This is a genomic window from Stenotrophomonas sp. pho (genome assembly GCF_006228405.1).
GTDB classification, from domain to species: domain Bacteria; phylum Pseudomonadota; class Gammaproteobacteria; order Xanthomonadales; family Xanthomonadaceae; genus Stenotrophomonas; species Stenotrophomonas sepilia.
The window spans coordinates 3681225-3796567 of sequence record NZ_CP029759.1 but is presented as its reverse complement, the minus strand read 5'-3'; the positions used below and the strand labels follow the sequence as shown (position 1 = coordinate 3796567).

General features: G+C 67.2%; 83 protein-coding genes, 13 pseudogenes and 1 riboswitch (2 of these 97 cut by a window edge). Of the genes and pseudogenes, 47 read left to right on the top strand and 49 right to left on the bottom strand.

Translation table 11 applies throughout. From position 1 onward, the window contains the following. From DL544_RS17670 to DL544_RS22565, 4 genes and pseudogenes are all read left to right on the top strand, one after another. Nucleotides 1-69: the 3' portion of an SIS domain-containing protein gene (locus DL544_RS17670; RefSeq protein WP_005419331.1), read on the top strand. It extends 960 nt beyond the left edge of the window; 69 of the gene's 1029 nt are visible here — the last part of the coding sequence; its start codon lies off the left edge, out of view; the stop codon is at nt 67-69. Further along, nucleotides 69-1217 (top strand): N-acetylglucosamine-6-phosphate deacetylase, encoded by a 1149-nt coding sequence (nagA, locus tag DL544_RS17665; RefSeq protein ID WP_139727666.1) that lies wholly within the window; start codon nt 69-71, stop codon nt 1215-1217. Before DL544_RS17670 ends, nagA begins: the two co-directional genes overlap by 1 nt. Next, a pseudogene (locus tag DL544_RS17660) lies at nt 1217-2282 on the top strand (acyltransferase family protein). Before nagA ends, DL544_RS17660 begins: the two are co-directional and overlap by 1 nt. Nucleotides 2283-2580: 298 nt before the next feature. Further along, a pseudogene (locus DL544_RS22565) lies at nt 2581-5594 on the top strand (autotransporter family protein). A gap of 101 nt (nt 5595-5695) precedes the next feature. Here the strand turns inward: DL544_RS22565 and DL544_RS22560 are convergent. Beyond that, a complete protein-coding gene (locus tag DL544_RS22560; RefSeq protein ID WP_479692423.1) occupies nt 5696-5977 on the bottom strand; it encodes a hypothetical protein in 282 nt (93 codons plus the stop codon). 567 nt (nt 5978-6544) lie between these two features. On the opposite strand from DL544_RS22560, the gene DL544_RS17645 reads away from it, so the two are divergent. The 6 genes from DL544_RS17645 (at nt 6545) to DL544_RS17620 (ending at nt 9444) form a co-directional block, all read left to right on the top strand. After that, on the top strand, nt 6545-7588 hold the full coding sequence (locus DL544_RS17645) for a S41 family peptidase (RefSeq protein ID WP_005419313.1): 1044 nt from the start codon (nt 6545-6547) through the stop codon (nt 7586-7588). Beyond that, a complete protein-coding gene (locus DL544_RS17640) occupies nt 7585-7923 on the top strand; it encodes a hypothetical protein (protein ID WP_139727664.1) in 339 nt (112 codons plus the stop codon). The genes DL544_RS17645 and DL544_RS17640 overlap by 4 nt, the downstream gene beginning before the upstream one ends. Nucleotides 7924-7972: 49 nt before the next feature. Continuing rightward, nucleotides 7973-8275 carry a type II toxin-antitoxin system HigB family toxin gene (locus DL544_RS17635; RefSeq protein WP_065178056.1) on the top strand — a complete coding sequence of 101 codons (303 nt, stop codon included), beginning with the start codon at nt 7973-7975 and terminating at the stop codon, nt 8273-8275. Then, nucleotides 8272-8631 carry a helix-turn-helix domain-containing protein gene (locus DL544_RS17630; RefSeq protein ID WP_069139190.1) on the top strand — a complete coding sequence of 120 codons (360 nt, stop codon included), beginning with the start codon at nt 8272-8274 and terminating at the stop codon, nt 8629-8631. Before DL544_RS17635 ends, DL544_RS17630 begins: the two co-directional genes overlap by 4 nt. Nucleotides 8632-8709: 78 nt before the next feature. Continuing rightward, the gene (locus DL544_RS17625; protein ID WP_005419309.1) at nt 8710-9144 is read left to right on the top strand and encodes an SseB family protein; all 435 of its coding nucleotides are present in this window, start codon (nt 8710-8712) and stop codon (nt 9142-9144) included. Nucleotides 9145-9246: 102 nt separating this feature from the next. Next, nucleotides 9247-9444 (top strand): hypothetical protein, encoded by a 198-nt coding sequence (locus tag DL544_RS17620; RefSeq protein WP_139727662.1) that lies wholly within the window; start codon nt 9247-9249, stop codon nt 9442-9444. A 47-nt stretch (nt 9445-9491) separates the two neighbouring features. Here the strand turns inward: DL544_RS17620 and DL544_RS17615 are convergent, their stop codons facing one another. Together DL544_RS17615 and DL544_RS17610 are read right to left on the bottom strand one after the other, a co-directional pair. Next, a complete protein-coding gene (locus tag DL544_RS17615; protein ID WP_139727660.1) occupies nt 9492-10712 on the bottom strand; it encodes a multifunctional CCA addition/repair protein in 1221 nt (406 codons plus the stop codon). Between the two features lie 198 nt (nt 10713-10910). Further along, nucleotides 10911-12896, bottom strand: a complete 1986-nt coding sequence (locus DL544_RS17610; protein WP_139728147.1) for a transglycosylase SLT domain-containing protein — start codon at nt 12894-12896, stop codon at nt 10911-10913. Nucleotides 12897-13046: 150 nt separating this feature from the next. Between DL544_RS17610 and DL544_RS17605 the strand changes: the two genes are divergently transcribed. Then, a complete protein-coding gene (locus DL544_RS17605; RefSeq protein WP_139727658.1) occupies nt 13047-13454 on the top strand; it encodes an ExbD/TolR family protein in 408 nt (135 codons plus the stop codon). A gap of 9 nt (nt 13455-13463) precedes the next feature. Here the strand turns inward: DL544_RS17605 and DL544_RS17600 are convergent, their stop codons facing one another. After that, a complete protein-coding gene (locus tag DL544_RS17600; RefSeq protein WP_139727656.1) occupies nt 13464-13805 on the bottom strand; it encodes a hypothetical protein in 342 nt (113 codons plus the stop codon). A gap of 364 nt (nt 13806-14169) precedes the next feature. Here DL544_RS17600 and DL544_RS17595 point away from each other — a divergent pair, with 364 nt between their 5' ends. After that, nucleotides 14170-17031, top strand: coding sequence for a TonB-dependent receptor (locus DL544_RS17595; RefSeq protein WP_139727654.1), 2862 nt, complete (start codon nt 14170-14172; stop codon nt 17029-17031). A gap of 132 nt (nt 17032-17163) precedes the next feature. Here the strand turns inward: DL544_RS17595 and fhuE are convergent, their stop codons facing one another. The 3 genes from fhuE to DL544_RS17580 form a co-directional block, all read right to left on the bottom strand. Next, nucleotides 17164-19326 (bottom strand): ferric-rhodotorulic acid/ferric-coprogen receptor FhuE, encoded by a 2163-nt coding sequence (gene fhuE, locus DL544_RS17590; RefSeq protein ID WP_139727652.1) that lies wholly within the window; start codon nt 19324-19326, stop codon nt 17164-17166. Between the two features lie 176 nt (nt 19327-19502). Beyond that, entirely contained in the window at nt 19503-20054 is a 552-nt protein-coding gene (locus DL544_RS17585; RefSeq protein WP_065185389.1) for a M23 family metallopeptidase, read from the bottom strand. A 77-nt stretch (nt 20055-20131) separates the two neighbouring features. Continuing rightward, entirely contained in the window at nt 20132-20614 is a 483-nt protein-coding gene (locus tag DL544_RS17580) for an Lrp/AsnC family transcriptional regulator (RefSeq protein ID WP_065185388.1), read from the bottom strand. 72 nt (nt 20615-20686) lie between these two features. Here DL544_RS17580 and DL544_RS17575 point away from each other — a divergent pair, with 72 nt between their 5' ends. Next, entirely contained in the window at nt 20687-21562 is an 876-nt protein-coding gene (locus DL544_RS17575) for an EamA family transporter (RefSeq protein ID WP_065185387.1), read from the top strand. An 82-nt stretch (nt 21563-21644) separates the two neighbouring features. Here the strand turns inward: DL544_RS17575 and DL544_RS17570 are convergent, their stop codons facing one another. The 4 genes and pseudogenes from DL544_RS17570 to DL544_RS17555 all read right to left on the bottom strand — a co-directional run bounded on the left by DL544_RS17570 (nt 21645) and on the right by DL544_RS17555 (nt 24935). After that, entirely contained in the window at nt 21645-22382 is a 738-nt protein-coding gene (locus DL544_RS17570) for an endonuclease/exonuclease/phosphatase family protein (RefSeq protein WP_005419292.1), read from the bottom strand. Between the two features lie 53 nt (nt 22383-22435). Continuing rightward, complete coding sequence (locus DL544_RS17565) at nt 22436-23272, bottom strand: thiol:disulfide interchange protein DsbA/DsbL (protein ID WP_053500287.1); 837 nt, start codon at nt 23270-23272, stop codon at nt 22436-22438. A gap of 106 nt (nt 23273-23378) precedes the next feature. Beyond that, nucleotides 23379-24028: pseudogene (locus DL544_RS17560) on the bottom strand (thiol:disulfide interchange protein DsbA/DsbL). A 106-nt stretch (nt 24029-24134) separates the two neighbouring features. Further along, the gene (locus DL544_RS17555; protein ID WP_065185386.1) at nt 24135-24935 is read right to left on the bottom strand and encodes a c-type cytochrome; all 801 of its coding nucleotides are present in this window, start codon (nt 24933-24935) and stop codon (nt 24135-24137) included. A 156-nt stretch (nt 24936-25091) separates the two neighbouring features. On the opposite strand from DL544_RS17555, the gene yihA reads away from it, so the two are divergent. Continuing rightward, nucleotides 25092-25694, top strand: a complete 603-nt coding sequence (gene yihA / locus DL544_RS17550) for a ribosome biogenesis GTP-binding protein YihA/YsxC (RefSeq protein WP_049414655.1) — start codon at nt 25092-25094, stop codon at nt 25692-25694. A gap of 73 nt (nt 25695-25767) precedes the next feature. Here the strand turns inward: yihA and DL544_RS17545 are convergent. The 3 genes and pseudogenes from DL544_RS17545 to DL544_RS17535 all read right to left on the bottom strand — a co-directional run bounded on the left by DL544_RS17545 (nt 25768) and on the right by DL544_RS17535 (nt 28911). Beyond that, nucleotides 25768-26738, bottom strand: a pseudogene (locus DL544_RS17545) (MBL fold metallo-hydrolase). Between the two features lie 647 nt (nt 26739-27385). Continuing rightward, on the bottom strand, nt 27386-28210 hold the full coding sequence (locus DL544_RS17540) for a helix-turn-helix transcriptional regulator (RefSeq protein ID WP_065185384.1): 825 nt from the start codon (nt 28208-28210) through the stop codon (nt 27386-27388). Beyond that, nucleotides 28207-28911: a VIT1/CCC1 transporter family protein gene (locus DL544_RS17535; RefSeq protein WP_005419279.1), complete on the bottom strand. Its 705-nt coding sequence runs from the start codon at nt 28909-28911 to the stop codon at nt 28207-28209. The genes DL544_RS17540 and DL544_RS17535 overlap by 4 nt, the downstream gene beginning before the upstream one ends. 152 nt (nt 28912-29063) lie before the next feature. Here DL544_RS17535 and DL544_RS17530 point away from each other — a divergent pair, with 152 nt between their 5' ends. Next, nucleotides 29064-30428, top strand: coding sequence for a glutamate--cysteine ligase (locus DL544_RS17530; protein ID WP_139727650.1), 1365 nt, complete (start codon nt 29064-29066; stop codon nt 30426-30428). A gap of 122 nt (nt 30429-30550) precedes the next feature. On the opposite strand, the gene DL544_RS17525 is transcribed toward DL544_RS17530, so the two are convergent. Continuing rightward, nucleotides 30551-31609 carry an NAD(P)-dependent alcohol dehydrogenase gene (locus tag DL544_RS17525; protein WP_061479602.1) on the bottom strand — a complete coding sequence of 353 codons (1059 nt, stop codon included), beginning with the start codon at nt 31607-31609 and terminating at the stop codon, nt 30551-30553. Nucleotides 31610-31716: 107 nt separating this feature from the next. Here DL544_RS17525 and DL544_RS17520 point away from each other — a divergent pair, with 107 nt between their 5' ends. Continuing rightward, a complete protein-coding gene (locus DL544_RS17520; protein ID WP_065185382.1) occupies nt 31717-32601 on the top strand; it encodes a LysR family transcriptional regulator in 885 nt (294 codons plus the stop codon). Nucleotides 32602-32727: 126 nt separating this feature from the next. Here DL544_RS17520 and DL544_RS17515 read toward each other — a convergent pair whose 3' ends face one another. Next, nucleotides 32728-33162 (bottom strand): VOC family protein, encoded by a 435-nt coding sequence (locus DL544_RS17515; RefSeq protein WP_139727648.1) that lies wholly within the window; start codon nt 33160-33162, stop codon nt 32728-32730. Between the two features lie 96 nt (nt 33163-33258). Here DL544_RS17515 and DL544_RS17510 point away from each other — a divergent pair, with 96 nt between their 5' ends. Next, nucleotides 33259-33936, top strand: a complete 678-nt coding sequence (locus DL544_RS17510) for an SMI1/KNR4 family protein (RefSeq protein WP_065196465.1) — start codon at nt 33259-33261, stop codon at nt 33934-33936. A gap of 49 nt (nt 33937-33985) precedes the next feature. Here the strand turns inward: DL544_RS17510 and DL544_RS17505 are convergent, their stop codons facing one another. After that, entirely contained in the window at nt 33986-35089 is a 1104-nt protein-coding gene (locus DL544_RS17505; protein WP_139727645.1) for an alkene reductase, read from the bottom strand. A gap of 129 nt (nt 35090-35218) precedes the next feature. Between DL544_RS17505 and DL544_RS17500 the strand changes: the two genes are divergently transcribed. The 6 genes and pseudogenes from DL544_RS17500 (at nt 35219) to DL544_RS17475 (ending at nt 40477) form a co-directional block, all read left to right on the top strand. Then, nucleotides 35219-36124, top strand: coding sequence for a LysR family transcriptional regulator (locus DL544_RS17500; RefSeq protein WP_139727643.1), 906 nt, complete (start codon nt 35219-35221; stop codon nt 36122-36124). Between the two features lie 70 nt (nt 36125-36194). Then, nucleotides 36195-36469 (top strand): annotated as a pseudogene (locus DL544_RS17495) (metal/formaldehyde-sensitive transcriptional repressor). Nucleotides 36470-36527: 58 nt separating this feature from the next. Continuing rightward, on the top strand, nt 36528-37637 hold the full coding sequence (locus DL544_RS17490; protein WP_053500575.1) for an S-(hydroxymethyl)glutathione dehydrogenase/class III alcohol dehydrogenase: 1110 nt from the start codon (nt 36528-36530) through the stop codon (nt 37635-37637). Nucleotides 37638-37645: 8 nt separating this feature from the next. Beyond that, nucleotides 37646-37990, top strand: coding sequence for a YqcC family protein (locus tag DL544_RS17485; RefSeq protein ID WP_005419244.1), 345 nt, complete (start codon nt 37646-37648; stop codon nt 37988-37990). A gap of 22 nt (nt 37991-38012) precedes the next feature. After that, nucleotides 38013-38843, top strand: coding sequence for an S-formylglutathione hydrolase (gene fghA, locus DL544_RS17480; protein ID WP_005419242.1), 831 nt, complete (start codon nt 38013-38015; stop codon nt 38841-38843). 188 nt (nt 38844-39031) lie between these two features. Continuing rightward, a complete protein-coding gene (locus tag DL544_RS17475; RefSeq protein WP_065196463.1) occupies nt 39032-40477 on the top strand; it encodes a GGDEF domain-containing protein in 1446 nt (481 codons plus the stop codon). Between the two features lie 114 nt (nt 40478-40591). On the opposite strand, the gene DL544_RS17470 is transcribed toward DL544_RS17475, so the two are convergent. The 5 genes and pseudogenes from DL544_RS17470 to DL544_RS17450 form a co-directional block, all read right to left on the bottom strand. After that, the gene (locus DL544_RS17470; protein WP_006469105.1) at nt 40592-40930 is read right to left on the bottom strand and encodes a hypothetical protein; all 339 of its coding nucleotides are present in this window, start codon (nt 40928-40930) and stop codon (nt 40592-40594) included. Nucleotides 40931-41007: 77 nt separating this feature from the next. Continuing rightward, the gene (locus DL544_RS17465; protein WP_005419233.1) at nt 41008-41949 is read right to left on the bottom strand and encodes a DegV family protein; all 942 of its coding nucleotides are present in this window, start codon (nt 41947-41949) and stop codon (nt 41008-41010) included. Nucleotides 41950-42044: 95 nt separating this feature from the next. Beyond that, on the bottom strand, nt 42045-42677 hold the full coding sequence (locus DL544_RS17460) for a 2-hydroxychromene-2-carboxylate isomerase (RefSeq protein WP_065185376.1): 633 nt from the start codon (nt 42675-42677) through the stop codon (nt 42045-42047). A gap of 25 nt (nt 42678-42702) precedes the next feature. Continuing rightward, nucleotides 42703-43964, bottom strand: a pseudogene (locus DL544_RS17455) (amidohydrolase family protein). Beyond that, nucleotides 43964-45371 (bottom strand): annotated as a pseudogene (locus DL544_RS17450) (amidohydrolase). The pseudogenes DL544_RS17455 and DL544_RS17450 overlap by 1 nt, the downstream one beginning before the upstream one ends. A gap of 245 nt (nt 45372-45616) precedes the next feature. On the opposite strand from DL544_RS17450, the pseudogene DL544_RS17445 reads away from it, so the two are divergent. The 3 genes and pseudogenes from DL544_RS17445 to DL544_RS17435 all read left to right on the top strand — a co-directional run bounded on the left by DL544_RS17445 (nt 45617) and on the right by DL544_RS17435 (nt 50694). Beyond that, nucleotides 45617-49209: pseudogene (locus tag DL544_RS17445) on the top strand (autotransporter domain-containing protein). Between the two features lie 125 nt (nt 49210-49334). Beyond that, nucleotides 49335-50111: an AMP nucleosidase gene (locus DL544_RS17440; protein WP_049415280.1), complete on the top strand. Its 777-nt coding sequence runs from the start codon at nt 49335-49337 to the stop codon at nt 50109-50111. Nucleotides 50112-50154: 43 nt separating this feature from the next. Then, a complete protein-coding gene (locus DL544_RS17435; RefSeq protein WP_005419210.1) occupies nt 50155-50694 on the top strand; it encodes a DUF924 family protein in 540 nt (179 codons plus the stop codon). A 122-nt stretch (nt 50695-50816) separates the two neighbouring features. Here the strand turns inward: DL544_RS17435 and grxD are convergent, their stop codons facing one another. Next, the gene (gene grxD, locus DL544_RS17430; protein ID WP_065185372.1) at nt 50817-51743 is read right to left on the bottom strand and encodes a Grx4 family monothiol glutaredoxin; all 927 of its coding nucleotides are present in this window, start codon (nt 51741-51743) and stop codon (nt 50817-50819) included. A 56-nt stretch (nt 51744-51799) separates the two neighbouring features. On the opposite strand from grxD, the pseudogene DL544_RS17425 reads away from it, so the two are divergent. Next, nucleotides 51800-52577, top strand: a pseudogene (locus tag DL544_RS17425) (polysaccharide deacetylase family protein). A gap of 124 nt (nt 52578-52701) precedes the next feature. On the opposite strand, the pseudogene DL544_RS17420 reads toward DL544_RS17425, so the two are convergent. The 3 genes and pseudogenes from DL544_RS17420 to DL544_RS17410 form a co-directional block, all read right to left on the bottom strand. Beyond that, nucleotides 52702-53419 (bottom strand): annotated as a pseudogene (locus tag DL544_RS17420) (methyltransferase domain-containing protein). A 4-nt stretch (nt 53420-53423) separates the two neighbouring features. Continuing rightward, nucleotides 53424-54041, bottom strand: coding sequence for an SGNH/GDSL hydrolase family protein (locus tag DL544_RS17415; RefSeq protein ID WP_005419202.1), 618 nt, complete (start codon nt 54039-54041; stop codon nt 53424-53426). Between the two features lie 3 nt (nt 54042-54044). Beyond that, nucleotides 54045-55319, bottom strand: coding sequence for a pyridoxal phosphate-dependent aminotransferase (locus DL544_RS17410; protein ID WP_065185367.1), 1275 nt, complete (start codon nt 55317-55319; stop codon nt 54045-54047). 114 nt (nt 55320-55433) lie between these two features. Here DL544_RS17410 and rsgA point away from each other — a divergent pair, with 114 nt between their 5' ends. Together rsgA and DL544_RS17400 are read left to right on the top strand one after the other, a co-directional pair. Beyond that, complete coding sequence (gene rsgA, locus DL544_RS17405) at nt 55434-56543, top strand: ribosome small subunit-dependent GTPase A (protein ID WP_065196455.1); 1110 nt, start codon at nt 55434-55436, stop codon at nt 56541-56543. Nucleotides 56544-56726: 183 nt separating this feature from the next. Further along, nucleotides 56727-57980 (top strand): flavohemoglobin expression-modulating QEGLA motif protein, encoded by a 1254-nt coding sequence (locus DL544_RS17400; RefSeq protein ID WP_005419197.1) that lies wholly within the window; start codon nt 56727-56729, stop codon nt 57978-57980. 446 nt (nt 57981-58426) lie between these two features. Here the strand turns inward: DL544_RS17400 and DL544_RS17395 are convergent, their stop codons facing one another. From DL544_RS17395 to DL544_RS17380, 4 genes and pseudogenes are all read right to left on the bottom strand, one after another. Further along, nucleotides 58427-60724 carry a TonB-dependent receptor gene (locus DL544_RS17395; RefSeq protein ID WP_139727639.1) on the bottom strand — a complete coding sequence of 766 codons (2298 nt, stop codon included), beginning with the start codon at nt 60722-60724 and terminating at the stop codon, nt 58427-58429. Nucleotides 60725-60924: 200 nt separating this feature from the next. Beyond that, on the bottom strand, nt 60925-61665 hold the full coding sequence (phbB, locus tag DL544_RS17390) for an acetoacetyl-CoA reductase (protein ID WP_005419193.1): 741 nt from the start codon (nt 61663-61665) through the stop codon (nt 60925-60927). Between the two features lie 24 nt (nt 61666-61689). Further along, nucleotides 61690-63018 (bottom strand): CitMHS family transporter, encoded by a 1329-nt coding sequence (locus tag DL544_RS17385; RefSeq protein ID WP_139728145.1) that lies wholly within the window; start codon nt 63016-63018, stop codon nt 61690-61692. A gap of 75 nt (nt 63019-63093) precedes the next feature. Further along, nucleotides 63094-64229: pseudogene (locus DL544_RS17380) on the bottom strand (OprO/OprP family phosphate-selective porin). Between the two features lie 245 nt (nt 64230-64474). Here DL544_RS17380 and DL544_RS17375 point away from each other — a divergent pair. Genes DL544_RS17375 through DL544_RS17360 form a run of 4 tightly spaced genes read left to right on the top strand, consistent with a single transcriptional unit; the run spans nt 64475 to nt 68279 of the window. Next, nucleotides 64475-65164, top strand: a complete 690-nt coding sequence (locus DL544_RS17375) for a response regulator transcription factor (protein ID WP_005419188.1) — start codon at nt 64475-64477, stop codon at nt 65162-65164. Continuing rightward, entirely contained in the window at nt 65157-66548 is a 1392-nt protein-coding gene (locus DL544_RS17370; protein WP_032954514.1) for a sensor histidine kinase, read from the top strand. Before DL544_RS17375 ends, DL544_RS17370 begins: the two co-directional genes overlap by 8 nt. Further along, entirely contained in the window at nt 66545-67600 is a 1056-nt protein-coding gene (locus DL544_RS17365; RefSeq protein WP_065185361.1) for an ABC transporter substrate-binding protein, read from the top strand. The genes DL544_RS17370 and DL544_RS17365 overlap by 4 nt, the downstream gene beginning before the upstream one ends. Nucleotides 67601-67628: 28 nt before the next feature. After that, nucleotides 67629-68279 (top strand): response regulator, encoded by a 651-nt coding sequence (locus DL544_RS17360; RefSeq protein WP_065185360.1) that lies wholly within the window; start codon nt 67629-67631, stop codon nt 68277-68279. Nucleotides 68280-68836: 557 nt separating this feature from the next. On the opposite strand, the gene DL544_RS17355 is transcribed toward DL544_RS17360, so the two are convergent. Next, nucleotides 68837-71479, bottom strand: coding sequence for a hybrid sensor histidine kinase/response regulator (locus DL544_RS17355; RefSeq protein WP_139727638.1), 2643 nt, complete (start codon nt 71477-71479; stop codon nt 68837-68839). Nucleotides 71480-71545: 66 nt separating this feature from the next. Beyond that, nucleotides 71546-72715: an OprO/OprP family phosphate-selective porin gene (locus tag DL544_RS17350; protein WP_005419152.1), complete on the bottom strand. Its 1170-nt coding sequence runs from the start codon at nt 72713-72715 to the stop codon at nt 71546-71548. Nucleotides 72716-73047: 332 nt separating this feature from the next. Here DL544_RS17350 and DL544_RS17345 point away from each other — a divergent pair, with 332 nt between their 5' ends. Together DL544_RS17345 and DL544_RS17340 are read left to right on the top strand one after the other, a co-directional pair. After that, nucleotides 73048-74391, top strand: a complete 1344-nt coding sequence (locus DL544_RS17345; protein WP_005419151.1) for a dicarboxylate/amino acid:cation symporter — start codon at nt 73048-73050, stop codon at nt 74389-74391. Between the two features lie 230 nt (nt 74392-74621). Continuing rightward, entirely contained in the window at nt 74622-76913 is a 2292-nt protein-coding gene (locus DL544_RS17340) for an NADP-dependent malic enzyme (protein WP_005410971.1), read from the top strand. Nucleotides 76914-77444: 531 nt separating this feature from the next. Here DL544_RS17340 and DL544_RS17330 read toward each other — a convergent pair. Continuing rightward, nucleotides 77445-78188 carry a basic secretory protein-like protein gene (locus tag DL544_RS17330; RefSeq protein ID WP_032954509.1) on the bottom strand — a complete coding sequence of 248 codons (744 nt, stop codon included), beginning with the start codon at nt 78186-78188 and terminating at the stop codon, nt 77445-77447. Beyond that, nucleotides 78185-81459, bottom strand: a pseudogene (locus DL544_RS17325) (GH92 family glycosyl hydrolase). Before DL544_RS17325 ends, DL544_RS17330 begins: the two are co-directional and overlap by 4 nt. 487 nt (nt 81460-81946) lie before the next feature. Here DL544_RS17325 and DL544_RS17320 point away from each other — a divergent pair. The 4 genes from DL544_RS17320 (at nt 81947) to DL544_RS17305 (ending at nt 85174) form a co-directional block, all read left to right on the top strand. Beyond that, nucleotides 81947-82144 carry a zinc-finger domain-containing protein gene (locus DL544_RS17320; protein ID WP_005410967.1) on the top strand — a complete coding sequence of 66 codons (198 nt, stop codon included), beginning with the start codon at nt 81947-81949 and terminating at the stop codon, nt 82142-82144. Between the two features lie 15 nt (nt 82145-82159). After that, nucleotides 82160-83275: a glycosyltransferase gene (locus DL544_RS17315; RefSeq protein ID WP_139727636.1), complete on the top strand. Its 1116-nt coding sequence runs from the start codon at nt 82160-82162 to the stop codon at nt 83273-83275. Next, the gene (locus DL544_RS17310) at nt 83256-84587 is read left to right on the top strand and encodes an O-antigen ligase family protein (RefSeq protein WP_065185356.1); all 1332 of its coding nucleotides are present in this window, start codon (nt 83256-83258) and stop codon (nt 84585-84587) included. The genes DL544_RS17315 and DL544_RS17310 overlap by 20 nt, the downstream gene beginning before the upstream one ends. Before the next feature lie 137 nt (nt 84588-84724). Further along, on the top strand, nt 84725-85174 hold the full coding sequence (locus DL544_RS17305) for an REP-associated tyrosine transposase (RefSeq protein WP_032954504.1): 450 nt from the start codon (nt 84725-84727) through the stop codon (nt 85172-85174). 108 nt (nt 85175-85282) lie between these two features. Here DL544_RS17305 and DL544_RS17300 read toward each other — a convergent pair whose 3' ends face one another. Further along, nucleotides 85283-86200 carry an LpxL/LpxP family Kdo(2)-lipid IV(A) lauroyl/palmitoleoyl acyltransferase gene (locus tag DL544_RS17300; protein WP_005419134.1) on the bottom strand — a complete coding sequence of 306 codons (918 nt, stop codon included), beginning with the start codon at nt 86198-86200 and terminating at the stop codon, nt 85283-85285. Between the two features lie 60 nt (nt 86201-86260). On the opposite strand from DL544_RS17300, the gene waaA reads away from it, so the two are divergent. Together waaA and DL544_RS17290 are read left to right on the top strand one after the other, a co-directional pair. Next, nucleotides 86261-87559: a lipid IV(A) 3-deoxy-D-manno-octulosonic acid transferase gene (waaA, locus tag DL544_RS17295; RefSeq protein WP_065178339.1), complete on the top strand. Its 1299-nt coding sequence runs from the start codon at nt 86261-86263 to the stop codon at nt 87557-87559. 271 nt (nt 87560-87830) lie between these two features. Continuing rightward, nucleotides 87831-89030, top strand: coding sequence for an APC family permease (locus DL544_RS17290; protein WP_479692422.1), 1200 nt, complete (start codon nt 87831-87833; stop codon nt 89028-89030). Nucleotides 89031-89126: 96 nt separating this feature from the next. Here DL544_RS17290 and DL544_RS17285 read toward each other — a convergent pair whose 3' ends face one another. The 3 genes from DL544_RS17285 to DL544_RS17275 all read right to left on the bottom strand — a co-directional run bounded on the left by DL544_RS17285 (nt 89127) and on the right by DL544_RS17275 (nt 91965). Beyond that, the gene (locus DL544_RS17285) at nt 89127-90485 is read right to left on the bottom strand and encodes a TolC family outer membrane protein (protein WP_005419128.1); all 1359 of its coding nucleotides are present in this window, start codon (nt 90483-90485) and stop codon (nt 89127-89129) included. 16 nt (nt 90486-90501) lie between these two features. Then, complete coding sequence (locus tag DL544_RS17280; protein ID WP_049416694.1) at nt 90502-91149, bottom strand: protein-L-isoaspartate O-methyltransferase family protein; 648 nt, start codon at nt 91147-91149, stop codon at nt 90502-90504. 135 nt (nt 91150-91284) lie between these two features. Further along, a complete protein-coding gene (locus DL544_RS17275) occupies nt 91285-91965 on the bottom strand; it encodes a TetR/AcrR family transcriptional regulator (RefSeq protein WP_005419125.1) in 681 nt (226 codons plus the stop codon). A 119-nt stretch (nt 91966-92084) separates the two neighbouring features. On the opposite strand from DL544_RS17275, the gene DL544_RS17270 reads away from it, so the two are divergent. Then, nucleotides 92085-93215: an efflux RND transporter periplasmic adaptor subunit gene (locus tag DL544_RS17270; protein WP_065185352.1), complete on the top strand. Its 1131-nt coding sequence runs from the start codon at nt 92085-92087 to the stop codon at nt 93213-93215. A 4-nt stretch (nt 93216-93219) separates the two neighbouring features. Continuing rightward, nucleotides 93220-96381 carry an efflux RND transporter permease subunit gene (locus DL544_RS17265; protein ID WP_139727632.1) on the top strand — a complete coding sequence of 1054 codons (3162 nt, stop codon included), beginning with the start codon at nt 93220-93222 and terminating at the stop codon, nt 96379-96381. A 128-nt stretch (nt 96382-96509) separates the two neighbouring features. Here DL544_RS17265 and DL544_RS17260 read toward each other — a convergent pair whose 3' ends face one another. Next, a complete protein-coding gene (locus DL544_RS17260) occupies nt 96510-97415 on the bottom strand; it encodes a LysR family transcriptional regulator (protein ID WP_139727630.1) in 906 nt (301 codons plus the stop codon). Between the two features lie 117 nt (nt 97416-97532). Between DL544_RS17260 and DL544_RS17255 the strand changes: the two genes are divergently transcribed. Continuing rightward, complete coding sequence (locus DL544_RS17255; protein ID WP_065178342.1) at nt 97533-98306, top strand: SDR family oxidoreductase; 774 nt, start codon at nt 97533-97535, stop codon at nt 98304-98306. A 170-nt stretch (nt 98307-98476) separates the two neighbouring features. Here DL544_RS17255 and leuB read toward each other — a convergent pair whose 3' ends face one another. The 9 genes and pseudogenes from leuB to ilvC all read right to left on the bottom strand — a co-directional run bounded on the left by leuB (nt 98477) and on the right by ilvC (nt 108124). Then, nucleotides 98477-99538: a 3-isopropylmalate dehydrogenase gene (gene leuB / locus DL544_RS17250; RefSeq protein ID WP_139727628.1), complete on the bottom strand. Its 1062-nt coding sequence runs from the start codon at nt 99536-99538 to the stop codon at nt 98477-98479. Further along, nucleotides 99528-100106, bottom strand: coding sequence for a 3-isopropylmalate dehydratase small subunit (gene leuD, locus DL544_RS17245; protein WP_005419117.1), 579 nt, complete (start codon nt 100104-100106; stop codon nt 99528-99530). Before leuD ends, leuB begins: the two co-directional genes overlap by 11 nt. Further along, nucleotides 100106-101524 carry a 3-isopropylmalate dehydratase large subunit gene (gene leuC / locus DL544_RS17240; protein WP_139727626.1) on the bottom strand — a complete coding sequence of 473 codons (1419 nt, stop codon included), beginning with the start codon at nt 101522-101524 and terminating at the stop codon, nt 100106-100108. Before leuC ends, leuD begins: the two co-directional genes overlap by 1 nt. 60 nt (nt 101525-101584) lie before the next feature. Beyond that, nucleotides 101585-102358 carry a class I SAM-dependent methyltransferase gene (locus DL544_RS17235; protein ID WP_065178344.1) on the bottom strand — a complete coding sequence of 258 codons (774 nt, stop codon included), beginning with the start codon at nt 102356-102358 and terminating at the stop codon, nt 101585-101587. 10 nt (nt 102359-102368) lie between these two features. After that, nucleotides 102369-103955, bottom strand: a complete 1587-nt coding sequence (locus DL544_RS17230; protein WP_065178345.1) for a 2-isopropylmalate synthase — start codon at nt 103953-103955, stop codon at nt 102369-102371. Continuing rightward, complete coding sequence (locus tag DL544_RS17225) at nt 103952-105043, bottom strand: threonine dehydratase (RefSeq protein ID WP_053499063.1); 1092 nt, start codon at nt 105041-105043, stop codon at nt 103952-103954. The genes DL544_RS17230 and DL544_RS17225 overlap by 4 nt, the downstream gene beginning before the upstream one ends. A gap of 96 nt (nt 105044-105139) precedes the next feature. After that, nucleotides 105140-105391, bottom strand: coding sequence for an ACT domain-containing protein (locus DL544_RS17220; RefSeq protein WP_005419108.1), 252 nt, complete (start codon nt 105389-105391; stop codon nt 105140-105142). Continuing rightward, nucleotides 105375-107110: pseudogene (ilvG, locus tag DL544_RS17215) on the bottom strand (acetolactate synthase 2 catalytic subunit). The gene DL544_RS17220 and the pseudogene ilvG overlap by 17 nt, the downstream one beginning before the upstream one ends. Before the next feature lie 39 nt (nt 107111-107149). Then, nucleotides 107150-108124 carry a ketol-acid reductoisomerase gene (ilvC, locus tag DL544_RS17210; protein ID WP_053499062.1) on the bottom strand — a complete coding sequence of 325 codons (975 nt, stop codon included), beginning with the start codon at nt 108122-108124 and terminating at the stop codon, nt 107150-107152. Nucleotides 108125-108810: 686 nt separating this feature from the next. Here ilvC and ggt point away from each other — a divergent pair. Continuing rightward, the gene (gene ggt / locus DL544_RS17205) at nt 108811-110529 is read left to right on the top strand and encodes a gamma-glutamyltransferase (protein WP_065196510.1); all 1719 of its coding nucleotides are present in this window, start codon (nt 108811-108813) and stop codon (nt 110527-110529) included. 557 nt (nt 110530-111086) lie between these two features. On the opposite strand, the gene DL544_RS17200 is transcribed toward ggt, so the two are convergent. Further along, nucleotides 111087-112664, bottom strand: a complete 1578-nt coding sequence (locus DL544_RS17200) for a BCCT family transporter (RefSeq protein ID WP_065178347.1) — start codon at nt 112662-112664, stop codon at nt 111087-111089. Nucleotides 112665-112888: 224 nt separating this feature from the next. After that, a riboswitch (TPP riboswitch) is annotated at nt 112889-112989 on the top strand. A gap of 82 nt (nt 112990-113071) precedes the next feature. On the opposite strand from DL544_RS17200, the gene thiC reads away from it, so the two are divergent. Further along, a complete protein-coding gene (gene thiC, locus DL544_RS17195; protein ID WP_139727624.1) occupies nt 113072-114916 on the top strand; it encodes a phosphomethylpyrimidine synthase ThiC in 1845 nt (614 codons plus the stop codon). 135 nt (nt 114917-115051) lie between these two features. Further along, nucleotides 115052-115343: the start of an ion channel gene (locus tag DL544_RS17190; protein WP_050562719.1), read on the top strand. It continues 380 nt past the right edge of the window; only the first 292 of its 672 coding nucleotides appear in the window; its start codon is at nt 115052-115054; its stop codon lies beyond the right edge, outside the window.

Sequence of the window (115343 nt, the reverse complement as noted above, 5' to 3'; positions counted from 1 at the left end):
CTGGCGCTGCGTCGTGGCTTCAACCCGGATCTGCCGCCGCATCTGAACAAGGTTACGGAGACGGTGTGATGGCAACGGTGCTGCGCAACGCCCGCATTCTCGCCGGCGATGATTTCCGCGATGACCTGGCGGTGGTGATCGAAAACGGGCAGATCACCGCTCTGTTGCCCGACGCCGCACCACAGCTTGGCCATGCTGCCGAGCAGGTGGACCTGGGCGGCGGCTGGCTGCTGCCCGGCTTCATCGACGTGCAGGTCAATGGCGGTGGCGGCGCGTTGTTCAACAACACGCCCGATGTTGCCTCGCTGCGTACCATCGCGCAGGCTCACCGCCGCTTCGGTACCACCGCGATGCTGCCCACGCTGATCAGCGATGACGTGGCGGTGATGCGCGAAGCCATCGGTGCGATGCGCGAGGCGATCGCGCAGGGCTTGCCGGGCGTGATCGGCATCCATCTCGAAGGGCCCTACATCGCGCCGACGCGCAAGGGCACGCACGATGCCAGCAAGTTCCGCGTGCCGGACGAAGAAGAGATCGCGCTGGCCGCGTCGCTGGACAACGGGGTGACCCTGCTGACCCTGGCGCCGGAGCGCGTGCCGCTGGAGACCATCCGCGCGCTGGTCGAACGTGGCGTGATCGTGGCCGCCGGCCACACCGCAGGCACCTACGAAGAGATCCGCGCCGGCCTGGATGCCGGTGTGCGTGGCTTCACCCATCTGTACAACGCGATGTCGCCGCTGCAGGGCCGTGAGCCCGGCGCGGTGGGCGCTGCGCTGGAAGACCGCGACAGCTGGATCGGCATCATCGTCGATGGCGTGCACGTGCATCCGGCCAGCCTGCGCGTGGCACTGGCGGCCAAGCCGCGCGGCCGCCTGCTGCTGGTGACCGATGCGATGCCGCCGGTCGGTGCGGATGATCCCAGCTACGTGCTGTACGGCGAAACCATCACCGCCATCGACGGCGTGGTGCGCAATGCCGCCGGTTCGCTGGCGGGCTCGGCGCTGGACATGGCCACGGCGGTGCGCAACACCGTGCAGCTGCTCGGCCAGCCGCTGGCCGAAGCCGCGCGCATGGCTTCGACCTACCCGGCGCAGTTCCTCAATGTCGACGACCGCCTGGGCCACATCGCCGAGGGCTACCAGGCCGACCTGGTGCTGCTGGATGACGCCCTGCAGGTACGTGGCACCTGGATTGCCGGACAGTACGAGGCCGCCTGATGAACAGTACGCCGCCACGCCGTCTGGGCTCGATCGATGCCCTGCGCGGCATCACCGTGGCGGCGATGCTGCTGGTCAACAATCCAGGCGACTGGAGTGCAGTGTTCGCGCCGCTGCGCCATTCGGAATGGCATGGCTGCACGCCTACCGATCTGGTGTTCCCGTTCTTCCTGTTCCTGGTGGGCGTGTCGATGGCCTTCAGCGTGGCACCGCGCGCGCTGGATGCCGCTGCGCGTCCTGCACTGGCGCGCGGTGTGCTGGAGCGCGCGCTGCGCATCCTGGTGGCCGGTGCGCTGCTGCATCTGCTGATCTGGTGGGCGCTGGATACACACCACTTCCGCATCTGGGGGTGCTGCAACGGATCGCCGTGTGCGCGGCGCTGGTGGGTGTGCTGGCGGTGTATGCACGGCCGCGCATGCAGGCCGGCATGCTTGTTGGACTGCTGGTGGGGTACACGGTGCTGCTGCTGGGCGTCGGTGACCTGGCGCCGTGGACCAACCCGGCCAGCCGCCTGGACACCACGCTGTTCGCACCGTGGATCTATCAATGGCGTGCCGATACCCGCCTCGGCCATGACCCGGAAGGATTGCTGAGCACGCTGGGTGCACTGGGCAGTACCGTGCTCGGCCTGTTGGCCGGTGGCCTGCTGCGCAGCGGGCGTCCGACGGCACTGGCCGGGCTGGGCGTGGCGACCGCCGTGCTGGGCCTGTTGCTGGCCGGGGTGCTGCCGTTGAACAAGCAGCTGTGGACGCCCAGTTACGTGCTGTGGACCGGTGGCCTGGCCGCGCTGGCGCTGTGGCTGGGCCACGTGCTGATAGACCTGAAGGATGGCCGGCGCTGGGCCGGCGCTTCGGCGTCAATGCGATCACCGCGTATCTGGGGGCCTCGGTGATGTCGGTGGCGTTGATGGCCAGCGGTGCCTGGAGCTGGATCTGGCAGCAGCTGGCCGCCGCGATGCCGCAGGCGCTCGAGCTGGCATCGATGCTGCAGGCGCTGGCGTTCGTCGCACTCTGGTGGGGCGTGGCATGGTGGCTGGACCGGCGGAAGATCTACCTGAAGATCTGACCCCATCCGCCAACGCCATCCACGCATGGCGTGGATCTACCAGGTGCCACGATTGAATCGATTGGCGATGCAGGATCAGTAGATCCACGCCATGCGTGGATGCTTTGCGCGTGATTCCGGATGCCGGAAAAATGAACGATTTCAGCCACATCACATTGGCGTGAGGGCCCGGCGATTTCACATCCGAAATGTGATTTCCCGCACGCAAGTTCACCTATCGAAACGGTTCACATCACGCCAGACTGCACACGCAGCAGTGTGCATTTGCAGTTCCTGATTCCCTGTCCAGGAGAACTGTATGACCCGTGCCGTCCCGCGCGCTTTCCGTCCGCGCCGCCTCACCGTTTCCGTGCTTCAGGCACTGGCTGTCCCGTCCATGGTGCTGTTGACCGCCAGCGCCGCCTGGGCTGGCTGCAGCACCGTCGCGCCGGTCACCGGCCAGACGGTCACCTGCGATGCCAACGCGCCGAATCCGCAGACGGTGCCTATCACAGCCAGCGGCGAAGCGGGCATCAGCGTCAACGTCGCCAGCGGTGCCCAGTTGCAGCAGAGCGGTGGTGGCAGTGCGATTTCGCTGGTCGGGGCCGGCGGGCACCTGCTGTCCAACCTCGGCACGATCAGTTCGGTGGGGGGGGGCGGTCCAGCTCGGTGGCGGCAGCCGTGTCGAGAATTCGGGCAGCATCAGCACCGGCAACAACATCGCGCTGCAGTTCGTTGGCGCCGGCGACAGCGTGTTGGTCAACCGTGGAACGATCAGCGGGCGCACTGGCGTACAGTTCGATTCGGGCAACGACCGCCTCGAGATGCAGGCCGGCAGCATCAGCGGCGGCGTCCTGCAAGGAGATGGCAACGATGTGCTGCTGCTGGGCAATGGCACCATCGACAGCATCGACCAGGGTAGCGGCGATGACCAGATGACCGTCACCGGCGGCACCGTCACCGGCGTGGTGGCGCAGGGCAGTGGCCGCGATGATTTCGTCATGAGTGGCGGCACGATCGGCGCGCTGCAGCAGGGCGACAACATCGATACCTTCCGCATGAGCGGTGGCCGCATCGTCGGTGCGTTCGAAGATGGCGACCAGGCCTGGATGACCGCAGGCCGCATCGGCCGCGTCAACATGAAGCTGGACAAGAACCTGTGGGACCAGTCCGGCGGTACTGTTGATGGCAACGTGGTGACCGGCTTCGACACCGACACCATCATCATTTCGGGCACGGCCTACATCGGCGGCAACATCAGCGTCAGCGGCGGCAACGACAGCGTGACCATCACCGATGGTACCGTGCGCGGGCAGATACTGCTCAGTACCGGCGATGACACCTTCAACTGGAGCGGCGGTGGCATTGTCTACGGTGCGATCGACATGGGCCCAGACAACGACGTGGCCAACCTCAGCAACCTCAACCAAGGCAACCTGGGTGCGGTGCCGCTGTTCGACGGGGGCAGTGGCATCGACCAGCTCAACCTGAGCAACGTCAAGACCGCAGGCGTGGGCCGCTTCCAGAACTGGGAGGCGATCAGCCTGGCCAACAGCACGGAGCTGAGCTTCGATGGCGACCTGGTGCTGGGCGACAGCGCAACCGGCACCGGTACGCTCACGGTGGACGACACCAGCACCGTCTACGCGGGCAGTGGCGGCCATGCCATCCGCCCATTCAACAGTGCTGCACTGGTGGAGATGGTCAATGCCGGGCGCATCGACCTGACCGGTACCGGCGCCGGCGACGTGTTCACCGTGCGTGGCAACTACCGTGGTGACGGCGGGGGCCTGTACCTGCGTACCGTGCTGGGCGCGGACAACTCGCCCAGCGATCGCCTGGTGATCGATGGCGGTATCGCCACCGGCACCACCGGCATCGGCGTACTCAATGCCGGCGGCAGCGGCGCGGCCACGCTGGCCGACGGCATCCTGGTGGTGCAGGCCTTGAATGGTGGCCGCACCGCGCCGGGCGCGTTCTCGCTGTTTGCACCGGTCGCGGCCGGTGCCTACGAGTACTTCCTGTTCAAGGGCGGTGTCAGTGCCGGCACCAGCGAGAACTGGTACCTGCGTTCGACGCTGGTGACCGGCCCGACGCCGGCACCCAACGGTGGTGGCAGCGCCACCCCACCGCCGCTGACGCCGCCGGTGGCACCCCCGCCCCCCATTGCCCCGGCGCCGCCACCGCCGCCCGAAGGCGCCATCGATCCGGACCTGACCGCAGGCGAGACCGCACCACCGCCGCCGCCGCCGGAACCGGCGCCGGTGGCACCGCCCAGCGATCCGGCGGTGCCGGACGTGCCCGTGGCCGGCGGTGCATTGCCCGGTACCGGCGCGCCGCCGACGCCGGGTGCACGCCCGGCCGAAGGCGCGGTGGTACCGCTGTACCGCGTGGAGACCGCCGCCTACGCGGTGGTGCCGCCGCTGCTGCGCGAGACCTCGCTGGCCAGCCTCGGTACCTTCCACGAGCGGCAGGGCGAACAGCGCCTGCTGTACAACCAGGGCGCATTCCGCACCGCCTGGGGTCGCCTGGTGGGGCAGAGCAGCGAGATCCATTGGAAGGGCGATGCACAGCCCGGCTTTGATGGCGACGTGATGGGCCTGCAGGCCGGCCTCGACGTATGGGCTGCGGCGTCGGACAACCACCGCAACCAGATCGGCGTGTTCGTCGGCCGCACCCGCGCGCAGGGCAAGACCACCGGCCTGGCACTGGGCTGGGAGAACGTACAGGTGGGCCAGAACCGCCTGGACGACAAGCACGTGGGCCTGTACTGGACGTTCACCGACAGCAGCGGTGCCTACATCGACGCCGTGGCGATGCAGAGCCGCTACGACGGCCTCGCGCGGGCTCGGCTTCGGCCTGAGCGGCGACGGCACCAGTGTGTCGGTGGAGGCTGGCAAGCCGCTGCTGCACTTCGGGCAGTCCGCATGGTGGCTGGAACCGCAGGTGCAGGTGATCTGGCAACGCACTTCGCTGGATGACCGTCGCGATGAAATATCGAGCGTGCGCTTCGACAACGACAACGCCTGGACCGGCCGTGTGGGCCTGCGTTTGGCCGGCGATTACCAGCTGGCCGACAACGGCTGGCAACCGTATTTCAAGCTGAATTACTGGCATGGTCGTTCCGGCGAGGATCGCATCCGCTTCGACGACGACGTGATCATCAATTCGCAGCGTTCACGCGCGCTGGAAGCCGGCGTGGGTGTGGTCGGGCGCTTCAACCGCACCATCAGTGCGTACGCCGTGGCCGACTACACGCGCGAGCTGGGCGGCGACCGCAACGAGAAGCGCCGCATCATCGAAGGCAACATCGGGCTGCGCGCGGACTGGTAGCGCCCTTGCGCTCGGGGACCCTGCTCTGGTAGGTGCCGACCTTGGTCGGCACTGAACCCACCGACGCCATGAGCACAGCGCAGCCGAGCGTAGGCTCGGCTCTACGACAACGGCGCGCACGCATCCGGCTCCACCAACGCTCCGGCATGATCGGCCAGCACCACCACCGCATGCAGCAGCCCTTCCTCCACCTGCGGTGGACACTGCGCCTGCGCACCATCCATCTCCCGCGCCGACTGCGCCGCCAGCAACACACCGCCGCAGGCGGACAATGCGGCAAGACAGCGCGTCGCCTCGGCCAGTTCCCGGCCGCGCGCCTCGCTGAGTTGCCGCTCGCGCCACGCCTGGCCGTCGGCTCCGTGGCTGTGTGCGATGCCGCGCAACCGGCGAAGAACGCCGACTGCGGCGCCTGTTCGTCGGCTTCGGTGAGCGCATCTTCCAGCGCTTCGGCTGCCGTAGTGGACAGCTGCAGGTCGGGCAATGCAGCACCGAGCAGTGCCTGCAGGCGCGGATAGGTGGGGTAGGGCGTGTTCATGGCAGCAACCTCACAAGGCAAGGCCACCTGCGGGATGCAAGGTGGCGGGCGGTGCGGGTTGGCGTGCCGGTGAAGCTCTTCACGAGGAATGACGCCGGCGGATCCGGGGATCCCCACGCACCGCCCGCCGCAGAACGACGGACGGTGCATTGTTCGGGCAGGCAACGACGTTGCAAGCCCGCTCGTGAAAAGCTTCATTCAGGACGCCAATCCCGGTCAGCGCAGGAAGCGCCGACGGGGGCCACCTTGGCGCGTTGTGCGCCGCGATGACATGGGCAAAGTTGCAATGTGGTGACTGCACGCAAGCCGCCTTGCTGCAATCAGCGACCGGGCCGGATACGACAGTTCGCGCGTGGCGCAAGCGATCATGCCCCGGTTATGCTGCGGTCCTGACTCAACGACAAGGAAGCGTCGCATGCAGGTTCGCAAGGGAGTGCGTCGCATCGGCGCGCTGATGTTCGTGTTGCTGGCGACCGGCGCCATGGCCGATACGCCAAGCACGGTCGAGGTGCCCTCGCCGGAGGCCCTGGCCGAGATCCTCAGCCTGCTTGAACGCCAGGCGCTGTATCGCGATCGGGTGGACTGGCCCGCCATCCGCATCCGCCTGCAATCGGCGCAGGGCGACCCCGCGCAACGGCTGGCCGTTCTGCGCGAAGCCATTGCGCTCAGCACCGGCCACCATGGTGCATGGACCACGACCCAGCGCCAGCGTGAATCCCTTGCGCGCGCGCAGCAGGCCGGTGCCGCCGCCGTGGACCAGGCCAAGGCCGTCGATGCGGTGGATGCGCGCATCGGCTGGGTGGTCATCGAGGGCTATGCCCCTATGCCCGGCGCGACGCCGCAGGAGAAATTCCGCCAGGACATCCAGCGCGCCGCGCGGTGGCAGCAGGTAATCCGTAGCAAGGACGACGGCATGCGCTGTGGCTGGATCGTCGACCTGCGTGACAACAGCGGTGGCAACATGTGGCCGATGCTGCTGGGCATGGCACCGTTGCTGCGCACCTCGGTGGTGAACAACGAAGATGTGGGAGCGTTCGAAGCCGCACAGGGGCCGGAGCGCTGGACGTTGACCGCGACCGCTGTACAGCGTGCAGGCAAGTCGGTGCTGGACTTCGGCCAGTCCGGCTATGTGCTGCGGCAGCCCGGCGCGCCGGTGGCGGTGCTGTTCGGGCCGCGCACCGGCAGTTCGGGCGAGGCCTCGGTGCTGGCGTGGCGTGGTCGTCCGCAGACGCGGAGTTTCGGTCAGCCTACTGCGGGTGTCTCCACTGGCAATGTCGTGCACACGCTTGCCGATGGCAGTCGCCTGCTGCTGACCACCAGCGTGATGCGGGACCGCAATGATCGTGGTGATGGCTTGAAGATCGAGCCCGACCAGCGCGTCGACGGGGACGCCGCCACCGTGGCCGCCGCCCAAGCCTGGCTGCTGGCCCAGCCCGCCTGCCAAGGCACCCGGTCATGATCCTGATCGGTCAACAGGAACGGGTGCTGATCGTCGGCCCCACCGAAGCCCACCACTGCCTGCGCTGCCAGACCGAAACCGAATTCGCCCCGCAGCTGCGCTACAAAATGGCGCGCATCGACCTGCTGTTCGGCTTCACCTACCAGCGCCGCTACGAACTGGCCTGTACCCGTTGCGAGCACGGCTGGGTGCTGGATACCGAGACCATGGACCAGCAGCTGGGTGGGGTGCCGATCCCGTGGCGGCACCGCTTCGGCCTGCCGTTGATGCTGTTAGGGGGCGCCGCGCTGGCGGTGGCCGGATGGATGTGGCGGCACGGATACATCGGCCGCTGATGGAGATGACACGGTTGCTTATATCCCAAATTGGGACTAGGATATCCGAATGAAAGTGGTTGCTTTGGCGACGCTGAAACGATTCTGGGAACGTCACCCTGATTCGGAAGCAGCGCTGAGGTCCTGGTATGACGAAGTGAGGCACGCCGTCTGGGACACACCGCATGACGTACGCCAACGTTACGCAAGCGCAAGTTTCGTGGCCAATAGTCGTGTGGTGTTCAACATAAAAGGCAACAGCTACCGGCTCATCGTCGCTGTGGGTTACAGGTTTCAAGTGGTCTACATCAAGTTCATTGGCACCCACGCCGAGTACGACCGGATCGACGCCGACACTGTGGAGCTTCTATGAACATCCATCCCATCCGTACGGAAAGCGACTACGAAAACGCGCTGCGCATGATTTCGGCCTATGTCGACAACGAGCCGGAGCCGGGCAGCGAAGATGGCGATCGATTTGAAATTCTCGTAACGCTGGTTGAAGCCTACGAAGCGAAGCACTACCCGATCGAGCCGCCAGATCCCATCGATGCAATCCGCTTCCGCATGGAGCAGGGCGGTCTGACCGTGAAGGATCTGGTGCCCTCCATCGGCCAGCTCAACCGTGTCTATGAGGTGTTGAATCGCAAGCGCGGTCTGACTCTTGAAATGATCCGGAAGCTTCACCGCAACCTGGGCATTCCCGCAGAAAGTCTCATCGGCCGCTGAAGCCCCTACCGATACGCTGCCGTGCCTCACTCCCGGCCTGTTAAAGTTGCAGCCTGCAACCACGTACCGGAACCGACCATGGACCACGACACCCCGTTCGAACCCCTCAACGACCTCGAGGTGCGCCTGCTGCAGGCCCAGGACGGTACGCTGACCGCAGCGCAGTTCCTCGACGGCCTGCTGACTTCGACGGCGTTCGTGCTGCTGGACAAGGCCATTGGTGAGGATGGCGCCTGGGACGAAAGCATCTCGCCGCTGGTGCTGACCAGCGAGAGCGGCGAGCCGATGTTCGCGGTGTTCACTGCCCCCGAGCGCGCGGGCCTGTGGCACGAGCAGCTGCCGCAGTTTGCGCATGCCATGCCGATCGCGGTGCACGCGCTGCTGGCCGGTATCGGCGACGGCGTCGGCCTGGTCCTGAACCCGGGCCTGGACGTGGGCATGGAGATGATTCCCGATGCCGTGGCCCAGCTGAAGCAGCGTGCGGCGGCGATTACCCGCGGCATGGCGCACTGAATCCAGCGATTGCGTGGTTGCCGGCCAACGGCCGGCACTACCCGTGGTGCAGGACGGCTGCGATGGCTTGCAAGCGCGTCCTGTTCAATGGGGAGGAGCATCGTGGGCAAGCGTTCTAACCGATCGCTGTGGGTCTATGAGATCGGCCTTCTTGTGGGTTTGACTCTGGCAGCTGCGTTCATCACCCGGTTCAATCCGGTGGAGACGCTCCGGCTGGGTGGATGGCTGTTCCTCTTGATGCAACCCATCATGTTGGGTGCTCATGCTGTCGACCATTTCTCGCGGAAGCGCCGTCGTTAGACGGGCGATGTGAAGGTGCCGGCCAGCAGCCGGCATCACCAGATGCTTCAGCGGGCAGCGGCGATGGCTTTCACCCGGGCCTTGGCGAGTGCCTCACCGATGGCCGGGCCCTTCAGATGCGTGGTATCCAGATCCCGCGCCTGCACTGACAGCGCTGCCCGGTGCAGGCGCTTGAGCGTTTCGCCCTGCGGGTAGTCGGCATCCTCGAAACCGAGCCGGCCGCGCTTGTCGGCCTCGCAGCACAACGCGATGCGGGCCACGCGTTCCGGCCGGCGCAGCGCATCACAGCGGCCCAGCAGTTCCAGCACGGTGGCATCGCGTAGTTCGTCGATGCGGTGCACGTTCAAGTGCTCGCGGCAGACCGCTTCGGCCAGCTGCTGGTGCTCGGCGGGAATCTTCAACCGCGTACACAGTGCCTTCAGCGGCTTGATGCCGCGCTGCTCGTGCATGATGTGGCGCGGCCATTCCTCCGGCGGGGTCAGGCCCTTGCCGAGATCGTGGGTGAGCGCGGCGAAGCCGACCAGGTCATCACCCGGCGCCAGTTTCGCGGCCATGTCGCTGACCATTTCCTGGTGGATGCCGGTATCGATCTCGGGGTGGAACTCGGCACGTTGCGGCACGCCGTACAGCGCTTCCAGCTCGGGCAGGATCGGGCCCAGGGCATGCGCATCGTGCAGCGTGCGCAGGAAGGCGGAGGGCCGCTCACTGACCAGCGCCTTGCGCAGTTCCTGCCAGACGCGCTCCGGCACCAGCGCGTCCAGCTCGCCACTGGCGGCGACCTCGCGCATCAGCGCCATGGTCTCTTCGGCGACGGTAAAGCCCAGCGGTGCGAAGCGCGCCATGAAACGGGCCGCGCGCAGCACGCGCAATGGATCTTCGACGAACGCAGGACCGACATGGCGCAGCACGCGTTGCTCGATATCGCGCACACCACCGTAGGGATCGACCAGCGTGCCGGTGTCTTCGTCGCAGGCAATCGCGTTGATGGTGAAGTCGCGGCGCTGCAGGTCTTCTTCCAGCGTTACGGCCGGATCAGCATCCACCACGAAGCCGCGATAGCCGCGGCCGGATTTGCGCTCGGTGCGCGCCAGTGCGTATTCCTCACCCGTGTTCGGGTGCAGGAACACCGGGAAGTCACGGCCAACCGCAGTGTAGCCCAGCGCTTCCATCTGCGCGGGCGTGGCGCCAACCACCACCCAGTCATGGTCGCCGGCAGGGCGCTGCAGCAGGCGGTCGCGCACGGCGCCGCCGACAAGATAGATCTTCATGGGGGAATGATCGCACGGCCGGCGCAGATGTTCCGGTAGTGCCGGCCGCTGGCCGGCAGCTTCGGAATGGCTGCGGTTGCCGGCCAGCGGCCGGCACTACCAATACAGAGGCATCACGGCAGGCCGCGCCACCCCGAAGCAGCACCCAGGCGGTGCATATTCCGATCGAGGCCAGCCGCCGGCACGACCGCTGTGCGATCAATCGCCGCCCTGCTCGGCGTTGGCGGCGCAGCTGAAGTTCTTGCGCTTGTCGACCAGGCGGCCCATCAGGCGGTCGCTCAGTGGCAGGGCATCACCATTGAGGCGCCAGTCGTAGATCACGCTGAAGGCCAGCACGCGGGCGACGTACTCGCGGGTTTCCTTGTAGCTGATGGTCTCGATCCACAGGTCCGGATCGAAGCCCGGGCGCTGGCCCTGCCAGCGTGCGGTCGGGGTCGGGCCGGCGTTGTAGGCGGCGATGGTCACGTACGGCAGACCGTCGTACTTGTTCATCAGCTGGCGCAGGTAGGCGGTGCCGATGGCAATGTTGGTGTCCGGGTCGTACAGGCTGTCGGCGCCGCCGTAGCCGGTCAGGCCGATCGACTTGGCCACGCTGGCACCGGTGGCCGGCAGCACCTGCATCAGGCCCATGGCATTGGCAGGCGAGCGCGCACGGGGAGTGAAGGTACTCTCGGCGCGGATCTCCGCGGCCACCCAGGCCGGGTCGATCGCGTTGCGTGCCGATTCGCGGCGGATGGTGGCGTCGTGATGCAGCGGGAAGCGCAGGTCGTACAGGCGCTGTTCCTGCGGCTGCTTGCCGAGCGCGAACACGGCGCGGTCGAACCAGCCATTGTCCTGCGCCACGCGCACGGCGAGGCGGCGCTGGGTGTCATCGAAGCGCGACAGCGCGCTGTTCCATTCGGCCACGGCCCAGCCAGCGCGGTCGATCTGGTACAGCGCCATCGCGCGCTGGATGGCCGGGTCGCGCGCGATCACCGCCTGTGCCTGTGCGCTGTCGTTCGGCTTCCACGGGCACAGGGTGTAGCCCTGCTGCAGCTTGTCGGCGGCGAGGAAGCCGTGGAAGGTCGGCGCGCGCGCGGCCTCGCGGAACAGCGGCTGCGCCTGCTGGGCCTGGCCGGTCTTCTCCAGCATGCGGCCTTCGAAGTAGCGCCAGCGCGGGTCGCTGCGCTGCTTGCTGCCCATCTTGCGAATGGCGGTCAGCGCCGCCGGCCAGTCGCCGCGCGACATCGCTTCGCGCACGCGCCACTCGTGCAGGCGTTCGTCATAGGCCGACTCCGGCACCGCGTTGAGGCGGCGTGCCGAATCGGGCAGATAGGAGGCCACTGTCCACAGCGCGATCTGGTACAGCACCTGGCCCTGCTGGTCGGCACTCAGGCCGAGCGTCTGGGCGTACTGCGGCAGCTGCTGCTCGGTGGCGCCGGGGTCGGCCTTGGCCAGCTTGGCCAGGCCATCGGTGGCGATGCGCCGGCTGCGCTCGTTGCGTGGCCAGTTCAGGGCGCTGGCATTGGGCTTGTCGACAAAGGCGGCGTAATTGTTCGCCAGCGCCAGGTCGGCGGCAGGCAGGCCGCGTGCAGCGCTGCGCATCACCGCCGGTTGCTGGGCATCGGCGGCGGCATCGATGCGTTCCCAGCGCAGGGCGTCGCTCAGGCCACCCTGTGCCTGCAGCACGGCAAAAACGGCATCACAGCCGTCCGGCAGCGACTTGCCGTTCTTGCGCCACAGATCCTGCGCTTCACTGATCCACTGCGGATCGACCTTGCCCGTCACCTGGCGCGCGGTCAGCTGCGCACAGCGCAGGCCGGTGTTTTCGGTGGGCGCCCAGTTGGCCAGCAGGGTCGGCCAGTCCTGGCGGCGTGCGAGCGAGGGCAGCCACACGCTGCGGAAGGTGGTGGCCACGGCCTGGCCGTCGTAGCGCTTGAGGAAGGCCTGCGCCTGCGCGGTATCGACGGTATCGATGTTGCGGCGCAGGTTGGCGTACTCCAGCCAGCCATAGGCCGGGTGACGGCTGAGCGCAGCGGCTTGGCCAGGATCGAACTGGCCGCGTTCGGCGGCTGCGATCGCGGCTTTCAGCTGCGCGTTCTGGGCATCGAGGGACTGGGCATTGGCGCAGCCGATCAGCAGCGTGGTGGCCAAGGGCAGCAGGGACAGGGCGGTCGAAGTGCGTCGGGTCATGGCGGGCAGCATAGCGGGCAATGGCTGAATTCAGTTTCGCATCGCGTGCACGCCGGGCGTCGGCAACGACAGCTGAATGAATCCGCGCAGCCCCTGCCGCACGGGGTTGCAGGCGTCGTAACGTCGGCCTTGGGCGAACGGCCCGGCTGCAGGGAGCGGCACATGGCGTTCAGTAGCGCAGGAAGAAGCGGCCCGCTGGCGGACATCAACGTCACGCCACTGGTGGATGTGATGCTGGTGCTGTTGATCATCTTCATCGTGACCGCACCGATCGTGGCCCGGCCGATTGCCGTGCAGTTGCCGCACGCCACCGATCGGGTGGTCGACCGTCCCGAACCACCGCCGCCGATCGAGCTGCGCCTGGATGCTGCCAACCAGCTCAGCTGGAACGGCCAGCCGATGGCGATCGGCGAACTGCAGGCGCGCCTGCAGGCACAGGCGGGCGAGCATGCCGGCAACCTGCCGGAGCTGCGCATCGCCACCGATCCGGCGGCCGAGTACGAAGGCATGGCGCGGATATTGGCTGCGGCCGAAGCCACTGGCATGGAGCGCATTGCCTTCGTGCGATAGAGCGTTGTCTCACTGCTGCTCATGCGGTGATTGCTGCATGAGCGGCGCTTGCCCTGCTGACAGCGTCGCATCCAGGATCCGCAGAAAAGCCATTTCAATCTGCACTGGAACCTGGGTCGGATGTGCTCGCCACTTTCTGCGCTCAGGGTCATGTTCAACGTGGAAAGCAGTCAACTCGGCTCTCTCGAAATCCACCACAACCGTCAGTCCCTCTCCCGAGGCCAAGGCCGCATCGCTGGGAGAGGGACAGTTGTTGCACTCGATCACGCCGCCTGCTCTCGATTCACCTGCCAGGGAAAGAAGCAGCGTCATCACCATCGTGACGCCCGGCACGGCAGTCACTGCTTTCATGTTCGGCCCTCCCGCGAATGGCTGGAGGTGCGAGTCTGCGCTGGGTCGACTGGTGGGGCCTCCTGAATGAAGGAATTTTCAAACTATTCCTGAAACGATCCGGCAAAGGCCTTTTCCGTGAATGCGGAAGCTACCGGCGCGCGCTGTCGCAGCCTGCATCAAGGCTGCCTGCGGTGAACAGTATCGTCCGGTCATAACCTGCAGCTATCTGACGCAATCGGCCTGCAATTGCGTCAATTCCGCGTGAAAGAGTGTCGATCATCACGCCGCGATTTTTACCACTTGTTTACAAAGGAGACGGCGCCGCCATGCAGGGAGGGAGTGCGGCGGCCCATGTCCCGACATTCCTTTGGAGAGAGAGCGAATGAATCACCTGCACCACCGCCCTTTGGCGGTTGCCGTCGCGCTGTGCGTGATGACCCTGGCACCGTTGGGTGCCGCTGCACAATCCACCACCAACCTGGATGCGGTGGAAGTCACCGGTACCCGCATCAAGCGCGCTGAGGTGGAGGGCCAGGTGCCGATCCAGACGCTGACGCGCGGCGATATCGAACGCACCGGCCTGACCTCGATCGGCGAAGTGCTGCAGCAGCTCACCGGTTCCGGTTCGGCGCTCAACGCCAAGTTCAACTCGTCCGGCAACTTCGGCTTCCCGCCCGATGGCAGTGGTGTAGGTGCCGGTTCGGCGCAGGTGGACCTGCGCCACCTGGGCGCCAAGCGCGTGCTGGTGCTGGTCGACGGCATCCGCTGGGTCAATGAGTCATCCGCATCCGGCGTCGGCTCGGCCACCGATCTCAATACCATTCCGCTGGCCATCGTCGAGCGCATCGAAGTGCTGGAAGATGGCGCGTCGTCGCTGTACGGTTCCGACGCCATTGCCGGCGTGGTCAACATCATCACCCGCCGTGACTTCGATGGCGGCCAGGTGACCCTGAACTATGGCGAGTACAGCAAGGGCGATGGCACGCAGAAGGGCGTGGACCTGGCCTGGGGCAAGAGCGGCGACCGCTTCAGCCTGTTCCTGGGCGCCAGCTGGACCAAGCAGGATCCGGTGTTTGCCAAGGACCGCGAGCAGTCGCGCTTCCCGATTCCCGGCACCGGGCTGGCGTTCGGCAGCGGTGGCATTCCGCAGGGTCGTTTCATGTTCACCGACCCGAACACCGGCGCGGTGCAGAACATCGTGCCCAATACCGGCGTGAGCAACCCGCGCTACGACGGCAGCGCCGGCTGCGCGCGCACCGATGACTACCACTGCTTCACCAGCGCCGACCGGTTCAATTTCGCCGAGTACAACATGGTGCTGACGCCCTCGGAGCGCAAGGGCCTGTTCGGTCAGTTCCGCTTCGACATCACCGACAACGTGCAGTGGTACGTCAAGGCACTGGGCAACCGTCGTGAGTCGACCAACCAGGCCGGCCCGGAGCCGCTGTTCTTCGGCCCCGATGGCGCCACCGGCAATCCGCTGGCCGACAACATCACCGTGTCCGCGCTCAATCCGTACAACCCGTTCGGCTTCGACCTGGTCTCGGGTGACAACCTGAGCCTGATCGGCCGCCGCCCGGTTGAAGGCGGCGCGCGCGTGTTCAAGCAGGAAGTGGACACCACGTATTTCGCCACCGGCTTCGTCGGCAACTTCCAGGCGGCTGACCGCAGCTGGTACTGGGACGTCAACGGCATGTACAGCAAGAACAAGGCCGAACAGACCAACTACGGCAGCTACAACATCTACAACGTCAACATGGCGCTGGGCGATCCGTCGGTCTGTGCGGCGACGCCGGGCTGCGTGCCGCTGAACATCTTCGGCGGTGTCGGTTCGATCACCCCGGACATGCTGAAGTGGATCCAGCCGGTGGTGCGTGACCGCAGCCAGAACGAACTGAGCCTGTTCACCGCCAACCTGTCCAGCGACCTGTTCACGCTGCCGGCCGGCCCGGTGTCGTTCGCTACCGGCTTCGAGTATCGCAAGTACGAGGGTTCGTACCAGCCCGATCCGCTGACGGTGGCCGGCCACTACAACGGCGTGCCGTCGCAGCCGACCTCGGGTTCCTATGACGTCAACGAGGCGTATCTGGAGTTGAGCGTGCCGATCTTCGCCGATTCGACCTTCGGCAAGAAGCTGGATCTGAGCCTGGCCGGGCGCTACTCGGACTACTCCACCTTCGGTGGTGAATTCACGCCCAAGTACGGCCTGCGCTGGCAGGTCACCGATGACTTCGTGCTGCGCACGACCTATGCCGAAGGCTTCCGTGCACCATCGATCGGTGAGCTGTACGGCTCGGCCGCGCGTGCCGACCTGCAGCTGTTCGATCCGTGCTCGGTGGGCCTGGGCGGTACGCCGCCGCGTGGCAGCGCGGCCAACTGTGCTGCGCTGGGCGTACCGGCCGGGTTCCAGCAGGCCAACTCGCAGATCTCGGTGACCACTGGCGGCAACCGCGAGCTGGATCCGGAACGCTCGCGCAGCTTCAGCGCAGGCTTCGTGTGGAGCCCATGGTTTGGCAGCAACAGTTCGTGGTCGGAGCGCTTCGATGTGGAAGTGACCTTCTACCGCCATGCCATCGACGGCGCGATCCAGGCAATCAACGCGCAGACCCAGCTGGACCTGTGCGTGGACACGCTGGACCCGATCTACTGCAACGGCATCACCCGTGCCAGCACCGGCGCGGTCAGCAGCTTCAACAACCGGCTGACCAATCTGGGTTCGATCAAGACCGATGGCTGGGATGTGGATCTGTTCTGGACGTTGCCGCAGAGCTCGATCGGTCAGTTCAAGCTGGGCTGGAAGAACACCTTCGTGGGTCGCTACGAAGCCACCGGTGCGGCGGGCCAGAAGCAGCCGCAGAAGCCGGGCGTGGAAGTGTCCGACAGCTCCATTCCGGAGTGGACCAGCAACGCCAGCATCGCCTGGACAATGGATCGCTGGAGTGCGAACTGGACGGTGCGGCACATCTCCGAGCTGACCGAGAACTGCGGCGATGCCGTGGCATTCCCGGTGTGCAGCAACCAGGCCGACGGCACCAACACGCTCTCGGCCACCACCTTCCACGACATGCAGGTGGGCTACAAGATCGACTGGATGAAGGGGCTGCAGCTGACCGCGGGCCTGAACAATGTGTTCGACAAGGATCCGCCGATCTGCCTGTCGTGCTCGTTGAACGGGTATGACGCCTCGACCTACGACATCCCGCGTGGCCGTTACTGGTACCTGCGCGCGGACCTGCGGTTCTGATGTGAGGGGGGCAGCGCCGGTCAGTTCCGGCGCTGCCTTGCGGATGTAGCGCCGAGTCCGCGCTCGGCTGATTCTCTGAGCCGAGCATGGGCTCGGCTCTACAGGTGCGGGGCGGTCGTACCCCGCGTCTGATCAGAACGCCCAGGTGAACGTCAGCGAGCCATTGCGGCCATCGCCGTAGGCACCGTAGCCGGTGATCTGCGAGTAGTACTTCTTGTCCAGCAGATTGTTGAGGTTGGCCTGCACGCTCCATTCCGGCGACAGGCGGTAACGCACGAAGGCGCTGACCAGGGCGTAGCCGCTCTGTTCGATGCGGCCGTAAGCCGGCACCGCGTAGTAGATGCGGTTCTGCCAGTTGGCGCCGCCGCCGACGGTCAGTGCCTGCAGCGACTGCGGGGTGTAGCTGGTGAACAGTTTCAGCGCGGTCTGCGGCAGGTTGGTGTTGATGTCGGCGCCGTTGATGTCCTTGGCCACGTAGCGCGAAGCACCGAAGGTAGCGTTCCAGCCGGGCGTCAGTTCGCCGTTCACTTCGAACTCGAAGCCACGGCTGACGGTGCCGCGCGCGGCCACGTAGGCCGTTTCGCCGCCGGTGCCGCCGATGACCGGCTCGCCGGTGGACTGGCCGACGTTGTCCTGCTCGATGCGGAACACCGCCACCGAGGCATTCAGTCGGTTGTCGAACCAGGCACCCTTCACGCCCACTTCGTAGCTCTTGCCATCGACCGGATCGAGGTAGCTGCCGTTGCGGTCCTTCAGCGTCTGCGGCTGGAAGATTTCGGTGTAGCTGGCGTAGGTCGAGTACGTGCCGTTGATGTCGAACACCAGCCCGGCGTACGGCGTGGTGACCTTGTGCGCGCGGTCGGCGCCTTCGCCCTCGCTCTTCCAGTCGGTGTAGCGGGCGCCGATGATCAGCTTCAGCGGATCGGCCAGCGACAGGCGCGCGGCCGCGTAGCCGGCCTTCTGGGTGATGGTGCCCTCGCTGGCCAGTGCCAGCGGGTTCCAGTTCGGCTCGCTGATGTTGCCGGTCCAGTTCAGATAGCTTGCGAACGGATCCCAGGTCTGGCCGGCACCGCCGACCTGGTAGTCGCCGTAGTTGGCGTACTCGCGCTTGTTGTAGCTCAGGCCTGCCATGAACTGGTGCTCGCGGCCGAACAGCTGGAACGGACCATCAACGTAGCCATCGACGCCGGTGACCTTGCGCTCGGTGTTGTAGAAGCCCGCGGACGGCGAGATGCCCGCGCCGGTGGTCTTGTCGAAGTTCGATGCGCCCGTGGTCCAGTCGTTGTAGGCCGGGTAGAACAGCTTGTCGTCAGCCTTGGTCTCATCGTGCGTGGCACCGACCTTGAACTTCCAGCCATTGCTGAAGGCGTGCTGCAGGGTGGCGAAGGCGCGTTTGCTGGTGGTGTCCCAGTAGGTCCACTTCGGGCTCGCGTTGAACGATTCGTCGTAGCCCGTGCGCGAGCCATCGGAGTACAGCATCGGGAAGCCACCCCAGGTCGCGCCATTGGCGCGCTTCTGCTGGTAGTCGTAGCCCACGCTCAGCTGGGTGTCCGGGGTCAGGTCGGCGTCGATGACGGCGTAGCCCAGCGTCTTGCGCTGGTTATAGCGGTCCATCTGGCCGTCGGTGTCCAGATAGCTGCCGATCACGCGGCCGCGCACGGTGCCGCTGGCGTTGAGTGCGCTGCCCACGTCCACCGTGGTGCGGGTGCGGCCCCAGCTGCCCACGTTCACCGACACGCTGCCGGCCAGCTCGGCGCTGTCGGCGTGCTTGCGGATCAGGTTGACCGATGCGGACGGATTGCCGGCGCCGCTGAGCAGGCCGGTGGCGCCGCGCACCACTTCCACGCGGTCGTACAGCGCCAGGTCCAGGCCGGAATCACCATAGCTCCAGTTTTGCACCATCTGCGTGGGCAGGCCATCGAACTGGTAGGCATCGATGTAGAACCCGCGCGCGTAGAACTCGGTGCGCTCGCTGTCGGACTGGGTGCTGGTCACGCCGGTGGTGTTGGCCAGCACGTCGATGATGTCGTCCAGGTTCTGATCTTCGATGCGCTGGTGGCTGATGATGCTGATCGACTGAGGGATCTCGCGCGGCGCCAGGTCGAAGCGGGTGCCGGCCGAGGTGCGGCGCACCGAATAGCCTTCGGCGCGTTCGCCCTTGACCACCACCTTGTCGAGGGTGGTCGGATCGGCGGCGGTGTCGGCGAAGGCGGCCGGGGCCACGGCGCAGAGAACGGCGAGCACGGCAACGAACAGCCGTTGCGGCTGCGGGGTACGGAAGGCGGAACGGGTCATGGGGGTCCTGGACGAGCACGCGCGCTCGGCCGGCATCCAGAAGGCGAGGCGCTACGGGTAGGGGGAGGGCGGGCAGGCCGTCCTGGCGCCACCGGAAACGAAAGAAATCGTAATACGAACTATTCCTATTTACAAATAATGAACGAATCGATCCGATGAGCCGGGTGTGGGCTGGGTCAGCGCAGCAGCGGGAGTGGATCGCGCGCGCCGTCGGTGCCGTAGATGCCCCAGTGCAGGTGCGGCGGCGTGCCCTTGGCATTGCCGCTGTCGCCGACGTGGCCAAGCAGGTCGCCGGCCTGGACCACCTGGCCGCGCGCCAGGCCCTCGGCCCAGTCGTCCAGATGGGCGTAGTAGTAGCGCTCACGCCCGGGCCCGATCACCCACACCTGGCGGCCACCGAGGCCGCGGTCGCTGACATCCACGACGACGCCGGCGGTGGCACTGCGCACCGGGGTACCGCGCCTGGCGAAGATGTCGATGCCGGCGTGGGAGCGGTCACGGCCGCGTGGGGCGCCGAAGGTATCGGCGATCTGGCGGGGCCGCACACCTTCCACCGGCACCGGAAGCTCGGTGGCCGGAGGCATCCGCGAGAGTGTCCACAGCAGTTTCGGTGCAGCGGCCCATGGGCTGTTCCACAGTGCCATGGCGGCAACGATCGCGATGACCAGCCACAGGCCGCGCAGCAGCCAGCGGCGCAGGCGACGGGCGGGGGAGGGCGATGTGTTCATGGTCTCCGACTGTAGCGCCCAGCCATGCTCGGCGGCTGTTGCTTTGCGGTCAAAGCGCAGTCGAGCATGGCTCAGCGCTACAGAACCGGGTCCAGTGGCACTTCGAAACTGCGCTTCAACGTTCCCAGTGCAACCGAGGTGCGGAAGCGCTCGATGTTGTCATCGCCACCGAACAGCCGCTCGGTGATCGCCTCGTACTCTTCCATCGACGCGGCCGACACCAGCAGCAGGAAATCGCCGTCGCCGGTGATCGAGTAGCACTGCTGCACCGCCGGGTCGTCCTGCACGCGGCGCTTGAACGGCGCCACGCGTTCGCGCTGCTCGCTGACCACGCGCACCTCGACGATGATGGTCAGCGGTCGCCCGACCTTGGCTGCGGCGACTACCGCCACGTTGGCCGCGATCACACCGCTGTCCTGCAGGCGTTTGATGCGGCGCTGCACGGCTGGGGTGGACAGGTGCACGTCCTCGGCGATCTCGCGCTGCGGCAGGGTGTTGTCCCGCTGCAGCAGGCCGAGGATGGCGCGGTCGAAGCTGTCGAGCACGGGGGCGGTAGCCATGGTGAGCAGAAGTTGCACGAACGGGCTGTCAATTGAGCCAAGTGCTCGGCGCGGGCGCAATAGACTTTGCCCATGCAGACCTCACGACTCGCGCCGATGTTGCCGGCGCTGGCGGTGCTTGGCTCGGTCACCTCGCTGGCCATCGGCACCTCCTACGCAAAACACCTGTTCCCGCTGATCGGCGCCCAGGGCACCAGCGCGCTGCGCGTGGGCTTCTCGGCGCTGTTGCTGCTGCTGTTCTGGCGGCCGTGGCGCTGGAAGACCGGCCGCGCGGATGCGATCACCCTCCTGCGCTACGGGCTCACCCTGGGCCTGATGAACCTGCTGTTCTACATGGCCCTGCGCACGATTCCCTTCGGCATCGCGGTGGCCATCGAGTTCACCGGGCCGCTGACGGTGGCGATGCTGTCATCACGGCGCCCGATCGATTTCCTCTGGGTGGGCTGCGCGGCGGTGGGGCTGTTGCTGCTGCTGCCGCTGGGCGGCGGCCGGGCGCTGGATCCGACCGGCGTGCTGTATGCGATGGGCGCAGCGGCGTGTTGGGGGCTTTACATCGTATTCGGCAAGCGTGCCGGACACCTGCACGCCGGGCATTCGGTGTCGCTGGGGCTGCTGGCGGCTTCGCTGGTGGTGGTGCCGGTGGGCGTGGTGCATGCCGGTGCCGCGCTGCTCGACCCGAAGATCCTGGCAGCCGGGCTGCTGGTGGCGCTGGTGTCCAGCGCGATCCCGATGTCACTGGAGATGATGGCGCTCAAGCGCCTGCCAAAGGAGACCTTCGGCATCCTGATCAGCATGGAGCCGGCGGTGGCCGCGCTGTGGGCGATGCTGCTGCTGCACGAACACCTGCACGGGCTGCAGTGGCTGGCGATCGGCTGCACGGTGCTGGCTTCGGTGGGCAGCACGATGACCGCGCGGCGATTGAAGGTGCCGGTGGTCCAGGCCGGGTAGCGGCAGAGAGCGTGCGGACCAACGGTCCGCACCCACCAGAGCGGCGTGCGGACCAGCGGTCCGCACCTACCAGGGGGGCGGTTCAGCGCAGGGCGTCGGCCGGGACGTCGATCTGCATCGCCAGGGCGAGGTGATCGGAGAACGCGGCCGGCACGGCTTCCACGGTGCGGGTCTGCAGGCCACTGCTGACCAGGATGTGGTCGATGGCGCGGTCGGGGCGCCAGCTGGGGAAGGTCGGCACGATGCAGCCGGGCGGTTGCAGTCGGGTCTTCTGGTACAGCACCTGCATTTCCGGGCGTTCGGCCAGACAGTTGAAGTCGCCCATCAGCACCGCGTTGGGGTGGTCGGACAGCAGCTCGGCGATGAAGCCCAGCTGCGACATCCGCGATCCCGCGCCCAATGACAGATGGGCCACCGCCACCGCCAGGCCGTCGGCACCATCGCCGAACTTGGCCAGCAGCACGCCGCGCCCGCCGATGCGGCCGGGCAGGGCGTGGTCCTGCACTTCCACCGGTTCCAGCTTGCTCAGCAGGCCATTGGCGCTGGAGGCGACCCCGCCCATGCGCCGGTTCGGCTGGTGGCTCCAGTAGTTGAAGCCGGCGCGCTGGGCCAGGTAATGGGTCTGGTTGGTGAAGCCCGAGCGCAGGCTGCCCGGGTCGGCCTCCTGCAGGCCGACGATGTCATGTTCGCGCGCCAGGGTGGCGATCGCGTCCAGGCTGCTGCGCTTGCGACCCGCCGGCAGCGCATGTGACCAGCTGCGGGTCACATAGTCGCTGTAACGGCGGGTACTTGAGCCGGCCTGGATGTTGGCCGTCAGCAAGCGCAGGGTCCGTGTACGGGGGGAATTCACGGCCGGGAAATGCTTCTCTTGGATCAGTGAGCCTGGGCCGCACCGCGTTCGCGGGCGATCAGGTGGTCGGCGATGCGCAGCATGTCCGGGAAGCTCTTGCCCTTAACCAGGTACTTGCCGTTGACGATGATCGACGGGGTGCCGCTGATCTGGCTGCGCTGGGCGAACTGCTTGGCCGAGTTGGTCTTGGCGTTCACCGCGAAGCTGCCCATGGTGGCCGCGAACTGCTTCGGATCGACGCCGTAGGCGGCGTAGAACTTGGCGATGTCTTCCACCGAGTCACGGCCGCGCTCGCCCTTCAGGGTCTTCTGCGAGTGGATGGCGGCGTACAGCGCTTCGTGGGTCTTCTCCTGCACGCCCAGGGTCTGCGCGGCGTAGAAGGCACGGGCGTAGTCATCCCAGGTGCCGCCGAACATGGCCGGCACGTAGACGAAGTTCACGTCGCTGGGCAGGCCGGCCTTCCACGGGCCGACCAGCGGCTGGAACGCGGCGCAGGCCGGGCAGACGTAGCCGAAGATCTCGGTCACTTCGATCTTGCCGGCGGCCGGCTGGAACGGCTGGCCGTTCGGGATCACCTGGTAGTCGGCACCTTCCACCGGAGCCGGGCCGGTCAGTGCGGCGGTGGTCGGGGCCGGCGCGGCGGCCGGAGTTGCTTCGGCCGGAGTCTTCTCGCCTTCAGCGGCAGCCGGCGCGGCGCCTTCGCTGCCCGCCGCCGGTGCGGCAGCCGGTTCGGTGGTCGTGGCCGGGGTTGCTGCCGGTTCGGCGGGGGCCGCGGTGGTGTTGGTGCTGCCGTCGTCGGCCTTGCAGGCGGCCAGGATCGGCAGCAGCGCTGCGAGGGCGAGGGCGTAACGGATCTTCATGGAAACGTCTCCAGCATCTGGAAAGGTGGGGCCGGCGGCAGGCGCCGGCCAAGGGGAAATGATGACACGCGGCGGCGACAACGCCGTGTCGGTGGTGGGTGTTGGTTCAGCGGCCGCGGGCGGCGCGCGCCTGCGCGATCAGCGCCGAGGCAATGCGCAGCTGGTCGTCGAAGCTGTTGCCGCGCACCAGGTACTGGCCATTGATGATGATGGCCGGGGTGCCCGGAATCTTGGTGCGCTGGGCGAACGCGCGCGCGCCTCGACCTTCTTCTGCACGGCATCGCCGCGCAGGGCCTGGATGTAGCGGTCCGGGGTCACGCCGTAGGCCTTGTAGAAGGTGGCGAGCTCATCGGCGGAGACGTTCTGCATCGGCAGCGAACCCTGCTCGTGCAGGGCCTTGAACACGGCGGCATGGCTGCGCTTGGCCACGCCGACTTCGTCGGCGGCGTAGTAGGCCAGTGCCCAGGCATCCCAGGCACCGCCGAAGGCCGCCGGGACCGGGGTGAAGCGCACGTCGGCCGGCAGCTTGGCCGCCCAGGCTTCCAGCTGCGGTTCGAAATGGGCGCAGTGCGGGCAGGTGTAGCCGAAGACTTCGACCACCTCGATCTTGCCGGCCAGCGGCTGGAACGGGCCCGGCTGGGCGATGCGCTCGTAGTCTTTGCCCTCGACCAGCGGGGCATTGGCGGGGGTGGCGGCGCAGGCTGCCAGCGGCAGCAGCACCAGCACGGACAACAGCAGGCGGGAAATCAACCTCATCGACACGCATCTCCGTTGAAAAAAGCAACGCCGGCGCAGCCGCCGGCGTGAAGGAAACATACCGCAGCCGTAGGCCGGCGTCGCGGCCCGGGCCGACCAGTGGTGGTCAGGGGGCGGCAGCCGGTTGTGTTGGCGTGGCCGTGGTGGCCACATCGTCGGCCTTGTTGTGCAGGCCCTGCAGGTAGCTCGACAGCGCCTGCACCTCCTGCTCGCTGAGCTTCTGCGCGACCGTGGCCATGATCTGGAAGTGCGCCTTGTCGGTCTCGTTGGTCTGGCCGGCCTGGTACTCCTGCAGGCGGCGCGCGACATAGCTGGCGTGCTGGCCACCGAGATGCGGATAGGCCGGGCCGGGATTGCCGGCACCGCTGGGGCCATGGCAGGCCATGCAGGCCGGCAGGCCACGCTTGGCATCGCCGCCGCGGTACAGCTGCTGGCCGATCTCGTAGAACTTCATGCCCTTGTAGGGGCCGTCGGCGACCGCCGTGTCATCGGCGATGCCGGCGTTGGCCTTCTGCGTGGCGAAGTAGGCGCCGATATCACGCATGTCCTGCGGGGTGAGGTTCTGCACGAACGGCACCATCGCCACCGCCGCGCCGGAACTGCGCTGGCCGTTGGCGATCAGGGCCATCTGCTGGGCCACGTAGCGTTCGCTCTGGCCGGCAATGGACGGGTACATCTCCACCGTGGAATTGCCGTCGGCACCGTGGCAGGCCGCGCAGGCCGTCGCCTTGGTCTGCCCGGCCTTCGCATCGCCCCAGTGGGTCTTGCTGAAATCCACCTCCAGCGAGGCGGTATTGATCGGCCCATTGTCGGGCAGCGGGGTCAACGTGGTCTGCGCGAACGCAGCAGCGGCAACGACTACAGCAGTGGCAAGGGCGGATACGGCAAGAACGCGAGCGTGGCGCATGCTGAAGCTCCGTATGGACCGGGCCGGGCGGTGGCGGCCGGCATCGTCCGGATTATCAACGCCGTTTCCGCGCACGGTCAACGCAGCAGTGCAGCAAAATGCCCGCAAAGGCCGCCGGCACGGGCGCGCGGCGCCGCAACATGCGATCCTAGGCACATGTCATTGCTCATCGAACGCGCCCGTTACCACCTTTCGGCCCATAACGTGCGGCAGCTGCCGCCCGACGAAGGGGCCGAAGTGGCCTTCGCCGGCCGCTCCAACGCCGGCAAGTCCAGTGCGCTCAACGCGCTGACCCGCCAGAACGCCCTGGCGCGTGTCTCCAAGACCCCCGGCCGTACCCAGCAGCTGGTGTTCTTCCAGGTCACCCCGGAGGCGCATCTGGTCGACCTGCCCGGTTACGGCTACGCCAAGGTGCCGCTGGACCTGCAGGCGCACTGGCAGGCCTTCATCGACAAGTACTTCCGCACCCGCGAGGCCCTGAAGGGGCTGGTGGTGGTGATGGACATCCGTCATCCGCTGAAGGACTACGACCGGCAGATGCTGTCCTATGCAGTGCAGCGTGGCCTGCCGGCGCATGCCCTGCTGACCAAGGCCGACAAGCTCAGCCGCAGCCAGCAGATGCAGTCCTTGCAGAAGGTGCGCAAGGAGCTGCAATCGGCCTACGGTGACAGCGTCAGCGTGCAGGTGTTCTCGGGCGAAGACCGTACCGGCGTGGACGAAGCCCGCGCCGTGATCGGCGGCTGGCTGGGGCTGGAATAAGGTATTGCCGGTCGCCCGGCTGGCAGCCGGGCGCTACCCGATCGGGTGGGTGCCGACCTTGGTCGGCACACCCTCACAACGGCGAATACTCCGCCGGGACCCACGCATAGGCCTGGCCTTCACTGCGGACGTGGCCCAGGCCCGGGAACGGCAGGTGCGCACCGGCCACCCACCAGCCGTTGGCGGTGGCCTGCTGCAGCAGCCCGCGACGGCTGGCGATGGCCGCCTTGCGGTCCGAATCGGCCTCGAACGCGGCCTCCGGGTGCGCGAACTGCACCGCATGGAAGTGCAGCACGTCGCCCCACACCAGCAGTGACTGGCCTTGGCTGTCGAACCGGTAGGAGACGTGGCCGGGGTATGGCCATGGGTGTCCATCGCCACCGCGCCGCCGGGCAGGGCATCGCCGGGGTTGAACGTGCGCAGGTGGCCACTGGCCTGGTACGGTGCCACCGCGTTGCGCGCCAGCGGGAAGGCGAAGCGCACACCCTTCGGCGCGGAAGCCTCGCTGGCCGGGTTGAGCCAGTAGTCGGCATCGGCCCTGGACAGCCACACCGTGGCATTCGGGTAGGCCGGCTTGCCCTGTGCATCGAGCACCCCGCACAGGTGGTCCGGATGGGCGTGGGTCAGCAGCACCTCGTCCACCTCGGCCGGGTCCACGCCGGAGGCGCGCAGGTTGCCCAGCACCTGGCCCAGGCCGGGGCCGAAGCACTGCGCGGTGCCGGTATCGACCAGGGTCAGGTGGTTGCCCTGGCGCACCAGGAACGCGTTGATTGCGGTCTGCAGGCCCTTCTTGTCTTCCGGTACGTAGCGGCCTTCCAACAGGCGGCTGACCAGTGTCGGCGGCACGTCGACCACTTCCTGCCGGCCCAGCGCGACCACGCCGTCGAACAGGGCGGTGACCTGCAGCGCGCCGACGCGCTGGTGGTAGACGCCGGGCACCTGCTGGGTGGGAGCGGGCGAGGTGGCTTCGGCCAACGCGGCCAGCGGCAGGGAGGACAGGGCCAGCAGCAGGGCGGTGCGTAGGGGCAGATGGCGCAGGGTCATGAGGGTTCTCGGTGGATGATGGGCGGTTCCGTTGGCCTAGCGTGCCGTGACTGGCGTGCGCACGGCGCTCAAACCACTGCGTGGAATGCTCAGGGAAGGGGGTGTTGTCTGCAGGGCTGCGCCCTGCACCCGCTACGAGCCAGAGCAACGGCCGAAGCAAGAGCAACAGCAACAGCGATCTATCCGTGGGATGGCGGGGTGGGTCCGGTTGCGGGAGACGCCGTAAACCCATCCATGGGGGCTTGGCCGCGGCATCCATGCCGCGGACACTCCCGCAACCGGACCCACCCCGCCTTCGACAGTTTTCCGCGAACTGTTGGAGATGCTCTTGGGGTCAGATCCGTTTTCCGCAGGAAAACGGATCTGACCCCAGATCGATTTCGATATCTGACAGAAAAATCGTGTCGACCAAGGTCGACGCCTACCAACAGCCGCGAAGATCTGTCAGAGGTGGGGCGGTGTGGGTGGGCAGGACCGTTGGCGCCATGGATGGCGCCATCGAGCCCCCATGGATGGGTTTACGGCGTGTCCTGCCCACCCACACCGCCCCGCCCTCCCACGGATAGCCGCTGTTGCTGTTGCTTTGGCTGTTGCTTCGGCTCTTGCACTTGCTTTGGCGGGTGCAGGGCGCAGCCCTGCCGAACCCCTCAAATGTCTGTGGGAGCCAGCCCGTACTGCTCGGCAAAGCGCTTGCTGAAACTGGCCGCAGAGCGGTAGCCCGCGCGTGCGGCCACGGTCTTCAGCGGCAGGTCGGTGGTGTAGAGCAGCTGCATGCCATGCGCCAGCCGGGCCTCGGTGAGCAGCTGGCGCAGGCTGGTGTCCTCGGCGGCGAGCCGACGGCGCAGGGTCGCGCCGCTCAGCGCGAACAGCGCTTCCACATCGCGCGATTGCCAGTCGCGAGCGGGTTCGGCGGCGATGCGGTCGCGGATCTGTTCGCCCAGGCTCGGCGCCTGCGGCAGCAGCAGGTTGCCGTGGCCCTGCCGGCACAGGGTCAGTACCAACGAGGCCAGGGCCAGCCGCGCTTCGCTGTAACGGCCGTCCTGCAGAGATTGCCGCCACTGGCGCAGCACCGCGCCATGATCGATCAACGGCAGCCGCGCCATCGCATGACCGGCGGCGGGAAGCTCCCCGCTCCACAGCGTGCGTGCGGCCGCCAGCACTTCGGCACACAGCGGCACGATGGCGCTGAGGTAGCGGCCACTGCGTGGGTCGGGGGTGTTGACCACATCGATGCGGCAGCGCTGGGTCAGCAGCAGGATGTCGCCGGGCATGAACTCCAGCGACTGGTGCGCGGTACGCACTTGCTTGCGTCCTTCCAGCAGAATCGCGAACTGTGGTTGTGGAATCTCCACCGAGCTGGCGCCATGTTCGCGCCGAGCGGTGATGCACGCATAACCTTCGGCGCGTGCGCAGCCGGCCAGGCTGGCCATCTCGGCCAGCAGTGCGGTGGCCGGTGGCAGCATGGCGGTCATGACACGTGGGCACCGAACAGGCGACCGACGCCGGCCGCCGCGGCCATCGCCAATGCGCCCCAGAACATCACCCGGATCGCGCCGCGAACCGGCGGTGCGCCGCCGGCCCTGGCCGCCACTGCGCCGGTCAGGCACAGGCCGAGCAGGGTACTGGCCGTGGTCATCAGTGCGACCCTGTCGACCGGCGCGAGCAGGGCGGTCAGCACCGGCAGCGCCGCGCCACAGGTGAACGCACCGGCCGAGGCCAGCGCTGCCTGCAGCGGGCGGGCGCGCAGGGTATCGGTGATGCCCAGTTCGTCGCGGGCGTGGGCACCCAGCGCATCATGGGCGGTGAGCTGTTCGGCCACCTGCCGTGCCAGCGCAGGCTCCAGGCCGCGGTGGCGGTAGATCGCGGCCAGCTCCTCCAGCTCGCTGTGCGGATTTTCGCGCAGCTCGCGCTTTTCCATTGCCAGGTCTGCGTCCTCGGTGTCGGCCTGGGTCTGTACCGAGACGTACTCGCCGGCGGCCATCGACATCGCGCCGGCCACGGTGCCGGCCACGCCGGTGGCGAGGATGGTGGTAGCGGAGGCGCCGCCGGCGGCCACGCCGACCACCAGGCCGGCCACCGAGACGATGCCATCATTGGCGCCCAGCACGGCGGCACGCAGCCAGCCGACGCGCTCGGAGCGGTGCAGTTCGGGATGTCGTGAATGGCGGCTCATGTCGTTGAGTGTACGAGGGTCAAGAGGGCGTCGGTGGGATGCTGAAACCCGTCACCGTCGCATGACGCAACGAGGTGCCACGCTATAGTGCGCCCTTGCGATGGAAGGCCGCGAGCCCCACATCCCCCGCCACCGTCCAGCGAGCCCTCCCCTTGTCGAGCCCCAGCCACGTCGCCGATACCCCCATTACCGACCGCTCGCAGCTGGTGGAGGTGATCGCCTCCGGCGAGAAGCCTCGCGCGCAGTGGCGCATCGGCACCGAGCACGAGAAGTTCGGGTTCCGCCTGGACGACCTGCGCCCGCCGACCTTCGAGGGGGAGCGCGGCATTGAAGCACTGCTCAACGGCCTGGTCCGCTTCGGCTGGGAGCCGGTACAGGAGAATGGCCGCACCATCGCCCTGCTGCGCGATGGGGCCTCGGTGACGCTGGAACCGGCCGGCCAGCTGGAGCTGTCCGGTGCGGCGCTGGAGACCATCCACCAGACCTGCGTGGAGACCGGCACCCACCTCAACGAAGTGGCGCAGGTGGCCGGCGAACTGCAGCTGGGCTTCCTCGGCATGGGCTTCCAGCCGAAGTGGAAGCGCGATGAAATGCCGTGGATGCCGAAGGGCCGCTACAAGATCATGCGCGCGTACATGCCCAAGGTCGGTTCGCTGGGCCTGGACATGATGACCCGTACCTGCACGGTGCAGGTGAACCTGGACTACGCCACCGAAGCGGACATGGTGAAGAAGTTCCGCGTGTCCCTGGCGCTGCAGCCGATCGCCACCGCGCTGTTCGCCGATTCGCCGTTCACCGAAGGCAAGCCGAACGGCTACCTGAGCTATCGCTCGCACATCTGGACCGACACCGACGCCGACCGCACCGGCATGCTCGACTTCGTATTCGAGGATGGATTCGGCTACGAGCGCTATGTCGATTACCTGCTCGACGTGCCGATGTACTTCTCCTATCGCGACGGCACCTACCACGACGCCAGCGGGCAGAGTTTCCGCGACTTCATGCAGGGCAAGCTGCCGGTGCTGCCGGGCGCGTTGCCGACCCTGCGCGACTGGTCGGACCACATGACCACCGCGTTTCCGGAAGTGCGCCTGAAGAAGTATCTGGAAATGCGCGGCGCCGATGGTGGCCCGTGGAGCCGCCTGTGTGCGCTGCCGGCGTTCTGGGTGGGCCTGCTGTACGACGACACTGCGCTGGACGCTGCCTGGGACCTGGTGCGTGACTTCACCCTGGCCGAGCGCCATGCGCTGCGTGACGGCGTGCCGAAGCATGCAATGAACTTGCCGTTCCGCAACGGCACGGTGCGCGACCTGGCCCGGGAAGCGGTCAGGATTTCCGTGGAAGGCCTCAAGCGCCGTGCGGCGCGCAATGCCGACGGCCAGGACGAGAGCAAGTTCCTGGACGTGCTGCAGGAGATCGTCGAATCCGGCCTGACCCCGGCCGAGCGCAAGCTGGCGCTGTTCCATGGCCGCTGGCATGGTGACGTCGATCCGGTGTTCCGCGAGTTCGCGTACTGAGTGGATTGCGGTAGTGCCGGCCGCTGGCCGGCAGCCTGGCAGGGTCGCCGGCCAGCGGCCGGCACTACCAGAAGAAAAACCCCGGCATTGCCGGGGTTTTTCATTTCCAGATCCGTCCTGGTTCAGGCCGCGTTCTTCAACGTCGCCATGTCGATCACGAAGCGGTAGCGCACATCGTTCTTCGCCATGCGCTCCCAGGCTTCGTTGACGTTCCTGATGTCGATCATCTCGACGTCGCTGACGATGCCGTGCTCGGCGCAGAAGTCCATCATTTCCTGGGTTTCGGCCATGCCACCGATCGCCGAGCCGGTCAGGTGCTTGCGGCCGAAGATCACGCTGCCGCCGGTCAGCGGCGGGTCCAGTTCGGTCAGCACGCCCACCAGGCACATGGTGGCTTCGCGCTTGAGCAGGCCCATGTACGGATTGGTGTCATGGCTGACCGGGATGGTATTGAGCAGGAAGTCGAAGCTGCCGGCGTGCGCCTTCATCTGCGCCGCATCGCGCGAGACCAGCACCTCATCGGCGCCCAGGCGCTTGGCATCGGCGCCCTTTTCCGGGGTGGTGGTGATCATCACCACGTGCGCGCCGAGTGCCTTGGCGAACTTCACGCCCATGTGGCCGAGGCCGCCGAGGCCGATCACGCCGACCTTCTGGCCCGGGCCGACCTTCCAATGGCGCAGCGGCGACCACGTGGTAATCCCGGCGCACAGCAGCGGTGCGGCCGCCTTCAGGTCGAGGGTATCGGAGACCTTCACCACGAAGCGCTGCTCTACCACCACGTGGTCGGAATAGCCGCCGTAGGTCGGTGCGCCGCTTTCGCGTTCACGGCCGTTGTAGGTCCAGGTCGCGCCCTCGGCACAGTACTGCTCCAGGTCGTGCTGGCAGGCGTCGCAGTGGCGGCAGGAGTCGACCATGCAACCCACGCCGGCGTGGTCGCCGACCTTGAAGCGGGTAACGTTGCTGCCGACCTCGGTGACGCGGCCGATGATCTCGTGGCCCGGCACCATCGGGTAGATCGAGCCACCCCAGTCATCGCGGGCCTGGTGCAGGTCGGAGTGGCAGATGCCGCTGTAGAGGATCTCGATGCGCACATCGTCGGGACCGACCGCACGGCGTTCGAACTCATAGGGGACCAGCGGAGCGGTATGGGAATGGGCGGCGTAACCACGGGCGAGGGACATGGGGAATCCTTGGCAGGGTTTATCGAAAGGCGCTTTACAATACGCCGCGTTCCCAATGGCAAGAAGCGTGGATATCGGCATGATTCATCAAGTGAAACTGCACAATCATGGCCACTGACAACCTTTCCCACCTGGCCGCGTTCGCGGCGGTTGCCCGCCACCGCAGCTTCCGCCGCGCCGGCGCCGAGCTGGCGCTGTCGACCTCGGCGGTGAGCTATGCGATCCGCGCGCTGGAAGAACGACTGGGCGTGGGCCTGTTCCACCGCACCACGCGCAGCGTGGCCCTGACCGAGGCCGGGCAGCGCCTGCTGGAGCGCCTTCAGCCGGCGCTGGGGCAGGTGCATGACGCGCTGGAAGAAATGAACCACTTCCGTGCCGCCCCGGCCGGCCTGCTGCGCATCAACGCCACCCGGGCGGCGGTGGCGACCCAGCTGCGGCCTCGGCTGGCGCGCTTCCTGCACGCTCACCCCGATGTACGCGTCGAGCTGACCGAAAATGATGGGCTGGTCGATATCGTCGCCGAGGGCTACGACGCGGGCGTGCGCCTGCACGAATTCGTGCCCGAGGACATGGTGGCGGTGCCGATGGGGCCGCCTCTGCGTGGGCTGATCGTTGGCTCGCCGGATTACCTGCGGCGACATCCGGCGCCGCAGCATCCGCGCGACCTGGCCGCGCATGAATGCATCCGCTTCCGCTTTGCCAGCGGGCATCTGTACAAATGGCAGTTCGAGCGTAGCGGGCAAGCGCTGGAGATCGACGTGCCGGGCCGGCTGACGTTGAGCGAGCAGGGCACCGTGGTCGGTGCAGTGCTTGATGGCATCGGCCTGGCCTACGTGCTGGAAGACACCGCGCGGCCGTATATCGAATCGAGGCAGATGGTGGCGGTACTGGAAGACTGGAGCGAGCCGTTCGCCGGGTTCGCGCTGTACTACCCGAAGCAGCGGCAGATGCCCGGAGCGCTGCGCGCGTTCGTCGACATGCTGCGGGAGTGACGTGCGGTGGTTCGTATCCACGCATGGCGTGGATCTACTGCCGAACGACAGCCTCCACGCGTTGCTTGAAGCGGATCAGTAGATCCGCGCCATGCGTGGATTGGCGCCCGCGACGCAGCCAGCAATTCATTCGACCAGCGCGTCGTAGCCTTCGCCACTGAACTGGATCAGGCAGAAGCCGTGCCCGAACGGATCGGCCAGCACGGCGATACGGCCCCAGCGGCGCTCGCGCACCGGTTGCTCGAGCATCGCTCCGGCCGCGACCGCACGCATCAACGCGGCATCGATGTCTTCCACCACCCAGTCCAGGTGCAGCGGGGTCCAGTGGCGCTCGTAGACACGCACATCGCCGTCTTCGGTGGCGGCGCTGCCAGCCTCGTTCTGCAGCAGGTAGAGCGGTGTTGGCCCACCGAGCAGTTCCACCGCGCCGGTACCGAGCCGACGACCGATGCGCAACCCGAACGCGGCCAGGTAGAACGCTTCGGCCGCGGCCAGGTCGGGCACGTCGATGTTGACGATGAAGTTGCGGGCAGTGGCGTTCACGGCAGTGATTTCCAGCATCCGGTGGTTGCAGTCTAGTCTCGCCACCTGCTGCTGCCGGTTCATCTCCTGCGCGGATTCGGGCAAGCTGGGCGGCCTCCATCGACAAGGACATCCATGAGCGTGCTATCCGACATCGAACAGGCCACCGGCCAGGCCTTCCCGCCCCTGTTCAAGCAGTTGCATGCAGCGGGTCGGTTGAGCTGGGGCACTCCCCATCCGGATTGGTCCGAGGTGGTGTTCCCGACGCTGCAGGCGGATCCACCGGTGTTGCTATACGCCCAGGATTACGAGCCGTTGGAACACGATGAGCTGCTGGAGGCGTGGCAGGAGCTGACCGCCGAGGACCACTACAATCCCCTGCGTCCCGACCTGCAGCTCCTGCCGTTTGCGCGGACCGGCGGCGGCGACAGCTACTGCTTCTGGAGCAACGCGCCCGATTCTGCCGAGCCGCCCGTCGTGCTCGTGTGGCATGACGATGATCGTGCCGATGTGCTGGCCGCCAACTACCAGGATTTCCTGTTCCGCAAGATGGTCGAAGCCGTTGCCGACTACCAAGCGCCGTATACGCTGCTGTCGCACGGCGAGCTGGCCGGCAATCTGCAGCGCTGGCTGCAGAGCCACCAGTCGTTCCTGCGCGGCGACCAGTTCGCGGCGTTGCAGCGGTTGTTCGCCCGCGTTGACGATATTGAAGAAGGAAACATCAGCGAAGACGACGCACAGGCCATCGTCGTTGAAGTGATCGGCTTCGAGCGGTTGGACGAGTCGTTCGCTTACGTGCGCGAGGAAGTTTGAGCCAAGGGTCGGAGCCCCACCTGTGGTGGGGATCCGATCCCGTGCGGGATCAGCCTGCGGCCGGGTAATTGAGGTAGCCTGCTTCGCCGCCACCGTAATAGGTGCTGCGGTCGGGCGTGGCCAACGCGATGTTGCGCTGCAGGCGCTCGACCAGATCCGGGTTGGCGATGAACGGCTGGCCGAACGCGGCCAGGTCGATGGTGCCCGCTTCGACCAGCTGCAGGGCGCGTTCGCGGGTCATGCCACCTGCCAGGATGACGGTGCCACCGTAGGCCTGCCTGAACTGCCGCAGGAACGCCTCACCCAGCACCGACTGGCCTGCCTGCAGGTTGTCGTTGAGGTGCACATAGGCCAGCCCACGCTTGCCCAGTTCCTCGGCCAGGTACAGATAGGTGGCTTCGTTGTCGGGGTAGAACGGCATGTCGAAGGTGAGGTTGTTCGGTGCCAGGCGCACGCCGACGCGCTGCGCACCGATGCGCTGGGCCATCGCATCGACGGTCTCCAGGATCAAGCGCGCACGATTGGACAGCGAACCGCCGTAGCGATCATCGCGCTGGTTGATGAGCGGGTTGAGGAACTGTTCGAACAGGTAGCCGTTGGCGGCATGCAGTTCGATGCCATCGAAACCGGCGGCGATGGCGTTGTCGGCGCCGCGCGCGAAGTCGTCGACGATGCCGGGGATCTCTTCGGTGGCCAGCGCACGTGCCGGGGTGGGATCGGCGTGGCCGCGGCTGCCGTCGTCCAGATAGACGAACGAAGTGTTCTTCGGTGCACTGGCGACCGGCCGGGTACCGGCGCTTACCGGTTGGCCACCGTCGGGCTGCAGCGAGGAATGCGACATGCGGCCGACGTGCCAGAGCTGGGCGAAGATCGTGCCCTGTGCGGCATGCACCGCCTCGGTGACGAGCTTCCACCCGGCGGCCTGCTCGGCCGACCAGATACCCGGCACGTCGATGTAACCCTGGCCCTGCGGCGAGACCGGGGTGCCTTCACTGATGATCAGGCCGGCGCTGGCGCGCTGCCGGTAGTACTGCGCGGTGAGTTCATTGGCCACCGCGCCGGGGTTGCGGGCACGGGTCATCGGGGCCATCACGATGCGGTTGCGCAGGGCGGTGCCTGCCAGATCGAAGGGGCGGAACAGGGCGGCGGTCATGTCGGTCATCTCGGTGCGGGGGGAGGCGCCAGCGGCGCGATGCACACAGGATGGAGTTGACATGCAGGCGCATAAAGCGCTTCGATCTCCCTAGATGCGGGACGATTTGTCCCCAATGGAGCGCGATAGATGCTGCCGCTGGAATCATTGAATGGCCTGGTCACGTTCGTTACCACGGCCCGCTCAGGCAGCTTCACCGAGGCTGCCGACGCGCTGGGCATCTCGCGCTCGGCGGTGGGCAAGGCCATCGCCCGGCTGGAAGCGCGGCTGGGCGTGCGCCTGTTCCACCGCACCACGCGGCGCATCGCGCTGACCACCGACGGCGAAGCGTACTACGCATCGTGTGCGGCGGCGCTGGAAGAAATCTCCGCCGCCGAGGCCTGCCTGGGGTCGGCCGGCCTGCCCAGCGGACGGCTGCGCATCGACATGCCATCCTCGTTCGGGCGCCTGGTGGTGCTGCCGGTGCTGCTGCGCCTGTGCCGGCAATACCCGGACCTGCAACTGACGATGACCTTCACCGATCACTTCGTCGATCCGGTCGAAGAGGGCATCGACCTGCTGATCCGCTTCGGCGGATTGCACCAGGCCGAACATCTGGTCGCGCGCCGGCTGGGTCGCCAACGACTGGTCACCTGCGCATCGCCGGAGTACCTGCGGGCGCATGGCGTGCCGGGCCGCGTGGAGGAACTGTCGCAGCACCGCAGCATCGTTGGTTTCCGCCACGGCCAGCCGGTGGCGTGGCGGATCGGCAGGGATGATGCCGAGGGAACGTTCATCCCGAATGCGACCTACCAGCTCAACGATGGTGACGCGGTGATCGATGCGGCCATCGCTGGGCTGGGCATCTGCCAGATGCCCGTTTCACTGGTCCGCCGTCATCTGGAATCCGGCGCGCTGCAATCGGTGCTGGATGCGCACATGCAGCGGCATATCGACATCCATGCGCTGTGGCCACCGACCCGCCACCTGCGGCCGAAGGTGCGCTACGTGGTGGATGAGCTGGCGCGGTTGGCGGGTGAGGGATTGTTCGATTGAGCTGGCCACGATTGAGTTCCTGCTGGCTGCTTGTATACTATCCCCCAGTATAGTTCCTGGGTGGTTCGCCATGCCGCACTCCCCGAAGAGAAGAAGAAGGTCCTGGCCCGCGTGCGCCGCATCCGCGGCCAGTGCGATGCGCTTGACCGCGCGCTGGAAGCCGGCGCCGACTGCGGGCCGGTGCTGCAGCAGATCGCCGCCATCCGTGGCGCGGTCAACGGCCTGATGTCCGAGGTGATGGAGGCCCATCTGCGCGAGGAATTCGGCCAGCCCGCTGCCTCCGACGAGCAACGCGCCGAACGCGTGCGCGACATGAGCGCGTTGATCCGCTCGTACCTGAAATAAACGACGGCGCAACATGGCGCCGCCCATCCTGTCATTGCCTGTCCCTGGAGAAGCCATCATGAAGTCCCGTGCCGCCGTCGCCTTTGGTCCCGGCCAGCCGCTGCAGATCGTCGAGATCGACGTCGCCCCGCCGAAGAAGGGCGAAGTGCTGGTGAAAATCACCCATACCGGTGTCTGCCACACCGATGCGTTCACCCTGTCCGGCGATGACCCGGAAGGCCTGTTCCCGGTGGTGCTGGGCCATGAAGGCGCCGGCATCGTGGTGGAAGTGGGCGAGGGCGTGACCAGCGTCAAGCCGGGCGACCACGTGATTCCGCTGTATACCGCCGAGTGCGGCGAGTGCCTGTTCTGCAAGAGCGGCAAGACCAACCTGTGCGTATCGGTGCGTGCCACCCAGGGCAAGGGGGTGATGCCCGACGGCACCAGCCGCTTCAGCTACAACGGCGAGCCGCTGTATCACTACATGGGCTGCTCGACCTTCAGCGAATACACCGTTGTGGCCGAAGTCTCGCTGGCGAAGATCAATCCGGACGCCAACCCGGAACACGTCTGCCTGCTCGGCTGCGGTGTCACCACCGGCATCGGCGCGGTGCACAACACCGCCAAGGTGCAGGAAGGCGACAGCGTGGCGGTGTTCGGCCTGGGTGGCATCGGCCTGGCGGTGATCCAGGGTGCGCGCCAGGCCAAGGCCGGCCGCATCATCGCGGTGGACACCAACCCGTCCAAGTTTGAGCTGGCGCGCGAGTTCGGTGCCACCGACTGCATCAACCCGAAGGATTTCGACAAGCCGATCCAGCAGGTCATCGTTGAAATGACCACCTGGGGTGTGGACCACAGCTTCGAGTGCATCGGCAACGTCAACGTGATGCGTGCGGCGCTGGAATGCGCGCACCGTGGCTGGGGCCAGAGCGTGGTGATCGGCGTGGCCGGTGCCGGGCAGGAGATCTCCACCCGCCCGTTCCAGCTGGTGACCGGCCGCAAGTGGATGGGCACTGCCTTCGGTGGCGTGAAGGGCCGCAGCCAGCTGCCGGGCATGGTCGAGGACGCGATGAAGGGCGACATCGAACTGGCCCCGTTCGTCACCCACACCATGGGCCTGGACAAGATCAACGATGCCTTCGACCTGATGCATGAAGGCAAGTCGATCCGTTCGGTGGTCCATTACTGAGCCGCAGCGTGGGCTGGTTCGATGCCTTGCGCAGGCCGCGTGCGGAAGATCCGCGCGCGGCCCTGGTTGATCCGATCGAGCAGGCGTTGCGCGTGCTGGGTTGGGTCGAAGGCGTCGTGGGTCCGCCGCGCGCAGTGGACTCACCCTTCGGCATTGACGAAATGCCGTTCGAGCACTGGCTGGCGCAGGTGTTCCTGCCGCGCCTGCACGAAGCCCGCGCCGATGGCCAATGGCCACCGCGCAGTGACGTGGCGGTCGCAGCGTACCGCAACCTGGACGGCCAGCCTGGTGTCGAACCGCTGCTGCGCCTGCTGTCGCAGCTGGATGAGTTGATCAACACACGTGACGGCTGACGCCGGCACGCAGGAGAGTTCCATGGAACGTATTGAACACCGCGCCTGTTTCGGCGGTTGGCAGGATGTTTACCGCCATCGTTCGACCACGCTGGGCTGCGACATGCAGTTCGCCGTGTACCTGCCGCCGCAGGCGGAAACGCAGAAGCTGCCGGTGCTGTATTGGCTGAGCGGGCTGACCTGCACCGAGCAGAATTTCATCACCAAGGCCGGTGCGCAGCGCTATGCAGCCGAGCACGGCGTAATCATCGTCGCGCCGGATACCAGCCCGCGCGGTGATGACGTGGCCGATGCCGAGGGCTATGACCTGGGCAAGGGGGCGGGGTTCTACCTCAACGCCACCCGTGCACCGTGGGCGAAGCACTACCGCATGCATGACTATGTGGCGCAGGAACTGCCGGCGCTGATCGAGGCGAACTTCCCGGTCACCGGGGCGCGTGGCATCAGCGGCCACTCGATGGGTGGCCATGGTGCGCTGGTGATCGCGCTGCGCAACCCGGGGCGCTACCGCAGTGTGTCGGCGTTCTCGCCGATCGTCGCGCCCAGCCACGTACCGTGGGGGCAGAAGGCGTTCACGGCTTATCTGGGCGACAACCCAGCCGACTGGGCGCAGTGGGACGCGTGTGCGTTGCTGGCGACGGCCAGCGAGCGCCTGCCGTTGCTGGTCGACCAGGGCGAGGCGGACGAGTTCCTGCAGACCCAGCTGCAGCCGCAGCGCCTGCAGGAGGCCTGCGCCGCAGCCGGCCATCCGCTGACCCTGCGCCTGCAGCCGGGCTACGACCACAGCTACTATTTCATCGCCAGCTTCATCGGCGAGCACGTCGCCCACCACGCTCGCGCCCTGCACGCCTGAGGGCTTTCCGGTAGTGCCGGCCGCTGGCCGGCAACCCGCAGCCCTGCAATTCCCTGGGATTGCCGGCCAGCGGACGGCACTACCATGGTGATGCACGCGGAGTGTCGTTTTGCCGCAGTGGATCACGCCGCTGTGGCGTGCCGGCGCGCTATCGTGCGCTCAGACGGCCTTGCGGATCGGGGGGATGCATGCCGGTAGTGCTGGCGCTGCTGTACGTGCTCTGCCATGGGCTGGCCGTGGCGTTCTGGCCGAGCCCGGCGGGCGTGGGCTCTTTCCTGTTCCTGACCGGCGCACCGCTGCTGGCCGCCGCCGCGTGCCTGGTGCGGGCGCAACGTGACCGCGCCGCTCTGGGCTGGCGTTCTACCGCGATGGCACTGCTGCTGTGGGCCGGTGGCATGACGTTCAACATGGTGGATGCGCTGGGCGCCGGCCGGGCTGACTTCACCCCACGCGTCAGCCTGTTGTTGTACGTGCTGTATGGCGTGCCGCTGGTGTTCATCCTGGCCCGGGCACGCCGCGAGCGCCCGAGCATCAGCCTGATCGATGCGGCGATGGCGGCGCTGCTGGGTGTGCTGTTCTTCGTGCACACCGCATCGTTCGCCGCCCGTGTCGAGGTCGACGCCCATGCCATGTCCAACATGCAGCGCATGTTCGACATCCAGAACCTGTGTATCGCCGCGTTCGCCGTGGTGCGATGGCTGGCCGGCGACGTGCCCGAACGGCGCAGGTTCTTCCGTGCACTGGCGTTGTACGCACTGGCCTATCTGCTGGTGGCCTACTACATCAACCACTACACCTCCGATGATGCATTCGGTGCGTTCAACGACCTGCTGATCGACGTACCTTTTCTGCTGATCGCCTGCATGGCGCTGGACACGGCGCCGGACACAGGCACCACGGCACACCCGCGGCTGGCGAGGACGGTGCAGGCCGCCGGTCCGATCATCCTGCCGTTGCTGCTGCTGGTGGTCGGCACGCTGGTGGTCGATCATGCGCGGCCGTTGGCCGTCGCGGGCTTCGTCGTAGCCACCCTTGGTTTCGGCCTGCGCAGCGTCCTGCTGCAGACCGATCTGCTGGAGCGTCAGGCGGCGCTGGATCAACTGGCGCGGCAGGATGGCCTCACCGGCGTGGCCAATCGCCGCGAGTTCGACGCGCGGCTGACCTCCGAGTGGAATCGCGCGCGGCGCAGCGGCACCGAGCTGGGCCTGCTGCTGGTGGATATTGACCACTTCAAGGCCTTCAACGACCGGCACGGCCATCCGGCCGGTGATCGTTGCCTGCAGGCGGTGGCCGGGGTGCTGAAGGGCGTCGCAGGTCGCGGCAGTGACAGCGTTGCGCGTTATGGCGGTGAAGAATTCGCTGTCATCGTGCCTGGAAGCCCACTGTCGGGCGTGCTGGCGCTGGCCGAGCGCCTGCGCGAAGCGGTCGAAGCGCTGCCATTGCCGGAAGGCCCGGTCAGCATCAGCGTCGGCGTGGGCTACCTGCACCCACCGGCGCTGGCCAGTGCCGACCAGCTGCTGGCCGATGCCGATGCCGGCCTGTATGCCGCAAAGCGTGCCGGCCGCAACCGGGTGGTCCTGCATGCGCGCGTGCTGGATGACGAGGGCAACGCGCACGGCACCATGGACTGTTGAGCGGACCAGCCCATGGCGTGCCGCCCATCCAGGGACATCGCACTGGGTAGTGCCGGCCGGTGGCCGGCATCTCCTCGGTTGCCGGCCAGCGGCCGGCACTACCACGGCGTGGCCTCAACGCACGTCGCGCAGTTCCCAGTGGTGGCCGGCCAGCAGGCGCAGGCGCTGCTTGAACACGTCACTGTCGATACGGGTGGTGGCGACCAGGTTGATGCGCAGGTCCTTCTGCTCGCCGGTCACGGTGGCGTCCGGATCGGTCACGCCCCACTGCGGTTCCACCGCATCCGGGTCGGGTTGCTTGGCCTTCCACCGTTCGAACAGCGTGCCGCTGCGCAGGGCGTCCTGCAGCTCTTCGGCGAAACCGGCGGCGCCCTGCGAATGGAAGGACAGGTCAGGGTCGTTGCCGCGGGCCTTGGACGGGTCGGGCAGGCTGATGTGGTACTGCGCAGGCATGAAGTTCTCCTTGAAGTGCGGCAAGGCTGGCACAACCACGGTGGAATCGGTGTGCAGATTCGCGCCGCGTCGGGGCATCACTCGAACCGATGTGGCCCATCGGCAAAGCCCACGGTGACCGCGCCCTTGCCGACATTGACCATGCCGGTCAGGCTCATCACCGATTCGTACACGGTCACGCCATGGCCGGCGCAGACCTCCTTCATCTGTACATAGCCGGGCAGGCTGCGCAGCTCATCCAGCTCACCGCCGTAGCTGACGCATACCGTCGGCGTCATCAGCCCGGCACGCACGCGCTGGCCGACCACCGCGAACAGCTTCTGCACGGCGCTGTCGAAGCCCTTGATCTTGGCGACCGGCCCGGTTTCGCCGCGGTAGCCGTGCAGCACCGGCTTGATGTCCAGTGCGCTGCCCAGCGCCGCACTGAGCAGGCCGACGCTGCGGTCGCCCTTGTGCCGGGCGCGCGCACGCATGTAGTACAGATCACGGGTGACCATGTACCCGTGCACGTTGCCAGCCAGTTCTTCCAGCCGTTCGCGGATCTGCTGCACGCTGGCACCAGTGTCACGCAGGCGAACCGCCTCCACTGCGGTCACGGCCTGCGCAGCGAACAGGTTCTGGGTATCGAGCACGCGCAGGGCGAACGGCGAGTTGTAGCCTGCTGCCTGCCGCACCGGCTTGTAATCGTTGAGGATGGCGAAGCTGGCCTGCAGCGCATTGTCGTGGATCGGGCTGCGGGTCTTGGTGATGGTCATGCAGAACACGTGGTCGTAATCGATCACCAGCTGCTGCAGGAACAGGTCGCGGATCTGGTTGACACTGAAGGGGATGGTCTCCGCCTCGGCACCGTGCTCGGCCACGTGTGCATGCAGGAAACTCAGCGTGGCCTGCTCATCGCGATGATCGGCCAGAACCGCTTCACCGATTCGTACGGTGATCGGCAGCAGCACGATGTTGTGCTCGGCAATGAAGTCCTGCGGCAGGTCGCAGGCCGAGTCGACGACGATTCCGATGCGCATCCGCGGCTCACCCTCCAGGGCGGTTGTAGGTTCGGAAACGTGAAATCTATCTCAAATTCTGGCGTGGCGCGCGAGGGAAACGCGCCAGGCCCTGTTCAGCGACTGCGCTGCACGGCCACCGGAAGTTCGGCCAGGCGCTGCCATTCGGGCTGCTGCAGCAGGGCGGGATCGGCCAGCACGGCGGCCATCAACGGATGGGCGTCGTTGCCCCAGAACAGTTCGTCATCGATGGCCAGGGTCGGTACGCCGAACACGCCGGCAGCAATGGCGGCCTCGGTGTTCCTCCGCAGCTGCTCCTTGACCGCGGGGGCCGCGGTGGCGCTGGCGACATCCTCGATCCCCAGCCGCGCAGCCGGTTCGCGCAGGGCCTCGGCGCTATCGGCGGCATTGCCGTCGCGCCAGATCCAGTCGAACAGCACGTCTACCGCCTGCACGCTGCCACCGGCGGCCAGGCACAGCCGCAGGGCAGACAACGGGTTGAACGGGTGGCCCGGCGGGAACCGCAGCGGTGTTCCTTCGGCCTGCGCAGTCCACAGCAGCTGGCGGTACATGAAGCGGCGCTTGGCCGGAATCTCGGCCGGCCCGAGGTTGCCCAGGTGATGCAGCACGGCACCGAAGGCGATCGGCACGGTCTGGATCCGTGCGAACTGGGGCAGCTGCTTCAGCTTCTGCCAGTGCAGGTAGGAATAGGGCGAGACGAAGTCGAAGTACCAGCGCAGGGTGGCCATGTGGGTTTCCTTGGGTAACTGGAGGTCAGGGCTGCGCGTTGCGCTGCAGGTAGCGGTCGCGCAGTTCGGTCTGGCGCGAGCGCATCGGCATCGCCCGGCCGCCCAGCCAGACCTGTTCGGCATAGTGCGCCACGTCCAGCGGGTCGCCCTCCCACAGCACCAGGTCGGCACGCTTGCCCGGCTCGATGCTGCCGATCTGGTCGGCCACGCCGAACGCCTGCGCCGGCACCCGGGTCAGGCCGGCCAGGCCGTCGGCCCAGGGCAAACCGTTGGCCACGGCATTGCCGGCCAGCTGGCGCATCTTGCGGGCGTTGTGCGAGGCGTCGCCTCGCTGCACGAACGAGACCGCCACGCCGGAACGCTGCAGGCGTGCCGCATTTTCCAGCGTGGCACCGATCTGGTCGAAGCTGGCCGGCAGGTTGGACAACACATCGACGAACACCGGTACCTGTGCGGCGGCCAGCTCCGGCGCCAGCTGCCAGGCTTCGCTGCCTCCGGCGATGGCGATCTTCACCTTTTCGCGGACGGCCCAGCGCAGCAGCTGGCGGATGTCCGCCGCGCGGTCCACCTCTACCACGATGCGGCCCTGGCCGGCCAGGTAGCGGCCCAGCGTGCGGCGCCCGGCCGGCGTCAGCAGCGCATGCGGTGAGTCCGCGGCAACCTGGCCACGCGCCTCGTCCACCATCTGCTGCAGCAGCATCCATTGCGCCGCACGCGAATGCCCGGTCAGCTCCACTGCGGCCGACCCCAGGCGCAGGAACAGCGCGCGCGGCCCGAGGGGATCGGCGCTGCCGTCCAGCCGCATCACGCCACCCTGGCCTGCAACGAAGCCGCCACCGGTGGCCGCCCCCAGGGCGGTGAAGCCGATGCCGTCCAGGCGCGCCACCGGGATCAGCACCGAGGCCGGGTTGTACGCCAGGGTGACATCGAAGTCGGGGCGCAACGGTTGTTCGCCGATCTTCAACGTGCTGTCGACCGTGCTCGCTTCACCGGAGACCTCTTCGATGCCGATCTCGGTGATGCCCCGAACAGCGCCGGTGTCAGCGGACGGCCATCGGCCTCGACCACGCTGGCCCCGGCCGGGGCGGACAGCCCGCTGCCGACGGCGCGGATGATCCCGCCCTGCACCAGCACATCGGCGTGCTGCAGGCTGCCGCGCGCGCTGGCCGTATGTACGGTCGCGTTGCGCACCAGCAGGTCCTGCGCCTGCACGGATGCGGAGAGGCAGGCCAGCACCATGACCGTAGCGCCGAGCCATGCCCGGCGACGCTTGTTCAACGCGCCCATCAGTGCACCTCCTGGCCAAGCTGGAAGTCGGAACGTGGCGTGGCCGCAGGTGCGCTGCGGTCGTACAGGCGGCGGCCGTCGATGAAGACCTGCTCGGCCAGCGCGTACGAGCTGAAGGGGTTGCCGTTCCACACCACCACGTCGGCCATCTTGCCGGCCTCCAGGGTGCCGGTCTGGCCTTCAATCCCCAGCGCCCTGGCGGCGTTGGCGGTCATCCAGGTGATGGCGTGTTCGGGGGGATCTCCGGCATGCGTGCGCGGCGCGCGGCGGCGATCACCTTGGCCGCTTCCTGGTTCAGGCGCTGGATGCCTTCGGGGAGTCGGAATGGACGATGGCGCAGCTGTTCTTCGGCCGATCGACCAGTGCGATGTTCTCCGGAATGCCGTCGAAGGCTTCCATCTTGAAGCCCCACCAGTCGGCCCATAGCGCGCCGCAGACGCCGTCGGCGGCCAGCCGGTCGGCCAGCTTGTAGGCCTCCACGCCGTGGTGGAAGGCGGCCACCTTGAAGCCGAATTCCTTGGCCAGGTCGAGCATGGTGGCCATCTCGTCGGCGCGGTAGCAATGGATATGCACGCGGATGTCGCCCTCGATCGCACCGGCCAGCGTGTCCAGCTTGAGATCGCGCTTGCCGCCGGCATCACCGGCGCTGTCGCCCTTGTCGCTGCCGAACCAGCCCTTGCGCTTGGCCGGCTTCGGTTTGTTCTTGGCGATGTAGTCGGCGGCATCGATGAAGGCGGCGCGGTAACCGGCAACGTTGCCCATCCGCGTGGCCGGAGCGACGCCCTTGCCTCCGCCGTAGACCCGCTTCGGGTTCTCGCCGCAGGCCATTTTCAGCCCCCACGGCGCGCCGGGGAACTTCATCGCCTGGTAGGTGATGGCGGGGACGTTCTTCAGGGTCACACCACGACCACCGACCAGGTTGGCCGAGCCCGGCAGCACCTGCATGCTGGTCACGCCGCCGGCCAGTGCGGTGGCGAAACCCGGGTCCTGCGGCCACACCGAGTGCTCGGCCCAGACGTTGGCGGTGACCGGCGCGGTCATCTCGTTGCCGTCGCTGTGCGCGCCGACGCCCGGGCTGGGGTACACGCCCAGGTGCGAGTGCACGTCGATCAGGCCCGGTGTGACCCACTTGCCCTGCGCATCGATGCGGGTGACACCAGCATCGGCCTGCAACTGGCGGCCGACGGCAACGATGCGGCCCTCGCGCAGCAGCACGTCGGCGTTGTCCAGGCGCTGGCCGGTGCCGGTCAGCACGGTGGCGTTCTGGATCAGCACCGGTGCACCGGGGTGTGCCTGGTAGGTGCTGGGGTAGGGATCGGCGACGAAGCGCGAGGCGCCCACCGCCGGTGCCGTGCTCAACGAAAGCAGCGCCAGTGCCACCCCGGTGCGCAACAACGTCGATGCCATGCAGTTCCCCTCACCAGAAACATGAATCCACGGACGCTAGCCGGGGCCGATGTGGCTTGCCAAGTGACCTTGGACAGGGGCGTGGGGGGTAGGAATTTTCTGATGGAGGATTTGTGAAGGAAATATTAACGTTGGATGAAGCGATGGGCTGATTACGTCTTGCGCTGACCTGTATCACCAGCTTATGCACCTGCTCCAACGACGGAGCCGGGCCCGTACCTCTCATGGAATCAAGGACGCAACCGATGACTGCTGCAAAGCTCCGCCGTTCGACCGTTTCGCGCCGTTCCTTCCTGCCCTCGCCGCTGGCGTCGGCCATTGTCGGTTCCTTGCTGGTGGCCACCGCACTGCCGGTCCTGGCCCAGGACAATGACGACGCCCTGGCCCGTTACCAGCTGCAGCGCAGCCTGCAGTCTGCGTTCGCCGCGCAAGGCGGAGTGAGCGCCTCCGCTCCCGCGATGATCGCTCCCTCGGTAGCGATTCCGGTGGCGGCGCTGGCTCCCAGCGTCGGTGCTTCCGCGGAGCCGGTCATGGGCAGGCCCGGCGATGCTGCGAGCTGGCGCACCAGTGAATTCGAACTCGACTGGGGCCTGGCTGCGATCAATGCCGACGTGGCCTATGCGCGCGGGCTGACCGGTGCCGGCATCCGCCTGGGCGTGTTCGACAGTGGCACGGGTCTGGACCATCCGGAATTCGCCGGCAAGGACAACCGCAGCGTCCGCATCGCCGATCTGATGGCTGACGGCACGCGCTGCACCAACACCACCGCAGTGCGTGGGCCGGCGGCCTGCTTCGCCAGTGATGGCGATGACGTCCAGATCAGCTATGTCGGGTACAACGCCAACGTGCCCGACAACATCCGCAGGATCATCGAGTCGGGCCCCTATGTGCAGCCGGGGATGCAGTTCGAGATCCATGGTACGCACGTTGCCGGCACCATCGCGGCGAACCGGGACGGAAGCGGCATGCACGGTGTGTCCTTCGGTTCGGACCTGACCGTTGGCCGGCTGTTCTCCGACAGCATCCGCGAGTGGCAGCGTACGGCGACTGGCTACTCGGTCGTGACGCTGGGCGCGATCGGCCCGAAAGTCAGCGCCTTCCAGGACCTGTATGCCCAGATGAACGCGCAGGGCGTGCGTGCCATCAACCATAGCTGGGGCCTGGTCACGGAACCGACGACAGCGACGGACATGGACGCGATCTACAACGACCCGGACGACCGCCAGTACCTGAACACCTTTGCCGACGGATCGCGTGCGCGCGGGATGATCCAGGTGTGGGCGGCCGGCAATACCAGTTCGCTCATTCCGACGCCGGCGCAGAGCCCCATCGCCGGCCTCTACGCCACGCTGCCGCGCGCATTCGCCGACATCGAGCCGTACTGGTTGAGCGTGGTCAACGTCGGTACCAACCTGACCCTGAGCAATCGCTCCAACAAGTGCGGCCTGAGTGCCAACTGGTGCCTTGCCGCACCGGGTTCGGACATCGTATCGACCGCCTATGGTGATGATTCCAGCCTGGCCGGCAGCGTCGGCATCGACGCCAACGGCAATGTCAGCCTGGACATCCAGCAGCGCGTGCCTACCTATGGCTATGCGCTGCTGAGTGGAACCTCCATGGCCGCGCCCCACGTCACCGGCGCGCTGGGCCTGCTGTTTGAACGCTTCCCCTATCTGGACAGCGCGCAGGTGCGCGATGTGCTGCTGACCACGACCACCGATCTGGGCGCGCCCGGCATCGACGACATCTACGGTTGGGGCCTGTTGAACCTGGCCAAGGCCATCGAGGGTTACGGTTCGCTGCGCGTGGACACCAACGTGGTGATGAACCAGCGTGCCGGTGGCCTGAAAGTGTGGGAGGGCGATGCCTGGGACAACTGGACCAACGACATCGGCGGCCCCGGCAAGCTGACCAAGAGCGGCATCGGCTGGCTGCGCTTGAGCGGCGACAACAGCTTCAACGGTGCGCTGGTGCGCGAGGGCGTGCTGGAACTGGATGGCGTCAATACGCTCACCGGAGCGGTGGACGTGGCCGGCGGTAGCTTCCTGCTCAATGGCACGTTGAAGAACACTGCGCTGAACAGTCAGGGGGGCTCCAGCCATATCAACGCACGCGGTGTGCTGGATGGCTCCGACCTGAACGTCAACGGTGGCGTGGTCATCTTCGACGGTGTGCAGCGCGGCGCCCACACCTCGGTGGCCGCGCAGGGGACGTTCGAATTGAACGGAAGGCTGGAAAACAGCGCGTTGACCAGCCTGGGCAACAGTCGTGTGAATGCAGGCGGGGTACTCGCAGGCTCCGATCTGACCGTCAACGGTGGCGTGCTGTCGTTCAACGGCACGCAGAGCGGTGGTCACACCCTCGTTGGCCCGAACGGCACGCTGAAGGGCATCGGCCAGCTGGGCGATACCACCGTGGCCGGTATCGTTGCACCGGGCAACTCGATCGGCACGCTGACCATCAACGGCGACTACGTGCAGACCGCCACCGGTGTGTACCAGGCCGAGCTGGCCCCGGGCGGGCACAGTGACCAGTTGCGCGTCACCGGTACCGCCACCCTGGGCGGCACCCTGATCGCCCTGCCGGAAGCGGGCACCTATTACCTGGGTGAGCAGTTCAACTTCATCCGTGCCGACGGCGGAATCCGTGGCCAGTTCGCCACCACCGACTTCAGTGCGTTCTCGCCGTTCCTGAAATTCGGGCTGTCCTATGGCACCGGTGGCGCGCGCATTGAAGTCACCCGTGGCAATCCGCTCGCCAGTGCCGCCAGTACCGACAACCAGCGCGCGGTGGCCACTGTGGCCGACCGGCTGGCGGTCAACCAGGGCCTGCCGCGCCCACTGACCCTGCTGTTCCCTCAACAGGTAGGCGCTGCACTGGACGGCCTCAGCGGCGAGCTGCATGCGGCCACCGCGATGGCCCTGGTCGAGGGCAGCCGCTACGTGCGTGATGCCGCACTGTCGCGCCGCGTCGGTGCACGCGCGCCGGGAGCAGACGGCGACGCCGCCACGGGGGTCTGGGTACAGGCCATCGGTGGCAGCACCACGCTGGACGGCAATGGCAACACCGCACGCACCGAAGCCAACAGCAGCGGCCTGCTGGTAGGCGTGGACCGCGAGATCAACGGCTGGCAGGTGGGCATGCTGGCCGGTACCGGCCGTACCGATGCCAAGCAGCAGGAAGGACGCCGTGCGCGTGCCAAGGTCGACAATACGCACCTGGGGGCCTATGCCAGTCACGACTGGGGCGCCTTCGGCCTGCGGGGGGCCTGGCCTGGAGCGAGCATGAGGTGAAGAGCACCCGCGAGCTGGCCTTCTCCGGTTACAGTGATACGCTGGCGGCACGCTATGACGGCCGCACCCGCCAGGCGTTCGTCGAGGCGAGCTATCGCTTCGGCGGCCCCGAGGCGGGGCTGGAACCTTACCTGCAGCTCGCACGTGTGGAAGTGGACATGAAGCGCGTCAACGAACGCGGCGGCGCGGCTGCACTGCAGGGTGAGGTGGACGATCTCCGTATCACCGTGGCCACGGCCGGCCTGCGTCTTGACAAGGGCCTGAAGGCTTCGTTCCAGCAGGACAGCTGGCTGCACCTGCGCGGTGGCGTCGGGTACCGCCATGCCAGCGGGGATCGCGACCCGGCGGCCCGCTTCGCCTTTGCCACCGGCAGCGACAGCTTCGTGGTCAGCGGTGCCCCGATGGCTGACAGGACGGTGGTGGCCGAACTGGGGCTGTCGGCATGGTTGACCGCACGCCAGCAGCTGGAGCTGGGCTATAGCGGCCAGTATGGCGACGAAAGCCGTGACCACAGTGCCAACCTGCGCTGGTCGGTGCGCTTCTAAGCCGCCGGTTACCGCAGGGAAACCAGGAGGGCGGCCGCAGGGTCGCCCTTCTTCGTTGCCGGCCCAGGTGTGGGTTGGCCCGTGCACGCCTACAATGGCGGCCCCCACGCCGTACCGGACCGCCCATGAAGAGCAAGCAGGAAATCGTCGACAACTGGCTGCCGCGCTACACCGGCGTGCCGCTGGACCAGTTCGGCCAGCACATCCTGCTGACCAACTTCGGCGGCTACCTGCACACCTTTTCCGAGCTGACCGGTGCGCCCATCATCGGCCTGGACCGGCCGATGGCCAGCGCCACCATCGATGGCATCACCATGATCAACTTCGGCATGGGCAGCCCCAATGCCGCGATCATCATGGACCTGCTGTCGGCGGTGATGCCCAAGGCGGTGCTGTTCCTGGGCAAGTGCGGTGGCCTCAAGCGCAAGAACCAGCTGGGTGACCTGGTGCTGCCGATCGCGGCGATCCGCGGCGAGGGTACGTCGGGCGACTACCTGCCGCCGGAAGTGCCAGCCTTGCCGGCGTTTGCGCTGCAGCGTGCAGTCTCGACCATGATCCGTGACCTCGGCCACGACTACTGGACCGGCACCGTCTACACCACCAACCGCCGGGTCTGGGAGCACGACGAGGCCTTCAAGGAGCGGCTGCGGGCGATGCGCTGCATGGCCATCGACATGGAAACCGCCACCGTGTTCGCAGCCGGTTTCGCCAACCACATTCCCAGTGGCGCGCTGCTGCTGGTCTCGGACCAGCCGATGATCCCCGACGGGGTCAAGACCGAGGCCTCCGATGCCAAGGTCAGCTCCCAGTTCGTGGAAAACCATATCCAGATCGGTATCGAGGCGCTTAAGCTTATCCGGCGCAACGGCAAGTCGGTCCGCCACCTGCGCTTCGACGAATGATGATGATGGCCTGGCGCGGCGCGCCGGCCCTGGGGAGTAGGTGATGGACGTTGCCGCGCAAGTGGTGGATTTCTGGAAAGAAGCGGGCCCTGCGAAGTGGTTCGCCCGCGACGATGCGTTCGACGCGCAGTTCCGCCAGTTGTTCCTGGATGAGCATTTCGCCGCCGCTTCGCGTGGGCGTGAACACTGGCTGGGCAGTGCCGAGGGCGCACTGGCGCTGATGCTGCTGCTGGACCAGTTCCCGCGCAACTGCTTCCGCGGTACTGCCCATTCCTATGCTACCGATGGCCTGGCCCGGCACTACGCCATGCGCGCCATCGAGGAAGGCCTGGACCTGCAGCTGGTGCCGAAGCTGCGCGCCTTCATCTACCTGCCGTTCGAGCACTCCGAGGACCCGTTGGACCAGGACCGTTCGGTGGCGATGTTCGATGTGCTGGGCGACAAGGAATACCTGCAGTACGCCGAGCTGCACCGCGACATCATCCGCCGCTTCGGCCGTTTCCCGCACCGCAACGCCGTGCTGGGGCGCATTCCCTCGCCGGAAGAACTGGACTACCTGGCCGAAGGCGGATTCGCCGGCTGAAAAAAGGGGACGGAGGGGATTAAGTCGTTTGTGGCATAAACGACTTAATCCCCTCCGTCCCCTTTTTTTTCGGGGGCCAGATCCGCTTCCCGCAGGAAAGGGCGCTGACCCCGCGCCGTCAATCAGTACTTCGGCACGCCGTTGTCGACGTCTTCCGACCAGGCGTTGATGCCGCCGGTCACGTTGAACACCTTGGTGAAGCCCAGGGCGCGGAACTGCTCGGCAGCCTGCGCGCTGCGGCCACCGTGGTGGCACATGAAGGCCAGTGCGGTGTCCTTCGGCAGGGCTTCCAGCGCGGCGCGGCCGTTGCCGTCGAAGGTCTTGAACGGTACGCCCACGGCGGCGATTTCACGTTCGTCGGCCGGGCGCACGTCCACCAGGGTGATGTTGCCGGCACGCACCAGGTCGTCGGCATCGCGCACGCTGATTTCCTGCACCGGCTTGGGCGCGTTCGGATTGTCGATGGCCAGGCCCTTGCCGCGGATGTCGTCCACCCAGTCGATGGTGATGCCGTTGGCGCGACGGGCGCTGGCCAGGTCGAACTGCACGCGCAGGCCATTGGACTCGGCAGCGATGGCGCCTTCGTCGTGCGGGGCCAGCTGGAAGTTCGGCTGGAAGCCGGCGTCGATGGTCAGCTGCAGGGCGGCGCCCGGGGCGTCGGCCAGCGCGCCCTTGAGCATTTCCACGGCCGCCGGGGTGACGGTGATGCTCGGCGGGGTACGGTCCGGTGCCGGCAGCCCCAGCACGCTGCTCAGCTCGCCGCTGGCGGCCATCTGCAGCACGATGTCGCTGCCGCCGACCAGTTCGCCGTCGATGTACAGCTGCGGGATGGTCGGCCAGTCGCCATAGGCTTTGATGCCTTCACGGATTTCCTGGTCGGCCAGCACGTTGACGTGGGCGAACTCGACGCCAAGGTCCTGCAGGGCGCCCACGGCCTTGGCCGAGAAACCGCACTGCGGCATCGACGGCTGGCCCTTCATGAACAGCACGACGCGGTTGGCGTTGAGGATGGATTCGATGCGCGAACGCAGGGCAGGATCGAGGGACATGGACGGGGTTCCGGGAATTCGAACCATCAATTCTACCCCTCATGGCATCATGGGGTATGAGCAACGCAGGAACATTGCATCGCATCCCGACCCGGCCCTGGCGCTGGCTGCCCTGGCTGGTGGCGTCGCAGCTGCTGGTGATCCTGGTCTGGCCCTGGCGGGCTGGCACTGGGGGCTGCCGCTGATGGTGGCCAGCCACGCACTGTTCATGGTGCCGGTGTTCCTGCCCAACAGTCGCTTCTATGCGCCGGTGCTGAGCCGGTTGCCGGATGTCGGCAACAGCGTCTGGTTGACCATTGATGACGGTCCTGGCCCGGAAACCCGTGCCGTGCTCGACCTGCTGGACCGCCACCAGGCCCATGCCACCTTTTTCCTGGTGGGCGAGCGCGCGCTGGCGCAGCCGGAGCTGGTGCAGGAGATCCTGCACCGCGGCCACGACCTGGGCAACCACAGCCACAGCCACCCGCAGGCGCGCTTCTGGCGGCTGGGCCCGGCGGCGATGCGCGCCGAGATCGAGGGCTGCCAGCACGCGCTGCAGGCGGTAAGCGGTCGCCCGGTGCGCTGGTACCGCTCGGTGGTGGGCATGACCAATCCGTTCGTGGCGCCGGTACTGCAGCGGCTGGGCCTGGTCCGGGTCGGCTGGAGCGCGCGCGGCTTCGACGGCATCGGTTGCACGGCGCAGGGGGTGCTCGACCGCCTGCTGCCGGATCTGCGCCCGGGGCCATCGTGCTGCTGCATGAGGGGGCCGCCCACGGCCACAACCTGGCGATCATCGAGGGCGTGCTGCAGGCACTGGACGAGCGCGGGCTGAAAGCGCGGCTGCCGGTCCCGTAACGCCGGCCCTGGTGATGTAGAGCAGCCGGGCATGGGCTCGGCTCTACAAGGGGGCGCTGCTGTAGCGCCCGAGCCGATGCTCGGGCGGCGGTGTGAAGCACCGGAAAAACGTCGCAGCGCGGCTCTACAGCGCGGGGCGTTCGGCCACCAGCAACCAGCTGTTGAATGGCGTGCGCCCATGCAGGGGACGCGGCGCCGTCACCTGCAATCCGGCCTCGGCCAGTGTCGCTTGCAGCACGTGCGGGTCGGGGTAGTGGCGCGGCCGCGTGCCCATCCAGCCGACCAGCCAGGCCAACCGGTCCGCCACCCGCGTGGTGCGGTCGCGACCATCGCCGGTGGCCAGCGGCGTGCGCAGCAGCAGGCGGCCGCCGGCGGCCACCCGCGCGCTGGCCGCACGCAGCAATGCCAGTTGTGGGCCCGCGTCCAGGTACTGCAGCACATCCAGCAACAGGACGTGTCCAGGCTGCGCCGGCAGTGGCGCCTGCACGTCCAGGCAGTCGAAGCGCACAGCGTGCAGGCCGGCGGCGGCACGCTGGGCACGGGTGATCTTGCCGGCATCCACGTCCACGCCGAGGTAGGGGTGGGTGCCGCTGCGCTGGCGCAGCACGTGGGCGAACAGGCCCAGCCCGCACCCAGGTCCAGTAAGGGTTGCCCGTCGTCGGGCAGATGCTGCAGCACGCCGTCATACAGCGGGTCGCTGCCGAGCTTGCCGCGGGTGTAGTAGTAGTCGCGGCGGCTGCCCCAGGCCCGTGCCGGGCGGAACGCTTCGGCGATCGCGCGGGCCTGCGGGCGGTCAGCGGTGTGCAGGGCAGGGGCGGGCCGTTCCGTGGCGTACCATCCATCGTGTCAGTCCGTGCCACCGAGCAGGTGTGCGGCGACCGGCAGCGCGCGCGCGCTCCACAGTGCGTACATCCGCGCCGACGGGTGCAGGCCGTCTTCGGCGATCATTGCCGGGTTGTCACCCTGGTCACGGCTGATGTCGGTGATGTCGACGAAGGCCACGTCCTGCTGGGTGCTGATCACCTCGGCCGCTGCGTTGAACTCGTCGGTCTCGATCTCGATGGTGGCCAGGTCGCGGCCGCTGCCGGCACCGAACGGCGTCGCGCCCCAGTCGGGGAAGGACAGCACCAGCACACGCCCGGGGCGGCCCCCGGCAAAGCCGATCGCCCGCTGAAGCAGGGCCTGGAACTGTACGCGGTACTCGTCCAGCGGCCGGCCGCGGTACTGGTTGTTGACGCCGATCAGCAGGCTGACGAAATCGAACGGACCCTGGGGTGCGGCCGCATCGATGCCGGCGTCCAGCTCGTCGGTGGTCCAGCCGGTGGTGGCGATGGTCTGAGGGTCGGCCAGCGCCACATCCTGCGCACGCAGGGCGGCGGCCAGCTGGTGCGGCCAGCGGCCTTCGACGGCAACGGCTTCTCCGACGGTGTACGAGTCGCCCAGCGCCAGGTAGGACAGCGCCACCGCTCAGGCCACCGAACGGCGCGGCTTCAGCGGCACGACCTTGGTCGCGTCCTCGGCACGCCGGGCCAGCACGCGGTCGATGCGGGCGAACACATCGCGCATCACCGAGGCTTCCGGCAACAGGGTCACGCGGAAATGATGGCGGTAGGGCACGTTGAAGCTGGAACCCGGTACCACCAGCACGCCTTCGTTGTTCATCAGGTCCAGCGCGAAGTTGTGGTCGTCAAAGCCCTTGGCAGCGGCACCGACCACGGCCGGGAACGCATACAGCGCACCGGCCGGCGCGACCAGCGACAGGTGCTCGCTGGCTTCGCAGGCGTCGATCACCGCACGGCGGGTTTCATACAGGCGGCCACCCGGGGTGCACAGTTCGGAGATGGTGTCCGGGCCGTTCACTGCGGCCTCGATGGCGTACTGGCCCGGTACGTTGGCGCACAGGCGCAGCGCGCCCAGCAGGTCCAGCGCGGCGCGGAAGTCGCCCAGGCGCGCGTCGTCGCCGCTGAGGTGGGCCCAGCCCACGCGCCAGCCGCAGGCACGGTGCACCTTGCTCAGGCCGCTGAAGGTCAGGCACGGATGGTCGCCGGCCAGCGGCGCGACCGGCTGGAACACCGCATCGTCGTACAGGATCTGGTCGTAGATCTCATCGACCAGCAACAGCAGGTTGTGGCGTCGTGCGATCTCGACCACGCGCTCCAGCAGTTCACGCGGGTAGCTGGCGCCGCTGGGGTTGTTCGGGTTGATCAGCACGATGGCGCGGGTGCGTGACGACACCAGCGTCTCGATCTCGCTCGGGTCCGGCTGGAAGCCGTTTTCGGCGGCGCAGCGGTAGTACACCGGTCGGCCATCGTTGAGGATGGTGGAGGCCGACCACAGCGGGTAGTCCGGCGACGGCACCAGCACCTCATCGCCCGGATTGAGCAGTGCGCGCAGCGACAGGTCGATCAGCTCGCTGACACCGTTGCCGACGAACACGCGGTCCGGGTGTGCATCCGGTGCGCCGCGGCGGACGTAGTAATCGGCGATGGCTTCACGCGCCACCGGCAGGCCCTGCTGGTGGGTGTACGGGTCGGTGCGGCCCATGTCGTCGGCGATCGCGCGCTGCAGGTGCTCGGGTGCGCGGAAACCGAAGTTGCCCGGGTTGCCGATGTTGAGCTTGATCAGCTTGCGGCCCTGCGCCTCCAGCTCCCGCGCTCGCCGGGCCAGCTCTCCGCGGATCTCGTAGCGCACTTCGGAAAGGCGCTCGCGGATGGCCAGGGGCTTGGGCGAAAGGGTGGACATGGGGGCTGGGCCGTCAAAAGGCATGGGGATTCCATCCTACCGGAATTGCTGCAGTGCATGGCAACGGCTCCGCGCCTGCCATTGCTGGGCTGGCCGGGGGCCGTCACAGGTAGAATGGCGGCGATGACCCAGACCCCCGATTTCATCGCCCTGCAGACCATCGGCTGGCCCTGGCCGGGCCCGGCGCAGCAGGCCGACTGGCAGGCCATGATGGCCGCGCACCCGCAGGCCCGCCCGGCGCGGGTGATCGAGCAGCACCGGACCCATTACGTGGTGGCCGATGGCCCGGATGCGGCGATCAAAGCGGAGTCACTGCCGGAATGGCAGCGCCCGCGCTTCCCCAGCCACGAGCGGCCTGCAGTGGGCGACTGGGTGCTGCTGGACGGCATCCGCATCGTTGCGCTGCTGCCGCGTCGCACCGCGATCAAGCGTGGCGCGGCGGGCGAGCACTACCACCAGCAGGTGATCGCAGCGAACATCGATACGGTGTTCATCGTTTGTGGCCTGGATGCCGACTTCAATCCGCGCCGCATCGAGCGCTACCTGCTGCTGGTCGGCGGTGGCGGCGCCGAACCGGTGGTGGTGCTGACCAAGGCCGACCAGACCGAGTACAGCGAGGATGCGCTGGCGGTGCTGGAAGAACTGGAGATGCAGGGCATCGCGTTGCATGCGATCAACGGCCTGGATGCCGACAGTGTGGCGGTGCTGCAACCGTGGCTGGGCCCGGGGCGCACGGTGGTGCTGGTGGGCTCCTCCGGTGCCGGCAAATCCACGCTGACCAACACCCTGCTCGGCGAGCAGCGGATGAAGACCAACGCGGTGCGTGCCAACGATTCGCGCGGCCGCCACACCACCACCCATCGCGCGTTGATGCCGCTTCCGACCGGCGCCTGCCTGATCGACACCCCCGGCATGCGCGAGCTGAAACCGACCGGCGAAGAAACGCTGTCCGAAGGTGGCTTCGCCGACATCGAAGCGCTGGCCACGCAGTGCCGTTTCAACGACTGCAAGCACCAGCAGGAACCGGGCTGTGCTGTCCGCGCAGCGATCGACGCTGGCGAGATCGAAGAGAGCCGGCTGCTGAACTATTTCAAGCTGAAGGAAGAAGTGGCCGCCGCTGCCGCCAAGCTGGCGGTGCGCCAGGCCGAGACCGCGCAGGAACGTGGCGGCAGGAAGGGCAAGGGCCAGCAGTTCCGCCCGGCCGCCAAGCCGCGCCGGCGCTGATGGGTGTCGGGGTCGGATCCCATTGCCTCGCAATGGGCTCCGACCCCTGTATTGAACCCGCGTCTGCCTGCTTCGGGTGGGTGCCAACCTTGGTTGGCACGAATCTGTCCGCAGCCCGCCGTCGGCGCATGCCAACCAAGGTTGGCACCTACCAAAGCAAGGGCAGGGCGCTATAGTCCGCCCATGGAACCGACCGCGACGCTGGACCGTGAGGTGGCCCACCATGCAGCGCTCGATGCGCGCCTGGTCGAGGCCGTGGGAGGCATCCGCCTGCTGGGGCTGACCAGCTGGCCGGCCACGCTGCAGGCCCCGTTCTTGGACAGCGTGGCACGTGGCCAGCCGGTGCTGCCGAAGGTGGATTACCCGAGGCTGGATTTCAGCGAGGAGCGCCGCGCATTGGCTGCGATCGCCGCCGACTGCGATGATACTCATCCGCTGGGCCACTACGTGCGGCAGTCGGCACAGAGCTGGGACCTGGCCGCGCAGCTGCTTGAGGGGCTGGGCACTGCCGCCGTCGATACCTGTTCGGTGCAGCTGTTCGGCGCGCCCGAGCAGCCGTTGCCAGGCAATGGCCCGAGCACGCGCGAAGCGGCGCGTCACTTCATCCAGATTGCTGCCGAACTCGATCACGAACTGCTGGCGCCGGAAGAGCAGGTGCCGGTCTCGGCCATTGCCCTGCAGCTGCAGCTGCAGAATGACCTGGATGCGTTCTTCGAATCGCGCATCATCCAGGTGCAGCTCGATCCAGAGCTGGTGTCCAAGGCCGCTGCCGGACCGACCCGCATCCGCCTGCGCACCAGTGCGCGCTTCAGTGCCTACGACCGCGCGCAGCTGTTCCACCACGAAGCGCTGGTGCATTCGCTGACCGCCTTGAATGGCCGCGAACAACCGGTGCTGCCCAGCCTGGCGTTGTCCTCGCCGCGGGTGACGGCCACCCAGGAAGGGCTGGCTACCTTCGCCGAACAGATCACCGGCAGCATCGACATCGAGCGCCTGAAGCGAATCAGTCTGCGCACTGAAGCGATCGCGATGGCCCGCGAAGGCGCCGACTTCATCGAGGTGTTCCGCTACTTCTGCGATGCCGGGCAGAACGCCGAAGAGAGCTTTGCGTCGGCACAGCGCGTGTTCCGTGGGGTGCCGCCGAGTGGCGGCCTGGCCTTCACCAAGGACACGGTGTACCTGCGCGGCCTGGTGTCGGTGCATACCTTCTTCCGCCACATGCTGGCCGAGGACCGCCTGCAGGTCTGCCGCTGGTTGTTCGCCGGCAAGATGAGCCTGGCCGATGCGATCGCGTTCGCACCGTTGTTCGAGGCGGGGGTGCTGAAGCCACCGCGCTGGCTGCCGCATTGGGTGAGCCGGGCGAATGGGCTGGCCGGCATGCTGGCGTTTTCGCTGTTTGCCAACCGGATACGGATGGACCAGCTGGCGCCGGAATGAAATGCGTTGGCGGGATGATGCGCTGGCGCCTCGATTGATATCGCTGGGCGGCGGTGGCGCACCCTGGCCAGGACACGCCGTAAACCCATCCATGGGGGCTCGATCGGCGCATCCATGCGCCTCACGGTCCTGGCCAGGGTACGCCACCGCCGCCAGACAGTTTCCCGCGCGGGCGGCAGCACATCAGCGCGCCGAAGGGATTGCGCTTGAAAATCTTGAAAAGCAAAGAGCCGGGCAATGCCCGGCTCTTTGCTCTTGCTCTTCTTTGTCCTCCGCACCGTGGCGCGGGAAACCGTCGAGCAGGGTCGGATGGGCCGGCGCAGGACCGTTGGCGCCATGGATGGCGCCATCGAGCCCCCATGGATGGGTTTACGGCGTGTCCTGCATGGGCCTGCCTACCCACGCCATGCAGGAACAATCAACGCGCCGCAGCGCCCGCTTTTGACTTAGAACTCCGCCGCCACCGTCATGAACAGCTGCCGCGGTGCGCTCGCATGGATCGCATAGCGCGTGCCCTTCGGATCGGTCGGTGCGAACGAGCTCAGCTGGCCGGCGTAGCGCTTGTTGGTCAGGTTGGTCGCATTCAACGACACCCGAACGTTGCGCAGGCCCAGGCCCGGGCCGAAGTCGTAGCCTGCACCGGCGTCGAAGGTGGTCACCCCCGGCACCGACTGGTCGTTGGTGTAGGTGTAGTAGCGCTTGCCGGTGTACTTGGCACGCAGGCTGGCGAAGAAGCCATCGCGGTTCCAGCTGATCTCGCTGGAGGCCATGCGCTGCGGCGTATCCACCGTGATCTTGCCGGCCACCGGCACGATCGCGCCGCCCGAGGTGTAGTCATCCTCGTAGGTGGTCTTGTTCCAGGACAGCGCGTTGTACCACTGCAGGCCGTCGATCGGCTTGAGGATGAAGGTCAGTTCCGCGCCGTGGCTCTTCACCGAACCGACATTGATGAAGCGCGTTACGCACTCCGGACGCGTGCCGACTTCGATGCTGGAACACGGGTTCAGCGACAGCAGGCGGTTGTCGAACTTCACGTTGTAGGCCGCGATCGAGGCCTGGTACTTCTCGCCGAAGGTACGGAAGCCGGCTTCCAGGCTCTTGGACTTCTCCGGTTCCAGCCCGGCGCTGGCTGCGAACGATTCCGGCGACACCTGCAACGGGCCACCGCTGCCGCCACCGACGAAGGCGGCGATGTTCTCGGCGTACGAGGCGAACAGTTCATTGTTGGCGTTGAGCTTGAAGCCCAGGCCCACCTGCGGCAGCACCGACTTCTTGGCGGTCAGCGTGCCCGAAGCGATGCTGGTTTCCACGCCCGGCTGGGCGGTGGCGCGCATGCGGGTGTTCGGGCTCTTGATGCCCACGTCCACGGTCAGGCGCTGGTCGAGGAAGCGCATGCGGTCCTGCACGTAGAACTGGCGCGTGCGGATGTCGAAATCCTGGTTGAACAGCAGGCGGTCCGGGTTCTTCAGGTACAGGTCGTCCAGGAACGGGCCGCTGATGTAGTAGAAGTTGCGCGACACGTTATGGTCGTTCTGCTCGTACCACAGGCCGGCCTCCAGTTCGTGGATGCCCACCGTCCACGACAGCGCGGCGGTCACACCATCGCGGTTGATCGTGTAGTTGGTGCTGCGGATCGAAATCGGCAGCATCCTGTCGGTGCCCGGGTAGGACGGCTGGCCCGGTGCCCACCAGTGGCCCTGGCCACGGTTGTCGTGGTGGTAGGCCAGCAGCTTCAGGCGACCCTGCTCGCCCAGGCGCAGGTCGGCATCGACCGAATAGAGGTTGTCGTCGCGAAGTGCACGGCTCTGGTAGTACGCATCGTCGATGCTGTTGACGCCGCCGCTGAACCTGCAGCGCGCCTTGTTGTAGGTGCCCGGCGCGCAGTACGCAGCAGCGACGGCGCGGTCCCAGTCCGGTGCGTAGATGTTCCAGTCATAGCCCAGGCCGCGGGCCAGCATGTCCTTGGACAGGTAGGCGTAGTTGGCCTGGCTGGCGCGCGAGGTCGCCACGAACGCACCGAAACGGTGGTCGCCGATATTCCACACGGCCTTGGCGTTGAACTGGCGGGTGGTCTGGTTCTGGTACGGCGCGGCCCACATGTCCTGGTCCTGGTGCACGCCGGACACATAGGCCGAGAAGCCGTTGAGGTCGCCGGTGTCCACACGCAGGTAGCCACGGCGCTGGTTGTTGTCGCCGACGGTGACGCTGGCGCGGCCACCGAATTCAGTGGACGGGTCCATCGAGAAATACTGGATGGTGCCGCCCAGGTTGCTGGTCGAAGCCACGCCCAGCGAACCGATGCCCTGCGACAGCTCGGCACCGGCCAGGTTCTCGGCAATGATCGCGCGGGCAATGCTCAGGCCGTTGTAGTTGCCGTAGCTGTTGTCACCCAGCGGGATGCCGTCCAGCGTGTAGCCGAGGCGGCTCTTGTCGAAGCCACGCAGGCTGATGGTCTGCGATTCCTCATTGGCACCGAAGGCATCGTTGGACTGCACCGACACGCCCGGCAGGCGGTCGAGGATCTTCTGGCCACTGGTACCCGGCGGCAGCACCTGCTTGTCGACGGTGGTGATGCGCTGCACCTGGCGGGTCTCGCCCTGGCCGATCACGGAGACGGTGTCCAGCGTCTGCGCGCTCAGCGCGGCATCGGTGCTGGCGCCGGTATCGGCGGCGGTGGCGGCATGGGCGCTGGTGGCGGCGGAGAGCGCGATCGCCACGGCGATCGTCAGGTGTCGGGTCTGCATGGTGGTCCGTTGCATGGGGGTGGTCACCGGCACACGTGCGCGGTGCATGGCCACTATGCGAACGGAACATGAAACCTTCTTTACGAGAAACCAACGAACGACGCAGGCCCCCGTGCGTGTCCTGCAACCCGATAGAAAAAGGGGCCGGATCCCCCTCGCGAACGAAGATTCACCGGCCCCGCGCACTCCGTGGGGAGGGCTCAACCCATGTACAGGCCACCGTTGACCGGATAGTCGGCACCGGTCACGTACGAGGCTTCATCCGAGGCCAGCCACGCGCACAGGCCGGCCACTTCCTCGGGCCGACCCAGCCGGCGCACCGGCACCGAGGCGGCCAGCCGATCCAGTACATCCGGCGGGAAGCTGCTGATCGCCTGGCTGGCGATGTAACCCGGCGACAGCGTGTTGACGGTGACCCCGCGCGAGGCCACTTCGGCGGCCAGTGCACGGCTGAAACCGTGCATCGCGGCCTTGGCGGTGGCGTAGTTCACCTGGCCGATCTGGCCCTTGTGGGCGCTGACCGAACCGATGTTGATGATGCGGCCCCAGCCGCGCGTGGCCATGCCATCGACCACCTGCTTGGTCAGGTTGAACAGCGCATTGAGGTTGGAGGCGATCACCGCGTTCCAGTCTTCCACCGTCATCTGCCGGAAAAGAAGGTCGCGGCTGCCGCCGGAGTTGTTGACCAGCACGTCCACTTCACCGACTTCTGCGCGGACCTTGGCGAACGCGGCGCTGGTCGAGGCCCAGTCGGTGGCGTTGCCTTCGGAGGCGATGAAGTCGAAGCCCTGTTCGCGCTGCTCGCGCAGCCAGTTGGCCTTGCGCGGCGAGTTCGGCGCGCAGCCGGCAACCACGGTGTGGCCGCTGCGGGCCAGGCTCTGGCAGATGGCAGTGCCGACACTGCCCATTCCACTGGTGACGTAAGCGATTCGAAGCGTCATTGCAGAAGGCTCCTTGGCAAAGGGTCAGGCGGCGAGGGGGTAAAGGCCGAACAGCAGGCTGCCGATCATCAGCAGCATCGAGATGGCGATGGCCCACTTCAGGGTGAACTTCTGGTGGTCGGCGAATTCGACCTTGGCCAGGCCCACCAGCAGGTAGGTGGACGGCACCAGCGGGCTGAGCAGGTGCACCGGCTGGCCGGCCAGCGAGGCGCGCGCCATTTCCACCGGGGTGATGCCGTAGTTGCCGGCGGCCTCGGACAGGATCGGCAGCACGCCGAAGTAGAACGCGTCGTTGGACATGAAGAAGGTGAACGGCATCGACGCCACGGCGGTGATCACCGCCAGGTACGGGCCCCACGACTCCGGAATCACCGCCAGGAAGCTGTGTGACATCGCCTCGACCATGCCGGTGTTGTTGAGGATGCCGGTGAAGATGCCCGCAGCGAAGATCAGCGACACCACCGACAGCACGTTGCCGGCATGGTTGACCACGCGGCGGCGCTGTTCGGCCAGGTTCGGGTAGTTGATCACCAGGGCGATGGCGAAGCCGACCATGAACAGCACCGGCATCGGCAGCACGCCGATGATCAGCGCGGCCATCAGCGCCACGGTCAGGGCCAGGTTGACCCACAGCAGCTTCGGACGTTTGATGTCCTCGGCGTCTTCCACGGTCGGCAGCGGATTGCTGTCATCGGACACGCTGTTGTCCATCCAGCTGCCGCCCTTGGGCAGGGTCACCACGCCAAGGCGACGGCGTTCCTTCAGGCCCAGGTACCAGGCCAGCAGCAGCACGCCGGCACAGGCGATTACCATCGACGGGATCAGCGGCACGAACACATCGGCCGGGTCCACGTGCAGCGCGGTGGCCGCGCGTGCGGTCGGGCCGCCCCACGGAGTCAGGTTCATCACGCCGCCGGCCAGGATGGTCACGCAGGTCATGTTCAGCGCGTTCATGCCGAGGCGCTGGTACAGCGGCAGCATCGCCGAGACGGTGATCATGTAGGTGGTCGAACCGTCGCCATCGAGCGAGATCAGCATCGCCAGCACCGCAGTGCCCAGCACGATCCTCATCGGGTCGCCCTTGACGAAGCGCAGGATCACCCTTACCAGCGGATCGAACAGGCCGGCGTCGATCATCACCCCGAAGTAGAGGATGGCGAACATCAGCATCACGCCGGTCGGCGCGATCTTCTTGATGCCCTCCAGCATCATCTCGTCGATGCCGGCACCGAAGCCGCCGATCAGCGCGAACAGGATGGGAATGGTGATCAGGGCCACCAGCGGCGACAACCGCTTGCTCATGATCAAGTACATGAATGTAATGACCATGCCAAAGCCGAGGATGCTCAGCATCATCTGCGGACTCCTTGCGAAAACAGGATGTGGGGGAGTGGAAGGGGGCCGGGTGGTTTGCCCGGCACAGCTGGCTTAGAAGTCGTACTGCAGGCGGCCGGTGACCGCGCGCGTGCGGTCCACCGTGACCCCGGCCAGGCGGTCGCGGTTGCGGCTTTCGATCACGTTGAGCATGAAGCGCAGGTTGTCGCGCAGGTACCAGTTGCCACCCAGCGTCCAGGCTTCGGTGCTGCCACGGCGCAGGTCCGGCGCGCCATCGAGGTGCTGCGCGCCCCACATCTGGTCGTAACGCAGCGCCACTTCGAAGGCCCCAGCCTTGTGGCGGATGTCCTTGACCCGTGCGAAGCGGCCGGTCTTGCGGTCGTAGGCACGGCTTTCGCCGGTGACGAACCAGCTGAGCATGCCGTAGGCCGCCATCACGTCGCCGCGCTGGGCGCCATCATCGAAGGTGGCGCCACTGAACTCGCCCTGCCACGACAACGGGCCGCGCACCTGCGCGTATTCCAGCGACCACTTGTTGACGTCGGTATCGCGGCCGGCGGAGAAGTCGGCCAGGGTCAGGCGGCTGTTGTCGGACAGGTGGCCGGCCGGGCGCGGGCGGATACGCAGGCCGGGCACGCCGTTGGCCCCCGGGTTGTCGTAGGCCTCGCGGGCCAGCGAGAGGCCCAGGTGCAGCACGTCACCGTCGCTGGGCGTGGGCGCCCAGGTGACGCGACCACCGCCGCGCGGCCCTTCACCTGCCAGGCGTCGATGCTCTCCAGGCTGTAGAGGCTGGCCGCCCAGGTGAAATCCCCCGGATTGGCCTGCCAGGACGCACCCAGGCGGTACAGCGGCGCCAGCGTGGTGCCGGCGTTGCCGCGCTCCAGGAAGCTGCCGTAGTTGGAGCTGGTACGGTCATCCAGCGAGAAGTACTGCTTGAACTGGCCGACGGTCAGCTTGCCGGCCTCGCCGAAGCTGCGTGCCAGGTAGACATCCTTGGCCTCGACGCGGTCGCCGGAGAAGTCGGCTTCCAGCTTGTAGTCGACCACGAAGAATTTGCCGGACACGTCCAGCCAGGCGCGACGGATCTCGGTGTCGTCCTTGTTCGGGGTGCCGCGGTTGTCGTTGTCGAAGGTGGCGAAGTCCAGGTGCAGGCGGCCACCGAGGGTGGCGGTGACCGGGCGGTCGTCTTCGGCAGCGAAGGCCGGCGCCGACAGGGCAGCCAGCGCCATCATGGCGGCAGGACGCCGCCAGGCAAACGTGAATTCCACAAACCCTCCCAGGTGCGCGCCAGGCGCGCGGCAATCGTGGGCACCGGACGGTGCGCGGCCGCAGTCTGGGTCGGGCAAGCTGTCATCGTCCTGTCAGCAGTTTGTGCGGTGCAGCGTAAATCCGGCCGCTGCGCTCACTGGGCCACACCCGGCGAGCGCGGCGGCGGCATGCGGTAGCATTCGGTTCCCCTCCCACCCGTGTGCCCATGCGCCTGCTGCTGGTCGAAGACAACCCGGATCTGGCCGATGCGATCATCCGCCGGATGCGCCGCAGCGGGCACGCCGTGGACTGGCAGGCCGATGGCCTGGCCGCCGCCAGCGTGCTGCGTTACCAGAGCTTCGACCTGGTGGTGCTGGACATCGGCCTGCCCAAGCTCGATGGCCTGCGCGTGCTGGCCGGCATGCGCGAGCGCGGTGACAGCACGCCGGTGCTGATGCTGACCGCGCGCGATGGCATCGAGGATCGCGTGCAGGCGCTGGATGTCGGTGCCGACGATTACCTGGGCAAGCCATTCGATTTCCGCGAGTTCGAAGCGCGCTGCCGTGTGCTGCTGCGGCGTGCGCGTGGCCAGGCCAGCGAAGTGGTGCAGATCGGCGGCTTCCAGTTCGACAACGCTGCGCACCGGGTCAGCCTCGACGGCGAACCGATCGAACTGCCCAACCGCGAGTACCGCCTGCTGGAGATCCTGGTCGGGCGCCTCGGCCAAGTGGTCGGCAAGGATGAGATCGGCAACGGCCTGTTCGGTTTCGATGACGAAGCGGGGCCGAATGCCATCGAGTTGTATGTTGGCCGCCTGAGAAAGAAGCTGGCGGGCGCACCGCTGCGCATCACCACGGTGCGCGGTGTCGGCTATCTGCTGGAGGCCAGCGATACCCATGCCGACGCCGATGGCTGACGCGCGCGCTGCGACTGCGGCGCCGGGTTCGCTGCGGCGCACGCTGCTGCTCTATCTCGGCGTGCTGCTGGCGGTGTTCGCGGTGGCCCTGCTGTTCGCCGCACGCGATTACGGCCAGCGTGCCGCCAACCGTTCCTACGATCACCTGCTGGTGTCCTCGGCGCTGTCCATCGCCGATTCGGTGGCGCTGGTCGATGGGCAGTGGCAGGTCGATCTGCCGTATGCGGCGCTGGACCTGCTGGCGATGGCGCCGGAGGACCGCGTGTTCTATCGCGTGGCCGACAGCCGCGGCACGCTGATCACCGGCTACGATGACCTGCCGGCAGCGCCGCGCCGGCCCGGTACCCAGCCGCAGCTGTTCGATGCCACCTACAGCGGCGAGACCGTGCGCTTCGTGGTGGTCGGCCGCAGCTTCGCCGCTGCCTCGGCGCAGGGCGAGGTGCAGGTCCAGGTCGGCCAGACCCGGCGTGCGCGTGAAGCGGTCGCGCAGGACATGGTCAATCGCGCGTTGCTGGCGATCGGCGTGCTGTCCGGGCTGCTGCTGGCACTGGTGGCGTTCGGCGTGCATCGCGCATTCCGGCCGCTGGTGCGGGTGGAGCGCGAGCTGTCGCGACGGGAGCCGTCCGACCTGAAGCCGCTGGATGCCCGCGTTCCGCGCGAGATGGACCAGATGGTGGCGGCGCTGAACCGCTTCATGGAACGCCTGTCCAGCAGCAACGAGACACTGCGCGCGTTCATGGCCGAGGCTGCGCACCAGATGCGCACGCCGCTGGCGGCATTGCGCGCACAGGCGCAGCTGGCGCTGGATGATGACGATCCGGAGGACATGCGGCGCAGCCTGCAGGCGATCGAGCGCAACGCCACCCATATGAGCCGGCTGCTGAACCAGCTGCTCAGCGATGCCAGCGTGATCCATCGTTCGCATCTGCAGCGCTTTGCAGCGGTGGACCTGGCCGAGACCGTGCACCAGGCCCTGCATGAAGCGCTGCCGCAGGCCGGTCCGGCGCCGCGCGTGCAGTTGGCGATGACCGCCGAACCGGCATTGGTGCACGGCGATGCGCTGCTGCTGCGCGAGGCGATCAAGAACCTGGTCGACAACGCACTGAAGTACGGCGGTGACGGCGACTTGCAGATTGCCCTTACCGTGGAAGGCGAGCAGGCCGTGCTGACCATCGCCGACCACGGCGCGGGCATCGCCCCGGCCGATGCCGAGCGCGTATTCGAGCGTTTCGCCCGTGGCGAAGGCGCGCCCTCAGGTGGTGCCGGGCTGGGCCTGGCCATCGTCAAGCGCGTGGTCGACAGCCATGGCGGTCGCATTGACCTGAGCAACCGCCCGCAGGGCGGGCTGGTCGCCACCATCCGCCTGCCCCGGAGCAGTCCATGATCCGCTTGTTCGCCACGACTGTTGCGCTGCTGCTGGCCCTGCCGGTGTTGGCCGCGCCCGGCGATGTGCGCCGTTTTCCCGCACAGGGAGCGGCCACCGCTCAGCTGCGCATCCACGGCACCACCGATATCGAAGTGTTCGCGGTGGTCATCGCCGACTACCAGCGCCTGCACCCCGGCACCGAGGTGGTGTACGAGGACATCATCACCCAGGACCTGTACGCACGTTACCTGCACGACCGCGGCGGCCCGGCATCACCAGACCTGCTGATCTCCAGCGGCATGGACCTGCAGACCAAACTGGTCAATGACGGTCACGCGCTGCCACACCGTTCGGCGCAGACCGCCGCGCTGCCGGCCTGGGCACAGTGGCGCAACGAGGCGTTCGGCATCAGCTACGAGCCGGTGGTGATGGTCTACAACACCCGCGCGATTCCTTCGGCCAAGGTGCCGCACACGCGCCGCCAGCTGCTGGACCGGCTGCGTGCTGAAGGTGCACCCCTGCGCGGCAGGGTCGGCACCTATGACATCGAGCGCAGCAGCGTCGGCTACCTGTTGGCGACCCAGGACGCGCAGCGCGGCAGCATTGCCGGCGCGCTGCTGGGCGCGCTCGGCGATAACGACGTGGTGCGCGAGGAGCGCACCGGCGTGCTGCTGGACCAGGTCGCCAGCGGCCAGCTGTCACTGGTCTACAACGTGCTTGGCTCCTACGCGCAGGCACGCATCGACGCGGGTGCTCCGCTGGCGATTGTGGAGCCCGAGGACTACACGCTGGTGGTGCTGCGCACCGCGGTGATTCCACGTACCGGCCCACATCCGGAAGAGGCCCGGCGCTTCCTCGACTACCTGCTGTCGCCACGCGGCCAGCAGGTGCTGTCGCGCGAGGCACGGCTGATGCCGATCGTGACCGGCAACGCGCGCGGCGATGATGCGCCGGGCCGCAGCCGCCGCCCGATCCAGCTGGGTCCGGGCCTGCTGGTGTATCTGGACGCGCTCAAGCGTCGCCAGTTTCTCGATGCCTGGCGCAGCAGCGTCGAGCCGGCCGGGCGCTGAGGCGGCGACCTGCCCGTACAATGGCGGTATGAGCGAATACACCATCCTGATCGCCGATGACCACCCGCTGCTGCGTTCGGCGGTGGTGCAGTCCTTGCGGCAGAGCCTGCCGTTGGCACAGGTGCGCGAGGTTGCGAGCGCCGAGGCATTGGCCGAGACGCTCGACGCGCAGCCGGACGTGGACCTGGTGCTGCTCGACCTGACCATGCCTGGCGCGCACGGCTTTTCCGCGCTGCTGCACGTGCGTGGCTCGCATCCCGACATTCCGGTAGTGATCCTATCGTCCAACGACCATCCGCGGGTGATCCGCCGTGCCCAGCAGTTCGGCGCGGCCGGCTTCATCCCGAAGTCGGCCCCGGCCGAGACCATCGGCGAGGCCGTGCAGGCGGTGCTCGACGGCGGCCTGTGGTTCCCGGCGATGGCCGCCGAACGTTCCGAGGCAGACGCGTTGCTGGCCAGCCGCCTGGCCCAGCTGACCCCGCAGCAGTTCCGCGTGCTGCTGTGCCTGGCCGATGGCCTGCTCAACAAGCAGATCGCCTATACGCTGGGGTTGGCCGAGAACACGGTGAAGGTGCATGTCACCGCCATCCTGAAAAAACTCGAGTGCCATAGCCGAACGCAGGCAGCGGTGCTGGTGAAGGCGCTGGAGCCCGAGGGCGACGCCGGCATCGGGTTGTAGTTTCCAGCCAACGGCGCAGCCCCTCGTGGGTGGACACGTAGAGCAGTTCATGGGTGAGGCCGGGCAGGTGGACTGCGCAGGGGCCGCTGCAAGTACGTCCATGTAAGCTCGGTCGCCGCATCCATGCGGCTCACGCCCCTGCGCAGCCCACCTGCCCGGCCACGGACAGGTTCCGTGCGCGTCCACCCGCGGAAGAGAAAAGAAGATCAAAAGCAAAGACAGCCTGACAGGCTGCTTTTTGTAGAGCCGAGCCCACGCTCGGCTGCTTTCTGGACGGTCCGTGAAGCCGAGCATGGGCTCGGCTCTACACGAGCAAGCGCAGCGCGCGACCCGCTTTTGATCTTATTTTCTTCTTCGTGGGTGCAGGCCACCGAAATCTGTCGGAGGCCGGTCGGGTTGGGTGCGCGGGGTGTCAGCCGCATGGATGCGGCTGCCAAGCCTCCAGGGACGGATTCACGGCGTCCCCCGCGCACCCAGCCCGACCGGCCCACCCACGGCTTTTGCTTTCCACGACCAACCAGACACCACCCACGAGGGGCTGCGCCGTTGGCTGGAAACTACCCGCGATGCCGGATCAACAACTGACTCATCAGCGCCCGCAGCGCCGGTGGCTTAACCGGCTTGGCGATCATTCCCCAGCCGCGTTCGACGGCCATCTCACGCAATCCCGCATCGCGCTCGGCAGTGACCAGCACCACCGGCGGGCGGGCCTGCCACAATTCGGCCAACGTCTCGTACAGCACCGGCCCGTGGTGATCGCCCATGCGCACATCCAGCAGCACCAGCTCCGGTACCGCGCCTGTTGCTGCCACCTGCAGCGCCGCCTGTGGACCATCGGCCAGCGCCACCTCGCAGCCCCAGCGCTCCAGCAGCGCGCGGCTGGCCGCGCAGACGTGTGGATCGTCGTCGATCACCCACACCCGGCGCCCGCGCAGCGGATTGTCCGCGGCCGGTTCCTGCACCAGCACCGGCGCGGGTGCCGTGGCGGGAATCGCGCTGGCTTCACCGAACGGAACGCCTACCGCGAACACACTGCCCTGGCCCAGCTGCGAGCGCAGCCGGATCGGATGCCCGAGCAGGCGACCGATGCGATCGACGATGGCCAAGCCAAGGCCAGCGCCGCGCTGCTGGCCGTCGTGCAGGCGGCGGAACTCCTCGAAGATCTCGCCCTGCAACGCGTCGGGAATGCCGGGGCCCTGGTCGTGCACCTCGATCCACAGCATGCCTTCACGGCGACGGCAGCCGAGCAGCACGCGGCCGCGTTCACTATAGCGCAGCGCGTTGGACAGGAAGTTCTGCAGGATGCGGCGCAACAGGGCTTCATCGCTGACCACCACCGCATCGGTATCGACCCAGTCGACCACCAGGCCACGCGACTGTGCGGCGATGCCGAATTCGCGCGCCAGCGTCTGCAGCAAAGGTCCGAGCCGGAACGCCTGCACACGGGTCGGCAGACTGCCCGACTCCAAGCGCGCTATATCCAGCAGGCTGTTGAGGATCGCGTCCTGCGCCGCCAGCGCGGCATCGATATGATCGGCAGTCTGCTGCTGCGCCGGGTCGCCCAGCTTGCCGCGCAGCACCGAGACGAACATGCGCGCAGCGTTGAGCGGCTGCAGCAGGTCGTGCACCGCCGAGGCGACGAAGCGGGTCTTGTAGCGGTTGGCCTGCTCGGCCTCGCGTCGCGCCTCGTCCAGGTCACGGGTGCGTTCGGCGATGCGGTGTTCCAGCGCATCGGCCAGCGAGCGCAGTTCGCGCGCGGCATTCTTGTAGCTGGTGATGTCGGCGTAGCTGGTGGCGAAGCCGCCATCAGGCAGGGGATTGCCGCGGATCTCCAGCACCGTGCCGTCGTCCTTTTCGCTCTCGCGCATGTGCGGGCGGCCACTGCGCAGGTGGTTCAGGCGGCGCTCGATGGCCTCGTCCACCGGGCCGGGACCGAGCAGGCCACGACGGGCATTGAAACGGAACAGTTCCTCGATCGGCCGGCCCACGCGCACCAGGTCTGCCGGGAACCGGAACAGTTCCAGATAGCGCGAATTCCACGCGACCAGGCGCAGGTCGCGGTCGATCACCACCACACCCTGCGGCAGGTGTTCGAGGCTGCGGCTGAGACCACTGTCGGCGTCGGTGGCGGCCTGCAGCAGGCCATCCTGTGCGGTACGCAGCTCCTGTGCGTGCTGCTTGAGCAGGGTTTCCAGTTCGCGGCGGCTGCGCAGGCGATGCTTGGCCAAGCGCCTGCGCTGCTGCACGAACAGCACCAGGAAGCCCAAGGCCAGCCACGCGGCACCGCCGGTCAGGGCGGCCGCGCGACCGGCAGCAGTAGCGGCGCCGGCGTCGTGCAGCAGGTGCAGGTTCCAGCCCTCGGCGGGCAGCGCCAGGCTTTGCCACAGCATCGGCTGCGGCAGCGCAGGATCCAGCAGCCGCACCATGCGGCCGCCATCGGACAGCACGTCTTCGGTACGTGCACGCAAGGGCTGCAGGGCACGGTCGGCGTACTGACGTGCATCGAGCATTTCGCGGCGCTCACCGGCACGCAGCGGACGCAGCAGCCGGTAGCGCCAGCTGTCCCGGTTGGACAGGAACACGACGTCATGGTCGTCGCTGGCCAGCACCACGTCCGGGCTGCTCAACCATTCCTGTTCCAGCGCGGACAGCTCGACCTTGATCACCACCACGCCGAGCCGCTTGCCGTCATCCTCGATGGCCTGCGAAAGGTAATAGCCGGGCACGCCGGTAGTCATGCCGATGCCGTAGAAGCGGCCACGGCCCTGCGCCAGCGCCTGGCGGTAGTAGGGGCGGTAGCTGTAGTTCTCGCCGACGTTGCTGGTCGGTTGGTCCCAGTTGCTGGCCGCCACCGCCACACCATCGTGGCCGACCAGGGTCAGGGTCGAGGCCCGGGTGACTTCATTGGCACGTTGCAGCTTCAGGTTCAGTCGCTGCCGTTCGCCGGGCGAGGGCGGCACACGCAGTGCGTGCAGCAGATCCGGATCCAGCGCCATGACCTGCGGCAAGGTGCCGAAGCGGTCGATGCGCTGTTGCAGGCCCTGGCCATACAGCTGCAGCTGGCGTTGCACCTGGCTGCTTTCGTCGCCGAGCGCGCGCCGCCAGGCGTAATGGCCAGCGACGACCGCGCACAGCACGGTGCCACCGACCATCACCAGGATCGTCAGCAACAGCATCCGGTGGCGGCTGAGCCAGTACATGGCGGCAGTCTACGCAGGGCCGGCGGGCGTGGCGTGCACGCCCGCCGGGGTCTGACGTGGAAGGGGTCAGAAGTGCATCTGCGCGCGCAGTTCGAAGATCTCCGGCGTGCTGTGCACGCCACGACGGCTGGCGTCGACCTTCACGTAGTTGGCCTGGAACTTGAAGTGGCTGGTCAGGTACCAGTTCGCACCCAACGTCAGGTCGTGCTGGCGGCCACCCAGGATGTCACCATCGTCGAGGTCCAGGCGGCTGTAACGCGCCACCAGTTCGACCGCACCGTAGTTGTGCGCCGGCTTGATGTTGGCCACCGCGCCGGCGTTGTACGGCCGCGATTCGCCGGTCAGCACCCAGCTGGCCATCGCGTACTGGCCGCTGCCGGTGAAGTCGGGCTTGCCGTCATGGCGGGTGACCGTGGCGCGCAGCGCTTCGGCCTGCAGCGAGAACGGGCCGCGGATCCAGATGCCTTCCAGGCCGGTGCGGCGGATCTGGTCGGCGGTGACCAGCGCGCCGGAATCGACGTAGCGGATGTCGGTCAGGCCGGCTTCCGGGCGCGCGCGCAGGCGGGCGCTGGCCTCGTGGTGCACGTCGCGGCCATCGCTGTAGCCGCGTGGGTTCTCCTGCGAGTAGGCCAGGCCCAGGTGGATAACGTCACCTGGTGCCTTCACCGGCGTCCACACCGCACGCACCGCCTGGGTGGTGCCGGGGTTGTCGCCCTGCAGGTCCTTGCCGCCATAGGCGCCTGCCTGCAGCAGGTACTGCGGGCGCTCCAGCACCCATTCCACACCGGTACGGCGGCCTTCGTAGAAGGCCTGCACCGGCAGCGAGGTTTCCAGGAAGCTGCCGGCACGCGAAGAGGTGTTCGCATCCAGGCCGACCGGGGTCTTCATGTAGCCGAAGCGGAAGCGGCCGACGTCACGGCCGAAGAAGGCCTTGCTCTCGAAGCGCACGAACACGTCCAGCCAGGTATCGGCCTGGAAGTCGTAGTAGACCATCGCGTCGTACACGCCCTTCTTCTTCAGCGTCGCACCGAATTCCTTGCGGCGCACGGCGTCGTCGTCCTCGAGGCCACTGGCCGAGGAAAAGTCGTTGTAGTCGTAGGCGATGTTGGCGGTAGCGGCCAACTCGGTGCCGTCGCCGAAGGTGTACTTGGTCGGCCAGTTGTCGAAATCCGCAGCCGAAGCGAGGGCGGGTAGGGCGGCCAGCGACAGGGCCAGCAAGGTGGGATTCGGGCGCATGTTGGGTGCGGCTCTCTCAGATTGCGTGTGGACAGGACATCAACGGCCGCAGGGGCCGAAACTTTCGCAGGGACATGCCCAGCCGTTCAGCCCGGGCCACCGGCCTTCCCGTTTCTGGGCGGTGCGGCGCCAGTGTAGGCACCTGTGCCACCTGAACCGGGGGGCTAGTACCAATAGGTTATCTGCGCCGGCGTGCCTGGCGCGTACAAAGACGTCCATTGGTCGCACCCCCTGTGCGTGCAGTACAGGGCCTGCGGTCAGTTTCCACGGTAACGGCTCCCGTGCAGTCCCGGGGCCGTACGTGCCTGAAAACGCCCCTTCCGGAGTCCGCCATGCACATCCCGACCGCAGCACCGGTGCCTGCAAAGCCGTTGCCGATCTATCGCCAGCTGTACTTCCAGGTGATCGTGGCGATCGTCCTGGGTGCCATCCTCGGCCACTACGAACCGCTGGTCGGCGAGAAGATGAAGCCGCTCGGCGATGCCTTCATCAACCTGGTGAAGATGATCATCGCGCCGGTGATCTTCCTCACCATCGTCACCGGCATCGCCAGCATGACCCACCTGCGCACGGTGGGCCGGGTGTTCGCCAAGGCGATGGCGTACTTCCTGTTCTTCTCCACGCTGGCGCTGATTGTCGGCATGATCGTGGCGCACGTGGTACAGCCCGGCGCGGGCATGAACATCAACCCGGCCGAGCTGGACCAGACCGCAGTGCACAGCTACGTCGAGAAGTCGCATGACCTGACCCTGGTCGGCTTCCTGATGGACATCATCCCGAAGACGCTGCTCAGCGCTTTTGTCGATGGCAACATCCTGCAGGTGCTGTTCGTGGCCGTGCTGTTCGGCATCGCGCTGGCGATGGTGGGCGACAAGGGCAAGCCGGTGCTGAACTTCCTGGAGGCGCTGGTCGCCCCGGTGTTCAAGCTGGTGCACATCCTGATGAAGGCCGCCCCGATCGGTGCCTTCGGTGCGATCGCCTTCACCATCGGCAAGTACGGCGTCGGCTCGCTGATCAACCTGGCCTGGCTGGTGGGCTCGTTCTACCTCACCGCGTTCCTGTTCGTCGCGGTGATCCTGGGCCTGGTCTGCCGCCTGTGCGGCTTCTCGGTGTTCAAGCTGGCGCGCTACCTGAAGGCCGAACTGCTGCTGGTGCTCGGCACCTCCTCGTCGGAGTCGGCGCTGCCGTCGCTGATGGAGAAGATGGAACGCGCCGGCTGCAGCAAGTCGGTGGTGGGCCTGGTGGTCCCGACCGGCTACTCGTTCAACCTGGACGGCACCAACATCTACATGACCCTGGCGGCACTGTTCATCGCCCAGGCCACCAACACCGAACTGACCCTGGGCCACCAGATCGCCCTGCTGCTGGTCGCCATGCTCAGCTCCAAGGGCGCGGCCGGTGTCACCGGCGCCGGTTTCATCACCCTGGCCGCCACCCTGGCCGTGGTGCCGGAGGTGCCGGTGGCTGGCATGGCGCTGATCCTGGGCGTGGACCGGTTCATGAGCGAATGCCGCTCGCTGACCAATTTCATCGGCAATGCGGTGGCCACCGTGGTGGTCTCGCGCTGGGAAGGCGCGCTGGACCGCAACCGCCTGCAGCTGGCGCTGGATGGCCGCGAGAGCGAACTGCCGCCGCCGGTCGATGCGCTGCCCGAGGCGCTGCCGGCCAAGGGCTGATCCAGGTGTGTGGTACCGCGGGGCCGATCACGTCAGTGGGACGGCCCCGCGGCGTTTCAGGGCGTCCCATGGCTGTCATGGGCAGCGCCGAAGCTGGTATCGCGGTACCGTCGCATACGGCACGGAATTGTGCGGTCGCAGCATGCTTGCGACAGGATAGCGACAGGTCCGGACGCTCCAACGGGGGTATCATCCCCTGTCCCTTCTGCCCATTCATGTAACCCACATCGATGTCCAACGAAGATTTCAAACAGGCCGCCCTCGATTACCACCGGATGTCCCCGCCGGGAAAGATCAAGGTTTCCGCTACCAAGCCCATGCTGACCCAGCGCGACCTGTCGCTGGCGTATTCGCCGGGCGTGGCGTACGCCTGTGAAGCGATCAAGGCCGACCCGCAGCAGGCCAGCGAGCTGACCGCCCGCGGCAACCTGGTGGCGGTGATCTCCAACGGCACCGCGGTGCTGGGCCTGGGCAACATCGGCGCGCTGGCCGGCAAGCCGGTGATGGAAGGCAAGGGCGTGCTGTTCCAGAAGTTCGCCGGCATCGATGTGTTCGACATCGAAGTGGATGAGACCGACCCGGACAAGCTGGTCGACATCATCGCCTCGCTGGAACCGACCTTCGGCGGCATCAACCTGGAGGACATCAAGGCGCCGGAATGCTTCGTGGTCGAGCGCAAGCTGCGCGAGCGCATGAAGATCCCGGTGTTCCATGACGACCAGCACGGCACGGCGATCATCGTCGGCGCGGCCGTGCTCAACGCGATGGCGATCACCGGCAAGAAGATCGAGGACGTGAAGCTGGCGACCACGGGCATGGGCGCGGCCGGCATTTCCTGCGTGAACATGCTGGTGCAGCTGGGTCTGAAGCCGGAGAACATCCTGGCCTTCGATCGCGAGGGCGTGATCCACACCGGTCGTACCGACCTGGACCCGGAAAAGCAGCGCTATGCGCGTGACACCGACAAGCGCACCCTGGCCGAGATCGTCGACGGCGCGGACATCTTCCTGGGCCTTTCGGCACCGGGCATCCTGACCGCCGACATGGTCAAGACCATGGCCCCGGATCCGGTGATCTTCGCGCTGGCCAACCCGACCCCGGAAATCATGCCGGAGGTGGCGCGCGCTGCGCGTCCGGACGCGATCATCGGCACCGGCCGTTCGGACTATCCGAACCAGGTCAACAACGTGCTGTGCTTCCCGTACCTGTTCCGTGGTGCGCTGGACGTGGGTGCGACCGCGATCAACGAGGAAATGAAGATCGCCTGCGTGCGTGCCATCGCCGCGCTGGCGCGCCGCGCGGCCACCGACATGGGCTCGGCCTACGGCGGCGAGACCCCGAGCTTCGGCCGTGAATACCTGATCCCGCGCCCGTTCGACCGCCGCCTGCTGGTGGAACTGTCGGCCGCCGTGGCCCAGGCCGCGATGGACTCGGGCGTGGCCTCGCGCCCGATCGAGGACATGGGCGCCTACCGCGACAAGCTGGCCCAGTTCGTCTACCGCACCAGCCTGATGATGAAGCCGGTGTACGACCGCGCGCGCAGCGACAAGCAGCGCGTGGTGTACGCCGAGGGCGAAGAGGAAGTGGTGCTGCAGGCGGTGCAGAACGTGGTCGATGACGGCCTGGCGCATCCGATCCTGATCGGTCGCCCGGAAGTGATCGAGTCGCGCATCGAGCGCCTCGGCCTGCGCCTGAAGATCGGCGAGAACGTTGAAGTCACCAACATCAACGACGACCCGCGCTTCAACGAATACTGGCAGTACTACCACGGCCTGACCGGCCGTCGTGGCGTGACCGTGGCCGCAGCGAAGAACCTGATGCGTTCGCGCCCGACCCTGATCGCAGCGGTGATGGTCGCCCGTGGCGAGGCCGATGCGATGCTGACCGGCATCGTCGGCCGCTTCCACAAGAAGCTGGGCTACGTGCGCAGCGTGCTGCCGCTGGAGCCGAAGGTCACCTCGACCTCGGCGATGACCGGCGTGATCAACCAGCAGGGCGTATTCTTCTTTGTCGATACCCATGTGCAGGAAGACCCGACCGCCGAGCAGCTGTGCGAGGCGACCCTGCAGGCGGCCTATCGCATGAAGCTGTTCGGCATCGAGCCGAAGGTGGCGCTGCTGTCACACTCCAACTTCGGCAGCCATGATTCGAAGGATGCGCTGAAGATGCGCCAGGTGCGCGAGCTGCTGCTCAAGCGCAACCCGCGTCTGAACGTGGATGGCGAAATGCAGGGCGACACCGCATGGGATGAAGCGCTGCGCCAGAAGCTGCTGCCGGGCTCGACCCTGCAGGGCCGCGCCAACCTGTTCGTGTTGCCGAACCTGGAAGCGGCCAACATCGCCTACAACCTGGTGCGGGTGTTCACCGACGGCGTGGCGATCGGCCCGATCCTGATGGGCGTGAACAAGCCGGTGCACATCCTGACCACCAGCGCGACCTCGCGCCGGATCCTGAACATGACCGCCATTGCGGCGGTCGATGCGCAGATCAGGAAGCAGCTGGAAGCGGAAAAGAAGGCATAAGCCTTCTTTCCCACTTCCGCTGCCCACGCATTCTTCCTCTACCCCGCCTTCGGCGCGCCCCTTCAACAAGAAGGGGCTCCTGGTCGGAACAAGGATGGCGCTGGCGCGGTTGGACGGCGGCGTAAATGAAAACACCGGGCATTGCCCGGTGTTTTCATTTGCCGCAACGGCCGCCAAACCTGCCACATGCGCTACGCCGCCCGGTCATTTCCCTGCAACGCCGCTGCGGCCCAATACGCCCACGCGGCCCGGCCGTGGGAAGGGACCGGACCGGCCTTCCCACCCTGGGCCCGACCAACTTCCCATCGGCGAGGGTGTCATGCGCAATCGAGTGACGCGGCGGTACTTCCAGCAGCTGTTCGCGCTGTACGCCGGTTTCGTGCAGTCGCGCTGAGGCGTAGACGCCAGCGAGGTAGAGTCGACCGTTGGTCGACTATCGCGCGAAGCGCGGGGTTTTCGGGGGCTGTACGAAAGTCAGTCGACTAACAGTCGACTCTACCCAGTCGCGGCTATACCCAGTTGATCGCCCAGTCAGCGCCGCTTGCCGCGGCGTGCAGGGGCCGGCGGCGGAGCGTCGGAACGCGGCTTGGCGTACTGCGCCCACAGCGCCGGCAGTGCCTTGCCGGTGTGCTTCTGCCACAGCGCCGGTGCATAGCGGCCGTCGCGCAGGGCCTTGTCCAGTGCCAGCACCAGGCCCGGATGTTCGGCGTCGGCCCATTTCAGGAACGCACCGGTGACACGGTAGCCGCTGTCGAAGTTCTGCCCCTTCTCGACCTTGCCCGGCAGTGCCCAGCCCGCGGCGGCATTGTCCATGCCGTAGCGGTCGCGTGCGTAGTCGGCGATGCCCTCCACCAGCCAACCCGGCACCCGTGCGTCGCCATAGCCCGGATAGCCCTGCACGATGTGCATGGCCTCATGGGTGACCAGGTCGATGTCGTTGGGGTGCTGCGCCAGCCAACCCGGGTTGATGGTGATCGTTGCGGCCTGGTCCTTGTCACCGACGAAGGCGATCCCCGTGTAGGCCGGGTCGATCACGATGCGCACCATCGACGGCGCGGCCGGGTGGAAGTCCGCACGTTCGCGCAGGTAGGCGAAGTAGAACGTATCGATCACCCGCTTTCGCTGCGGCGCGGCCAGGGCGCCACGGGCGTCCTGGTAGTTCAGCGTCACGCCGTCGCGGGTCAGCTGCGCATCAAAGGCCTGGGTCTGGCCGAAGCTGGAGAAGGAAAGGGCAACAAGGGCCAGAGGCAGCAGACGGTAGCGCATGGGGCTCATTGTACGGCGCTGGGCGCCAACAGTTCGATCTCCGCCAGCGGCAGCCGGTCCGGTGCGGCCAGGCGCAGCCGATACTCGCTGTAACGACCGGGTTTGGCGATGCGGAACGGTCGGGTCTGGCGGGCAGACTCGAAGGCTTCGCCGCTGCGCTGGTCGAGCACGATCCAGCGGCCGTTGCCGCTGCGCGCTTCCAGCGTCCATTCGCCGCCCTGGATGCGGCCGTCACCGCTGGTGAGCGTGTACATGGTCGGCACGCCGTCGCCCAGGCCGGTCAGTGCGATGGTTGCGCCGCCGCCCAGGCCGACGGTCGTGGCGGCATCGTCGTCGACCAGCGCTGGCAGGGCGCGACCATCGGCCAGCGTCGCCTTGGCGCCACTGCCGAGCAGGTCGTGCAGCAGCTGCGGGCGCTGGCCCCGCGCGGTCAGCGAGCGCGGCACATCGTCCACGCCGCTGCCCCAGCGCGACGGCTGCGGCCCCATCACGAAGTCCAGCGTCGCGCCCTTGGCGATCAGCTCGTGCGGCACCCAGGTCTTCGTCCACGGCTTGCCATTGATCTTCAGCGACTGCACGTAGACGTTCTCGCGTGAGTTGTTGGCCGCGTTCACGGTCAGCACCGCACCGCCCTGCAGTTCCACCCTCGCATGTTCGAACGCCGGTGAACCGATCACGTACTCCGGGGCGCCCATGCGCAGCGGATACAGGCCCAGCGAGGCCAGCACGTACCACGCGGAGGTCTCGCCGTTGTCCTCGTCGCCCGGATAGCCCTGGCCGATCTCGCTGCCCACATACAGCCGCGACAGGATCTCGCGCACGTGCTGCTGGGTCTTCCACGGCTGCCCGGCGTACAGGTACATCCATGGGATGTGGTGCGCCGGCTGGTTGCTGTGCGCGTACATGCCCATGCGCACATCGCGCGCTTCGGTCATCTCGTGGATGGTGCCGCCGTAGGATCCGGCAAACGCGGGGTCGGCGGTTTCCGGGGTGGAGAAGAAGGCATCCAGCTTCGCTGCCAGCTTGTCACGGCCACCATAGAGCGCGGCGAGTCCTTCGCCATCGTGGGCGGCGGTGAAGGCGAAGGTCCAGCCATTGGATTCGGTGTAGTCGTGGCCCCACACGCGCGGGTCGTAGGCCTTGGCGTCCACGCGCCACTGGCCATCGGCCTTGCGGCCCTGGAAGAAGCCGGCGGCCGGATCGAACATCGTCGCGTAGCTGGCGGCGCGATGGCGGAAGTAGTCGGCCTCGGTGCTGTAGCGCTCGCGTGCGGCCGGCGTGGTCGCGCGCTTGGCCAGAGCGTCGGCCATGTTGGCGATGCCGAAGTCATTCAGTGCGCCTTCCATCGTCCACGACATGCCTTCGTGCACGTCCGCGCTGGCGTAGCCACGGAAGGTCGAACGGTCCATGCCCTTGCGGCCGACATGGCGGTCGGGGGGACCACGGTCGCGTTCTTCAGCGCGGCGGCGTAGGCCTCGGCCGGATCGAAGCCGCCGATGCCCTTCAGCCACGCATCGGCGAAGGCCACGTCCGAACTGGTGCCGACCATCAGGTCGGCGTAGCCCGGCGACGACCAGCGTGCGATCCAGCCACCGGCACGGTACTGCTCGATGAAACCCTGCACCATCTGCCCGGCATCGTCGGGCGTGAACAGCGCATAGGCTGGCCAGGTGGTGCGGAAGGTGTCCCAGAAGCCGTTGTTGACGAATACCTTGCCATCGCGCACGCCGGTGAAGCTGCGGTTCGCGCTGCCTTCGGTGTTGTCGTCGCTGGCGCTGGCCTGGTTGGCGTAGCGCCAGTCAGGCGCGGCCGCGCTGCCGGCATTCTCGTGGCCGGAGTTGGGATACAGGTACAGCCGGTACAGGCTGGAATACAAGGTGGTCTTCTGGTCGTCAGTGGCATCGCCGATGTCGAAGCGGGCCAGGCGCGCGTCCCATGCATCCTGCGCACGGCCCGCCACGCTTTCCAGCGTGTCGGCGGCGGAGATTTCCAGCGCCAGGTTGTGACGCGCCTGTTCCACCGAGATCAGCGAGGTCGCGATGCGCATCGTCACCTGCCGGTCGCTGCCAGCATCGAACTTGATGTAACCGGTCGGGCGGCAGGTGTCGAGGCGGCCGCTGCTGCGCCACGGCTTGTCGAAGCTGGCCACCACGTACATGCGGCTGGCGCCGTTGGACAGGCCACTGCGCGTATCGGTATAGCCGCTGAGGGTCTGCGTGGCCGTGTCCAGGGTCAGGCCACCACGCGCATCGACATTGTCGAACAGCAGGTTGGCGTCGCCGCCCTCGGGGAACTCGAAGCGGAACAGCGCGGCATGGTCGGTCGGTGCGATGGCAGCAGCGATGCCATTGTCGAAGCGCACGTCGTAGCGGTAGGGGCGCGCGCTTTCATGACGGCGGTCGAACGACAGCGCGCGCTTGCGGCGGTCGGCGTCCGGCACGCCACGGCTGGCCGAGGGCATCACCTGGAAGGTCTGGCGGTCGCCCATCCACGGGCTGGGCTGGTGGCTCAGTGCCAGTGCCTGCAGCTGCGGGCGGTTCTGCGCATCGTTCTGTTCGTTCCAGCGGTACAGCCAGTTCAGTGCGCCGGCGTCGGTCACCGGGGTCCAGAAGTTGAACCCGTGCGGCACCGCCGTGGCCGGGAAATTGTTGCCGCGCGAGAAGGTGCCGTTGGCCTGGGTGCCGCGGGTGGTCAGCACCCAGTCGGAGACGCGCTGCGGCCGCTGCCGCGGTTGGGCATCCAGGCGCACGTCATCAATCCAGCCAGAGACCGGCGCGCCCTCTGCACTGGCTACCTCCAGCTCGATCGCCACCACGCGGCGGCCCTTCAGCGTGGGCACGTCGCCCAGCCGCACTGCCTTGCGGGCCCATTGTTGCGGGTACAGCGTCTTCGATTCGCCCTGCGCGCGTGCGCCGATCGCCACGCCATGCTGGTCGCGTGCCGCACCGGCCGAAACGCGGCTGCCATCGTCCAGCAGCAGGTCCAGCGATACATAGGTCGAGGCGACGGTGTCCTTGCCGACGATTTCCGGCAGCACCAGCCACGACAGCGTGGTATCGGCCTCGATGGGCAGGTCGGCCTTGAACAGTTCGCGCCGCGCGCTGCCGCCTTCGCTGCTGTAGCGCAGCGCATGCAGGCCGCTGTAGCCGGTGTTGCGCTTGGCGGCGTAGGGCGCGGCCGGTCCATTGCCGATCGTGACCTGAAGCGCACCGGTGGCCTGCGCCGGTACAGGTTCGCCCGGTTCGAACGAGGTCTGCAGCCCCTGCGCCCGCGCCGGCATCGCAGTGGTCGCACAGGCCAGGGCCAGGGCGAGCGGAAGCAGGGCGCGGCGCGGATCGGACAGGGTCATGCAAGGGTCTCCCGGAAGGGCTGGCGGCGGGCGAACCCGCATCGGCGGACACCACGGACAGCATCGCTCCGCCCGCCAGGCTGGCAGTGGAAGAGGCGATGCCGGTCCGGTGGGGGCGGGCCATGCGATCGGGTTGGGTTGGGTGGGTCGAGGTGCGACCTGGCCCGATCCTGCAACAGCCGCCGCGCGCTGGCAAGTGCCATTTAGTTCGATCCAAATGCGGGAAATATCGCTGGAGTCGATTCTGGCGAGCGAACTTGCCGGAACGACCGCGAAATCCCCGGAATCGCCGCCGCCCGGCGCGCGGTGGGGAGATGCGAGGCATCGGCGGCGGCGTGCAAAGGCCCGTTGCGGGGCAATGTCGTTGCGGCCCAGATGCTAGAATCACGGGCCTCGCAACCCGTTCACCGAATCCGCCATGAGCCATACCGCCACCGCGCCCGCCAACGCCGAGAAGCGCTACACCGTGCACCGCAGCGATCTGCCGTTGAGCTGCCCGACCCCGGAAATGGCGCTGTGGAACTCGCATCCGCGCGTGTACCTGCCGATCGAAGACGAGCCCAACGGCGAAGCGCAGTGCCCGTACTGCGGTTCCGTGTTCGTGCTGGCCGACTAAACGGCGGCCCCTTCGATGCGCCGATTGACCGTGGTGCAGTTGCTGCCGGCGCTGCACTCCGGTGGTGTCGAGCGCTCGACCCTGGAAATCGCTGCGGCCCTGGTTGCCGCCGGCCATCGCGCGCTGGTGGTGTCTGCCGGTGGCCGCCTGGTGCAGCCGCTGCTGGACAGTGGTGCCGAGCACCTCACCCTGGATATCGGCCGCAAGTCGCTGCTGACCCTGCGCCATCTGCCGACCCTGCGCCGGCTGTTTGCCGAAGTTGGTGCGGACATCGTGCATGCCCGTTCGCGGCTGCCGGCCTGGTTGGGCCTGTACGCGATCCGCGCCATGCCCGCCGCACAGCGCCCGCATTGGGTGACCACCGTGCACGGGTTGAACTCGCCCAGCCGCTACAGCGCGGTGATGACCAGTGGCGAACGCGTGATCTGCGTGTCCAACACCGTGCGCGCCTACGTGCAACGCCATTACCCGACGGTGCCGGAAGAAAAACTGCGGGTCATACCGAGAGGTGTCGACGTCAACCAGTTCCCGCGCGTGGCGCGCGCCGACCGCCGCCCGCGGCTGGCGCTGGCGGCCGACTACCCGTGGCTGGCCCAGGTCGAAGGCCCGCTGCTGCTGCTGCCGGGGCGCGGCACCCGGCTGAAGGGCCACACCCACGCGCTGCAGCTGCTGGCCGACGTGCGTGCCGCCGGCGTGCCTGCCCAGCTGTGGATGCTGGGCACCGACGAACCCGGGCGCGAGGCCTACGTGGCTGACCTGCGCCGCCAGGCCGCGGCACTGGGCGTGGCCGAGGCCGTACAGATCAGCACGCCTACCGTCCGCATCGCCCAGGCCTACGCCGCCAGCGATCTGGTGCTGCAGCTGTCAGACAAGCCGGAAGCCTTTGGCCGCACCGTGGTCGAGGCGCTGTCGGTCGGTCGCCCGGTGCTGGGCTGGGACCACGGTGGCGTCGGCGAACTGCTGCTGCAGCTGCAGCCCAGCGGTGCGGTGCCGCTCGGCGACGCGCGCGCGCTGGGTGAACGTGCGCTGGCCCTGCTGGCGCAGCCGCCGTCCCTGCCGACCCGCATCCCGTTTACCCTGCAGGCCATGCAGCGCGATACCCTCCGCCTCTATGCCGATTTCGCCGGCTGACCCCGCTGCTATCGTGCGCGACGACCGTGCCGGGCGCTGGGCGCCCTGGTGGGTGCTGGCGTACGTGGCGATGTGGCCGCTGCCGGGCATTGCCGAAACCGTGCTGGGCCTTGGCGCGGTCTATGCTGCCGCGCGCATGGTGATGCGCCGGCTGCAGCGCCGTCCGCACCTGTTGAGCACGGCGGCGTGGGCGCTGACCTCGATCCTGTTCCTCGGCTACTGGCTGCCGCAGGCGTTTTCGGCCATCGATGCGATCGACCCTTCGGCCTCGTGGACCAAGGCGGCCGCCGGACTGCGCTACCTGCCCTTCATGTGGCTGGTGGCGATCGCGGTGGCCACGCCGGAACGGCGGCGCTTGACCTTCGGTGGCCTGGCGCTGATCACCGGCGTGTGGACGCTGGACGCGCTGGTGCAGGCGCTGGCTGGCACCAGCCCGTGGTTCTGGTCGCTGGAACACCTGAAGCTGGCCGTGAGTGGCCACGCGTTGTGCCCGGCCGACGAAGCCGCACTGGCCGACCGCCTCAGCGGCGCGCTTGGGCCCTGCAATCTGAAATTCGGCCAGGTGCTGGCCAGCCTGTCACCGTTCCTGCTGCTGCCGATGGCGCAGCGTTTCGGCAATGCAGGGTGGCTGCTGGCCGCTGCAACACTGGGGTGCGTGCTGCTGCTGGCAGGTTCGCGCGCCTCGTGGATCACCTTTGTGCTGGTGCTGGCCTACAGCGGCGTGCGCCAGTTCGGCTGGAAGCGGCTGCTGCTGCTGGCCCTGGTGGCAGCGCTGGGTACGGCCGCACTGACAGCGGGCGTGCCGCAGCTGCGCGAGCGTGTCGCGCGCACGGCGCAGGCATGGAACGAAGACGGGCAGGGCGTTGACGAGGCGCTTTCGGGGCGCGCGCGCATCTGGACCGCAGCGGTGTGCATGATCGAGGAGCATCCGGTCAACGGTGTCGGTGCGCGCGGCTTCCGCGATGCGTATCCGGCCTGCGTGTCAGATGAGGGTCCCGCCGTGTGGGGTAACCAACCGGCGTTGCACGCCCACCAGATCGTGCTGGAAATCCTTGCCGAGACCGGCGTTCTGGGCCTGCTGCTGTGGTTGGCGGCGGTGGCGCAGGCCTGGCGGGCCTGGCGCTATGCCCCGGCGGCTGCGCGTGATCGCGCCCGACCGGCGATGCTGGCGCTGGCGGTTACGGTGTTCCCGCTCAATACGCACCTGGCGTTCTATTCCGCTTTCTGGGGTGGCCTGACGGTGCTGCTGGCAGCCCTGTTCGCCGGCAGCCTGCTGGCCCGCGACGCAGATGATTCCCCGCCGGTGAAGTGACCGCGCATCCGCGCATGGTAGGGATCAACCATGGAGTCGATCAGTAGATCCACGCCATGCGTGGATGAGGCTTTCCCGACCTGAACACGGTGACATCTCCACTATCGGTGCCCCGGCAGTTCGCGCACGCTGGAGGCATGGCCAGCCCCAGACTTCGCTACGGTCGGTATTCCCGATCCGGCAACGTTTATTCATTGACCACAGCAACCCTCGGCCGCGAACCGTTGTTCGCCGATGCGGCAAACGTGGCGATCCTTATCGACACCCTGCGCTTCGTAGAGCGCAAGGGCTTCAGCCACAGCCTCGCCTGGGTGGTCATGCCCGACCATCTGCACTGGCTGATGGAGCTGCGCGGAGGAACCCTGGCCGAGTGTATGGCCCTGCTCAAATCACGCAGCAGCCGACTGCTGAACCGGCGATTGGAGCGACGAGGGGCGCTGTGGCAGCACGGTTACCACGATCATGCCGTACGCAGCGATGAATCCCTTCATGAGAAGGCGATGTACATCCTGGCCAATCCGGTCCGTGCGGGCCTGGCCGGCACGTTGGGTGAGTACCCGCACGCATGGTGCCGTTGGCCGTTGTAGGTGCCGGCACCCGGATGTAGAGCATCCACGCATGGCGTGGATCTACTTCAGAATGCTCCGCGTCATCAAATTCACGCCATGCGTGGACGAAACCCTCCCGCCCCACCTTTATTTGTAGAAATCACTCCGGCCGCCGGGCTGGCGCTTGAAGCGGCGGTGGATCCACAGGTACTGGTCGGGAGCCTCGCGCACCATCGCTTCGATGGCCTGGTTGACCCGCGTGGTATCGGCTTCCACATCCTCGCTGGGGAAGTTCTCCAGCGGCGCGCCGATCTTCAGGAAGTACTTTCCGCCTTCGCGCCGGTGGAAGTACGGAATCACCGCACAGCCGGTCATGCGCGCCAGCTGATGGGTGGCGGTGATGGTCGAAGCGGTGTGGCCGAAGAATGGCACGAACACGGTGTCCTTGCCCCGCATGTCCTGGTCTGGCGCGTACCAGAGGAAGCCGCCCTTCTTCAGGTGGCGCACGGTCGCGCGGATGTCCTCGTTGGCGAACATCGCCTTGGCATAGCGCAGGCGGCCGAACTTCACCGCCCACTCGTACACCGGGTTCTTGTGCTTGCGGTACATGCCGGAAAGATCGACGTAGTCGCACAGCAGGCGGCCGCACATTTCCAGGGTCATGAAGTGGCCGGAGACCAGCAGGACGCCGCGGCCTTCGGCCTGCATCTGCCGCAGGTGTTCCAGGCCTTCGATCCGTACCTGCGGGCGGATGCTGTCGATGCTGCCCCACCAGGCGCGGATGCACTCGAACACGCCGACGCCCAGCGCATCGAAACTGTCGCGCACCAGGCGCTGCCGCCACGCCTCGTCCTTCTCGGGGAAGCACAGCTGCAGGTTGACCTCGGCGGCGCGGCGGCGGCTGCCGAGCAGGCGCCAGGTGATCCAGCCGACGCCCCGGCCCAGCGCGCGCTGCAGCATCCACGGCAGGCGGGCGATGGCGAAGGCGCCGAACATGGCGGCGAACATCGGCCAGTTGCGCGGATCGCGCAGCGACGGGCGGACGGCGGTGGAGGCATCTGACATGGGGCCATTCTACCAAGGCGGCCGCGTGTCTTTCCCGGGGGGCTCCCGTATCCTTGCCGCATGCGTAAAGACCCTGTCGAATGGATCCTGCGCGGCCTGTACTCGGTCGTGCTCTACATCCTGCTGCCGATCACCGTGTACCACCTGGTCTGGCGCGGCTTCCGGGTCCGTGAGTACTTCCGGCGCTGGGACGAACGCTACGCCTCCTATCCGCAGCCGACCGGCCAGCCACGGGTGTGGCTGCACGCGGTCTCGGTGGGCGAGGTCAATGCCGCCGCGCCGCTGGTCAACGCCCTGCGCCAGCAGCGCCCGGACATCCGCTGGGTCATCACCACCATCACTCCGACCGGCTCCGAGCGCGTGCGTGCGCTCTGGGGCGACGCGCTGGACCATGTCTACCTGCCGTACGACGTGCCGGGCAGCGTCAATCGCTTCCTCGGCCATTTCCAGCCCAGCCTGGCGCTGATCCTGGAAACCGAGTTGTGGCCGAACATGCTGTTCGGCTGCCGTGACCGTGGCGTTCCGGTCTACATCCTCAATGCCCGGTTGTCGGCGCGTTCGCTGCGCGGCTACCGGCTGCTGGCCGCATTGATCCGCCGCGCCCTGCGCACCGTCACCTGCGTGGCCGCGCAGTCGCAGGACGATGCCGAGCGCTTCGTGCAGCTGGGGGCGGAGCCCGGCCAGGTGCAGGCACTGGGCAACCTGAAGTTCGACATCACCACGCCGGACGTGCAGGGCTTCGTCGAACAGTTCCATGCACGGGTGCCGGGCGCGCGCCCGGTATGGATCGCCGCCAGTACCCATGATGGCGAAGAGCAGGCGGTGATCGACCTGCACCGCCGCCTGCGCCAGCAGCATCCGGATCTGCTGCTGCTGTGGGCACCGCGCCATCCCGAACGTTTCCCGAAGGTGGAAGCGCTGGCGCGCGAACAGGGCTGGAGCGTGGCGACCCGCCGCGTGGACCAGTGGCCGCACGCCGCCACAGACGTGTTCGTCATCGACACCCTCGGCGAGCTGATGCCGTTCTACGCCTGCGCCCAGGTCGCCTTCGTCGGCGGCAGCCTGCAGGCCATCGGTGGCCACAACCTGCTGGAGCCCGCTGCGATGGGAACCGCGGCGGTGACCGGCCCGCACCTGCACAACTTCGCGGAAATCTCCCGGCGCATGCGCGAGGCCGGTGCGCTGCTGATCGGCGAAGATGCGCAGGCGGTGGGCGACCTGCTGCAGCATCTGCTTGAAGATGCGCAGGCCCGCGAAGACATGGCGCGTGCGGGCTGCACGTTGGTCAGCAATGGCCGTGGCGCGCTGCAGCGCACGCTTGCGCTGGTCGCACCGCACCTGCCACCACCGCGCGAGTGATCCCGGCAGCGCGGCGTCGGCGGCGCTGCGCTGCGTTGTCGTGATCAACTTCATCAATTCTGCTTAGCGACGATTTTTCTGTCGTTGCTGGACCGACCCTGCCGATGGCAGCGTGCCTGCCATCACATCGTGGCGCACGCAGCACCGATTCCGATTCCGCAGGACGACGCAGGCTGCCAGCCTGCTGTCGACCGCGCTTGGGCGGATATCAAGGGAACTTGCGATGGACGGCGACAGGGGCAGGGACGGCACCGGTGGGGCGCGCTTGGGGATGGACCACCTGGCTGTGGTGGCACTGACGCTGCTGGTGGGCGGCAGCGTGATCGCGCTGGTGGGCCAGCACACGGCGGCACAGGCTGGCCCGGCCATCGTACTGAGCCTGTTGCTGGCCGCACTGGGGGCTGGCCTGGTGCTGTGCTGCCTGCAGGATCTGGTGCTGCGACTGCCGGCGGCCGATGGCCTGTACGGACTGTTGGCCGCCAGCTGGGGGCCACGGGTGGCCATCGTTCTGGGCGCGATCCTGTTGCTTGAGCTGACGGCGACCACGGCGGGCGCGGCACAGTCCATGGCCCGCCATGTACATGCCGTGCTGGCTACCGGAGGCCTCCATGCCAACGACTGGCTGCCCGTGCAGGTAGCGGCGGCCATGGGTCTGCTGATGTTGAGCGCGCTCGCGTTGCTGCCGCCGCGGGGTGTGGCTCTGGCGGCCTGTGCGCTGCTGACGGTGAAGATCGGTGTGGGGGTGTTGCTGCTGGCGCTGGCGGCGCGTCATGTGCACTACGGGCATTGGATTCCCTGGCTGCCTCCGGCGACCGCACCGTATCGCTTCGGGCTGGGGGGCGTGCTGGCGGCTGCGGTGCCGCTGCTGGGCATATTTGCCAGCGTGGGCCTGGCACTGGGCTTTCCTGCGCTGCGCCGCCAGGGCGCGATGTGGCAGCCGGCGGTGCTGGCGCTGGTCTCGTTGCTGGCGATGCTGCTGCTGATCGTGCTGGCAGCATTGCAGGCCGGGCTGGTCGAGTTTTCCGCGCTCGCCAGTACCCGGCCACTGGCGGTTGCGCTGCAGGTGCACCCCCAGCTGCAGTGGATGCTGCCATTGTTGCCCCTGGCCGGGGCAGCGGGCCTGGCCGCCCTGCAGTTGGTGCTGCTGATGCTGGCCGTCCGGTTGGCCACATCGTTGTGGCCCCGCGCAGCTGACGCGGCGGGACGATCCCGCACGCGCCTGAGCGCAATGGTGGTTGCGCTGCCGGCGGTGATGCTGGTGGTGGGGCTGCCGCAGGGCACCTTGCCGGCGCTGCCGGGTCCGGCAACGCTGGTGGTCATGGCAGCGCTGTGCCTGGCGGTGCTGCGGCGTCGGGATGACACCCGGCAAGGCGCAGCCGGCTGCGGGCTGATGATGTCGATGCTGGCCCCCTTGGCAGCCGTGCTGTGCGCGCTCGCGGCGTTGGAACGCCTGCGCGCATGGCCGGGCTGACGGTTCGTGGGGCCACGCCGGGGCGCGCGCGTGTGGATGCAGCATCTGCAAAAAAGCCACCCTCGCGGGTGGCTTTTTCGTTGCAGGGGCGACGACTCAGTGCGTGGTCGTGGCCGGGTTGCCCGCGTCCTGGGTCAGCAGCCGATTGACGTCCTGCAGTTCGGCCACGTCCAGCGCACCCAGCGACTGGCTCAGCAGCAGGCGGTTCTGCAGGAAGGTGTAGCGGGCCTGGGCATAGTCCAGCTGTGCCGAGAACAGGATGCGCTGGTTCTGGATCACATCCAGCACGGTACGGGTACCGACTTCCAGGCCGACCTGCGAAGCGTCGTACGCGCTCTGCGCCGAGACCACCGCCAGGCGGCGGGCTTCCACTTCGCTGATGCCCTGAACCAGGGTCTGGTAGGCATTGCGGGTATTGCGATCCAGGGCACGCTTCTGCTGCTCGTAGCCGTCCTGGGCGATGTCACGCTGCGCCAGCGCCTGGCGCACGCCGGACTGGGTGGCACCACCGGAGAAGATCGGCACGCTCAGGGTCAGGCCGATGCTGTTGGTGCGCGCATCCGGCGACAGCGAGCCGGCACCGGTGCTGTCGCCCCAGGTGGCGCTCTTGCCCCAGCTGCCGCCCAGCGACAGGGTCGGGTAATGACCACCACGGGCAGCCTGCACGCCGGCTTCGGCGGCACTGACCTTCAGCTCCTGCGCCTTCAGCGCCGGATTCTGGGTGGTGGCCTGCTGCACCAGCTCGTCGATGTTGCCGCGGTTGGCCGGCACTTCCGGGCGGAAGTCCGCCGGCAGGCCACGCAGGTTGGTCACCGGCTGGCCGGTCAGTTCGGTCAGGGCCTGGTAGTTATCGGCCAGGGTGTTCTGCGCGATGATGGTGTTGGCGCGCGCCTGGTCGTACTGGGCGCGTGCTTCGTGCACGTCGGTGATCGGCGCCAGGCCCACTTCCAGGCGCTTGTCGGCGAAGTCGAACTGTTTCTTCGCGGCCGCTTCATTGGTCTGTGCGGCGTTCAGCGATTCGATCGCCACCAGCACATTGAAGTAGGCCGCCGAGGTGCGCACGATCAGGTTGTCGTTGGCCGATTCGAGGGTGAAGTCCGCCGCCTTGCTCAGCTCACGCTGCGAGCGCAGGTTGTTGATCTGGGTCCAGTTGAACAGCGTCTGGCTGCCGTCGATCGTGTAGGTGCGGCGCTTGTTGGTGAACGAGCCGGAGTTGGCGTCGGCGTTCGGCTCGCTGCGCGTGCGGTTCAGCGCGGCCTGGCCGTTGATCTGCGGCAGCAGGGCGGCACGCGCCTGCACGGCGCCTTCCTTGTCGTACAGCCGGGTCGATTCGGCGGCCGACAGCTGCGGATCGCCGTTGCGGGCCATTTCGTAGACCTGCAGCAGGTCGGCGGCATGGGCGGACAACGGCAGCAGGGCAGTGGCCAGCGCAACAGCGAGGGATCGGCGGATCATTGCGGCTTCCTTGGACTCAGAGGTGGAACTGGGGGGCCGGGGCGGCACCACGCAGGTAATCGATATCGGTCTCGAACAGGGACTCGGAGCTACCGTCGGCCTTGACCAGCAGGGCCTCCATCGCCGGCGAGCGGCCGTGGATCACGAACAGGCGGCCACCCGGACGCAGCCACGAGGCGAACTGTGACGGCACCACGTCGACCGCACCAGTGACACAGATCACGTCAAAGCGGCGTTCGGTCTGCCAGGACAGGGCATCGGCCACTTCCACGCGGACGTTGCTGCCCAGGCCGGAGGCGTCCAGGCGGGCACGCGCAGCGGCGGCCAGCTCCGGGTCGATTTCCAAGCTCAGCACATCGCGCGCCAGCGCGCCGATGCAGGCCGACAGGAAGCCGCTGCCCGTGCCGATTTCCAGCACTTCGTCACCCGGCTGCAGGTCCAGTGCCTGCAGGGTACGGCCCTCGATGACCGGCTTCATCATCTTCTGGCCGTGGCCGATCGGCAGTTCGACATCGGCGTAGGCCAGTGCCCGGTGCGCGTCGGCGACAAAGGCCTCGCGCGGCAGGCGGGCCAGGACGTCGAGCACCTTGATGTCCAGCACGTCCCAGGGACGGATCTGCTGTTCCACCATCAGTTCGCGGGCGTGGGCGTAATCAATCGTCATGAGGTTCAAATCCAGCGCAGTGGGCCGGCCATTTTACCGGTGCCGGAGGCCGGCGGCGCGCCCAGAGCATCAGCTGCCGGGGGCCGGGGTCGCAGTGCCGGAAGTCATCGCGACCTCCGGTTCGTTCAGTTTTGGTTATTCAGCCGTTCCGGCCCCTCGCGGCGCGTAGGCGCGCAGGAAGAAGTCGATGCTGGCGGTCACGTGGGCAAGAGGGTCGCATTCCACGGGTGACAGTGGCATGCCGCACATCATATGCATGTGCACTTCGCCCTTGACCAGGGTCAGGAACTGCTCGCCGGCCAGAGCACAGTCGGGGATATCCAGTTCGCCACGTTCGGCGCGGGCACGCAGGAAATCGGCCAGGGCCTCGCAGGTACGCTCGGGGCCGGCTTTCCAGAACAGCGCGCGCAGGCGTTCGTCGGTCTCCGGCGCCATCATCATGCGCTGGATCGAGATCGCCGCGTCGGAGGTGATCAGCTCGAAGAAGGCCAGGCCGATACCGATCAGCTGGTCGCGCAGCGGGCCGTCCGCGTCGGCTACGAACAGCGCGTCGGGCAGCATTTCAATGCACTTTGACTGCACCGCCTCGGAGAACAGCGTCTCCTTGTCGCCGAAGTGGCTGTACACAGTCAGCTTCGAGACGCCGGCCTGAGCGGCGATGGTGTCCATGCTCACGCCGGTATAGCCCTGTTCGATGAACAGTGCCTTGGCTGCTTCAAGGATCGCCGCGCGCTTGCCGAGGTCCTTGGGGCGCCCGGGTCCGGCGGCCTTGGCAGCGGGCTTGGCCGACGGCTTGCGGGAAATGTGGGAACTCATCGCGACAATACTAGACCAAGCGGTTCGATATTTATACTATACCGGCCGGTTTATTAAATTGGGCCGGCAGTCGCGGCTCCTCCCTTAGTTGCAACCCTGCGTTTTCAGGACGTTGACCGATGAAGATCGTGCGCTGGATGGGCGGTATGGTGTGGATGGCTGCGCTGGCAGCCTGTTCGGGGCAGGAACAGGCGCCACCGGCGGCCGTACCGGTGCTGGTGGTTCACCCCGGCGAGCAGGCCGGGCAGGCGCCGGCGGCGTTCCCGGGCACGGTGCGTGCGCGACAGGAAAGCCCGCTGTCGTTCCGCGTTGGCGGCAACCTGGTCAAGCGCCACGTCGATGCCGGGCAACGGGTGAAGAAGGGCGACGTGCTGGCCGAGCTGGACGTGGCCGACTTCGCGCTGCAGGCCCGTGCCTCGCAGGCGCAGCTGGCGGCAGCCGAAGCCGATCTGGTGCGCGCCCGCGATGACCTCAAGCGTTACCAGGTGCTGGCCGACCAGCAGCTGGTCAGCCGCTCGCAGCTGGACCAGCAGTCCGCCGCGTTCAAGGCCGCGCAGGGCCAGGCCAACGCCGCCCGCGCCAACCTCGATGTGCTCCGCAACCAGGCCGGCTACGCACAGCTGCGTGCGCCGGCCGACGGTGTGATCGCCAGCCGCGAGGCCGAGGCCGGGCAGGTAGTGTCCGCCGGGCAGACCATCTTCAACCTGGCCGCCGACGGTGGCCGCGAAGTGCTGATCGACCTGCCCGAGGCCACCATCCGCGACTATGCTGTGGGCCAACCGGTCGAGGTGGAGTTGTGGAATCGCCCCGGCCAGCGCCTGCCGGGCACGATCCGGGAGATCGCCGCCGCTGCCGATCCGCAGGCACGTACCTATGCGACCCGGGTCAGCCTGCCCGCCGATGCGCTGGCCGACGTCGAACTGGGCCAGAGTGCACGCGTCTACAGCAGCGCCGGTCGCCACGGTACCCTGCAGCTGCCGCTGGGCGCGCTGCAGCGTGGTGCCAACGGTGCCGCCAGCGTATGGGTGGTCGATCCGGGCAACAGCACGCTGAAGGCCGCAACGGTTACCACCGGTGCGTTTGGCAGCGAGACGGTACCGGTACTGTCGGGCGTGAGCGGGGGCGACTGGGTAGTTGCTGCGGGTGGCCACCTGCTGCGGGCCGGCCAGCCGGTGATCGCCGTGGACCGGCAGAACCGTCCCGTGCTGAAGCCGGCTACGCCGGCCGCTGCCGCCAAGGCCAGGGAGTAAGCCGGTGCGCCGCTTCAATCTTTCCGAGTGGGCGTTGTCCAACCGCCCGCTGGTGCTGTTTGCGATGCTGGCTTTCGCGCTGATCGGCGCATGGTCGTACAAGCATCTGGGCCAGTCCGAGGACCCGCCGTTCACCTTCAAGGCGATGGTGGTGCGCACATTGTGGCCGGGGGCGACCGCCGAGCAGGTCTCGCGGCAGGTGACCGAGCCGCTTGAGAAGGCGCTGATGAATACCGGCGAGTACGAGTTCATCCGCTCGTACTCGCGCCCGGGCGAATCGCAGATCATCTTCATGGCGCGCGACAGCCTGCGTTCCAGGCAGATCCCGGACCTGTGGTACCAGGTGCGCAAGCGCGTGGGCGACATCCGCCCGACGCTGCCGCGCGAGATCGTCGGTCCGTTCTTCAACGATGAGTTCGGCGACACCTACGGCAACATCTATGCGTTGACCGGCAAGGGCTTCGACTACGCGGTGATGCGCGACTACGCCGACCGCATCCAGCTGGAACTGCAGCGGGTGCCCGACGTCGGCAAGATCGACCTGGTCGGCCTGCAGGACGAGAAGGTGTGGATCGAACTGTCCAACACCCGGCTGGCCACGCTGGGCGTGTCGATGCAGCAGGTGCAGCAGGCGCTGGCCGACCAGAACGCAGTGACCGGCACCAGCTTCTTCGAGACCGCCACCGATCGCGTGCAGCTGCGGGTGACCGGCCAGTTCAACGACATCGAAGCGATCCGCCAGTTCCCGATCCGCGCCGGCGACCGCACCGTGCACCTGGGCGACATCGCCGAGGTCAAGCGTGGCTTCGCCGATCCGGCGTCGCCGAAGATGCGCTTCATGGGCGAAGAGGCGATCGGCCTGGCGGTGGCGATGAAGGATGGCGGTGACATCCTCAAGCTCGGCGCCAACCTCGATGCCGAGTTCGAACGCCTGCAGAAGACCCTGCCGGCCGGCATGCAGCTGCGCAAGGTGTCCGACCAGCCGCAATCGGTGGAAGAGTCGGTCGGCGAGTTCGTGCAGGTGCTGACCGAGGCGGTGGTGATCGTGCTGCTGGTCAGCTTCTTCTCGCTGGGCCTGCGCACCGGCCTGGTGGTGGGCGTGACCATCCCGCTGGTGCTGGCGATGACCTTCTTTGTCATGCACTACTTCGACATCGGCCTGCACAAGATCTCGCTGGGTGCATTGGTGCTGGCGCTGGGACTGCTGGTGGACGATGCGATCATCGCGGTGGAGATGATGGCCACCAAGATGGAGCAGGGCTACGACCGCCTGCGCGCCGCCAGTTTCGCCTGGGAGTCGACCGCGTTCCCGATGCTGACCGGCACCCTGATCACCGCGGCCGGCTTCCTGCCCATTGCCACTGCGGCATCGAGTACCGGTGAATACACCCGCTCGCTGTTCCAGGTGGTGACCATCGCGCTGGTGGTGTCGTGGATCGCAGCGGTGCTGTTCATCCCTTACCTGGGCGACAAGATGCTGCCGGACCTGTTCAATCCGCAGCCGCCGAAGCCGGGCAGCCTGTCAGCGCGCTGGCACGCCAAGCGCCAGCAGTGGGCCGACCGCTATCCGGCGCTGGCCAATCTGATCGCGCCGCCGCAGCACGGGCACGACCACGATCCGTACCAGCGCCCGTTCTATCGTAGTTTCCGTCGCTTCCTCGATACCTGCCTGCGGCATCGCTGGTGGGTGATCGCGGCGACCATCGGCCTGTTCGTGTTCTCGCTGATGATGTTCCGCTTCGTGCCGCAGCAGTTCTTCCCGGACTCGACCCGGCCGGAACTGATGGTGGACATCGAGCTGGCCGAGGGCGCCTCGCTGCGCTCGACCCAGGCCCAGGCCGAGAAGCTTGAGAAGCTGCTGTCCAGCCGCGAGGGCATTGCCAACTACGTGTCCTATGTGGGCACCGGTTCGCCGCGCTTCTACCTGCCGCTGGACCAGCAGCTGCCGGCGACCAACTTCGCCCAGTTCGTGGTGCTGGCCAAGGACATCACTTCACGCGAAAGCACCCGCGACTGGCTGCTGCACGAGGTGATCCCGAAGTTCCCGGACGTGCAGATGCGCGTGACCCGCCTGGAGAACGGCCCGCCGGTCGGCTATCCGGTGCAGATGCGCATCTCCGGCGAGCACGTCGAGAAGGTGCAGGCGATCGCGCGGCAGGTCGAGGCCAAGGTGCGGGAGAACCCGCACGTGATGAACGTCAACCTGGACTGGAGCGAGCCGAGCAAGGTGGTGCGCCTGGTGGTCGACCAGGAGCGCGCCCGCGCGCTGGGCGTGAGCAGCGCCCAGGTCAGCCAGTTCCTGTCCAGTTCGTTGGCCGGGCAATCGGTAAGCGTGTATCGCGAGGGCAATCGCCAGATCGAGATGCTGCTGCGCGGGCCGGCCAATGAGCGCAATCAACTGGAGCTGCTGTCCAGCCTGTCGATGCCCACCGCCAACGGTGGCAGCATCACGCTGTCGCAGGTGGCGACGATGGAGTACGGCTTCGAGGACGGCATCATCTGGCACCGCAACCGGTTGCCGACGGTGACCGTGCGCGCCGACATCAGTGATGGCATGCAGGCGCTGGACGTGGTGCATCAGATCCTGCCCACACTGGACGGCATCCGTGCCGAGCTGCCCAGTGGTTACCTGCTGGAAACCGGCGGTACCGTGGAGGATTCGGCGCGTGGCCAGAACTCGATCAAGGCCGGCATGCCGCTGTTCCTGGTGGTGGTGGCCACGCTGCTGATGCTGCAGCTGCGCAGCTTCTCGCGTGCAGCGATGGTGCTGGTGACCGCGCCGCTGGGCATCATCGGCGCGACCCTGTTCCTGCTGCTGTTCCGGGCGCCGTTCGGCTTCGTGGCGCTGCTGGGCACGATCGCGCTGGCCGGCATGATCATGCGCAACTCGGTGATCCTGATCGACCAGATCCAGCAGGACATCGATGCCGGGCATGACCGTTGGCATTCGATCATCGACGCCACGGTGCGCCGCTTCCGCCCGATCGTGCTGACCGCACTGGCAGCCGTGCTGGCGATGATTCCGCTGTCGCGCAGCGCGTTCTACGGCTCGATGGCGATCTCGATCATGGGCGGCCTGATCGTCGGTACGGTGCTGACCCTGGTGTTCCTGCCGGCATTGTACGCGGCGTGGTTCCGGGTGAAGCCCGATGAATCCGGGGCGTGATGCCGACCGGGGTCGGATCCCTTTCCCTCGGGGAAAGGGCTCTGACCCCACCCATGCCGGTTGCTCCCTTCCCAGGTAGGTGCCAACCTTGGTTGGCACGGATGCATGCATCCACGCATGGCGTGGATCTACCGTAGCTGCAGACCGATCCGTAGCACCGGCAGCAACCATTCGATGAACACCTGCACGCGCAGCGCACGGTGCTGCCGATGCGGCTGCAGCAGGGTGACCGGCAATGGCTGTGCGACGTGCTGTGGCATCACTTCCACCAGCGCGCCGGATTGCAGCTCGGCCTGTACGTCGTAGCGCGGAATCTGCAAAAGACCCAACCCCGCCACACAGCACGCAATCGATGCCTCGGCGCTGTTCACACGCACCCAGCCAGGCATCGGCAGCGTGCGCAGTTGGCCGCCGTCCTGCCACTCCCACGGTTCCACCCGTGCCGTGGTCGGCGACGCGTAGTTCACCGCGCGATGCTGCGGCAGGTCGGCAGGATGCTGCGGCACGCCGTGTTCGCGCAGGTAAGCCGGCGCCGCAACGTTGGCAAAGTCCAGTTGGCCCAGCGTGCGCGCCACCAGGCTGGAGTCGCCCAGCTGGCCGACCCGCAACACTGCATCGCAACCGTCCTCGATCAGGTTCACCGCGCGGTCGCTCATGCCCAGGTCCACTTCCACCTGCGGGTAGCGGGCGAAGAAGTCGGGCAGCGCCGGTGCGATGATGCGGCGGCCGATGCGGCTGGGTACGTCGATCTTCAGCAGCCCCGACGGCTGGGCGTCGACCTGGAGGAACAGCGATTCGGCGTCCTCGACCTCGGCGATCAGGCGCAGGCAGCGGGCATGGAACACGTCGCCGTCGTGGGTGGTGGACACCCGCCGGGTCGAGCGCTGCAGCAGGCGGGTGCCGAGCCGCTGCTCCAGCTCCGCAATGGCTGCCGAGACAGTGGAGCGGGGCAGGCCGAGCTGGTCGGCGGCGCGGGTGAAGCTCGCGCACTCCACGACCCGGGTGAAGATGCGGAAGCGATCGATCCGGTCCATTGTTCGCTGACTCTGGAAAGTTAAGTCAATGTGGCGGGCTTTATCCGCTTTTTCTGCACGATATCGTCGTCAGGGCAGGGTTGCCACCCCGGGCAGCCCCCTCCCGAGACCGAAGCCATGACCGAGCATTCCCTCAAGGGCAAGACCGTGCTGATCGCCGGTGGCGCTAAGAACCTGGGCGGCCTGATCGCCCGCGACTTCGCCGCACAGGGCGCCAAAGCCATCGTCATCCACTACAACAGTGCCGCTACCCAGGCCGATGCAGAAGCGACTGTAGCCACGGTGCAGGCCGCCGGCAGCAAGGCGGTGGCCCTGCAGGGCGACCTGACGTCGGCGGCAGCGATGGAGCGCTTGTTCGTCGATGCCGTGGCCGCAGTCGGCCGTCCTGACATCGCCATCAATACGGTGGGAAAGGTACTCAAGAAGCCGCTGCTGGACATCAGCGAGGCGGAGTACGACGAGATGAGCGCGGTCAATGCCAAGGCCGCGTTCTTCTTCCTGAAGGAGGCAGGTCGCCACGTCAATGACGGTGGCCGCATCTGCACCCTGGTCACCTCGCTGCTGGGTGCGTTCACGCCGTTCTATTCCAGCTATGCCGGCACCAAGGCGCCGGTCGAGCATTTCACCCGTGCGGCGTCGAAGGAGTTCGGCGAGCGCGGCATCTCGGTGACCGCGATCGGTCCCGGTCCGATGGACACGCCGTTCTTCTATCCGGCCGAGAGCGCCGATGCGCAGGCGTATCACAAGACTGCGGCGGCGTTGTCGGCGTTCACCCGCACCGGGCTGACCGACATCGCCGATATCGTGCCGTGGATCCGCTTCCTGGTGACCGATGGCTGGTGGATGACCGGGCAGACGATTCTGGTCAATGGTGGGTACACCACCAAGTAAGCAAAGCCATGCATGGCGTGGCCCTACCGCGCGGGAACCGAATCATCCACGCATGGCGTGGATCTACCGCTGTGGTAGGTGCCAACCTTGGTTGGCACGGAGTCGGGCAGTGGCCACGGGCCACCTGTAGAGCCGTGCCATGCTCGACTCTACAGGTGTTGCCCGATGGATCAGCCCAGCTTCGCCAGCACCGCGTCGGTTGCCGCGGCGGTGCTGACGGCCTGGCCCTTGGCCGCAAGGTCGGCGGTGAACACGCCGTCATCCAGCACCGCATGCACGGCGGCTTCCACGGCTGCCGCTTCGGCCTCCAGCCCCAGCGAATGGCGCAGCAGCATCGCGGCGCTGAAGATTGTCGCGTACGGATTGGCAATGCCCTTGCCGGCGATGTCCGGGGCCGAACCGTGGATGGGCTCGTAAATGCCCACCGCACCCGGCTCGCCCAGCGAGGCCGACGGCAGCAGGCCCAGCGAACCGGCCAGCATCGAGGCCTCATCGGTGAGGATGTCGCCGAACATGTTCTCGGTGACGATCACGTCGTACTCGCGTGGCTTGGCCAGCAGGTGCATGGCCATCGAGTCGACCAACTGGTGCTCCAGCGCCACGTCCGGGAACTCCTCGCGGCCGATGCGTGCGGCCACGTCGCGCCACAGGCGCGAGGTTTCCAGCACATTGGCCTTGTCCACCGAAGTGACCTTGCCGCGACGCTGCTGGGCCAGGCGGAAGGCGCTGCGCAGCACGCGCTCGATTTCGGCCACGGTGTAGCGGCACAGGTCGCTGGCGCTGCCGGCGTCGCGGGTCTTGTCGCCGAAGTAGATGCCGCCGGTCAGTTCACGCACCACCACGAAGTCCACGCCCTGCAGCAGCTCGGCCTTGATCGGCGAGGCGTGCAGCGCGGCCTCGTGGGTACGCACCGGGCGCAGGTTCGCATACAGGCCCAGCGCTTTGCGGATCGCCAGCAGGCCCTGTTCCGGGCGCACCTTGGCGTTCGGGTCGGACCACTTCGGGCCGCCGACCGCGCCCAGCAGCACCGCATTGGCGGCCTGGCAGGCGGCGAGGGTCGACGCCGGCAGCGGTTCACCGTGGCGGTCGATGGCAATGCCACCGATGTCGTGCTCGCTGAAGGTGAAGGTGTGGTTGAAGCGTCCGGCGACCGCCTTCAGGACGGCAACTGCCGCGGCGGCCACTTCCGGGCCGATGCCATCACCGGGCAGGACAACAATTTCAGCGTGCATGCTCACTCTCGTAACGTTCGATTTCAGGGACACGGCCCAACAGATACCCCAACTGGTCGACGCCTTCCAGCAGGCAGGTCTGCGAGAAGCCATCCAGCGGGAAGGAATAGACCTGGCCATCGGGGGTGCGCAGTTCGCGCGCAGCCACGTCGATGGTCAGCGCATCGTCCGGGCGCTGCATCAGCGCCTGGACGTCGGCCTCGTCCAGCACGATCGGCAGCAGGCCGTTCTTCAGCGCGTTGCCGCGGAAGATATCAGCGATCTCGCTGCTGACGATGGCACGCAGGCCCAGGTCGGTCAGCGCCCATGGCGCGTGTTCGCGCGACGAGCCGCAGCCGAAGTTGCGGCCCGCCAGCAGGATGCTGCGGCCGGCGTTGTGCGGCTGGTTGAAGGCGAAGTCGGCCACCGGCGAACCATCAGCTTGCCAGCGCCAGTCGTTGAACGCGTTGCGACCCAGCCCGGCACGCTCGGTGGTGGACAGGAACCGCGCCGGGATGATCTGGTCGGTGTCGATGTTGGTCTGGCGCAGCACCACGCTGGCCGAGGTCAGGGTACGGAAACCGGCCATCACGCCACCTCCTGTGCGAACAGTTCGCGGGTGTCGGCAACGTGCCCGTTCACCGCGGCCCACGCCGCGCTCATCGGCGAGGCCAGCAGCGTGCGCGAACCGGGCCCCTGCCGGCCTTCAAAATTGCGGTTGCTGGTACTCACGGCCAGCTGGCCGGGGGCGACCAGATCGCCGTTCATCGCGATGCACATCGAGCAGCCCGGCTCGCGCCATTCGGCACCGGCCGCGCGCACGATCTCATGGATGCCCTCGGCCTCGGCCTCGCGCTTGACGATCTCCGAGCCCGGTACCACCAGCATGCGTACGCGCTCGGCAACACGACGGCCGCGCAGCACCTGTGCGACTTCGCGCATATCGCTCAGGCGGCCGTTGGTGCACGAACCAACGAACACTACGTCCACCGGTGTGCCCGCCAGCGCCTTGCCGGCCTGGAAGTGCATGTAGTCCAGGCCCTTCTGTGCGGCGGCATCGTTGGCGACGGGAATCGGCGCATCCACGGCGATCGCGGTACCCGGATGCGTACCCCAGGTCAGGGTCGGGCGGATGTCGGCGGCTTCGATGTGCACTTCGCTGTCGAAGCGCGCGCCGTCATCGCTGCGCAGCTGTTGCCAGCGCGCCACGGCAGCGTCGAAGTCGGCGCCCTTGGGGCCGCGCGGCGTAGCGGCGACGAAGTCGAAGGTGACCTGGTCGGGCGCGACCATGCCGGCGCGTGCACCGGCCTCGATCGACATGTTGCACAGGGTCATGCGCTGTTCCATGTCCATCGCTTCGATGGTGCTGCCACGGAACTCGATCACGTGGCCGGTGCCGCCGTTGACGCCGATCACGCCGATGATGTGCAGGACCACATCCTTGGCGCCGACGCCGGGTGCCAGCGCACCGTCAACGGTGATCGCGAAGGTCTTGGCTTTGCGCTGCAGCAGGCACTGCGTGGCCAGCACGTGGCCGACCTCGCTGGTGCCGATGCCGAAGGCCAGCGAGCCGAATGCACCGTGGGTGGAGGTGTGGCTGTCACCGCAGACGATGGTCATGCCCGGCTGGGTGAAGCCCTGTTCCGGCGCAATGACATGGACGATGCCGCGGTTGTCCGAGGCCATGTCGAACAGTTCGATGCCGTGCTCGGCGCAGTTTCGCGCCAGGGTGGCGACCTGTGCCTCGGAAGCGGCGCTGGCGTAGGGCAACGTGCCGTCCGCCGCAGCCGGCAGGGTCGGCGTGGAATGGTCCATCGTCGCCTTGGTGCGGTCCGGCCGGCGCGGCGACAGGCCGCGCTCGCGCAGTTCAGTGAACGCCTGCGGCGAGGTGACCTCATGGATCAGGTGCAGGTCGATGTACAGCACGGCGGGTGCGCTGTCGGATTCGGGAACCACCACGTGGGCGTCCCACAGTTTGTCGTACAGGGTGCGGGGTGCGGAAGTCATGCGTATGCCTGGCAGAAGTACGAGATAGCGAACATCAGTAAAGAAAGCGGAACGGTCAAGTCAGCGACGGCGGGCGAGCACACGCAGGCGCACGTAGTCGGCCAGCGCCTGGCCGGCGGCATTGCGTGGCAGGTCGGCCAGCAACGCGGTGGCAGCCTCGCGCACGGTGGCGCGGGCCTCGGCGGGCAGGTCATCCAGCAGCGGCGCGGCGAATACCCGCAGCCAGCCGGCCACGCCGGTCGGCAGTGGGGTCGGGCGCGGCGTGCATTCGATCAGTTGCACCTGGAAGCCATGCTGGCGCAGGCGGTCGGCATAGGCATCGGCGGTCGGGAAGTACCACTGGAAGGTGCTGGCGCCATGGCCGTGGGCCACGCGTGCGGCCTGTACCGCCGCGACGATCGTGGCCACGTTGCCATGGCCGCCGAACTCGGCGACGAAGCGGCCACCGGGGCGCAGCGCGCGACGCACGCCTTCCAGCACGCGGTCCGGGTTGCCCATCCAATGCAATGCGGCATTGCTGAAGACCGCATCGAACTCGCTGTCGAACGACAGCGCGTGGCCGTCCATCACCTGCGCGTCGACGCCACGTGCACGGGCGGCGATCACCAGTTCCGGCGACGCGTCCACGCCGTGGATGCACGCGCCGCTCAGGGCCAGCTCGGTGCTGAGCACGCCATCGCCACAGCCCAGGTCGAGGATGCGCTCACCGGCGCGCGGATCGAGCAGGCGCGCGACCGCGCCACCGAGCAACGGTACGAAGCCGGCATCGATCGCATAGTCCTGGGCGTTCCACTGCTGGCCAGCGGCTGCGCTAGGAGTGTCGAAGGCGCTCATCTCGGGTTCCTCAGGCGGTGGCAGGGGCGGGAACGTCGGTGCTGCTGTGGGCGGTGGCCTGGCGCTGGCGCAGCAGGCGGTTGGCCACATCCAGCCAGGCCAGCGCGGAGGCTTCGATGATGTCCTTGCTGGTGCCGGTGCCGTCGTACTCCACGCCGTCGTGGCGCACGCTCAGATTGGCTTCACCGCGCGCATCGGCGCCGATGCCGACGCTGTGCACCTGGTAGCTGTCCAGCATCAGCTGCACGCCGGTGGCAGCCGACAGCGCGCCGAACAGCGCATCGACCGGGCCGTCGCCCTGCGCGGTCTCGGCCACGCGGTTGCCGTCCGGGTCGGACAGTTCGACCAGTGCATTGGCGCGGCTGCCGACGTCGCTGATGGTCATCGACGCCAGGCGATAGCCCTGCGCGTTGGAGCCGCCCTGCATCAAGGTTTGCAGGTCGGCATCGGTGACCACGCGCTGCTGTTCGCACAGGCCCTTGAACTGCTCGAACACCAGCTTCAGTTCGTCTTCGTCCAGCCAGAAGCCCAGTGCACGCAGGCGTGCTTCGACGGCGGCGCGGCCACTGTGGCGACCCAGCACCATCTGCGAATCTTCCCAGCCCACGTCTTCCGGGCGCATGATTTCGTAGGTGCCGCGATGGCGCAGCATGCCGTGCTGGTGGATACCCGATTCGTGGGCGAAGGCATTGGCACCGACGATGGCCTTGTTGCGCTGTACCGGCATGCCGACCAGGCGCTGCAGCAGCTGCGAGGTGCCGACGATGCGCGGGGTGTTGATCGAACTGTCCTGTTCGTAGAAGGCCTGGCGCACCTTCAGCACCATCGCGATCTCTTCCAGCGAACAGTTGCCGGCGCGCTCGCCGATGCCGTTGACGGTGCACTCGACCTGGCGTGCACCGCCTTCGATGGCGGCCAGCGAGTTGGCCACCGCCAGGCCCAGGTCGTTGTGGCAGTGCGCGCTGAAGATCACATTGGCGGCATTCGGCACGTCGGCGACGCCGGCGATGACCTGCTGGAACATCGCGCGGATCTCTTCCGGCGTGGTGAAGCCGACGGTGTCGGGCAGGTTGATGGTGGTGGCGCCGGCGGCAATGGCCACGCGCGAGACTTCGATCAGGTAGTCCAGCTCGGTACGGGTGGCATCCTCGGCCGAGAACTCGACATCGTCGATGTAGGAGCGAGCCAGCGAGACGTGCTTGCGTACCGATTCCAGTACCTGCTCGCGGGTCATCCGCAGCTTGTGCTCGCGGTGCAGCGGGCTGGTGGACAGGAACACGTGCAGGCGCGGGTTGGCTGCGGCCTCCAGGGCACGTGCCGAGGTCTCGATGTCGGCCTGCAGGCAGCGCGACAGCACGGCCAGGCTCAGGCTCGGGCGGCGCAGTTCGCGGCCGATCAGCGCCATCGCCTCGCGGTCGGACTGCGAGCTGGCCGGGAAGCCGGTCTCGATGATGTCCACGCCCAGTTCGTCCAGCGCACGCGCCATCACCAGCTTCTGCGGCGGGCTCATGCTGCAGCCGGGGGACTGCTCGCCGTCACGCAGGGTGGTGTCGAAGATGCGGATGCGCGGGGTGGTAATTCGTTCGATGGTGGTCACAGGGAAATCTCCTCGACAGCGGGTGCGGCGGCTTGCAGGGGGGAAGGGGAAGAGGTGGGGGACGCGAGGGCGCTGGCCTTGCCGGGCGAGCGCGGGGTTTCACTACGCCGTCGCCGTGGTTTGCGCGGCGGGCGCGGCCGGATGTCGGTGAGCAGGCCGGCCAGGACACCCGCATCGATATTCCCGCCGGACACCACCGCGCACTTGCGGCGGCCAGCGACACGGCGGCCAGCGGCCAGCGCCAGCGCACCGGCGCCCTCGGCGATGATGTGTTCTTCCAGTGCCAGCCGGACCAGGGTTTCACGCAGTTCGGCTTCGCGCACGATCACTACGTCGTCCAGCAGCGAGGTGCACAGGCGTCGGGTCAGGAAACCGGGAATCTTCACCCGCACGCCGTCGGCCAGCGAGGCGACGGGGGCGATCTCGCGTACGTCGCCGCGGATGGCGCGCGCCATTGAGTCAACGCCTTCCACCTGGGCACCGATCACGCGCACGCCCTGTGATTTCAGCGCCAGTGCAACGCCGGAGGCCAGGCCACCGCCGCCGATCGGCACGATCACCACGTCCGGTGCGTGCGCGGCCAGCTCGATGCCGACCGTACCCTGGCCGGCAATCACATCGGCGTCGTCGAACGCGGAAAGGAAGCGGTAGCCGTGGCGTTGTGCCAGTTCAACCGCGAAGGCGTAGGCCTCGTCATAGCTGGTGCCATGCTGGCGCACGGTGGCGCCCCAGTGAGCGACGCCGGCGATCTTGGTGGCCGGCGCGCCATGTGGCATCACGGTGATGGCCGGAACGTCCAGGCGGTAGGCCGCCCACGCCACGCCCTGGGCATGGTTGCCGGCCGAGGCGCAAATCACCGGCCGGGTATCGCCGCGCTCGCGGCCGGCCAGCAGCGCGTTCAACGCGCCGCGCACTTTGTAGGACCCGGTGCGCTGCAGGTTCTCCAGCTTCAGCCAGGTGCCGAAGCGCTCGGCATGGTGCAGCGGGGTAGGCGGCAGGAAGCGGCGCAGCCGGGCCTGCGCCGCCAGTACGTCGGCGACGCTTACGTCGCCGACATCGCTTTCCTGGCTGGCATCAGCGGCCGGCATGGGCCACCAGCGGGGTGCAGGCGACCGCCGCATGCGGGCACGGGCGGCGAAGAAGACGCCTCCGTACCGGCACCGTGGTCACTACGGTACGGGTGTTCATACGGATGCTCCTTCCACGGCGGTGACCTGCACGGACACGCAGTCGTAGATCTTCTCGATCTGCCGGCACAGCGTTTCCGCCGGGCGCTGGCCATCCACCACCAGTTGCAGGTGCCAGCGGCCATCGTCGGCGGCCACCGGCGCACCGCTGATCGCACGCGGCGCGAAGCCACGGCGCTCGGCCATGCCGATCACGCGCAACAGCGCGCCTTCGGCCGGGTGCAGCACCAGGTCAAGCCGGTAGTGCATTGGGGATCTCCTGGCGGGCATGGGCGGGGTTGCTTTCCAGCATCGTGCTGTTGGCGGTGTTCGGTGGCACCAGCGGCCATACGTTGGCGCGTGCATCGATGGCCACGTGCAGCAGTGCCGGGCCGGGTTCGGCCAGCAGCGCGGCCAGGCCACCCTCGACGTCATCCCGCGCGTCGATGCGGGTGGCGGAAATGCCGAACACCTGCGCCAGCGCCACGAAGTCCGGGTTGTCGGACAGGTCGATCTCGCTGTAGCGCTCGGCGAAGAACAGCTCCTGCCATTGCCGCACCATGCCCAGCGAACTGTTGTCCAGCAGCACGATCTTCACCGGCAGGCGGCAACGCGCGATGGTCGCCAGCTCCTGCACGTTCATCATGAAGCTGCCGTCGCCGGACACCAGCACCACGGTGCGATCGGGGCAGGCGAACTGCGCACCCATCGCGGCCGGCAGGCCGAAGCCCATGGTCCCCAGCGCGCCACTGGTCAGGTGGTTGCGCGGGTGGTTGAAGCGGCAGTGCTGCGCCACCCACATCTGGTGCTGGCCAACGTCGCAGGCGATCACCGCATCGGCCGGGGCCAGCTCGCTCAGGCGCTTCAGCAGCGCCGGGGCGTAGATGTGCTGGCCCGGTGCGTCGTAGCGCGCTGCGAAACGATCGCGATGCTGTGCACAGCACTTGCGCCATGCGTCCTGGTGGGCCTTGGGGAGGGGAAGGCCGCACGCAGGGCGCGGATGGCGTGACCGACGTTGCCGGGCACGGCGACATCGGCGCTGCGCAGCTTGGAGATCTCATATGCGTCCGCATCGATGTGAACGACGCGGGCGAACGGTGCGAACTCCGCCAGCTTGCCGGTGGCACGGTCGTCGAAGCGTGCGCCCAGCACCAGCAGCAGGTCGCTTTCCTGCACCGCCATGTTGGCCGCGCGGGTCCCGTGCATGCCCAGCATGCCCAGCGACTGCGGATGGCTGGCTGGCAGTGCGCCCAGGCCGCGCAGCGTCATCACGGTGGGGATGGCACTGGCCTCGACGAAATCGCGCAGGTCCTGCACCGCATCACCCAGCGCGATGCCACCGCCGGCGTAGACCACCGGCTTCTCGGCCGCGGCCAGCGCGGCAATGGCTTCGGCAATGGCGGCCTCGGCCGGCGCCGGCGGTGGTTCGACGCTGCTGGGCGCATGGGCCGGCAGATGGCTGGCGTCGGCCAGCTGCACGTCCTTGGGCAGGTCGATCAGCACCGGGCCAGGGCGACCTTCGCGGGCGATCCGGAACGCATCGGCCACCACGCGCGGCAGGTCATCGACGCTGCGCACCAGCCAGCTGTGCTTGACGATCGGCATCGTCAGGCCGAACACATCCAGTTCCTGGAAGGCGTCGGTGCCCAGCAGCGGCGTGCCGACCTGGCCGGTGATGCAGACCATCGGTACCGAGTCCAGCATCGCATCGGCGATGCCGGTGACCAGGTTCGACGCGCCCGGCCCGGAGGTGGCCACGCAGACGCCCACCTGGTTGCTGGCGCGGGCGAAACCATTGGCGGCCAGGGCGGCACCCTGCTCGTGGCGCACCAGGATGTGCTTCAGCGACGAGTCCACCAGCGCGTCGTAGAACGGCATGATGGTGCCACCGGGATAGCCGAACAGCGTGCGGACGCCTTCGGCCTCCAGCGCCTGGGTCAGCCAGCGCGCGCCGTTGGGCGGCGCGCTGCGGTGTGTGGAAGAGTTCATGGGGGAACCTTGCAAAGCGGGTGGGGGAGGGCCGCGCGGTTACGCGGCCTGTCCTTGCAACCAGACCATCTTGGCGCGCAGTTCCTTGCCCACCTTTTCGATCGGGTGCTCCAGGTCGGCCTGCTTGAACCTGTTGTAGTTCGGCAGGCCCGCTTCGTACTCGGCCACCCAGTTCTTGGTGAAGGTGCCGTCCTGGATGTCCTTCAGTACTTCCTTCATGCGTGCCTTGGTGCCGGCGTCGATCACGCGCGGGCCGCTGACGTAGTCGCCGTACTGCGCGGTCTCGGAGATGAATTCCAGCATGCGCGAGATGCCGCCTTCGTAGAACAGGTCGACGATCAGCTTCAGCTCGTGCAGTACTTCGTAGTAGGCGATCTCCGGCTGGTAGCCGGCTTCCACCAGGGTCTCGAAACCGGCCTGCACCAGCGCCGACGCACCACCACACAGCACCGCCTGCTCGCCGAACAGATCGGTCTCGGTCTCTTCCTTGAAGGTGGTCTGGATCAGGTTGGCGCGGGCACCGCCGAGGCCGGCCGCATAGGCCTGGGCATGCTGCGCGGCCTTGCCGCTGACGTCCTGGTAGACCGCCCAGATGCACGGCACGCCACGGCCGATCTCGTACTCACGGCGCACCAGCGCACCCGGGCCCTTCGGCGCGACCAGCACCACGTCCAGATCGGCGCGCGGCTCGATCATGCCGTAGTGCACGTTCAGTCCGTGGGCGAACAGCAGGCACGCCCCCTGCTTCATGTTCGGCGCCAGCACATCGTTGTAGAGCTTCTTCTGCACCATGTCGGGGGTCAGCACGGCGACCAGATCGGCGTCCTTCACCGCATCGGCGGGCGCGACCACGGTGAATCCATCGGCCTGGGCCTTGGCTTCGGTCGGACCGCCCGGACGCAGGCCTACCACCACGTCGAAGCCGGATTCGCGCAGGTTCAGTGCGTGGGCGCGGCCCTGGCTGCCGTAGCCGATGACGGCGATCTTGGTCTGGGGCAGGTCGTTGGTGCTCATGGGGGAGGTTCCTTGCGGTGGGAAGAAAAAAGAACGGCCGGTCGTCGAGGTGACGTGCCGGCCGGTCAGGGGAAAGCGGTGGAGGGGGCGCCGCGCATCGCACAGGCACAGCCACCACGAGGCGTGGTGCTGCAGGTCCGGGTTGTGCGATGAGCGTTGGTCATGGTGGTTGCGTCTGAAACCAGGTTCTGAAATGAAAAAACCCGCACCGGGGCGGGTGCGGGTTTTTGAAGAGTTCCGGTGTGTCTGTTGCTTACACGCTGGCTCGTCCCGCACCTGTGGGTTGGGTAATAAGTACGAACACAAGAATCGAACGCAGCGAGGCGGCGCCGATGGCGGCGGCTTCGATGTGGGTTCGCGGTGGCGTGTTGTGATGCAACATGCGATCGAGAGAAACACAGGCGTTTTGGCGGTGTCAACCCTCACGACAGTTTTTTTATCGGTTTCCAGTGAGTCCAGCGAAATCGCTTGCGCCGCAAGGATGGTTGCCACTGAAAGTGTTTCAGTGAACCCGAATTCACTCCTTTCAACACGCTTTTTGCGCGGATTCCGGGTCGCTGTTCGCCATGCTGGGGCGGACCCTGGTCGGCACCCACCGAAAGGCCATCGCCCATGACCTCTGCCCGATACCGCATGAAGGCCGCAGCGGCGAAGATCGCGGAACCACCTTCCACCGGAACCCGACCGTGTCCCGACGCCTTGCCCGCTCCCTGCTCGCCGCCGCCGTGCTGGCTGCCGTGCCTGCACTGTCCATCGCCGCCGACCGCATCACCGGCCACACCTTCGCCACCCGTTCGGAGGTGATCGCCCCGCATGCGATGGCGGCTACCTCGCAGCCGCTGGCCACCCAGATCGCGCTGGACGTGATGAAGGGCGGCGGCTCGGCGGTCGACGCGGCGATCGCGGCCAATGCCGCGCTCGGCTTGATGGAGCCGACCGGCAACGGCATCGGTGGCGACCTGTTCGCCATCGTCTGGGACCCAAAGACGCAGAAGCTCTACGGCTACAACGGCTCGGGCCGCTCGCCGAAGTCGCTCACCCTGGCCGAGTTCCAGCGTCGTGGCCTGAAGGACATCCCGGCCACCGGCCCGTTGCCGGTGTCGGTGCCCGGTGCGGTCGACGGCTGGTTCGCCCTGCACGACCGTTTCGGTCGCAAGCCGATGGCCGATAACCTGGCGCCGGCCATCCGCTACGCCCGCGAGGGCCACCCGGTGGCCGAGGTGATCGCCTACTACTGGGACCGTTCGGTGCCCAAGCTGTCGCAGTACCCGGGCTTCAAGGAGCAGTTCACGATCAACGGCCACGCCCCGCGCAAGGGCGAGATGTGGAAGAACCCGAACCTGGCCAGCACCCTGCAGAAGATCGCCGACGGCGGGCGCGACGCCTTCTACAAGGGCGAGATCGCGCGCACCATCGGTGACTACTTCAAGGCCAACGGTGGCTACCTGAGCTACCAGGACATGGCCGACCACCACGGTGAATGGGTCGAGCCGGTCAGCAGCAACTACCGTGGCTACGATGTCTGGGAGCTGCCACCCAACAGCCAGGGCATCGCTGCGCTTCAGATCCTCAACGTGCTGGAAGGCTACGATTTCTCGAAGATCCCGTTCGGCTCACCCGAGCATGTGCACCTGTTCGTTGAGGCGAAGAAGCTGGCCTTCGCCGACCGTGCGCGCTTCTACGCCGACATGGCATTCCAGCCGGCGCCGGTGCAGAAGCTGATCTCCAAGGAGTACGCCGCGCAGCGCCGCGCGCTGATCTCGATGGACAAGGCCTTGAAGGAAGTGCAGCCGGGCACACCGAAGCAGCTGGAGGAAGGCGACACGATCTACATGACGGTGGCCGACGCCGACGGCATGATGGTCTCGTTGATCCAGTCCAATTACCGCGGCATGGGCAGCGGCATGGCGCCGCCGGGGTTGGGCTTCATCCTGCAGGACCGCGGCGAGATGTTCGTGCTGCAGAAGAACCATCCCAACGGATACGCACCGGGCAAGCGCCCCTTCCAGACGATCATTCCGGCGTTCATCACCAAGGGGGGCAAGCCGTATGCCAGCTTCGGCGTGATGGGCGGCGCGATGCAACCGCAGGGCCATGCGCAGATCGTGATGAACCTGGTGGACTTCGGTATGAACCTGCAGGAAGCCGGTGATGCGCCGCGCATCCAGCACGAAGGCTCGACTGAACCGACGGGTCAGGCCACGGCGATGACCGACGGTGGTGAAGTGAATCTGGAAACCGGCTTCCCGTACGAGACCGTGCGCGCGCTGATGCGCAAGGGGCATCGCATCGTGTTCGCCGACGGTCCGTACGGCGGGTACCAGGCGATCATGCGCGATCCCGAGACCGGGGTGTACTACGGGGCTTCGGAGAGCCGCAAGGACGGGCAGGCGGCGGGGTACTGAGGTTTCCCGGCCACCGGGCTGAGCCCCCTCGCGGCTGAGCGCTGGAGCAGGTTCATGCGCTGGGGCGTGCGGGTGGGAGTGTCGGGGGACGCCGTAAATACGTCCTTGTAGGCTTAGCCGCGCCATCCATGGCGCGGATACCCCCGCCACTCCCACCCGCACGCCCCCGAAAATTTCCGTGCGCGTCAGCCACGGAAGAGAAGGAAGAAGATCAAGAGCAAAGGCAACAGCGACAGCCGCGCGCTGTGGGTTGGGGTCGGATCCGTTTTCCGAAGGAAAACGGATCCGACCCCTTCTTGTTTTCCGATACACCTGATCCACGCATGGCGTGGATCTACTACCGTCACTGGGAGATCGTCGGAGGCGGGGAGGGGGCAGATGGCGGGACCGTCCACGGCATGGATGCCGTGGCCGAGCCTACAGGGACGTACTTGCGGCGTGTCCCGCCATCTGCCCCCTCCCCGCCAAGCAAGCAGAAGCCCAGAGCCGCCTTGGCTTCTGCACTTGCACTTGCACTTGCTTGAAAAAGCGGTGCAGCCGCAGGCTGCAAAACACCCTCAATCCTGATCGTGCGCGCGCGCTGCCTCGGCCTGCGTCTCCTCCTGCGCCGCCATCTCGCGTGCGATCCACGCATCGATCATGTGCCGCTGGCGCTGCGCCTGCCGTCGCTCGCGGGTGTACTCCTGGTCCAGCACCCGGTACAGGGACACCATCACAAGAAGCATCAGCAGCGCGAACGGCAGCGCAGCGATGGTGATCATGCCCTGCAGCGCCTCCAGTCCCCCTGCCAACAGCAAGGAACCCGCCACGAGCGCAATGCCGACACCCCACGCCACTTTGTGCTTGCGCAATGGCTCGCCCGCGTCGTCCGTGGACATGCTGGCCAGCACAAGTACCGCAGAATCAGCCGAGGTCACGAAGAAGATCATCAGTAGCACCAGCGCAATGCACGACAGCAGCAACGGCAGCGGCATGCTGTCGAACATGGTGAACAGCACCGTTTCATAGCCGTTGCCCAGTGCCTGCAGCAGGTCGGCCTGGCCGAAGATCTGCATCCAGATCGCGGTGCCACCGAACACCGAGAACCAGAAGAAGCCCAGCAGCGTCGGTGCCAGCACCACGCCGATCACGAACTCGCGCACGCTGCGCCCGCGCGAGATGCGCGCGATGAACGAACCCACGAACGGTGCCCAGGAGATCCACCAGGCCCAGTAGAAGATCGTCCAGTCCGCGACCCAGGTGCTGGACGAGAACGGTGACATGCGCAGGCTCATCGTCACCAGCTGATTGAGATAGGAGCCCAACGTCGTCGTGAAGGTGTTGAAGATCGCGCCAGTCGGGCCGAGTACCAGCACCAGCGCGAGCAGCAGTGCAGCCAATGCAAGGTTGAAGTTGGACAGCCATTTCATGCCGCGGCCGACGCCGCTGAGCGTGGACGCCATGTACAGTACGAAAGCCACTGCGATGATGGTCAGCTGCAGCGGCACGCCCGCCTGCACGCCGAACACGCGTTCCACGCCGGCCGCGATCTGTATCGTGCCGAAGCCCAGTGCTGTAGCCACGCCAACCGCGGTGGCGACGACCGCGGAGATGTTGACCATATGCCCGATCCAGCCACGATGGTGACGGCCGATGATCGGTTGCAACATATCGCTGATCTGGCCACGGCCGTTGCGGTTGAACTGGAACCAGGCCATTGCCAGGCCGATCAGCGCATAGATGGCCCACGGGTGCAGGCCCCAATGGAAGAACACATAGCGCATGGCAGCACGCGCGGCGTCCATGCTCTCTGGCGCCAATCCTTCGGGCGGCTTGCTGAAATGCGAGATCGGCTCGGCTGCGCCCCAGAAAACCAGGCCGATGCCCATGCCGGCGGCGAACAGCATCGACATCCAGCTGGCCCGCGAGAACTCCGGCTCGGCGTCTTCGCCGCCGATGCGCAGGTTGCCGAAGCGACCGAAGGCCAGGTACATCAGGAACACCAGGGCCAGGAACACCACCAGCAGGTACAGCCAGCCGATACCGCGGATGAGTTCGCCGAGGATGCTCTGCACCACGGTATTGAAGGGGCCGGGTGCAATACCGGCAAGCAGCACCAGCATCAGAACCAGTGCGATGGAAACACGAAACACCATGAAGGAGCTTCTCCGATCAAGGGATTGAGGGGAGCGAGCAGAGCTTGCAGCGAAGGGCCGGCGGCATGCGGCGCGAACCGGGCAGGGGCCGCGTCGGCGGCGAAGGAAGCATCGGTCGCGGGAGCGCGACGGACGTGCACGTTACTGAACGCGACGTCATGGTTCTGTTAACGAATAGCGATTGGGGTCAGATCCGGAGGCGGGCGGTCTATGCTCTAATGCACACCAAGAAGCGGGGGTACCGGGCCATGTGGCCACGGTTGAGACAGTCCCTTGGAACCTGATCCGGCTCATACCGGCGTAGGGAAGCTTTGCAATGCAGCCGTGCCCGGACTCCGCCCAAGGACCGTCCGTGCGCGGGTGCCGTGCGCCGCCGCTTCGTCCCTGACCTTCCTGGACGATGCCCGATGAACGCACAGCTCTCCGCCCTGCAGCAACAGGCCCAGCAACTCTCCGAATCCGTGACCCGGCCCATTCCCGGCTCGCGCAAGATCCACGTGCCCGGTTCGCGCCCGGATCTGCAGGTGCCGATGCGGGAGATCGCGTTGACCCGCACCCCGACGCTGTTCGGCGGCGAAGAGAATGCACCGGTCACGGTCTACGACACGTCGGGCCCTTACACCGATCCGGGCGTGCGTATCGATCTGTCCGCCGGCCTGCCGGCACTGCGTCGCGGCTGGGTGGAGGAACGTGGCGATACCGAGCAGCTCGAAGGCCTGAGTTCGTCGTTCGGGCGTGATCGCGAGCACGACCCGAAGCTTGATGCCGTGCGCTTCCCCGCGCGCAGCCTGCCGCGTCGTGCACGGGCAGGCGCGAACGTCACCCAGATGCACTACGCGCGCCGCGGCATCATCACCCCGGAAATGGAATTCGTTGCCATCCGCGAGAACCAGCGGCTGGAAGCGATCCGCGATGCGGGCCTGCTGCAGCAGCATCCGGGCGAGGCGTTCGGCGCTTCGATCCAGAAGATCATCACCCCGGAGTTCGTGCGGGATGAAATCGCGCGCGGCCGCGCGGTGCTGCCCAACAACATCAACCATCCGGAAAGCGAGCCGATGATCATCGGCCGCAACTTCCTGACCAAGATCAATGCCAACATCGGCAACAGCGCCGTTTCCTCGGGAATCGCCGAGGAGGTAGAGAAACTGGTGTGGGCGATCCGCTGGGGCGGTGACACCGTGATGGACCTGTCCACCGGCAAGCACATCCATGAAACCCGCGAGTGGATCATCCGCAACTCGCCGGTGGCGATCGGTACGGTGCCGATCTACCAGGCGCTGGAGAAGGTCGACGGCCGCGCCGAAGCACTGACCTGGGAGATCTTCCGCGACACACTGATCGAGCAGGCCGAGCAGGGCGTGGACTACTTCACCATCCACGCCGGCGTGCTGCTGCGCTACGTGCCACTCACCGCCAAGCGGGTGACCGGCATCGTCAGCCGCGGGGGCTCGATCATGGCCAAGTGGTGCCTGGCGCACCACAAGGAGAATTTCCTGTACACGCATTTCGAAGAGATCTGCGAAATCATGAAGGCCTATGACGTGACCTTCTCGCTGGGTGACGGCCTGCGCCCGGGCTGCATCGCCGATGCCAATGACGCCGCGCAGTTCGGTGAGCTGGAAACGCTGGGCGAGCTGACGAAGACTGCCTGGAAGCATGATGTGCAGACCATGATCGAGGGCCCCGGCCACGTGCCGATGCAGCTGATCAAGGAGAACATGGACAAGCAACTGCGTGAGTGCGGCGAGGCGCCGTTCTATACGCTGGGGCCGTTGACCACCGATATCGCACCGGGCTACGACCACATCACCAGCGCGATCGGCGCGGCGATGATCGGATGGTTCGGCACGGCCATGCTCTGTTACGTGACGCCGAAGGAGCATCTCGGCCTGCCCAATCGCCAGGACGTGCGCGACGGCATCATGGCCTATCGCATTGCCGCGCATGCAGCCGACCTGGCCAAGGGCCATCCGGGGGCGCAGGTTCGCGACAACGCATTGAGCAAGGCGCGCTTCGAGTTCCGCTGGGAAGACCAGTTCCACCTTGGCCTGGATCCGGAGAAGGCCAAGGAGTTCCATGACGAGACGCTGCCGAAAGATGCGCACAAGCTGGCCCACTTCTGCTCGATGTGCGGCCCGCACTTCTGTTCGATGAAGATCACCCAGGATGTGCGTGACTACGCCGAAGCCGGCATGAAGGAGAAGTCGGAGGAGTTCCGCGCGGCTGGCGCAGAGGTCTACCACCAGGGATGACGAGCAGCCGGGTGCCGGCCGCTGGCCGGCGGCCGGTTGTGCAGGGGCCGGGAGGAGTGCTGGCCAGCGGCCGGCACCACCGCTCATCACGCCGCTCCCCGCTATGCTCCGCGCATCACCCTGGGGAAGGACACCATGCCCGTTGCCATGACCACCCGTTGGCTGGCCATTGCCCGCCGTCATCCTTCGGCCTGGCTGCTGGGTGCCCAGTTGATCGCGGTGCTGCTTTACCCCGCGCTGGATGACACCGCTGCCGGCCGCGCGGCGCTGGGCATGTTCGGCATGGCGGTACTGGGCCTGGCGCTGTGGGTGGTCCAGCGCAGCCCACTGGGCACCTGGCTGGCACTGCTGCTGGCCATCCCGTCGGTGGTGTTCTCGCTGGCCGGTGCATTGCTCGACCGCAGCGCACTGCTGACCACCGCACAGT

Excerpts from the sequence above, each read along its gene's own strand:
- nagA (WP_139727666.1), top strand. The coding sequence starts at position 69 with ATGGCAACGGTGCTGCGCAACGCCCGCATTCTCGCCGGCGATGATTTC.
- DL544_RS17645 (WP_005419313.1), top strand. The coding sequence starts at position 6,545 with ATGCAGGTTCGCAAGGGAGTGCGTCGCATCGGCGCGCTGATGTTCGTG.
- DL544_RS17640 (WP_139727664.1), top strand. The coding sequence starts at position 7,585 with ATGATCCTGATCGGTCAACAGGAACGGGTGCTGATCGTCGGCCCCACC.
- DL544_RS17635 (WP_065178056.1), top strand. The coding sequence starts at position 7,973 with ATGAAAGTGGTTGCTTTGGCGACGCTGAAACGATTCTGGGAACGTCAC.
- DL544_RS17630 (WP_069139190.1), top strand. The coding sequence starts at position 8,272 with ATGAACATCCATCCCATCCGTACGGAAAGCGACTACGAAAACGCGCTG.
- DL544_RS17625 (WP_005419309.1), top strand. The coding sequence starts at position 8,710 with ATGGACCACGACACCCCGTTCGAACCCCTCAACGACCTCGAGGTGCGC.
- DL544_RS17615 (WP_139727660.1), bottom strand. The coding sequence starts at position 10,712 with ATGAAGATCTATCTTGTCGGCGGCGCCGTGCGCGACCGCCTGCTGCAG.
- DL544_RS17610 (WP_139728147.1), bottom strand. The coding sequence starts at position 12,896 with ATGCTGCCCGCCATGACCCGACGCACTTCGACCGCCCTGTCCCTGCTG.
- DL544_RS17605 (WP_139727658.1), top strand. The coding sequence starts at position 13,047 with ATGGCGTTCAGTAGCGCAGGAAGAAGCGGCCCGCTGGCGGACATCAAC.
- DL544_RS17600 (WP_139727656.1), bottom strand. The coding sequence starts at position 13,805 with ATGAAAGCAGTGACTGCCGTGCCGGGCGTCACGATGGTGATGACGCTG.
- DL544_RS17595 (WP_139727654.1), top strand. The coding sequence starts at position 14,170 with ATGAATCACCTGCACCACCGCCCTTTGGCGGTTGCCGTCGCGCTGTGC.
- fhuE (WP_139727652.1), bottom strand. The coding sequence starts at position 19,326 with ATGACCCGTTCCGCCTTCCGTACCCCGCAGCCGCAACGGCTGTTCGTT.
- DL544_RS17585 (WP_065185389.1), bottom strand. The coding sequence starts at position 20,054 with ATGAACACATCGCCCTCCCCCGCCCGTCGCCTGCGCCGCTGGCTGCTG.
- DL544_RS17580 (WP_065185388.1), bottom strand. The coding sequence starts at position 20,614 with ATGGCTACCGCCCCCGTGCTCGACAGCTTCGACCGCGCCATCCTCGGC.
- DL544_RS17575 (WP_065185387.1), top strand. The coding sequence starts at position 20,687 with ATGCAGACCTCACGACTCGCGCCGATGTTGCCGGCGCTGGCGGTGCTT.
- DL544_RS17565 (WP_053500287.1), bottom strand. The coding sequence starts at position 23,272 with ATGAAGATCCGTTACGCCCTCGCCCTCGCAGCGCTGCTGCCGATCCTG.
- DL544_RS17555 (WP_065185386.1), bottom strand. The coding sequence starts at position 24,935 with ATGCGCCACGCTCGCGTTCTTGCCGTATCCGCCCTTGCCACTGCTGTA.
- yihA (WP_049414655.1), top strand. The coding sequence starts at position 25,092 with ATGTCATTGCTCATCGAACGCGCCCGTTACCACCTTTCGGCCCATAAC.
- DL544_RS17540 (WP_065185384.1), bottom strand. The coding sequence starts at position 28,210 with ATGACCGCCATGCTGCCACCGGCCACCGCACTGCTGGCCGAGATGGCC.
- DL544_RS17535 (WP_005419279.1), bottom strand. The coding sequence starts at position 28,911 with ATGAGCCGCCATTCACGACATCCCGAACTGCACCGCTCCGAGCGCGTC.
- DL544_RS17525 (WP_061479602.1), bottom strand. The coding sequence starts at position 31,609 with ATGTCCCTCGCCCGTGGTTACGCCGCCCATTCCCATACCGCTCCGCTG.
- DL544_RS17520 (WP_065185382.1), top strand. The coding sequence starts at position 31,717 with ATGGCCACTGACAACCTTTCCCACCTGGCCGCGTTCGCGGCGGTTGCC.
- DL544_RS17515 (WP_139727648.1), bottom strand. The coding sequence starts at position 33,162 with ATGCTGGAAATCACTGCCGTGAACGCCACTGCCCGCAACTTCATCGTC.
- DL544_RS17510 (WP_065196465.1), top strand. The coding sequence starts at position 33,259 with ATGAGCGTGCTATCCGACATCGAACAGGCCACCGGCCAGGCCTTCCCG.
- DL544_RS17505 (WP_139727645.1), bottom strand. The coding sequence starts at position 35,089 with ATGACCGCCGCCCTGTTCCGCCCCTTCGATCTGGCAGGCACCGCCCTG.
- DL544_RS17500 (WP_139727643.1), top strand. The coding sequence starts at position 35,219 with ATGCTGCCGCTGGAATCATTGAATGGCCTGGTCACGTTCGTTACCACG.
- DL544_RS17490 (WP_053500575.1), top strand. The coding sequence starts at position 36,528 with ATGAAGTCCCGTGCCGCCGTCGCCTTTGGTCCCGGCCAGCCGCTGCAG.
- fghA (WP_005419242.1), top strand. The coding sequence starts at position 38,013 with ATGGAACGTATTGAACACCGCGCCTGTTTCGGCGGTTGGCAGGATGTT.
- DL544_RS17475 (WP_065196463.1), top strand. The coding sequence starts at position 39,032 with ATGCCGGTAGTGCTGGCGCTGCTGTACGTGCTCTGCCATGGGCTGGCC.
- DL544_RS17470 (WP_006469105.1), bottom strand. The coding sequence starts at position 40,930 with ATGCCTGCGCAGTACCACATCAGCCTGCCCGACCCGTCCAAGGCCCGC.
- DL544_RS17465 (WP_005419233.1), bottom strand. The coding sequence starts at position 41,949 with ATGCGCATCGGAATCGTCGTCGACTCGGCCTGCGACCTGCCGCAGGAC.
- DL544_RS17460 (WP_065185376.1), bottom strand. The coding sequence starts at position 42,677 with ATGGCCACCCTGCGCTGGTACTTCGACTTCGTCTCGCCCTATTCCTAC.
- DL544_RS17440 (WP_049415280.1), top strand. The coding sequence starts at position 49,335 with ATGAAGAGCAAGCAGGAAATCGTCGACAACTGGCTGCCGCGCTACACC.
- DL544_RS17435 (WP_005419210.1), top strand. The coding sequence starts at position 50,155 with ATGGACGTTGCCGCGCAAGTGGTGGATTTCTGGAAAGAAGCGGGCCCT.
- grxD (WP_065185372.1), bottom strand. The coding sequence starts at position 51,743 with ATGTCCCTCGATCCTGCCCTGCGTTCGCGCATCGAATCCATCCTCAAC.
- DL544_RS17410 (WP_065185367.1), bottom strand. The coding sequence starts at position 55,319 with ATGTCCACCCTTTCGCCCAAGCCCCTGGCCATCCGCGAGCGCCTTTCC.
- rsgA (WP_065196455.1), top strand. The coding sequence starts at position 55,434 with ATGGCGGCGATGACCCAGACCCCCGATTTCATCGCCCTGCAGACCATC.
- DL544_RS17400 (WP_005419197.1), top strand. The coding sequence starts at position 56,727 with ATGGAACCGACCGCGACGCTGGACCGTGAGGTGGCCCACCATGCAGCG.
- DL544_RS17395 (WP_139727639.1), bottom strand. The coding sequence starts at position 60,724 with ATGCAGACCCGACACCTGACGATCGCCGTGGCGATCGCGCTCTCCGCC.
- phbB (WP_005419193.1), bottom strand. The coding sequence starts at position 61,665 with ATGACGCTTCGAATCGCTTACGTCACCAGTGGAATGGGCAGTGTCGGC.
- DL544_RS17385 (WP_139728145.1), bottom strand. The coding sequence starts at position 63,018 with ATGCTGAGCATCCTCGGCTTTGGCATGGTCATTACATTCATGTACTTG.
- DL544_RS17375 (WP_005419188.1), top strand. The coding sequence starts at position 64,475 with ATGCGCCTGCTGCTGGTCGAAGACAACCCGGATCTGGCCGATGCGATC.
- DL544_RS17370 (WP_032954514.1), top strand. The coding sequence starts at position 65,157 with ATGGCTGACGCGCGCGCTGCGACTGCGGCGCCGGGTTCGCTGCGGCGC.
- DL544_RS17365 (WP_065185361.1), top strand. The coding sequence starts at position 66,545 with ATGATCCGCTTGTTCGCCACGACTGTTGCGCTGCTGCTGGCCCTGCCG.
- DL544_RS17360 (WP_065185360.1), top strand. The coding sequence starts at position 67,629 with ATGAGCGAATACACCATCCTGATCGCCGATGACCACCCGCTGCTGCGT.
- DL544_RS17355 (WP_139727638.1), bottom strand. The coding sequence starts at position 71,479 with ATGTACTGGCTCAGCCGCCACCGGATGCTGTTGCTGACGATCCTGGTG.
- DL544_RS17350 (WP_005419152.1), bottom strand. The coding sequence starts at position 72,715 with ATGCGCCCGAATCCCACCTTGCTGGCCCTGTCGCTGGCCGCCCTACCC.
- DL544_RS17345 (WP_005419151.1), top strand. The coding sequence starts at position 73,048 with ATGCACATCCCGACCGCAGCACCGGTGCCTGCAAAGCCGTTGCCGATC.
- DL544_RS17340 (WP_005410971.1), top strand. The coding sequence starts at position 74,622 with ATGTCCAACGAAGATTTCAAACAGGCCGCCCTCGATTACCACCGGATG.
- DL544_RS17330 (WP_032954509.1), bottom strand. The coding sequence starts at position 78,188 with ATGAGCCCCATGCGCTACCGTCTGCTGCCTCTGGCCCTTGTTGCCCTT.
- DL544_RS17320 (WP_005410967.1), top strand. The coding sequence starts at position 81,947 with ATGAGCCATACCGCCACCGCGCCCGCCAACGCCGAGAAGCGCTACACC.
- DL544_RS17315 (WP_139727636.1), top strand. The coding sequence starts at position 82,160 with ATGCGCCGATTGACCGTGGTGCAGTTGCTGCCGGCGCTGCACTCCGGT.
- DL544_RS17310 (WP_065185356.1), top strand. The coding sequence starts at position 83,256 with ATGCCGATTTCGCCGGCTGACCCCGCTGCTATCGTGCGCGACGACCGT.
- DL544_RS17305 (WP_032954504.1), top strand. The coding sequence starts at position 84,725 with ATGGCCAGCCCCAGACTTCGCTACGGTCGGTATTCCCGATCCGGCAAC.
- DL544_RS17300 (WP_005419134.1), bottom strand. The coding sequence starts at position 86,200 with ATGTCAGATGCCTCCACCGCCGTCCGCCCGTCGCTGCGCGATCCGCGC.
- waaA (WP_065178339.1), top strand. The coding sequence starts at position 86,261 with ATGCGTAAAGACCCTGTCGAATGGATCCTGCGCGGCCTGTACTCGGTC.
- DL544_RS17290 (WP_479692422.1), top strand. The coding sequence starts at position 87,831 with ATGGACCACCTGGCTGTGGTGGCACTGACGCTGCTGGTGGGCGGCAGC.
- DL544_RS17285 (WP_005419128.1), bottom strand. The coding sequence starts at position 90,485 with ATGATCCGCCGATCCCTCGCTGTTGCGCTGGCCACTGCCCTGCTGCCG.
- DL544_RS17280 (WP_049416694.1), bottom strand. The coding sequence starts at position 91,149 with ATGACGATTGATTACGCCCACGCCCGCGAACTGATGGTGGAACAGCAG.
- DL544_RS17275 (WP_005419125.1), bottom strand. The coding sequence starts at position 91,965 with ATGAGTTCCCACATTTCCCGCAAGCCGTCGGCCAAGCCCGCTGCCAAG.
- DL544_RS17270 (WP_065185352.1), top strand. The coding sequence starts at position 92,085 with ATGAAGATCGTGCGCTGGATGGGCGGTATGGTGTGGATGGCTGCGCTG.
- DL544_RS17260 (WP_139727630.1), bottom strand. The coding sequence starts at position 97,415 with ATGGACCGGATCGATCGCTTCCGCATCTTCACCCGGGTCGTGGAGTGC.
- DL544_RS17255 (WP_065178342.1), top strand. The coding sequence starts at position 97,533 with ATGACCGAGCATTCCCTCAAGGGCAAGACCGTGCTGATCGCCGGTGGC.
- leuB (WP_139727628.1), bottom strand. The coding sequence starts at position 99,538 with ATGCACGCTGAAATTGTTGTCCTGCCCGGTGATGGCATCGGCCCGGAA.
- leuD (WP_005419117.1), bottom strand. The coding sequence starts at position 100,106 with ATGGCCGGTTTCCGTACCCTGACCTCGGCCAGCGTGGTGCTGCGCCAG.
- leuC (WP_139727626.1), bottom strand. The coding sequence starts at position 101,524 with ATGACTTCCGCACCCCGCACCCTGTACGACAAACTGTGGGACGCCCAC.
- DL544_RS17235 (WP_065178344.1), bottom strand. The coding sequence starts at position 102,358 with ATGAGCGCCTTCGACACTCCTAGCGCAGCCGCTGGCCAGCAGTGGAAC.
- DL544_RS17225 (WP_053499063.1), bottom strand. The coding sequence starts at position 105,043 with ATGCCGGCCGCTGATGCCAGCCAGGAAAGCGATGTCGGCGACGTAAGC.
- DL544_RS17220 (WP_005419108.1), bottom strand. The coding sequence starts at position 105,391 with ATGCACTACCGGCTTGACCTGGTGCTGCACCCGGCCGAAGGCGCGCTG.
- ilvC (WP_053499062.1), bottom strand. The coding sequence starts at position 108,124 with ATGAGCACCAACGACCTGCCCCAGACCAAGATCGCCGTCATCGGCTAC.
- DL544_RS17200 (WP_065178347.1), bottom strand. The coding sequence starts at position 112,664 with ATGGTGTTTCGTGTTTCCATCGCACTGGTTCTGATGCTGGTGCTGCTT.
- thiC (WP_139727624.1), top strand. The coding sequence starts at position 113,072 with ATGAACGCACAGCTCTCCGCCCTGCAGCAACAGGCCCAGCAACTCTCC.